Raw genomic sequence first — 112,193 nt, 5'->3', positions numbered from 1 at the left:
CCATTCTCCCCGCGATCCAGCCCGGCTTGGCGGCACCGAGACCGCGGCAGAGCACAATCAAACTACCGCCCGCGATCGCCCCGTCCACCACACCCGGACATGCCACCTCGGATGTGCGGCGGTGCCCCTCGCGTTCCCCGGTGTCGCGTTCACGTCCCTGGAGAATTTTTCTGCCGCCGGCGGGAACCCGGCTGGGCGATCGGACAGTAGACAGCGTGGACTCGACTATGCGTGACCGGCTACGCGCCGGCGACCGGGCCGCGTTCGGGGAGCTGTTCGATGAGCATGCCCAGGCGGTGTACCACCACGGCGTCCGCCTGACCGAGGACCGCTCGCTCGCCGAGGACGTGGTTTCGACCACGTTCCTGCAGGCGTGGCAGATGCGGTCGCGGATCGACCCCGACGGCGGAACCCTGCGGCCGTGGCTGCTGGGTGTGGCCACGAACACCATCCGCAACCTCAACCGCAAGGCCCTTCGCGAGCGGAGCCTGCTGGCCCGGCTCTGGCCGCGGGAGCACGTCCCCGACTTCGCCGACGAGCTGGCCGGCCGGCTGGACGACGCCAAAACCCTGGCCGCCGTCGGCGCGGCGCTGCGCCGGCTGCGCCCGGCCGAGCGCGAGGTCGTCGCGCTGTGCGTCTGGGCCGGGCTGGACTACGCCGACGCCGCGCAGGCCCTGGGGATCCCGATCGGCACCGTCCGCTCCCGCCTGTCCCGGGCCCGGCAGCGGCTCGCCCGGCTGAGCCTGGAACTGGACCCCGCCCCGCGACAGCTACAGAGTGGCCGCGCACCGGCGGCCCAGCCCGCACCGGAGGGAAACCGATGAACGACGGCCACGCCGAGCTCGTCCGGCTGCTGCCGGACCCGGCGCAGCACGATCTGTCCGAAGACCGTCAACAGGTCCTCCGGGACCGGTTCATGCAGCAGCTCGACGATCCGCGGGCGGCCCGCGCGGCCGTGCGGGGTACCCGGCGCCGGCGGCGGTGGGCGCTGGTCCCGGCCACGGCCGCCGCGCTGGTCGTGGCGCTGTGGACGGTGTCGGCCGTCAGCCTCGGGGTCGGGCGGTTCTGGGCCGGGAACACGGAGGCCGGCGGCCTGCTCGACCGCATCGCCCTGGTCGCCGCGAGCAGCAACGACATCCCGCGGGCCGATCAGGTCCGCGACGACCAGTTCGAGTTCGTCGAGACCTACGGCAGCTACATGAACTACACGACGGGGCCGGACGGGAAGACCACGGCGGCGCTGGGCAAGCCGCACCGCCGGCAGATCTGGAAGTCGGTGAACGGCGGCCCCGGCGGGTTGCTGCGCGATCCCGACGGCTCGGATGACGTGCCGAACATCATCTCCGGCGGGGAATCGCTGAACGCCCCGAGCTTCCGATACCTCACTACGCTGCCCACCAACCCCGATCTGCTACTGGCCAAGATCTACCTCAAGACGTTCGGCGCGGGCACCAGCCCGCAGCAGGAGGCGTTCGTGACCATCGGTGACCTGATGCGCGAGTCGGTCGTCCCGGCGAAGCTGGCCAGGACGCTGTACGAGGCTGCGGCCCGCATTCCCGGCGTCACGGTCATCGACGACAGCGTCGACGCCCTCGGCCGCCACGGTATCGCGGTCGCGCACACCGACGGCGGCAACCGCACCGAATGGATTTTCGACCGCACCACGCTGCGGTTCTTGGGCGTGCGCGGGGTGGCCGTCGAGGCCGGCGACTGGGGCCCGGCGGGCACCGTCACCGCCTCGACGGCGGTAGTGGCCCGGGCCATCGTCGACAAGGCCGGCCAAACTCCCGCCTGACCTGCATTTATCTGCTGTATGTAAACGTGTCGATGTGTAGCTTGGTCGTCGCTACGCTCGTGCCACTGCCAGCGACGGCGCCCGATCCAGGTTGGGCGCCGCCGCTGAGCACCCGCGGGCGATACATCGTCGACGCGAACGGCCAGCGGTTCAAGCTCAAGGCGGGCAACTGGCACGGCGGGAGCGGCACCTGGAACGGCTCAGGCGACCCGGAGGTGGACGCCGACCACCGCCCGCTGGCCCTTGCCCGCACCGCGCTGACCGTGACAGGCGCTGCGTCTCGCATGAGCGCCGAGACCACCACCGTCTTGCGTCAGAGCCGTTATCTTGACGGTCCCTGCGGGAGGTTCGGCTCACCCATGGTTGCCGGCACTGATCGTCGACAACGTCGGGGAGTGGTCTGGGTCAGCGGGTTGGTGTCGATGGCCTTCCGGCGGGCTGTGCGGCGTCGTTACTGATCATGTCCGGATGTTCGGCGACGAACGCACCGACCCGGTCCTGGGCGACCGCGGCCAGCAAGGCCAAGGCGGTGTCGTCGAGAGTCTCGAACGACTGCCCGTTGATGGTCTGCGAGTGGTACTGGCCATTGTTGACCTTCAACGTAACCATGTCGTCAGGCTTGATGCCCTTCAAGGTGAACAGCCAGTTGGCGAGCGACACGTTGTTGTTGTAGAACGACACCGCTTGGCCGACCGAGTCCAGCACTTCGTTGATCTTGACTGGGTTGGTGATCACGCCGGCGCTCGTTGCCTTGGTCAGCATCGCCTTGATGAACTGCTGCTGATGCCGTTGCCGACCGTAGTCGCCGTCGTTGTTGGCCAGCTTGTCGCGCTGCCGAACGTAGTCCAAGGCTTCCCAGGCGACGAAGTCGCGGCAGCCGACCTCGTACACCTGCGGTCGCATATTCGGTTTCAACCCGGTCGGGATACCGTCGGTGTTGAAGTAGTACGGAACCCCTTCCTCGCCGGTCTTGGTGTTCCAGCCGGTGTGGATCGAGATGGTGCGCTCGTCAACACACATGTGCACCCCGCCGATCGCCTTCACCAGGCCCCGGAACCCGTCGAAGTTCACAATCGCCGCGCCGTTGAACTTCAAGCCGCCGGCCAGGCCGCTCACGGTCTCGGCCAGCAGTGCCAAACCACCGTCGCGGCCGCCACCGTTCTGGAACCCGAACTGGAACGCCGCGTTGATCTTGTCAACGCCGCCGGGGTACTTCGTCGCCGGGTTCTTCGATATCCGCACCCGGGTATCGCGCGGGATCGAGATTAGGAACGCCCTATCGTGCGAAGCGGGCACGTGCGCGATGATGATCGAATCCGAGCGGGCGCCCATCGCCAGGTTGTCGACCCGCTCGTCGATCCCAACCAGCAACAGGTTGATCGGCCCATCGATCGAGGCGCCGGCCGCAGCATCGCCGAGGCCGCCATCATGGACGATCCGGCTGCTGTAGTGGTCCAGTGCCACCTTGCCCACGATCAGTGAGCCACCGCTGAGCAGCATCAACACCGCACCGGACAGCAACGACAACCGCGCCCACAACGGTGCCTTGGCCCGCTGCCTGCCCCGCCCGCCGACTGGCCTGTTCGTCATCGCGACACTCCGACTCCAAACGGCGCGGCACTGGTCGGCAGCACGATCAGTGCGGCGCCGAGGATCCCCCGCGGCAGCGCGGACGGTCGCTGGTCGGGAGGTAATGGATTCGGAGTATTCATCGGGGTGCAGTCCTTTCCCTGGACGGTGGGGCAGCCGTCCCTGTTGCGGGCCACCGCTGACCATCTCATCACGGTTGCAAGTTTGCGCAAGTATAAGATCGTGGCGTCGAGCCGCTTCGGACGAGATCCGGCCCGGCTCGCGGCGGCACGCCGCCTCCATGGCAGAGGGGAGTGGCGTGGTTGCAGTGTTCAACCCAGCCGCGCTGGACAGCGCCCTGCGCGACGTCCGGGCGGCGTCGCGGTACGCCGACACACTGGCGCGGCCGGAAGTGCCCTCGGGGCGATCCCGGTGCTGCCGCCGGCCCGGTTTTCCGGCAACCGCTGGCGAGATCCGCTTCCCGTCCATCCAGCCCGCGACCACGCCGACCCTGACGTCTGGAAGGCCACCGACATGACCTACCTGCAAGCCATTCTCATCGGCGCCCTGCAAGGCGTCACCGAACTGTTCCCGGTCTCGAGTCTGGGTCACAGCATTCTCATCCCCGCCCTGCTTGGCGGATCGTGGGCACACAACCTGGACATGTCCGCTCCGGACTCGCCGTACCTGACATTCCTCGTAGCCGTACACGTGGCCACCGCGATCGCACTGGTGATCTTCTTCCGCCGTGACTGGACCCGCATCGTCGTCGGGCTGTTCACGTCCATCCGCAGCCGGAGCATCACCACCACGGACCAGCGCCTCGCATGGCTGCTCATCATCGCCACCATCCCGGTGGGGCTGGCCGGTCTCGGCCTCGAGCACGCCTTCCGCAGCACGCTGGGCAAACCGGTACCCGCCGCACTGTTCCTCACGCTCAACGGCCTCGTCCTGTTCATCGTGGAACAGCTGCGTGCCCGCCGCGGCCAGGCCAGCACCACGCCCACGCCCCGACCGATCCCGGTCGGCCCGCCCGCGCACCACGGCCAGAGCGGGCGCAGCCAGGTCTACACCGCCAGCGGCTACACCGGCGCCGAGGCAGGTGTGTCCGCCCACGGCGGCGACGCCCAAGCGGCGCTCGAATCCGACCAGCGACTCTCGCGTCTGGGCTGGGGCGAGGCCACCGCGATCGGCGCCGCACAGATCCTCGCCCTGTTCCCCGGCATCAGCCGCTCGGGCTCGACCATGGCCGCCGGCCTGATCCGCGGCCTATCCCATGAAGACACCGCCCGATTCGCCTTCCTCCTCGCCACTCCCGTCATCACCGCCGCCGGCCTGCTCAAACTCCCCGAACTCGCCAGTCCCACCGGCCACGCCATCCTCGGCCAGGTCCTGGCAGGCAGCCTCGTCGCCGGCATCGCGGCGTATCTGTCACTGCGGTTCCTGACCCGCTACTTCGAAACCCGCACACTGACCCCGTTCGCCATCTACTGCGTCGCCGCTGGCATAGCCAGCCTCGGCTGGCTGACCCTCACCACCTGAAGCACTCCCCGGGCCTTTAGCGGACCAACGCTCCCGAACCAGGAGTCGCGCCGTAACGAGATCCCGCGGCCTGCGAGTCCGGCCCGCGACATCGGACGGCCGGGGCCGTAGCCTGTACGGATCTGCGAGTTGACCAGGAGGTCGGAGGTGTCGGACCCGCGCGGCGGACAGTCCACGGACGTCTCGGCGGAGGTGTTGCAATCGGCGGCGGCTACGTTCGGCATCCTCGCGGCAACGGTGCGGCTCCATATCGTCTGGCTGCTGGCCGCGGGTGAACGCGACGTCAGCACCCTCGCCGACGAGGTAGGGGTGACCGTACAGGTGGTCAGCCAACATCTGGCCAAACTTCGGCTGGCAGGGCTGGTCCAGGCCCGGCGGGACGGCCGCCGGCAGTTGTACCTCATCAGCGATCCGCACCTGGCGACGGTCGTCCGGGAGATGGTCGCGCATCTGCATGGCCCGTCGGCGCGCCGCGGAGCGAAGCGTGGCCTCGGCGGCTGACCCGTTCACCCCTGCCGAGGCGACGGCCGACCCGGCAGACCCACCCGACCGGGCCAGCCTCGATCCGCGGTTCACCCGGCTCCAGCGGTTCGCCGGGATGACCCCGTTGCAGGCCCTGCGCGAGCTCGACTCGTCGCTGCAGGGCCTGGACGAGCGGGAGGCCCAGGAACGCCTCGCCCGCGACGGCGACAACGCGCTGCCGCCGACGCCGGCCCGCGGCCCGCTGGCGCACCTGATGCGGGCCGTGCTCGACCCGTTCGTGGTGGTCCTGGTGTTGCTGGGCGTCGTGTCGGCACTGACCGGCGACATCCCCGGGATCGCGCTGATCGGCGCCCTGGCGGCGATCAGCTGCGCACTGCGAGCCCGTCAGGAGTACGGCGCGGATCGCGCCGCGGCCGCCCTGCGGGACGTGGCGGCCACGACGGCGACCGTGCTGCGGCGGGCCCGCCCCGGCGCGGCGGCGATCGCCCGGGAGGTGCCGACCGACCAGCTGGTTCCGGGCGACGTGGTGCGGTTGGCGGGCGGCGACATCGTGCCGGCCGACCTGCTGCTGCTGCGTTCCGACGGCCTGGCGCTCAGCCAGGCATTGCTCACCGGAGAGTCGCTTCCGGTGACCAAACACGCCGGGCTGACCGCGTCCGCCCACACCGCGGACGCCTCCGACGTCGACTCAGGCGCCAACGCCACCCTGCTCGACCATCCCCGGCTGTGCCTGCTCGGCGCGTCCGTGGTCGGCGGCAGCGCGACCGCCATGGTCGTCGCCACGGGCGCCGGCACCTACTTCGGCCTGAGCAACCACGACCCACCGGACCGGCACGGGCGGAGCACGTTCGAGCGCGGCGTGACGGGGGTCTCCGTCACCCTCATCCGGTTGATCCTGGCCACCGTCGCGGCGGTCCTGGCTGTCACCGAGTTCTCGCACGACACCTGGCTGCAGGCGTGCCTGTTCGCAGTCGCCGGTGCGGTCGGGCTCGTGCCGGGGATGCTACCCGTGGTCGTCACGACCGTGCTGGTGCGCGCGCAGTCCGCGCTGCGCGAGGGCGGCATCGTGGTCAAGCGGCTGCCAGCGGTCCACAACCTAGGCGCGATGGACGTGCTGTGCGTCGACAAGACCGGCACCCTCACCATCGACCGCCTCACCGTGGCGTGCCACCTCGACCCCCTCGGCCGGCCCGACGCCGAACCGCTGCGCCTCGCCCACCTCAACGCCTGCTTCGGACTCCAGCACGCGGACGCACCCATCACCGACGCCATCGACGAGGCACTGATCGAGCACGCCCCGCAGTCCGGCGAAGCGGCGGCGGACGCGTACACCGCCCGGCAGGTGCTGGGCTTCGACGGCACCCGTCGCCGCGCCACCGTCGTGCTGCGCCCGGCCGGGCAGTGGGACCGGGAACTGCTCATCACCAAGGGAGCCGCCGAGCACGTGCTGGCCTGCTGTACCCATGCCCGCATCGACGGCCGGGACGTACCCCTCGACGCCACGCATCGGCAACGGCTGCACGCACTCGCCGACAGCCTCCACACCGACGGCGTCCGCGCCCTGGCGGTCGCGGTCAAGACCCGCAGGGCCACCAGCCGGCAGCTGCGTCCCGCCGACGAGACCGCACTGACCCTGATCGGCTACGTCGGGCTGCTCGACGAGGCCAAACCCAGCACCGCGGCGGCATTCTCCGCACTGACTGGACACGGTGTAAGGATCAAGGTGCTCACCGGCGACCACCCCCTGGTCGCGGCGCGCATCTGTCAGGATGCCGGCCTGGACCCGGGCGTGCCGATCTGCGGACATGAGATCGACGCGCTGGACGAGCCGGCGCTGGCGGCCCTCGCCCGGCGGACCACCCTGTTCGCACGGGTCGACGCGCGGCAGAAGGCCCGCATCGTCAGCACGCTGCGCCGGGCCGGGCACACCGTCGGATACCTCGGCGACGGTGTCAACGACGCGCCCGCCCTGCACGCCGCCGACGTCGGCGCGAGCGTCGAGGGCGCCGTCGACATCGTGCGGCAATCCAGCGAGGTCCTGCTGACAGGCAAGGACCTGGAAGCCTTGACCGATGCGGTCGCGGCAGGCCGGCACGCCTTCGCCAACATCGTCAAGTACGTGAAGATCACCGTCTCGTCCAACGTCGGCAACGTCTGCTCCGTGCTCGCCGCCGGCGCCTTCCTTCCGTTCCTGCCGATGCTGCCCCTGCAGATCCTGCTGCAGAACCTGCTGTTCGACCTGTCCCAGCTGTCCCTGGCCTTCGACCAGACCGACCCGGCGGCGCGGCAGCACCCGCGCACCTTCGACACCTGGGACCTCAACCGCTTCGTCCTGTTCTTCGGCGCGATCAACAGCCTGGCCGATCTGGCCACATTCGCCGCGCTGCACCACATCGTGGGAGCCGACATCAGCCCCGCCGGTCAGGCGCTGTTCCACACCGCCTGGTTCGTGGAGAACCTGCTCACCCAGATCCTCGCCGTACACCTGCTCCGCGGCCGCGGCGGCACGTCCGGCTGGTCGTGGGCGGCGCGACCGGTCATCATCACCAGCGTCGCGGTGATGCTGTTCAGCCTCGGCCTCGCCGCCACCCCTCTGGGCGCGGCCGTGGGCCTGAGTCCGCCGCCGGCCGTCTACTACCTCTGGCTGGCCGGCATCCTCACCGTCTACGCGTTCGCCCTCGTGGCGGCCAAGCGCCTGTACCAGCGGATGTTCCGGACCTGGCTGTAGAACCCGCCCTGAACTTCGCCGACGGCGCCGACCGGGTTCGAGCGGCGCCGTCGAAGGCCGTGGAATGGTCAGTCGCGTGCGGGGGCCGGATCCCATTCGACGACGACGAGTCGGTTTTCGCGGCGATGCGCGCGGGCGCCTGCGGTTACGTGGTCAAAGGCGCGTCCCAACAGGAGATCATTCGTGCGATCAACGCCGTCGCCGCCGGTGAAGCGATCTTCGGCCCTGGAGTGGCCCGCCGTGTACTCAGCCTGTTCGCCGCGCCACCGAAGGCCGCCGAGCTGGTGTTCCCGCAGCTGAGCTCCCGCGAACGAGAGGTCCTTGACCTCATCGCCGCCGGCCTCCCCAACGCCGCGATCGCGAGCCGACTTGGTCTGTCGCTGAAGACGGTCGGCAACCACACATCCACCATCTTCGCCAAGCTGCAAGTGGCGGGACGGGCGGAGGCCATCATCCGCGCCCGGGAAGCGGGGCTGGGTCGCTGAGCGCTTCGCGATGGTGACCCGAGGGGAACACCTGAGTGCGGAGCCGTCCAGTCCGTTCTTCTCAAGCGAAGTGCATTTGTGTCAGACTCTCGACCGAGATACCGGGAAGACCCCGGCGAAGACAGTGCTTGCCAACGCTGGGCCGGGCTCTGCCGGGATGGGGTCGTTGATGGCTGAGCGCAGGGAGGGCCACCACGATGGGCTTGGAGAACCTCGGCGGCTGGCACCTGATCATGATCATCCTGGTCGGGTTGTTCGTCTTCGGTCCCGACCGGCTGCCCAAGGCGATCGGCGACGGCATGCGCATGCTACGCAGTGTGCGCCAGATGGCCCGCAACGCTACCGGTGACCTCAGCCGCGAACTGGGCACCGACATCCAGCTCGAAGACCTGCGTCCGAAAACCTTCCTGCGCAAACACCTGCTCAGCGAGGCTGACGAGGCAGAGCTGCGCAAGCCGCTGCAAGGCCTTTACGACGACGTTCGAGGCGTCGCCGAGCACATAAAGCGCGACGCCCAAGCCGTCGCGACCGCCGTAAACAGTGCCGATTCTCCCGCCACATCGCCCGCCGGTGCGGCGACACCGCCGGTTCAGCAGGCTGTTCGTACATCGTGGGACGACGTCACTTGATGTCTTGCGCGGACGCCGGGCCGCCAGCGGGTGCGGTGCACCCACACCGAGCGGGCCGGCACGACCTGCCGGTACCTTGGCGGCCTGACGAGGCACCCGCACTGGTTGGTGCACGATAGGTTAACGACCGCTCGGCATGGGCTGGTCGGTGCGGACTTTAGCGGGTAGCCCGACGCCGTTGCTGGCGAGGTCTGTTGCGTGCCTGACGGCTTCGATGGTCATCGCCTCTCGAGGTGTGCGGGGCCGGGCGCCGAAGCCGAAGAATCCGCCCTCGTTGTTCGCGTCGGCGACGACCGAGGCGATTTCGATGAGCAGCGCGCGGAAGTCAGCCAACGCGGTTGGTGCCTTGCCGGCAACGATGGCGGTCGCCGAGTGGATCATCCCGAGCGCGGGGCCCTCGTAGTCGGCGTACGCGGTGCCGGGCCGTAGCCCGGTGGTGAAGGTGGACGCGGCCGTCAGTTCGCGGATGAACCGGTTGGGATGCGTGATGCTGGCCTCCCGCAGAACCTTGATCAGGGCGAAGATCTCCTCGGGGTCCATGACGCCCTCGGCGATTGACACGAGCACACCGGACGCCATCATCGCCTGCTGCAGGATCGCCCACTCGTCGGCGGTGAAGTCCGCTTCCCCGGGGATGTCGCCCTTGCCGTCGCGCAGCACCTGGAACCCCACGGCGGCCAGCATGGCGGGGATGCGTCGTACCGCCTCCAGGTGCTTGGCCCGTGCCGCGTCGGACAGTTGCTCCCACGGCACCAGCGGAGGCGCTGGCTCTGGTGGCAGGCTGGGTTGTGTGTGGTCCGGCCCGCGCACCGGCGCTGGAGCCGTCCCGTGTGGCGTCGGCTGGGTCATTTCGTGTTCGTACTCCACCTGGGCCAGCAGTTGCACCTCGTGGTCGCTGAAGGCGAAGGTGCGAGTTTGATCAAACGTCGGGACCATCAGGCAGCCGACCGCGGCCAGCCTCTCACCGATCCGCCGGGCCTGGGCGCGGGTTGCCTCCCGCACTTCCTCCGGCAACTGCTCCCACGGCTGTAGCGCGGGGCTGCCACTCGGGGGTTGGTGATTGCCGGTAGTGGTCTGGAGATGGATGTGGTGAATTGCCTTCGCCAGGTGCTCGGTGACTTGGGCGGCGGTGTAGCTGGCAAGGCTGTCGATGATGCGGTCCTGCGCGGTCAGCCGCGCCTTCATCCGCTGGCATTCGTGCAGGATGGCCTCGGCGTCCAGGAAGGTCTGCTCGGAGCGGCGGTCGGCGGCCCGGTCCAGGACGTCCTGACCGACCATGATCACAATCATGAAGATGAGCTGAGCCAACGTGGACAGGAACGACATGAAGGCGAAGGGGTACGGATCAATCTGTTGCGCGCCCAGCACGGCGAGACCGATCCACAGCACCTGGGTGCCGGCGGCTGCGTAGAAGGCCCACATGCTGCCCAGCCGTTGCGTGAGCCAGGCCGCGATCCGGCCGTTGACGCCCACGGCCTGGTCGATGGCCTGCGGCGGTGGTTGCACGCGGTGCCGCTCGATCCAAGGGTGTGGGCTGGAGTGCAGCAGGCTCACCCCGCGACTGAGTGCCCGGTCGTGCTGATCGAGGTGGGCCTGCAGGTCCGCGACTCGAGCGAAGATCGCCTCGGCGTTTTCATAGGTCTCTACCGCCCTGCGGTCAGCTGCCATACCGAGAACCCGCTGGCCGACCAGGATCACTGAGCACAGGACGAGCTGCACCACGTTGTTCAGGAACAACAGGAACGCAAACGGGTACGGATCGGCCCGATGCAGCGGTCCCCAGGTCGCCAGGGCCATCCACCCGCCGATGATGACCAGCGCGACGTAGAGGGCGGGCATGGAGCCGATCCATCGAGTCAGGGCGGCCGCGATGGCGCCGTTGACGCCGATCCGCTCCTCGGCCATCGTGATCGGCTGTTGCGGCAGATCAGCCGCCTGGTGGTCGGTGGCCACATATCCTCCTCAGGTGGTCCGGACGCGGTCGCCGCAGCCACAACGTGCCGCGAGCGTGTGCGGTCAGCTGGCCTAGGCACTGGCGGATCTCAGGTAGGAGTGCAGCGGCGCCCGGGCCGTCACCGGAGTGAGCCGCAAGCGGGACCACGGCCGACAGCCCGCACCGCTTCATGTACAGCCCCCTACGGGGAAGATCCAAGCATTGGGTACCGCCCGGAGGCGGCGACATCGGGCGGCACGGCCCGGCCAGCACACAACATGACGCCGCGCCAGTAGGCGCAGATACGTCGGGTCGAGGGGTGTCCCCGATGGTGCGCCGGAGGTCAGGCGGCGCGTCGCGGCCGGGGGCGAGGACGAGAGGGAGGGTCACAGCTACGCATGCCCCGTCATCTCTTCCAGGCATTCCGGCAAGGGCCACTGCGCAGTGTGGCATATATTTGCATCTTTGCGCAAATGATGGTTCGGGCGCAGTGCTGCGGTCCGATGTCGGCGCATACCCACTACCGCACTTCACGGATGCCCACCGGGGCGCAGGTCCCGTTCGCCGCCGAGACTTGCGGCCGCCCAGCACGTGTCAAGATCTTGTGGTCGGACCAGATCGCTGGCCGCGGTGCGTCGCCCAGGTCAAGGCGGTCTACGACGATCTGCCGGCCGAGGACAAGCCGCACACCGTGCTGCTGACCGGCAACTACGGCGAGGCCGGTTCGCTGGACCGCTATGGCAAGCCGCTCGACCTGTTTCACCGCGTCGGCGCCCAGTCACGCCCGCGCGGCGGTCAGCCGTGGAACGGAGGGAAGCGTGTCCGTACGCGGGATCCGCCGTCGTACGTCCTGAGCCGGCGCTGCGATAGGGGCCCCCGATCCCGTACCGACGATCGTCCGGCCACTCGTGACGGAGGTGGACGGGAATCGAACCCGCCGGACGAGGTCCATCTGTTCCACCCGCTTTGAAGGCGGGGAGTCCACCGGAGACTCGGACACCTCCGCCGGGCAGCATGCCCCCACCCGGACGAGTGCGCAGCAGCTGACGCAACAATGATCCATAGTGGACGGATCTTGCAGGAAAATCTTCGCTGACAACATTTTTATCGGCGGACCGGATGAGAGTTTGATAAACATAAAAATGATGAACTTCACTTGACCAGGGTTGGACCCGTCGGTAACCTTGGCCGACACGCCTATCAGAGGGATCGACGACCGATGATCACTTTCAGCTCTCGTCCTGCACTCCGGGCGGCGCCATGATGACCATCGACTGGGTTCTGCTCGCCGTCAACGCGCTACTGTCCACAGTGCTCGTTCGAGCCGCCGCCGAGAAGCTGGCCAATCCGAGCGTGACCGCCGCCGCCCTGCGCGAGGCATTGCCCCAGTTCGGCCTCGACGGGTCGGGAGTGGTCCGGGGCGCTGCCGCGATCGAACTGGTGGCCGCGCTCGCGCTCGCCGTGCCCGTCCTGCGCCGGCCCGACGCGGTGCTGGTCGGCCTGCTCGGCCTCGTGTTCGCCGTCCTGGGCGCTGTCGGCCAACTGCGGGGCAGCCGCCAGCCGTGCGGATGCTTCGGGGCCAGCAGCGCCCGCCCGCTCGGGTGGAGCAACCTCGCCCTCGGGGCAGGCTTCGTCGCGGCAGCCGGGTTCAACCTCGCCCGCGGCCCGGTGCCCGATCCCGACACCGTGGCCGCCGGGGGCGCGCTGCTCGCGGTCATCGCCTCGGCCGGGTGGTTGTTCTGGAGTGCGCGGGCGCACATCCAGATCCTCATCGGCAACCTACGGAAAGGAACGGAGACGACGTCATGATCGTGGCCGGCGCATTGGGGCTGCTGCTGTTAGCGGCCGCCGTTGTCGTGCTCTACGCCATGATGGGCGAACTGGCCTCGCGGATCCCCGATCCGGACGGCGGCGCTGACCGGGTCTCCCCGCTGGCCGAATACAGCCCGGGGGCCGCCGCCTCGGCGTGGCCGACCAGCCTCGGCGGACTGGGGGAACGGGGCCGGTCGACCCTGGTCGTACTCAGCCCGATCTGCGCCACCTGCAACAAGGTGGCGGCCGAGTTGTCCACCTACCCGGCCGAGCGGCTCGGGACGTTCGGAGTCGTGGTCTCGTGCGGTTCGCGCCAGGCCGGCGACGAGTTCATCAGTCGCTACGCGCTCGACCGGCTTCCCCACCTCGCCGACGAGGGAGGGGCCTGGGTGTCAGGGAACTTCGGGGTCAAGATGAGCCCGTCGGCCCTGCTGTTCGAAGAGGGGAGGCTGACTGAGGCGTACACCTTCGGCAAGCTCGAACCGCTACTGAAGAAAGTCAGGCAGGTCAAGGAAGGAGTTTCATGACCACACCGGAAGGCGGTCTGGCCGCCGTCGGCCACACCAGGACGGGACGACGGCGGTTGCTCGCCGGGCTCGGCGCCTCGGCGCTCGTCACGTCGGTCGCGATCTTCGGGGGTAAGGCAAAGGAGGCGAGCGCGGCCGGCTCCGGCCCGGCGTGCTGCAACCTCGCGCACTACCCGGCGAACACGACGTACTCGAACTGCCATGCCAACGCGGCGTACATCTGGTACTGCACCGACACCGGTGGTTTCCTGCACTGCGCGTGCTGCGAGACGTCGGGCAACGCACTGTCCGCGGCCGATTGCCGCTACGGCTAGGCCGGCTGATCGCAGGTGGTCGTGTGGCTGGTGGTGGCCGGGGCAGCGGCGACGCTGCAGGTCTTCAGTCCTTGAGGTCAGTCCATGGCCGGGGTCGCCGGTCCCATGCTCCGACGCAGCACGGCACAGGGCACACGCTTCCTGCTCGGCCTGCTGGTCGGTGAACTCCTCGCCTCGTCTCTGCTGGCCGTGGTGGCCTATCTCGTAGGGACGGTGGTGGCGTTCGTCGCTCCGCTCCCGCTCCGGGAGGTCCTCACCGCGGTCATCGTGCTTGGGCTCGGTGTCGCCGACCTGATGAACCGGACCCCACACATCTGGCGGCAGGTCCCTCAGGGCTTCGTGCGAACGATGCCGCCCGGTCGACTCGGCCTCGTGTGGGGCTTCGACCTGGGGCTGTTGTTCACCACACAAAAGTCCACCTCTCTCACCTGGGCCGCACTCGCCGCCGTGACGCTGCTCCTGCCCTCCACCTCGTGGCTGGTGCTGGGCACGATGGCGGTGGTCGGCGTCGTGACCGTCGCCATACGCAGCGTGAACTGGAGTCGACGCCCCTTGGCCCGCGTCGGGGACCGGAGCAGGCCATGGTTCGCCGTCATGAGAAGAGTGGCCGGTGTGGGCCTGCTGGCCCTCGCCGTCGTCACCGCGGTTGGAGCGCTGTCATGGTGAGTCATTCACGGGCAAGTGATCCTCGCGGCCAGGTGGTCATCACCCGGTTCGAGTGTCATGGTCTGGCAAGGCTGTTTCTCGTCCTGGCCATGCATGTCCGGATAAAGAGAGAGGTACGGCGGGTCGCCAAGGATTTCCTCGGCGCCACCACCGTGGTCCTGTGGCGGGAACGGGTCGTCCTCAGCATCTCGCTGTGGCGACGGCTCGACGGGGTCTATGACATGGGCGGCTCGAACCGGCACATCGTGGCGTCCCGCCGGCCGGCCAGGCTCGGCATTTCCACGGCCTGCGGAATCTACACGTACGCCGGGGACTGGCGCCGTCTCATGTTCGGTACAGCGGCGGAGGCCGACGAACCATTGCGGCCGATCGCCGACGACCTCGTACACACGGAAAGGAGTACGTCATGACCAGAACACCGACCGACCGCGGCATCGCGTTCATCGGGACCAACACGGACGGCACGAAGAACGTCTACGTCGCGGTGGGCGTCGCCGGCAGCACGCCGGAGGACGTGGTGGCCATGCACCTCAACCGGCCCTCGGTCTCCGTCGGCGGCGGCGTCACGCTCGTCGAGGCGGGCGCCATGTCGCGGACCACCGAGGCGGTCCACGTCTCGTCCAGAGAGGACGGCGTCGTGCAGATCCATGCGCGCAAGCGCAACCTCGGGCCGCTGTTGGCATAGGCCGGAGCGCCACCGCTGTCGGACGAGCCGCGGCGGTACGCACGAAGGAGCGTCCCGGCGCCGTACCGGTGCCGGGACGTCTCCGCGCGCCGTTTCCGTCGCGACCGGAGGACGAATGAGAACCAGGACCCGCATCGCCGTGGCCGCCGTTGTGGTGGCCGCGCTCGCCGCCCTGCCCCGGCCCAGCGGCCTACGCCGGGACCGTCGATCGAATATCCACAGTGGACGCCCGGACCTTCGGCTGGCAGCCGTGTCGACCTCGACCAGGTCGACACCATGCTGTCGCAGGAATCGGGCCAGGCCGGCGCCGTAGACGCCGGTGCCCTCGACACCGGCCAGGACGAGCCGGCCGGACCCGGCCAGCCAGGCCAGCAGCGCCGCGTACCCGGCGATGGTGGTGGGAAACTGCGCCGTGGCGAGGGTCCGCCCTGCGTTGTCGAGTGCGGCGGCGGTATGCGTGTCCTTATGCGTGTCGACACCACCGGTGACCTCGACCGGGGCTTGTGCCATCGTGGGCATGGACCGTCCTTCTCCATTCGACCGGGCAAGGGCGGCACGCACCAGCCGGGCGAGATAGACAAGACAGTGATGGGTGCCTGCTGGCACAGGCTGCTATGAAGTCACACCGCCACGTCCGGTGAGTGCGGGTGAGTCCCGCCGACAGATCCACTTCAGGACCCGAAAGTCAGTCAGAGCAAGAGTCAGACCGACCGGCGCGGGACTCACCTACATCCGCACTGTCAGTGCAGCGGGAGGCCGAACTCCCGGCCCGCGGCGCGCAGGTCGTCGCGGGCGGCCGGGTGGGCGGCGCGGTCGAGGATCTGCTGGGCCTGCTCGACCGAGTCGCGGCCCCAGATCGCGGCGGTGCCCTGCTCGGTGACGATGAAGCTGTGCTGGAACGACGTCACCGGGCCGGACACCAGCGGTACCACCGCGGAGACGTCCGCCTTGGGGTGCCACGACCGCAGCGCGATGACGGCGTGCCCGCCGGGGGAGTGCATGGCGCCGACGATGAAATCGGTCTGCCCGCCGAAGCCCGAGTGGGTGCGCCCGCCGATGCGGCTCGCGTTGGCCTGGGCGAACAGGTCGACCTGCAGGGCGCTGTTGATGCTCATCAGGTGTGGGTGGGCGGCGATCGTCCCCGGATTGTTGGTCTTCTCGGTGCGCAGCATGCGCACCCGCGGGTTGCGGTCGATCCAGTCGTACAGCTCGGCGGATCCGAAGCAGAACGAGGCCGTCACGGGCGTGTCGCGGTCCAGGCAGCCCGCCTTCTCCAGTGCCAGGGCGCCGTCGGTGAACATCTCCGACCAGATGCCCAGGTCGCGCCGGTCGAGCAGGGCGTCGAGCGTGGCGTCCGGGATGGCGCCGATGCCGAGTTGCAGCGTCGCCTGTTCGGGCACGAGCGCCGCGACGCGCTCGCCGATGGCCCGCGAGGTCGCGTCGGGCACGGCCACCGGGTGGGTGGCGAGCGGCTCGTCGACCTCCAGGAGGTAGTCGACGGCGTCCAGGTCCAGCAGCGCGTCGCCGTAGGTGACCGGCATCGCGGGGTTGGCCTGCGCCACGACGATGCCGCCCCGGGCGCGGGCCGCCTCGATCGCCGCGGGGAGCACGTTGACCTCGACGCCCAGGCTCACGGCGCCGCCCGTGGGTGGTGACGTGTGCAGCAGCACCACGTCGGGGGCGAGGCGCTGACGCAGCAGGTGCGGCACGAGCGACAGCCGGCACGGGAGGTACCGCAGGCGCGCCCCGCCGCGCATGCCCGGACCGACGAACGCGGTCTCGTGCACCACGCCCTCGCGGTCCGGAATGCCCGGCTGCGCGTTGAGCATGTTCAGCCGGAACTCGGCGAGGGCCGCGTCGGCGGCGGCCAGCAGCCGGTAGGGTGCGGCGAAGTTGCCGCTGGCCACGATGCGCGGCACGCCTGGTAGTGCGCCGAGGATCCGCCCGAGCTCGGACTCGGTCACCGTTCGCATGCAAGTCTCCTGTTCGTCTGCGGCTCAGCTGCCACGAGCCGGCCCCAGCCTGCCCGCGCCGCCTCCGGTGGGCAGCGGGCGGAAGACCCTCAGCGGTGGTACCTAGGGCCCGCGCCGACGGGCTCGGCCCGGCTGAAGGCGGTCGAGCGGACGGGAAGCGCGGTGCCGGCCGGCAGCAGGACGTCGCGCAGCGGACGGCGGGCGCCGGTGGTGACCAACCGGCCGTACCCGATGCGCAGGATCATCTGCGGATACCACCGGCCGCCCGGCGCGGCGAGCAGCCGGCGTAGGCGCGGCACCTCCAGCGCCTGCGTCATGGGCTGCGTGGCCAGGCCGTGCACCGCCGCGGTGAGCAGCACGCGCTGCAGCGCGCGACCGGCGTCGAGCCACGCGGCGCTGTCGTCGCCGAGGGAGTGCAGGACGACCAGGTTGGGGCGGCGCTCGAAGCGAGCGGCATCACGCTCGACGGCGGGCAGGGTGAGGCCGAAGTCGCGCACGGGCAGGGCGGCCGTCGTGGGCCTCGGGCCGAACGTGTGGGCCGGGACGCCGTCGGGCCGGTCGCCGCGGTCGGTGGTCCACGTCGCCAATTCGCGCAGGTACCGCGGATCCCCGCGCTGCCACGCCTCGGCCGCCTGGGTCAGCGCGAGGACGGCACCGCGGCGCACCGGGTCGAGCGCCACGAGCCGCACCCCGTCGGCGGCCGCCGCGCGCTGGAGCAGCTCGACCGTGTCCACCGGCACGGGCGCGTCGTCGTACGGGTCGCGGTTGGTCCGGCGCCGGGCGATCGCCCCGGCCAGTGCGCGGACGGACGGGCTCGCCTCGCGCCGCGCCACGGGCGTGACCCGGGCGTCTGGGCCGGTGCGCTCAAGGCGGCTCGCCCAGCCCTCGGCCGCGAGTGCGAGGCGCAGGTTGCACACCGCCGCGCCGACGCTGATGTGCATCGCGCGCCCCTGCGGGTCGATCGCCTCGAGCGTGCGCTTCGGGTCGGTGTACACGTCGAATCCGGCGCCGTCGAAGCGGAACCGCCACGGCTGGGTGTTGTGAATCGAGGGTGCGGCGACCGCGGCCCGCAGGCACGCCGCGGCCGCTCGTTCCGACAGCTGCTCGTTCATGCGCTGCCACCTCCATGTCGGTCGATCCCGGTCTTCAGCGTGGCCGGGCGTGGCGCCGGCCGGCAGAGGCGATGGTCCCGGTCCGGCGGGACCGGCACGCCACCGGCCCGCGCCACCGGGGACGGCCGGCCCGCGGCGCCGGGACGTTCGGCCGGTGCGCCGAGGGCGTCCCGCAGGCCAGGTTGGATGCGGTGTCGCATGCGGCGCGCCGCGCGAGCCGGGCGCCGCCCGGGCTGACAAGGAGGCAACCCAATGCGTGTTCTCGTCACCGCGGCCAGCAAGCACGGCTCGACCGCCGAGATGGCCGAGCTGATCGGCTCCGTCCTCGCCGGGCACGGGCTCGAGGTGCGGGTGAGCGCGCCGGGCGACATCGCTGACACGGATGAGCTGGACGGCTACGACGCGGTCGTGCTCGGCAGTGCCGTCTACGCCGGGCACTGGCTGGGCGCCGCGCTGCGCTTCGCCGCCCGGCACGCCGCCGCGCTCGCCGCCCGCCCGGTGTGGCTGTTCTCCAGCGGCCCGATCGGCGACCCGCCGATCCCGGCCGGCGACGCCGTCGACGTGGCGAGCGTCGTGGCCGCGGCGGTCCCGGTCGAGCACCGCGTCTTTCCCGGCGCCATGGTCCGGTCGCGGCTGGGCTACGCCGAGCGCGCGCTCATCGCCGCCCTGCGCGCGCCGTACGGGGACTTCCGCGACTGGGCGGCGGTGCGCCGCTGGGCGCACGACATCGGCGCCGCCCTCACCGGCACCGCGGACGCGGGACCAACGCCCCCGCAAGCGGGGTCAACCGTCTCTGGGCCCGGCGCCTGACCCGGCGTGACGATGAGATCGGACCGAACGGGTCCGTGCCGCCCCAGGGAAGGGAAGTGATGACGGTGACCGGGACTCTCGCCCCGCCGCCGGCGGAGCTCGGCGTGACCATCGAGGACGCCGGCTCCACGATCGACCGTCTGGTGCGCCGTGCGCAGCGCGCCCTGGACGACTACGCCGAGCTGGACCAGGAGCGGATCGACCACATCGTCAAGAAGGCGTCCGTGGCGGCGCTCAGCCGGCACGGGCACCTCGCCGAACTGGCGATCGAGGAGACCGGCCGCGGCGTGTTCGAGGACAAGGCGGTCAAGAACGTGTTCGCCTCCGAGCACATCGCGCACAGCCTGGACGGCCTGCGCACCGTGGGCGTGGTGGCGCGCGACGAGATCAACGGCATCGTCGAGATCGCCGAGCCGGTCGGCGTCGTCTGCGCCGTCACCCCGGTGACCAACCCGACGTCCACCACCGTGTTCAAGGCGCTCATCGCGCTGAAGACCCGCAACCCGGTCGTGTTCGCCTTCCACCCCTCGGCCCAGCGGTGCAGCGCCGAGGCCGCCCGCATCGTGCGCGACGCCGCGATCGCCGCCGGCGCGCCCCGGCACTGCATCCAGTGGATCGAGGATCCGTCGATCGAGGCCACGCAGGCGCTCATGGCCCACCCGGGCGTGGCCGTCATCCTCGCCACGGGTGGCTCCGGCATGGTCCGCGCGGCGTACTCGGCCGGCAAGCCGGCGCTCGGCGTCGGGCCCGGCAACGTGCCCGCCTACGTCGACCGGACCGCCGACGTGGTGCGCGCGGTCCACGACATCGTCGTGTCGAAGACGTTCGACAACGGCATGATCTGCGCCTCCGAGCAGGCCGTCGTCCTCGACGAGACGATCGCCGACCGGGCGCTCGCCGAGTTCGAGCGGCTGCACGCCCACGTGGCCACCCCCGACGAGAAGCGGCTGCTGGAGCGGTTCGTGTTCGGCGACGGCGTGAAGCTCAACGCCGAGGTCGTGGGGCGCCCGGCGGCCTGGATCGCGGCCGCGGCCGGGTTCACCGTCGCCGAGGACACGTCGATCATCCTGGTGCCGGTCGACGGCGTCGGGCCCCGGGAGCCGCTGACGCGGGAGAAGCTCTGCCCGGTGCTGGCCGTGCTGCGCGCCGGCTCGCGCGAGGAGGGCTTCCGCCTCGCCGAGCGGATGGTCGAGTTCGACGGGCTGGGCCACAGCGCCGTCATCCACGCCGCCGAGCCGGCCGTCGCCGAGGCCTACGGCCGGCAGGTGAAGGCGGTCCGCATCATCTGGAACTCGCCGTCGTCGCAGGGCGGCATCGGCGACGTCTACAACGCCTTCCTGCCCTCCCTCACGCTCGGCTGCGGCAGCTACGGCCGCAACTCGGTGTCGGGCAATGTGTCCGCGGTCAACCTGCTCAACATCAAGCGGGTCGGGCGGCGCAACAACAACCTGCAGTGGTTCAAGGTCCCGCCGAAGATCTACTTCGAGCCCAACGCGATCCGCTACCTCGCCGACATGCCCGACGTGCACCGGGTCAGCATCGTCACCGACCCGACGATGACCCGCCTGGGCTACGTCGACCGCATCCGCGAGGCGCTGCGTCACGGCCCGAACCCGGTCACGGTGCAGATCCTCGACAGCGTCGAGCCCGAGCCGAGCATGGACACCGTGGAGCGGGGCGCGGAGCTCATGCGGTCGTTCCGCCCGGACACCATCATCGCGCTCGGCGGTGGCTCGCCGATGGACGCGGCGAAGGTGATGTGGCTGCTGTACGAGCACCCCGGCACCGAGTTCGCCGACATGCGGGAGAAGTTCTTCGACATCCGCAAGCGGGCGTTCACGTTCCCGACGCTCGGGCGGCTCGCCCGGCTCGTGTGCATCCCGACGACGTCGGGCACCGGCGCGGAGATCACCCCGTTCGCGGTCATCACCGACACGAAGACCGGCATGAAGTACCCGCTCGCCGACTACGCGCTCACCCCGAGCGTCGCGATCGTCGACCCGGTGCTCACCGCCGACCTGCCGCCGGCCGTCACCGCCGACAGCGGGTTCGACGCGCTGACGCACGCCACGGAGGCGTATGTGTCGGTGTACGCCAACGACTACACCGACGGCCTCGCGCTGCACGCGATCAAGCTGGTGTTCGAGAACCTCCCCGCGGCCGTGCACCGTGGCGCGGCCGACCCGGTGGCCCGCGAGAAGATGCACAACGCCGGCTCCATCGCCGGCATGGCCTTCGGCAACGCGTTCCTCGGCATCGTCCACGCCCTGGCGCACACCCTCGGCGCGACCTTCCACATCGCGCACGGCCGCACCAACGCGATCCTGCTGCCGCACGTCATCCGGCACAACGGGAAGGTGCCGGCGAAGCTGACGGCGTGGCCGAAGTACGAGCGCTACGTGGCGCCGCAGCGCTTCCAGGACATCGCCCGCATGCTGGGCCTGCCCGCCGACACGCCCGAGCAGGGCGTCGAGTCCTACGCCAGGGCCGTGGAACGGCTGCGTGCCGAGGTCGGCATCGAGCCGTCGTTCCAAGCGGCCGGCGTGGACGAGCAGGCATTCCTGGAGGCCCTGCCGCAGCAGGCCATGAACGCCTACCTCGACCAGTGCGCACCGGCCAACCCGCGCATGCCCATGCTCGCCGACCTCCGCGAGATCATGCGCACCGCCTATTACGGCACCGCCGGAGCGTGAACGGCGTCCGGGTGGCGGGACCGTCGGTCCCGTGCAGACGGGACAACCGGCCCTGTCACCCGGTCGGCGGCAGGAAGAGGCTGAAGACGAACAACCGATGAGGGGAGCAGGCCATGACGCAGCCACCGCGCGCCGAGATCGACCAGGTAGCCGAGGCCTCGATCGCGGCCCTGCGCGCCCCGTCCGTGTTTAACACGCAGCCCTGGCGCTGGCGGCTGGCCGGCGAGCACGGCGAGCTGTGGGCGGACCATTCGCGGCAGTTGGCCGGGCTCGACCCGCAGGGCCACCTGCTGCTGCTCAGCTGCGGCACGGCCCTGCACCACGCGACGGTCGCACTGCTCGCGGCCGGCTACGTCGCGGACGTGTCGCGGCTGCCGGACCCGAGCCGGCCGGACCTGGTGGCCCGGGTCCGGCAGGGGGAGCGGTGCGAACCGGACGACCTGCTCTACCGGGCCATCTACCAGCGGCGCACGGACCGGCGCCCGTTCGGCGACGAACGACCCGGCGAGGCGGTGCTGGAGGAGTTGCGGGCGGCGGCCGCGCGGCACGGCGTGCACCTGCACGTCGTGCGCGCCGACCAGGTGACCGCGTTCGCCTCGGCGGTGGCGCACGCCGGGACCGTCGAGCACGACGATGCCCACTTCCGCGACGACGTGCTGGCCTGGACGACCCGCACGCGCCACGACCGTGACGGCGTATCGGCGCGCAGCGTCGTGCCGCCCACGAGGCGGACCATCGCGCCGCGCGACTTCGCCCAGGCATGGCCGGCGGCGCTCGAGCCGGGTCCCGGGAGTGATCTTGGCACAGTGTACGTCGTGCTGGCGACCGACGGCGAGGAGCCGCGCGACTGGGTGGCCGCCGGCGAGGCACTGTCCGACGTGTGGCTGACGCTGACGGCGCGCGGGCTGGCCGCCTCGCCGATCAGCGAGGTCGTGGAGGTCGAAGCGGTGCGTCAGGCGCTGCGACGGCTGCTCGGCGGGGTCGGCAGTCCCGCCGTCGCGATGCGGATCGGCACACCTGTCGGCGACAATGGACCGGTCCCGGCTTCCGTACGCCGCTCCGGCACCGAGGTCGTCGGCCTGCCGGGACAGACGTGAATATCCCCGCCGTGACCTCGACGGCGCCTGTGCGCGGCCTCAAGCGGTACCACAACCGAAGGAAGGAATCAGCGGTGACCACTGTCGCGGAACGTCAGGTAGGTCAGCTCAGCGACGACGACGTCGCGCGGCTCGACGCCTGGTGGCGAGCGAACAACTACCTCACCATCGGTCAGATCTACCTCCAGGGCAACCCACTGCTGCGCCGGCCGCTCGAGCCGGGCGACATCAAGCCGCGCCTGCTGGGCCACTGGGGCACGAGCCCCGGGCTCTCGTTCATCTACGCGCACACGTCTCGGCTCATCCAGCTCACCGGCCAGCGGACGATCTACCTCGCCGGCCCGGGCCACGGCGGCCCGGCGCTGGTCGCGGCCGGTTACCTGGAAGGCACCTACAGCGAGATCTACCCCGCGGTCTCGCAGGACGAGGCCGGCATGCTGCGGCTGTTCCGGCAGTTCTCCAGCCCGGGCGGCATCCCCAGCCACGTGTCGGTGACCACGCCCGGCTCCATCCACGAGGGTGGCGAGCTCGGCTACGTCCTCGTGCACGCCTTCGGGTCGGTGATGGACAACCCCGACCTGCTCAGCATCGCCGTCGTCGGCGACGGGGAGGCGGAGACGGCCCCGCTGGAGGGCTCGTGGAAGGGCATCTCGTTCCTCAACCCGGCCCGCGACGGCGCGGTGCTGCCGATCCTGCACCTCAACGGCGCGAAGATCGCCGGGCCGACCGTGCTCGCCCGCAAGGACCCGGCCGAGGTCCGCGCGCTGCTGGAGGGCCACGGCTACGAGGTGCTCGAGGTCAGCGGCGATGACCTGCCGGGCATGCACCACCGGTTCGCCGCGACGCTCGGCGAGGCGTGGAACAAGATCCGCGCGATCCAGGACGCCGCACGCGACGGCGAGTGGGACGGCACGCGCCCGCGCTGGCCGATGATCATCCTGCGCTCCCCGAAGGGCTGGACCGGCCCGGCGGAGGTCGACGGCGTCCAGGTCACCGGCACGTGGCGGTCCCATCAGGTACCACTGTCGGGCGTGAAGGAAAACCCGGAGCACCTGGCGATCCTGGAGAGCTGGCTGCGTTCCTACCGGCCGGAGGAGCTCTTCGACGACGCCGGGGCCCCGGTCGGGCTCGTGCGAGCCCTGGCCCCCGAGGGCGAGCTGCGGATGAGCGCCAGCCCGCACGCCAACGGCGGGGTCCTGACGAAGGACCTGGACATCCCCGACTTCCGCAAGTACGCCGTGGACGTGCCCGAACCCGGCACGACCCGCGCCGAGTCCACCCGCCGCCTCGGCGAGATGCTCCGCGACATCTACAGCGACAACCCCGACCGGTTCCGCCTGTTCTGCCCCGACGAGACCAACAGCAACCGCCTCGGCGCGGTGTTCGAGGTCTCCGACCGCGCCTTCGCCGAGCGGGTCACCGACGACGACGTGGCGATCGGGCGCGACGGGCGGGTCATGGAGGTGCTGTCGGAGCACAACTGCCACGGCTGGCTGGAGGGCTACAACCTGACCGGCCGGCACGGCATGTTCGCCACCTACGAGGCATTCGCGATGGTGTCGGCGTCGCAGACCGTCCAGCACGGCAAGTGGCTGCAGGAGGCCAAGCGGCTGGCGTGGCGGGCGAAGGTGCCCAGCCTCAACGTGCTGCTCACGTCCACCGCCTGGCGCAACGACCACAACGGCTTCTCCCACCAGGGTCCCGGCCTCATCCAGGTGGTGCTGACCCAGCGCGGCGACGTCGCCCGGGTCTACCTGCCGCCGGACGCCAACACCCTGCTGTCGGTGGCCGACCACTGCCTGCGGTCACGCTCGTACATCAACCTCATCGTCATCGACAAGCAGCCCCAGCTGCAGTGGCTGTCCATGGACGAGGCGGTCGAGCACTGCACCCGCGGCGCCGGCATCTGGCAGTGGGCCGGCACCGACGACGGCTCCACCGACCCGGACATCGTGCTGGCCTGCGCCGGCGACGTGGTCACGATGGAGACCGTCGCCGCCGCGCAGATCATCCGGGAGCGGCTGCCGAAGTTCCGGGTCCGGGTCGTCAACGTCGTGGACCTCATGACGCTGCCGCGGGTCAAGGACCACCCGCATGGCATGAGCGAGACCCAGTTCACGGAGCTGTTCACCGACACCGTCGACGTGGTGTTCGCCTTCCACGGCTACCCGGGCGCCATCCACCACCTGGTGCACGGCCGCCCCGACGCCGACCGCTTCCGGGTTCGCGGGTTCGTCGAGGAGGGCACCACCACGACGCCGTTCGACATGACGGTGCGCAACCGGGTGTCGCGCTACCACCTCGTCATGGACGCCCTCAACAACGCCAAGCGGCTCCCGCCCGGCGCGACCGAGCTCAAGGCGTGGTGCGAGCGCAAGCTCGCCGAGCACGAGGCCTACGTCGTCGAGCACCTCGAGGACATGCCGGACGTGCGGGACTGGAGCCTGCGAGGAGGGGTGCAAGCGTGACCGTTCCGGTCACCGACGCGCTGGCCGCGGCGGCGGATGCCGCCCGGCTGGCGCCGTCGATCCACAACACGCAGCCGTGGCGGTGGGTCGTGCGCGGCGACCGGCTGGAGCTCTACGCCGTGGCGGACCGGCAGCTGCGCGAGCAGGACCCGGACGGCCGGCTGATGGTGCTCAGCTGCGGTGCCGCCCTGCACCACGCCCTCGTCGGGCTCGACGCCGAGGGCTGGACCGGCCGCGTCGAGCGACCTGCCGGCGAGCCCCTCGCCGTGGTGCACGCCGAGCGGCACGACCCCGCCGACCCGCACGCCATGCGGCGCATGCAGTTGCTGCGTGTGCGGCACACCGACCGCCGCGTGGTCAGCGACGAGCCGGTGCCGGCGGACGTGCGGCAGGCCCTCGTCGACGCGGCGCGGCGGGGCGGCGCCCGGCTGCACATCCTCAACCGCGACCAGGTGCTGCAGCTGGCGGTGATGATCGAGCACTCGGGCGAGGCCCAGCAGCACGACGAACGGATGCGGGCCGAGACCGCGACGTGGGTCGGCGGTTCCCGGCCCGAGGGCACCGGCCTGCCGGACGAGGTCATCCCGGTCGAGCTCCCGCTCACCACCGTCGCCGAGCGCGACTTCGGCGTCGCCGGCAGCCTCACCGCCGGTGCCGGTCACGACACCGCGGCGTCCTACGCCGTGCTGTACGGCGACGGCGACGAGCCGGTGGACTGGCTGCGGGCTGGAGAGTCCTTGAGCGAGCTGTGGCTGTCGGCCACCACCAACGGCGCGACCGTCCTGCCGCTGAGCAGCCCGGTGGAGCTGGACTTCACCCGGCAGGCGCTGCGGCGCATGCTCGGTGAGACCGGTTATCCCTATCTGGTGCTGCGGCTGGGGACCGCGGACCCGGACCACGCCGGTCCGCCGCACACCCCGCGCCTGCCGGCCGAGCAAGTCATCGAGACCGTCGAGTGACGACGTTTGCGTGACCTGAAAATACAACAGCAGTACAACAGCAAATACAGCGGCGGTGCGGGCACCCCCCCGGTGCCCGCACCGCCGGTTTCCGCGCCGGCCCGGCCGTTACCGGTGGGCGTGCGCGTGGGTGTTGTGCCGGTCCAGCCGGGTCTGCAGCCGGTCCTGAAGCAGGTCCAGCGCCTCATAGGGCGTGTCGGCGGCCGCTTCGGCGTGCAGGACGTGGCCGTTGAGGTCGATCTCGGCCCGTGCCGTCACCGGCCGCAGCGCGGCGGGGTTGCCGATCCGGTCCAGCCGGACCCGCGCGTACAGCACCGGCCGCGCCGTGTGCCCGAGCACGGCGGTGACCTTCTCACGGGCGTACTGCTGCAACCGCGGCTCCATGCCGTCCTGCAGTTGCACGTTGACCTCGACCTCGTCGTGAGTGCGGGACATCGTCATCGTCCTTTCGCAGCCCCGGCGGCGGGGATCCGGCCGCTCGAGATCAATTTGATCTCCAACGCCCGGGCCGGCTCCAGGGTCTTCCGGCCCGACCGCACGGACGTAAGGCCTGTTCCGGAGGGTCGTTTCGTTACTCCGGCCGGCTGGTGAGGTAGCCGCCCATCGTCCGGAAGTAGTCGACGGCGGGCAATTCGGATCCGTCGGCCGTGCGCACCCGCTCGACGGCCAGCCCGTGGCTGCCGCCGCGGCGGGCGCGGGCTCCCGCGACGATGACGACGGCGTCGCCCTCGCGGATGAAGATCCGGCCGGGCGTGCCGCCGTACCGTCCATTGGAGACGGACGCGGCCACGATGCGGATCCGCTCGCCCTTGTGGTAGGTGAACGCGTTCGGATACGGGTCGGACTGCGCCCGCACGAGCCGGTCGAGCTCCTCGGCCGACCAGGTCCAGTCGATGCGGCTGTCCTCCTCCGCCCGCTTGTGGAAGAAGCTGGCCCGCGTGCGGTCCTGTGGCGTCCAGTCGGTGCGTCCGGAGGCGATGAGCGCGAGCGCGTCGACGGTGATCGGGCCGAACAGCGCGAGGGTCTTGTGGAACAGGTCGGTCGTCGTGTCGCGGGGGCCGACCGGCACGGCGCGCTGCAGGACGATGTCGCCGGCGTCGAGCTCGCCGTCCATCATGTGCGCGGTGACCCCGACCTCGGGCTCGCCGTTGATGAGCGCCCAGATGAGCGGGGAGAAGCCGCCGTAGGCCGGCAGCAGCGAGTCGTGGACGTTCAGGGTGCCGAGGCGGGGCAGCTCGAAGATGCGCGGGGGAATCCAGGTCCGCCAGTTCGTCGCGACGATGACGTCCGGGTCGGCCCGCTTGAGCGCGTCGAACAGTTCGTCGTCGTCCGGACGGTCGCGGACGAGCAGGTTGACGTCGTGCCCGGCGGCGAGGTCGGCGACCGAGTCGCTCCAGATCCGTTCGTACGGGTGGTCGCTCGCCGGGTGGGTCACGACCAGTGTCACCTCGTGCTCGGACGCCAGCAGCGCCTGTAGGGTGCGGTGCCCCCAGGTCTGATACCCGAACATGACGATGCGCATGGCTCCTCCTGCGAGCGGTCCGAGAGCGTTACTGCCATCGATCGGCGAGTTAGGTTAGTCTAACCTCACTTCACCCCGTGACAGGTGGCGAAAGTAAGGTTAGGCTACCTTAACTTCGCACCGTGGGTGCCGGGGTTGAGGTCGCCGAGCCGGGCTCGGCGTGACGATGGGACTGCGATGCCACAGACGCGTCACGATGGCGCTGTGCCCGTATACGACCTCGTCGGGGTCGGTTTCGGTCCGTCCAATCTGGCCCTGGCGATCGCCGTGCTCGAACACAACGCCGAGGCGGACGAGGCGTCCGCCGCCGGCGCCGTGTTCCTGGAGCGCCAGCCCGGGTTCGGCTGGCACCGCGGCATGCTCATCGAGGACGCGACGATGCAGGTGTCCTTCCTGAAAGACCTGGTCACGCTGCGAAACCCGCAGAGCTCGTTCAGCTTCCTGTGCTACCTGCGCGAGCGCGGCCGCCTGATCGACTTCGTCAACCACAAGAGCCTGTTCCCGCTGCGGGTCGAGTTCCACGACTACCTCGAATGGGCCGCCACGCGCGTCGACGCCATGGTCCGCTACGGCCACGAGATGACCCGCGTCGTACCGGTGATCTCCGACGGCGTGGTCGAGGCGTTCGACGTCGAGGCCCGCGACGGCACGGGAGCCGTCACCGTGTTCCGCACCCGCAACGTCGTGCTCGCCGGCGGGCTGAGCCCGGCGCTCCCGCCCGGCGTGACGCCCTCACCGCGGGTGTGGCACAGCCGCGACCTGCTGACCAAGGCCGACCAGCTCGCCGGCGCCGACCCGTCCCGGTTCGTCGTGGTCGGGGCCGGCCAGAGCGCCGCCGAGGTCACCGCGTTCCTGCACGAACGGTTCCCGGACGCCGAGGTCTGCGGAGTCCTGAGCCGGTACGGCTACAGCCCCGCCGATGACAGCCCGTTCGCCAACCGCATCTTCGACCCCGGCGCGGTGGACGAGTTCTTCGACGCCTCGGCGCAGGTCAAGGCGATGCTGCTGGCCTACCACGGCAACACCAACTACTCGGTCGTGGACACCGACCTCATCGAGGCGCTCTACCGCCGCGTGTACCAGGAGAAGGTCCTGGGCCGCCAGCGGCTCCGGCTGCTCAACGTGACCCGGCTGGTGGCCGCCGCCGACCAGGGCGAGCGGGTCGCGGTGACCCTCGAGGCGATGCTCACCGGCGAGCGGACCGTCCTTACGGCCGACGTGCTCGTCTGCGCCACCGGCTACCACCAGGCCGACCCGTTCGCGCTGCTCGGCGACTTCGCCGAGCGCTGCGAGCGGGACGAGCACGGCCGGGCCAGCGTCGAGCGGGACTACCGCCTGCGCACCGACGACGGGGTGCGGGCCGGGGTCTACCTGCAGGGCGGCACCGAGCACACGCACGGCCTCAGCTCGTCGCTGCTGTCCAACACCGCAACCCGGTGCGCGGAGATCCTCCAGTCGGCCCTCGCCCGCCGCGACGCCGGGCCCGTCATGTCCGGCCCGGCCCGGGCCGGCACCTTCGCGTGAGCCGGCCGGGTCCCCAGGTCGCCCCGCCGGTCACCTCGCCCGCCCCGACCACTGCGGCGGCCGGCGACGGCTCGCCACAACCGCGGCCACGACCGGCGACCGGGCTCGCGGCGACGAACGCCCGCCGCTTCCTGTGGCTCGCCTGGGCCGTCGCGGCGCTCGGCGTCTGCTGCCTGCTCAGCATCGTCGTCGGTACCAGGAATCTCTCCCTGGGCACGATCTGGGACGCGTTCGCGCACTACACCGGGACGGCCGACCAGTCGATCGTGCGGGACCTGCGGGTGCCGCGCACGCTGCTCGCGCTGCTCGTCGGCGGCGCGCTCGGCATCGCCGGAGCGGTGATCCAGGGCGTCACCCGCAACCCGCTCGCCGACACCCAGGTGCTCGCGATCAACGCCGGCGCCGGGCTGTTCGTGGCGGTCGCGATCGCCCTGTTCGGGCTCTCCGGGATCACCGCGTACGTCTGGTTCGCCTTCGCCGGCGCGGCGGCCGCCATGGTCCTGGTGTATGCGCTCGCCGCCGTCGGCCGGGGCGCCCTCACCCCGGTCCGGCTGCTGCTGGCCGGCGTCGCGCTCGGCGCGGTCCTCGACGGCGCCTCCGCCGGCATCCGCCTGCTGCGCCCCCGCGCCTTCGACTCCCTGCGCTTCTGGGACGTCGGCGCGCTGACCGGGCGCGGATTCGACGTCATCTCCGCGGTCGCCCCGTTCATCGTGGCCGGGCTCGCGCTGGCACTGTTCGTCGCCCGGTCCCTCAACACGGTCGCCCTCGGCGAGGATCTGGCCCGCTCGCTCGGCGCGAACATCGCCCGCACCCGCGCCGCCGCGGTGCTGTCGGTGACGCTGCTGGCCGGTGCGGCGACCGCCGCCGTCGGGCCGATCGGCTTCGTCGGCCTGATGGTCCCGCACGTCGCCCGCTGGATCGTCGGGCCGGACCAGCGCTGGATCTTCGCCTTCACGCTCGTCGGCGGCCCCGTCCTGCTGCTCGCCGCGGACATCACCGGCCGGCTGGTGCTGCGCCCGGGCGAGCTGCAGGCCGGGATCGTGACAGCCTTCGTCGGCGCACCCGTGCTCATCTGGCTGGTCCGCCGGCGCAATGCGAGCGCGCTGTGAAGCGGACGGGCGCCGCCGTCGACTTCGGCCGCCGGGTGCTCGTGCTGCGCGCCGGCCGGGCCGCGTCCTCGCGCGTCGGGCTGCGCGCCGCCGCGACCTGTGCCGTCCTGCTCGTCGCCGCCGTGGCGGTGGCGGTGCTCGCGCTCGGCAGCGGCGAGTTCACCGCGTCGCCCGCGGAGGTGCTGCGGGCGCTGGCCGGCGACGGCTCGCGCGCCGTACGGCTGGTCGTCGTCGAGTGGCGCCTGCCCCGGGTACTGCTGGCGCTGCTGGTCGGTGCGGCGATGGGCCTGGCCGGCGCGATCTTCCAGGCCCTGACCCGCAACCCGCTGGGCAGCCCCGACGTGATGGGGTTCAGCACCGGCGCCTACACCGGCGTGCTGGTCTGCATCGTCTTCGTCGGGCGCGGCTATCCCCAGATCGCCACCGCCGCCTTCATCGGCGGCGTCGTCACCGCGGCGCTCGTCTACCTGTTCGCCCGCCGCGGCGGGGTCCAGGGATTCCGGCTCATCGTCGTCGGCATCGCGGTCAGCGCCGTGCTCGCCTCGCTCAACCAGTGGTTCATCATCAAAGTCGGCCTGCACACCGCGATCACCGCGACCGTGTGGAGCCAGGGCACCCTCAACGGTGTCGGCTGGGACCGGGTGGCACCCGCCGCCGTCACGGTCGGCGCCCTCGGCGCGGCCCTGCTCGCGCTCGGACCCCGGCTCGGGCTGCTCGAGCTGGGTGACGACGCGGCCGCGGCCCTCGGCGTGCGCGTCGAGGGCATCCGGCTGGCCTACCTCGGGCTCGGCGTGGCCCTGACCGCGGCCGCGACCGCCGTCGCCGGGCCGATCTCGTTCGTGGCGCTCGCCGCGCCGCAGCTCGCGCGCCGGCTGGCCCGCACCGCCGGCATCGCCCTGGCGCCGTCGGCCGCGATGGGCGCGCTGCTGCTCATCACCGGCGACTGGGTGGCGCAGCACGCGTTCGCCCCGACCCAATTGCCGGTCGGCGTGGTGACCGCGTCGCTCGGCGGCCTGTACTTCGTGTGGCTGCTCCTACGGCAAGCGAGGAGACAACCGTGACCCGGCTGCGCGCCGAGAACATCACCGTCGGCTACCAGCGCCGGACCGTCAGCACCGGCCTCGACCTGGAGATCCCCGACGGCCGGTTCACCGTGATCGTCGGGCCGAACGCGTGCGGCAAGTCCACCCTCCTGCGCGCCCTCGCCCGGCTGCTCACGCCCGCCGCCGGGCAGGTCGTCCTCGACGGCAAGGCGATCCACGCCTACCCGGCCAAAGAGGTGGCGCGCCGCCTCGGGCTGCTGCCGCAGTCGTCGGTCGCGCCCGAGGGCATCTCGGTCGCGGAGCTCGTCGCGCGGGGCCGCTTCCCGCACCAGCGGCTGCTGCAGCAGTGGTCCCGCGAGGACGAGGCCGCCGTCGTGGCCGCGATGGCGGCGACCGGCGTCGCGGACCTGTCCGGCGAGCCGGTCGACACGCTGTCGGGCGGGCAGCGCCAGCGGGTGTGGGTCGCGATGGTGCTCGCCCAGCAGACGCCGATCGTGCTGCTCGACGAGCCGACCACGTTCCTGGACATCGCCCACCAGGTCGAGCTGCTCGAACTGTGCCTGCGGCTCAACCGCGAGCAGAACACCACCATGGTCGCCGTCCTGCACGACCTCAACCACGCCTGCCGCTACGCCGACCACCTCGTGCTCATGAAGAACGGGCGGGTCGTGGCCGAGGGCGAGCCCGGCCGGGTCGTCACGGCCGAACGCATCGAGGCGGTGTTCGGGCTGCGCTGCCTGATCATTCCCGACCCCGAGACCCGCACCCCGTTGGTGATTCCCCGCGCCGGCGACCTGCACCGCACGCCGGCATCAGCAGAAAGGACGCATGAGAATGTCCAGCAACCCGTTCGATGACGAGAACGGCACGTTCTTCGTTCTGATCAACGACGAGGACCAGCACTCGCTGTGGCCGACCTTCGCCGTCGTACCCGCCGGCTGGCGCATCGTCTTCGGTGAGGGCGGCGCGACCGCGCGCCAGGAGTGCCTCGACTACGTCGAGCGGCACTGGGCCGACCTGCGCCCTCGCAGCCTGCGCGAGAGCATGGCGCGGGACTCGGCCCCAGCCGCATGAGCCGGTCGCGCGTGATGCCGCCGGTGACCGGATCCCGGATCCTGTGGCGCGCCGTCACCCGCAACCGGAAGCGGCTCGTCGCCGGCAGCGGCCTCATCTGCCTGCACCAGCTCGCCGAGGCGGCGGTGCCGATCCTCATCGGCGTCGGCATCGACCGGGCCGTCGCGCCGGGCGACGGCCGCGCGCTGCTGGTGTGGGTCGCGGCGCTCGGCGGGCTGTTCGTCGCGGTGACCACCTGCTACCGCTTCGGCGCGCGCCAGCTCATGCTCGCCATCGCCAACGAGGGGTACCTCATGCGAGGCGAGGTAGCCGCGAAGATCATGCATCCGAGGGGCATCCGCACCGAGCTGCGCGCGGGCGAGCTGCTGACGGTGTCGAGCACCGACGCCGACAACGTCTCCTACCTGCTGGACTACATCCCGCGCATCGCCGGGGCGGTCACCGCCACCATCGCCTGCGCCGGCGTGCTGCTGTCCATCGACGTGCCGCTCGGCGTCCTCGTGCTCGCCGGCACGCCGCTGGTGCTGCTCGGCATGCAGGCCGCCGCGCCGCGGATCACCCGCCGGGTGACCCGCCAGCAGGAGCTCGCCGGCCGGGCCAGCGCCCTGGCCACAGACCTGGTCACCGGGATCCGCCCGCTGCGCGGCCTCGGCGCCGAGCGGGCCGCCGACCAGCGCTACCGCGACATCAGCCGCCAGTCGCTCGGCGCCGCGCTGGCGGCCGCCCGCGCGCAGGGCTGGAACCTGGCCGCATCGACCGCCGGCAGCGCCCTGCTGGCCAGCGGCGTGGCCGTGCTGGCCGGTTGGTTCGCGCTCGACGGGCGGATCAGCGTCGGCGAGTTCATCGCCGTCATCGGGCTCGCGCAGTTCCTGCTCGAACCGCTCGGGCTGCTCGCGATCGTGCCCAGCTGGGTCGCGGAGGCCCGCGCGTCGGCCGATCGCACCGCCCTCGTGCTCGCCGCCGACGTACGCCTGCCGGAGGGCACCGCGCCCGTCGGCTTGGTCGAGGGAGCCGCGCCGCGGCTGGACGTCGTCCGGCTGCGCCACGGCTCCCTCGACGGGCTCGACCTGACGGTGCGCCCCGGCGAACTCGTCGGCGTCGTCGCGGCGCGCTCCGCCGACGCGGAGGCGCTGATGCGGGTGCTGTCCGGCGGGGCGTCGCCGGACGAGTACGACGGCACCGTGTCGCTCGGCGGCACCGTCCTGCACGAGCTCGACCTCGACCGGGCCCGCGCCGCGCTGCTCGTGGAGCCGCACCGCACCGACCTGTTCACCGGCACCGTGGCGACCAACGTCGCCGCCACGACCGGCAGCGGCGCCGCCGCCGGAACGACCGCGCGGCCCGACGGGTTCGACGAGGCGCTGGCGGCCTCGGCGGCGAACGAAGTCGTCGCCGACCACCCGGACGGCGCCGAGCGCGCCGTCGCCGAGCGGGGGATGAGCCTGTCCGGCGGGCAGCGACAGCGACTCGCCCTCGCCCGCGCGCTGCTGGCCCGCCCGCCCGTCCTGGTGCTGCACGACCCGACCACCGCCGTGGACGCCGTCACCGAGCACGCGATCGCCCGGGCCGTGCGGGCACTGCGGCACGGCGAGGACAGCGGCGAGCGGTACGCGACGCTCGTCGTCACCAGCAGCCCGGCCCTGCTCGCCGTCGCCGACCGGGTCGTGGTGCTCGACGCCGGCCGGGCCCGCGCCGAGGGCCGCCACGCCGAGCTCGGCACCGCCGACGAGGACTACCGCAGGATGGTGCTTCGATGAGTATCGACTCCTCGCTGCCGATCGCCGATCGGCGGGAGACGCTGCGCTGGCTGCGCGGCGAGCTGGGACGGCGCCGGGGCGGCGCGATCCTCGCGGCCGGGATTGGCGTGCTCGCCGCCGCGGCCGCGGTGACCCCGGCGTACGCGCTCGGCGTGCTCGTCGATCGGGTCCGCGCCGGCGCCGGCGCCGCGGCGGTCGTGCCGATCGCCGTGGTCATCGCGGCCGCCGCGGTCGTGGCCGGCGTGACGGCCGGCCTGTCGAGCTACCGCATCGCCCGCCTGGGCGGCGACATCCTGGCCACGCTGCGGGAGCGCGTCGTCGCGCGGGCGCTGACCCTGCCCGCCAACCGGCTCGAACGCGCCGGCGCCGGCGAGCTGCTCTCCCGGGTCGGGCCGGACGTCGCGGCGGTCGGCAAGGCGGTGACCGACGTGGTGCCGACGATGATCGCCTCGCTGCTGCTCGGCACGCTGAGCCTGCTCGCGATGGTCGGCATCGACTGGCGGCTCGGCCTGGCCGGGCTGCTGGCGGTGCCCCTGTACGTGCTGGCCCTGCGCTGGTACCTGCCGCGCTCGGCGCCCGTCTACGCCCGGGAGCGGGTGGCGGTCGCCGAACGCTCCCAGCTGCTGCTGGAGAGCGTGCAGGGCCGGCGCACCGTGCACGCCTACCGCCTGGAGGCGCCGCACCTGGCCGGGATCGACACCGCGTCGGCGCGCGCCCGGGACCTGTCGGTGTCGGTGTTCACGCTGTTCACCAGGTTTGTCGGCCGGGTCAACCGGGCCGAGTTCGTCGGCCTCACCGCGATCGTCGTGACCGGCTTCCTGCTCGTGCGCGCCGGCCAGGTGACGGTCGGCGGTACGGCCGCCGCAGCGGTGCTGTTCCACCGGCTGTTCAACCCGATCGGCATGCTGCTGTACACGTTCGACGAGCTCCAGGCGGCCGGCGCGAGCCTGGCCCGGCTGGTCGGCGTCGCCGGCATGCCGGACGAGCCGCGGCCCCAGGAACCGGCCGCCCCACCCTCGGGCGCGCTGCTGGAGGTCCGCGACGTGCGGTACCGCTACCCCGGCGGGCCGGACGTGCTGCACGGCGTGAGCCTGCGCATCGAGCCGGGTGAACGGGTCGCCCTGGTCGGCTCGACCGGCGCCGGCAAGTCGACGCTCGCCGCGATCGCCGCGGGAATCCTGCGACCGGCGGCCGGACTCGCGGCGATCGGCGGGGTGCCGCTCGCCGACCTCGACCCGCCGGCCCTGCGCTCCCGGGTGGCGATCATCAGCCAGGAGACCCACGTCTTCGCCGGGCCGCTGGTCGAGGACCTGCGGCTGGCCCGGCCCCGCGCCACGGAGGCGGAGGTCACGGCCGCGCTGGCGACGGTGGGCGCGGCGGCCTGGGTCGCCGACCTGCCCGACGGGCAGCACACGGTCGTCGGCGAGGGCGGGCACGAGCTGACCGCCGCGCAGGCCCAGCAGATCGCCCTCGCCCGGCTCGTCCTGGCCGGCCCCGCGGTGGCGATCCTCGACGAGGCCACCGCCGAGGCCGGCAGCTTCGGCGCCCGCGACCTCGAGGCCGCGGCGCTCGCGGCGACCGCCGGCCGCACCACGCTGGTGGTCGCGCACCGGCTCACCCAGGCCCGCGCCGCGGACCGGGTCGTCGTGCTGGAGCACGGCCGCGTCGTGGAGGAGGGCACCCACGACGAGCTGCTGGCCGCGGGCGGGCGTTACGCCGCGCTGTGGGCCGCCTGGGAGGCGCGCACCCCTGGACCCCGCCCTACCGCTGTTTCCCTGAGCACTGACTGAAGGCGAGCGACGATGGCTGTGGAGCGCACCGTGGACCTGCTGCGGCGGCTGGACGAGTGGAACGACGCGACCGAACCCGAGCGCCGCGCGGACGTGGCCACACTGTTCACCGAACAGGTCCGCCGCACGCCGCACGCCCTCGCGCTGGTCGCCGGCGACGTCCGGCTCGACTACGCCGAGCTGGGCGCCAAGGTGTTCCAGCTGGCCCGCGCCCTGCGCCGGCAGGGCCTGACCGACGAGGGCATGGTCGGCATCGCGGCACCCCGCTCGGCCGAGATGGTCATCGGCGTGCTCGCCGCGATGGTCGCGGGCGGCGCCTTCGTGCCGGTCGACCCGGCCTGGCCCGCCGAGCGGCGCCGCCAGGTCCTCGCCGACGCCCGGGTCACCCACGTGCTCGACGACCTCGACCTCGCCCGGTGGGCCCACGCCGGCGAGTCCGCCGAGCCGCTGGAGGTGGACATCGCCCCCGGCCGGCTCGCCTACGTGATCTTCACGTCGGGCTCCACCGGCCGGCCGAAGGGTGCGATGATCCGGCACGAGGCGATCTGCGAGCGGCTGCGCTGGCAGATCGAGGAGATCCTGCGCTTCGGCCCCGGCGACGCCACCCTGTTCAAGGCGCCGCTCGCGTTCGACATCTCGGTGAACGAGATCCTGCTGCCGCTCGTCAGCGGGGGCTACGTCGTGGTCGCCGAACCGGGCGGCGAGCGCGATCCGCAGTACCTGCTGGATCTCATCGCCCGCGAGCGGGTCACCTTCGTGTACCTCGTCTCGTCCATGCTCGACGTGCTGCTGGAGATGGACCGCGGCATCGGCCGGCTCGCCGGGCTCAAGCACGTCTGGTGCGGCGGGGAGGTGCTCACCCCCGAGCTGTTCGAGCGCTTCCGCTCCCAGCTGGCCACCACGATGTACCACGGCTACGGCCCCGCCGAGGCCACCATCGGCGTCTCGCACGTCGTCTACCGCGACTCGGCCGAGCGGATCGCCAGCTCCATCGGCCGGCCCAACCCGCACACCCAGCTGTACGTCCTGGACGACGCGCTCGTCCCGCTGCCGCCCGGCGCGACCGGCGAGCTGTACGCGGCCGGGTTCCTGCTCGGCCGCGGCTACGTCAACGCGCCGGCGCTGACGGCCTCGCGGTTCGTCGCCAACCCGTTCGACGCGCGCGGGGCCCGCCTGTACCGCACCGGCGACCTGGCGCGCTGGATGCCGGACGGCACGCTGGAGTTCGTCGGCCGCGCCGACAACCAGGTGAAGATCCGCGGCATGCGGCTCGAACTCGAGGAGGTCGAGGCCGTCCTCGCCGCGCACCCGGCGGTGCGGCAGGCGGCCGTCACGCTGCGGCACAGCCCGGCGGGCGCGGCGTACCTCGCCGGCTACGCCATCGCCGAGGCCGCCGGCCCCGAGCCGGCGGCGGGCCTGGCGTCAGATCTGGCCTCAGACCTGGAATCATGGTGCGCCGACCGGCTGCCGGAGCACGCCGTCCCGTCCGCCTTCGTCCTGCTCGACGCGTTCCCGGTCACCGCCAACGGCAAGGTGGACCGGGCCGCGCTGCCCGCCCCGGCGCCGGCGGCCGGCGAGCAGGCCGCGGGCCGCGCCCCCGCCACCGGCCGCGAGCGGGCACTGTGTGACGTCTTCGCCGAGGTGCTGGGCCTGCCGTCGGTAACGGCCGACGACGACTTCTTCGCCCTCGGCGGCGACAGCATCGTGGCCATCGGCGTCGTGCGGCAGGCCCGGCGGGCCGGGCTCGTGCTGCGCCCGCGCGACCTCTTCGCCCACCGCACCCCGGCCGCGCTGGCAGCGGTGATCGAGGCGCCCTCGGAGCCGCCGGCCGGACCACCGGTCGAGCCCACCGGCGCGGTCGCGGACACGCCGATCGTGGCCTGGCTGCGCGAGCACGGACCGGCGCTCGACGGGTTCTTCCAGGCGATCACGCTGCACACCCCGGCCGGGCTGACCCTCGACGGGCTGGAGCGGATCGCGGCCGCGCTGCTGGACACCCACGACGTCCTGCGGGCCGTCGTCGACGACCGGGGCGGCCTCACCATCCCACCGGCCGGCATCCGCCCCGCCGTCCTCAGGGTGGCGGCGGACGCCGACCACGAGGCCGCGACGGCCCGTGAGACCGCCGCCGCGGTCGCCCGCCTCGACCCGCGCGCGGGCGTGATGGCCGCCTTCACCTGGCTCGACGCCGGGCCCGGCACCCCCGGCCGGCTCGTCGTCGCCGTCCACCACATCGTGGTCGACGGGGTCTCGCTGCGCATCCTCGCGGAGGACCTGCGCACGGCCTGGGACGCCGTCGCCGCCGGTCGCCCGATCGCGCTGGAGCCGGCCGCCACCTCGTACCGGCAGTGGGCCGCCGCCCTCGCCGCCGCCCCCGAGCGGTTCACCGGCCACGAGGAGTACTGGCGAGCCGTGGCCGCCACCCCCGACCCGCCGCTGGGCCGCCGCCCGCTCGACCCGGCCCGCGACGTCGTCGCCAACGAGGAACGGCTCACCGTCACCCTGCCGGCCGACGTCACCTCCCGGCTCCTCGGGCCGGTGCCCGCGGCCGTGCACGGCGGTGTCGACGACGTGCTGGTCACCGCGGCCGCGCTGGCGGTGCGGCGCTGGCGCGGCGGCGACGGGCACTCGGCCGTGCTGCTGGAGCTGGAGGGGCACGGCCGGGAGGAGCACCTCGTCGGCGACCTCGACCTGTCCCGGACGTTCGGCTGGTTCACCACCCTGTACCCGGTCGCGGTCGACCCGGGCGACGGCGTCGACCTCGGCGCCGCGGTGAAGGCCGTCAAGGAGCAGCTGCGGGCCGTGCCGGGCCGCGGGCTCAGCCACGGCGTCCTGCGTCACCTCGCCGGCCGGCCCGGCCTCGCCGTGTCGCCCCAGGTGCTCGTGCACTACCTCGGCCGGTTCGGCGCCGGCACCGGCGAGCCGTGGACCGCCACGGGTGGCGGCCCGGTCGTCGCCGAGGACCGCGACCCGAAGATGCCGATGCCGCGCGTGCTGGAGCTCAACGCCGTCGCGGTCGACACCGTCGACGGGCCGCGGCTGTCGGCCACCTTCAGCTGGCCGGCGGGCGTGCTCGCGGCCGCCGACGTGGCCGCGCTCGCCGAGCACTGGACCGGCCTGCTCACCGCGATCGCCGCCGACCCGGGCGTCGGCGGACACACCCCGAGCGACTTCCCGCTCGTCGCGCTGGCCCAGGCCGACGTGGACCGGTTCGACGGACCCGCCCTCCGCGACATCCTGCCGCTCGCCCCGCTGCAGGCCGGCCTGTACTTCCACCACCTGCGGGCCGGCCGCGCCGCCGACCCCTACATCGTGCAGCAGCTCGTCCAGCTCGCCGGCCCGCTCGACGCGCAACGGCTGCGCGCCGCCGCCGACCGGCTCCTTGAGCGCCACCCGAACCTCGCCGCCGCGTTCCGGCCCGTCGGCGACGGCAGCGTCGTCGCCGTCCACACCGCCGGGACCCGAGCGCCGTGGCGATACGTCGAGCTGCCCGGCACCGCCGAGCTCGACGGCATCGCCGCCGCCGACCGGACCCGGCCGTTCGACCTCGCCGAGCCGCCCGCCATGCGCTTCACGCTGGTGCGCCTCGCCGCCGACCGGCACGTGCTCGTCCACACCGTCCACCACATCCTCGCCGACGGCTGGTCGGTGCCGATCATGCTCGACGACCTGCTCGCCGGGTACGCCGGCGCCGAACAGCCGTCGCCAGTGCCGTTCCGCGCGTTCCTCAGCGCCGTCGCCGCACGCGACGCTGAGGGCGACCGGGCCGTGTGGGACCGCGTCCTCGACGGCGTCCACGAGCCGACCCGGCTGCTCACCGCGCTGGCCCCGCCCGCCGGCGCCGCCGCCGGGTTCGGCCGCGTCGTGCGTGATCTACCCGCCGGGCTCGCCGACCGGCTGCGCGCCTTCGCCACCGCACAGGGCCTGACCCCCGGCAACGTCGTGGCCGGCGCGTGGGGCGTCCTCGTCGGCCGTCTCACCGGCCGGCCCGACGTCACGTTCGGCTCGACCGTCGCCGGACGGGCGCTCGCCGTGCCGGGCATCGAGCGGATCGCCGGCCTGCTCATCAACACCGTGCCGGCCCGGGTCCGGTGGGCGCCGGGGGAGCGGCTCGCCGCCGTGCTCGCCCGCCTCGCCGCCGACCAGCGCGAGACGATCGAGCACGAACACGTGCCGCTCTCCGACCTGCACCGGCGGCTCGGCCCAGCCCACTCGACCGGCCCGGCCGAACTGTTCGACACGCTGGTCGTCGTCGAGAACTACCCGGCCGCCGAGGTCGGCCGCGGCGGCGTGCGGGTGGCCGGCATCGACGTCGTCGAGGCGCCGCACTACCCGGTCACCCTCATGGTGCGCCCGGCCGGACCGTTCACGGTCACGCTCACCCACGACCGCGCGCACATCGACGCCGCCACCGCCGAGCGGCTGCTGGAGCACTATCTGCGGCTGCTCGACGCGGTGGCCGCCGACGCGACCTGCGCGGCGCCGCTGGCCGATGGTGCCGGCGAGCCCCCGCAGCGCGCCGGGGCGCCCGAGGCGACCGTCCTGGACCTGCTGCGCTACCCGGATCGCACCGCCGTCGTATGCGGCGCGGAGGAGCTCGGATATCGGGAGCTGGACCGCCGCTCGGGGCGGCTCGCCCACGCGCTCGCCGCGGCCGGCGTGCGCCGCGGCGACGTCGTCGCGGTGGCGCTGCCGCGCGGCACCGACCTCGCCGTCGCGCTCCTCGGGGCGCTGCGGGCCGGCGCGACCGTCCTGCCGCTCGACCCGGGCTACCCGGCCGCGCGGCTGCGGTACATGATCGAGGACGCGGCACCCGTGTGCGTGCTCACCGGCGGGCCCGCCGCCACGGCCCTGCCGCCGCACGGCCGGCCCGAGCTGGCCGTGGGCGACGCCGTGGCGGGCGCGGCGGGTGAGCTGAGCGCCGCCGGGCTGACCGGGGCGGATGCCGCGACCCTGCTGTACACGTCGGGCTCCACCGGCCGCCCGAAGGGGGTCCTCGGCACGCACGCCGCACTGGCCAACCGGCTCGCCTGGGCGCGCGCCGCGTGGCCGGGCGAGCGGCGCGTCGCCAAGAGCTCGCTCAGCTTCGTCGACGGCGTGACCGAGCTGCTCGGCGGCCTCGTCGCGGGCGCCACACTGGTCCTCGCCGATGACACCACCGCCGCCGACGGGGCCGCGCTCGGCCGGCTCGTCGAGGCAACCGGCGCCACCCAGCTCCTCGCCGTGCCCAGCCTCGCCGCCGCGCTCGCCGACAGCGCACCGGGCCGGGTCCGCGCCCTGCGCCGCTGGATCATCAGCGGGGAGGCGCTGACGCCGCCGGTCGTGCGGGCGCTGGCCGCCGCGTCGCCGGACGCCGAGATCGTGAACTCCTACGGTTCGTCGGAGGTCGCCGGCGACGTGCTCACCGCGGTCGTCGGCGTGCTCCCCGGCCCGGTGCCGCTCGGCGCCCCGGTGCCAGGGGTCCGCGTCCACCTGCTCGACAGCGCGCTCGACCGGGTCCCGGCGGGGGTCACCGGCGAGATCTACGTCGGCGGCGTGCAGAACGCCCGCGGCTACCTCGGCCGGGCCGCGGCGACGGCCGAGCGGTTCGTCGCCGACCCGTTCGGCGCGCCCGGCGACCGGCTGTACCGCACCGGCGACCTCGGCCGGTGGACCGCCGACGGGCAGGTCGAGTTCCTCGGCCGCGCCGACGACCAGGTGAAGATCAACGGATTCCGGGTGGAGCTCGGCGAGATCGAGGCGGCCCTGACCCGGCTGCCGGGCGTGCGCGACGCCGTCGCCGCGAGGGTCGGCGGCGCCCTGGCCGCCTACGTCACCGGCGACACCCAGCCCCGCGACGCCCAGCCCGGCGAGATCCTCGCGGCGCTGCGCGCCGAACTGCCCGCCCACCTGGTCCCGGCCACCGTCACCGTTCTCGACGCGATCCCGCTGCTGCCCAACGGCAAACGCGACCGGGCCTGCCTTCCCGCGCCCACCCTGCCCGCGCCCACCCGGGCGGCCGCCCGCGCCGCCGCGGCGCCGACACCGCGCCAGGCCCGCATCGGCGCCCAGTTCACCGCCGTGCTCGGCGTCGAGACCGGCCCCGACGACGACTTCTTCGCGCTCGGCGGGGACAGCATCGCCGCGATCCGCGTCGTCAACCGCCTCGCCGAGGAGGGTATCGTGCTCACCACCGGCGACGTGCTTCAGCTGCGCACCCCCAGGGCGATCGACGGCCACCTCACCGGCGCGGCGGCACCGGCCGCCGACCCCGACGGAGGCGACCTCACCGTCATCGACGCCGGCACGGTCACCTCGACCCTGCGGCACCTGCCCGGCGCGGACGGCACCGCCGTCGCCGAGACCTGGCCCCTGTCGCCGCTGCAACGGGGCGTCTACTACCAGGCCACCTTCGACCAGGGCGACGAGGGCCGGGCCGCCGGCACGTACCTCGCGCAGAACGTGTTCGAACTCGACCGGCCGGTCGACGTCGAGGCGATGACCGCCGCGTTCGCGGCGCTGCTGCGCCGCCATCCGACGCTGCGGGCCGGGTTCACCGACACCGGCCTCGCCGAGCCGGTCCAGGTCATCGCCGGCGAGGTGCCCGCCCGCGTCGCGGTCGTCGACGTCACCGGCGACGACGCCGCGTTCGCCGAGCTGGTGCGCCGCGACGGCGCCGAGCCGTTCGACCTGGCCGCCCCGCCGCTGGTACGGCTCACCGTCGCCCGCCGCGGCGACCGCGACTCGCTCCTGCTGACCAGCCACTTCCTGCTCTGGGACGGGTGGTCCCGGGAACTGGTGCTGCGCGACCTCTTCGCCCTCTACGCCGGGCGGACACCCGCGCCGCCGGCCGCGTCCTTCACCGACTACCTCGGCTGGCTCGCCACCCGCGACACCGGCGCCACGACGCGCGCCTGGCGCGACGCGCTCGACGGCGTCACCGAACCGACCCTGATGGTCCCGGCCGCCGCCGGGCGCGCGCCGATGCTGTCCGAGCGGGTCCTCGCCGCCGTGCCCGCCGACGTCACCGCCCGCCTCACCGGCCGGGCCCGCGACGCCGGGCTGACGCTGAACTCGGTCCTCACCGCCGCCCTCGGCCTCGTCCTCGGCTACCACACCGGCCGCGCCGACGTCGTGTTCGGCATCACCGTCGCGGGCCGGCCCACCGGCCTGCCCGGCATCGAGGACGTGATCGGCCTCTTCCTCAACACCGTGCCCGCCCGGGTCTCGGCCACGGCCGGCACGACCGTGCTCGACCTGGCCCGCCGCGCCCAGCGCGACCGCATCGACCTCGCCGCGCACGAGCACCTCGGCCTCGGCGAGATCCACCGGGCCGCCGGCCACGAGCAGCTCTTCGACACCCTCTACGTGCTGCAGAACTTCCTCGCCGACGACACGTTCGCCGACCTGGAGCGCGAGCACGGCATCGTCGGCGTCGAGTACACCGACACCACCCACTACCCGCTGACGTGGGTGGTGACGCCCGGCGCGCGGCTGCGCGTGAAGCTGGAGTACCGCCCCGACGTCGTCACCGAGGCGCAGGCCACCGCCCTCGTCGAGCGGTTCACCGGCCTGCTGTCCACCCTCGCCGACGGGTTCGACGTCCCGGCCGGCGCGCTGGAACTGGTCCTGCCCGCCGAGGCCGGCGCCCGGCGCGCCGCGTGGCGGGCGGGCGAGCACCCGATCGGCGAGGCGACCATCGCCGACCTGCTCGCCGAGCGGGCCGCCGCCCAGCCCGCGGCGACCGCCCTCGTCTTCGGCGGCGAGTCGCTCACCTACGCCGAGCTCGACGCGCGGGTCAACCGGACGGCGCGGCTGCTGCTGGCGGGCGGCGCCGGACCGGAGCGGATCGTCGCCCTCGCCCTGCCCCGAGGCATCGACATGGTGGTGGCACTGTTCGCGGTGCTGCGCGCCGGCGCCGCCTACCTGCCGCTGGAGCTCGACCACCCGCTGGAGCGGCTCGCCGGCATGCTCGACGACGCCCGGCCGGCGCTGCTCGTCGCGCTGCCGGACGCGCCCATCCGGGACCGGTACCGCGGCACCGCCGTCGCACCGCACGAGGCCGCCGGCTACCCGGCCGACCCGCCGCCCGCCGCGCCCGACCGGCACCGGCTCGACCGGCCCGCCTACGTCATCTACACGTCGGGGTCCACCGGCCGGCCGAAGGGCGTCGTCACGCCGTACCGCGGCCTCACCAACATGCAGCTCAACCACCGCGCCGAGATCTTCGGCCCCGCGGTCGCCCGCGCCCGGGCCGCCGGACGGGAACGGCTGCGGATCGCGCACACGGTGTCGTTCTCCTTCGACATGTCGTGGGAGGAACTGCTGTGGCTGGTCGAGGGCCACGAGGTGCACGTCTGCGACGAGGAGTTGCGCCGTGACGCGGTCGCCCTCGTCGCCTACTGCCGCGCGCAGGGCATCGACGTCGTCAACGTGACCCCGACCTACGCGCACCACCTGTTCGACGAGGGGCTGCTCGACCCGGCCGGCCACCCGCCGACGCTCGTCCTGCTGGGCGGGGAGGCGGTCTCCGACACGGTCTGGGCCCGGCTGCGCACGCCCGGCGGGCCGAGCGGCTACAACCTCTACGGCCCCACCGAGTACACGATCAACACCCTCGGCGCCGGCACCGGCGACAGCCCCACGCCCACGGTGGGCCGGCCGATCTGGAACACCCGCGGCTACGTCCTCGACGCCTTCCTGCGCCCCGTGCCGACCGGTACCGCCGGCGAGCTGTACATCGCCGGCGCCGGCCTGGCCCGCGGCTACCTGCACGCGCCGGGCCTCACCGCGTCCCGGTTCGTGGCCGACCCGTTCGTGCCCGGCGGGCGCATGTACCGCACCGGCGACCTCGTCCGCGAGCGCCCGAGCGAGATCCTCGACTTCCTCGGCCGCGACGACGACCAGGTGAAGATCCGCGGCTACCGCGTCGAGCTCGGCGAGGTCGAGGCCGCCGTCGCCGCCCTGCCGCAGGTCCGGCAGGCGGCCGTCGTCGCCCGGCCCGGCCCGGCCGGCACCCGGCGTCTCGCCGCCTACCTGGTGCCCGACGGCGCCGCCGGGGCCGACCTGCCCGCCGTGGTGCGGGCCGCGCTCGCCGAGCGGCTGCCGTCCTACATGGTCCCGGCCCTCTACGGCGTCGTGGCCGCGCTGCCGCTCACCGTCAACGGCAAGCTCGACGTCGCGGCCCTGCCCGAGCCGTCGGCCCCGTCGGCCGGCGCGGTGCTCGGTCCGCGCGACGAACGGGAACGCGCCCTCTGCGCGATCTACGCCGAGGTCCTCGGCATGCCCGAGGTCGGCGTCGACGAGGACTTCTTCGCCGCCGGCGGCGACAGCATCTCCTCGATCGCCGTCGCCGGGCGGGCCCGCGCCGCCGGCCTGCCGGTGACGCCCCGCGACATCTTCCGCCGCCGCACCGTCCGGGCCGTGGCCGCCGCGCTGCCCGCCGCCGCGCCCGCGCCGGTCACCGCCCCCGGCGACGGCACGGGACCGGTCCGGCTGACCGCGATGCTCGCCGAGACCCGCGACGCGCAGACCCCGCTCGGCCACTTCTACCAGGCGATGGCCCTGCGCACCCCGGCCGGGCTGACCCGCGCCGCGCTCGACGCCGCGCTGCGCGCCCTGGTCGGCACCCATGACCTGCTGCGCGCCGTCCTCGGTCCGGACTGGACCGTCACCGTGCCCGCCGCCACCGCCGGCGTCGAGGTCCCGGTGACCGAGGGCGACACCGGCGCCGCCGGGCTCCAGGCCGCCGCCGCCCGGCTCGACCCCCACGCCGGCCGCATGGTCGCGGCGGTCTGGTCGAGCGCCGCACGGGAGCTGCTGCTCGTCGTCCACCACCTCGTCATCGACGGCGTCTCCTGGCGCATCATCGGTGCCGACCTCGCCCGCGCTTGGGCTAACCTTCAGGCCGGCTTCGAGGCCGGCGGCCCGGCCGCCCTCGACCCGGTGCCCGTGTCGTTCGCCGCCTGGTCCCGCCTCGCCGACACCGACCGGTTCGACGGCGAGGAGCCCCACTGGCGCGAGGTGCTCGACACCCCCGACCCGATCCTCGGCGCCCGGCCGGTCGACGCCGCCGTCGACACCGCGGCCACGGTCCGGTCGGTCACCCTGACCCTGCCGAGCGAGGTGAGCGGCGCGCTGCTGTCCCAGGTGCCCGCCGCGTTCCACGGCACCGTCAACGACGTGCTGCTCACCGCGTTCGCGCTCGCCGTGCGGGCCTGGCGGCCGGCGCAGAGCACGGCGGTCCTGCTCAGCCTCGAAGGCCACGGCCGCGACGGGGACGTGTTCGGCGCGCCAGACGCCGACCTGTCCCGCACGGTCGGCTGGTTCACGGCCATCCACCCGGTGCGGGTCGACCCCGGGGCGCTGGGCTGGGCCGAGGTGCTCGCCGCCGGCCCGGCGCTCGCGGCCGCCGCCAAGGCGGTCAAGGAGCAGCTGCGTTCGGTGCCGTCGCGCGGCGCCGGCTACGGCGTGCTGCGCCACCTGCGGCATCGGCTCACCGGCGCGGTACCACAGATCCTGTTCAACTACCTCGGCCGCTTCCCGGCCGGCGCCGGCGCCGACTGGGCGCCCACCGGACCGCTGCGCGAGGGCGTCGACCCCACCAACCCGGCGATGACCCTGGAGGTCAACGCGTTCGCCGCCGACAGCGCCGAGGGCACCACGTTCACGGCGACCCTGTCCTACCCGGCCGGCCTGTTCGCCGAGGCCGACGTGACCGCGCTCGCCGTGCGCTGGCGCGCCGCGCTGGAGGCACTGACCCGCTGCACCGACCACGCCGGGCACACCCCGTCGGACTTCCCGCTCGTCGCCCTGATCCAGGCCGACGTCGACGACCTCACCGGCGACCTCGGCGCCGTCGAGGACGTCCTGCCGATGCTGCCGCTGCAGCAGGGCATGTACGTGCACCACCTGGTCGCCGAACGGGGCGCCGACACCTACCTGGTCCAGCAGGTCGCCCGGCTGTCCGGACCGGTCGACCCCGAGGCGCTGCGCCGCGCCGTCGAGGCGACCGTGCACCGCCACGCGGCCCTGCGCGCCGGGTTCCGCGAGCTGCGCGATGGGCGTGTCGTGCAGGCCGTCGCCGCCTCCGTCCGGGTGCCGTGGCGGGCCACGTCCGTGCGCTTCGCCGACGAGCTGGCCGCCTTCTGCGCGGCCGAGCTCGCCGAGCCGTTCGATCTGGCCAGCCCGCCCGCGCTGCGCTACGCGCTGGTGTCGCTCGGCCCCACCGACCACCGGCTGGTCGAGACGATGCACCACATCCTCGCCGACGGCTGGTCCTACCCGCTGGTCTTCGACGACATCGTCACCGCCTACCGGCAGGGCACCGGCCTTCCCGCGACCGCCGTGACCTACCGCGACCACGTCGAGTCCGTGCTCGCCCGCGACCCGGCCGCCGCGCGCGAGGTCTGGGCCCGCACGCTCGCGGGCGTCACGCCGGCGCTGCTCTACCCGGCCGGCAGCCGAGTCGCGGCGCACGACAGCGTCCACAGTGCACTGCCCGCGCAGCGCACCGCGGCCCTCGCAGCCCTGGCCCGCGCCCATGGCATCACCCTGTCCACCGCCGTGCACGCCGCCTGGGGTCTGCTCCTAGGCAGCCTGCTCGGCCGCGACCGGGTCGTGTTCGGCTCCACCGTCTCCGGCCGCGGCGGCGACCTGCCCGGCGTCGAAACCGTCGTCGGGCTGCTCATCAACACCGTGCCGCTGCCGATGTCGTGGGATCCGGGCGAGCCGGCCGGCGCCGTGCTCACCCGGCTGCAGGAGCAGCAGACGGAGGTCCTGGACGCCCAGCACGTCGGCCTCGCCGAACTGGCCCGGCTGGCCGGCACCCGCGACCTGTTCGACTCGCTGGTCGTGGTGGAGAACTTCCCCGCCGTCCGCGCGGACGAGGACGCCGGGCTGACCGTGCTCGGCTTCACCGGCACCGACTCGCCGCACTACCCGCTCGCCCTGGTCGCGTTCCCCGGCGAGCAGTTGACCCTGGAGGTCAAGTACGACACAGCGCTCGTCGGCGCGGCGCGGGCCCGGATCCTGCTGGCCGCGGTCGAGTCGATCCTCGACCGGCTCGCCGACGGGTTCGCCACGCCGGTCGCCGACCTGCCCGGCCTCGACTCCGGCTCCGGCTCCGGCGCCGCGCTGCGGCCGCTCGCCGCCGGTGTCACCGGGACCCTCGCCGCGCGGTTCACCGCCGACCCGGCCGCCGTCGCGGTCAGCCACGGCGCCGACCGGCTCACCTACGCCGAGCTCGACGCCCGCGCCGATCGGCTCGCCCACGAGCTGGCCGCGCGCGGCGTGCGGCCCGAGTCGCGGGTCGCCGTCGCGCTGCCCCGCGGCAGCGGCCTGATCGTCGCGCTGCTCGCCGTCGTGCGCTCCGGCGGCTGCTACGTCCCGGTCGACCTCGGCGCGCCGGCCGCGCGGGTGGCGTACATCCTCGACGACGCCGCACCCGTCTGCGTGCTCACCGACCGGGCCACCGCACCCGGGCTCGCGGTGCCCGGCGGGATACCGGTCGTCCTCCTCGACGATCCGCTGCCCGCCCACCCGGCCGGACCGGTCGCCGGCGCGGATCCCCGCCCGGACAACACCGCCTACGTCATCTACACCTCCGGGTCGACGGGGCAGCCGAAGGGCGTCGCGGTCACCCACCGCAACGTGCTGACGCTGTTCGCCGCCGCCCGCGAGCTGTTCACCTTCGGCCCCGACGACGTGTGGACGATGTTCCACTCCTCGGCGTTCGACTTCTCCGTGTGGGAGCTGTGGGGCGCGCTGCTGCACGGCGGCCGGCTCGTCATCGTCGGCGGCGACGTGACCCGCGACCCGCGCCGCTTCGCCGCCCTGCTGCGCGACGAGCGGGTCACGGTGCTCAACCAGACGCCGTCGGCGTTCTACCCGCTCACCGGCGAGGACACCGCGGGACTCGCGCTGCGCTACGTCGTCTTCGGCGGCGAGGCGCTCGACCTCTCCCGGTTGGCGCCGTGGTACGCCCGGCACGCCGACGACGCGCCGCTGCTGGTCAACATGTACGGCATCACCGAGACCACGGTGCACGTCACGTTCCGTGCCCTGGCCAGAGCCGACACCGCAGCCGGCAGCGTCATCGGCGCGCCGCTGCCGGGCCTGCGCGTCCACGTCCTCGACGACCGCCTGCTCCCCGCCCCGGCCGGCGTCACCGGCGAGATCTACGTCGAGGGCGAGCAGCTCGCCCGCGGCTACCTCGACCGGCCCGGCCTCACCGCGGCCCGGTTCGTGGCCAACCCGTTCGGGCCCGGACGGCTGTACCGCAGCGGCGACCTCGCCCGCCGCACCCCGACCGGCGACCTCGTCTACGCCGGCCGCTCCGACCAGCAGGTGAAGGTCCGCGGCCACCGCATCGAGCTCGGCGAGGTCGAGTCGGCGCTGTCGGCGCTCGACGGCGTCGTCACCGCCGCGGCCGCGCTGCACGACGGGCGGCTCGTCGCCTACCTCGTCGGCCGCCGCGGCGCGGACGACACGATCCGGGACGCCCTCGCCCGGCGGCTGCCCGCATACATGCTGCCGTCCGCCTACGAGTGGCTGGACGCGCTACCGCTGACCGTCAACGGCAAGCTCGACCGCGCCGCCCTCCCGGCGCCCAGCGGCGACCGCGGCCCGGTCGAGGTCGACGGCGACGAGCCGCCGGCCCAGCGGCTCCTGCGGGAGCTGGTCGCCGAAGTCGTCGGCGTGCGCGCGGTCGCGGCCGACGAGGACTTCTTCACCGTCGGTGGCGACAGCATCATCGCGATCCAGCTCGTCAACCGCGCCCGCCGCGCCGGGCTCACGCTGACCCCGCGCGACGTCTTCACGCACCGCACCCCGGCGGCTCTGGCTGCCCTGGCGACGCAGGCCGCGTCGGCTAATCCGGCCGAGCCGCTCGCCGCGCCCCCGGCAGCACCCACCGGCGGGGACGGTGACGGCGTCGGTGAGGTGCCGCTGCTGCCGATCGTGCAGCGGCTCGCCGAACTCGGCGGCCGCATCCACCGGCACAACCAGGCCGAGCTGCTGCTCACCCCGGCCGGCAGCACCCGCGAGGGGATCGCGGACCGACTGCGTGCCCTGGTCCGCCGGCACGACGCCCTTCGCCTGCGGCTGCACCGCCCCTCGCCGCTGCTGTGGTCGCTGGAGGCCCGGCCCGCCACCGACGCCGTGCTGGACGGCGCGCTGGAGCTGCGCCGGGTCGACGCGGCCGGCCTCGGCGACGAGGCGCTGCGCGAGCGGATCGGCGCCGAGTCCGACGCCGCCGCCGACCGCCTCGACCCGGACGCCGGCGCGACGCTGCAGGCCGTGTGGTTCGACCGCGGCCCGGACCGGCAGGGGCGGCTCCTGCTCGTCGCGCACCACCTCGTGGTCGACGGCGTGTCCTGGCGCATCCTCACCGACGAACTACGCGACCCGGAACCCGGCCCGGCCGGCACCTCCCTGCGCGCCTACGCGCGGCTGCTGCACGAGCAGGCCGGGCAGGCGGCCCGGATGGGCGAGTTCGAGCACTGGAGCCGGACCCTCGCCCCGGGCGGCGACCTCGACCCCGCCCGGCACACGGTCGGGCTCACCGTCGGCGCGACCCGCGACCACGAGTTGCGGCTGCCGCCCGCCGTCACCGAGGCACTGCTCGCCGCCGCCGGCGGCGACGTCACCGGCCTGCTCGTGGCCGGCCTGCGCCTCGCCGTCACCCGGTGGCGCGCGGCCCGCGGGGCGGACCCGTCCGCCGAGCTCACCCTCGACCTGGAGCGGCACGGCCGGGAACCGTTCCCCGGCACCGACCTGTCCCGCACGATCGGCTGGTTCACCGCCATCGCACCGGTGCGGCTGCCGGCGGTCCCGGGCACGCCGGCCGAGGCGCTCGCCGACGTCCGCGAGCGGCTCGCCGCCGCCCCCGACAACGGCATCGGCTTCGGCCTGCTGCGCTACGCCAACGCCCGTACGGCCCCCGCGCTCGCCCGGCTCGGCACCCCGCAGGTGCTGTTCAACTACCTCGGCCGCTTCGGCGGCGGGACCGCCGACTGGGACACCGCGCCCGAGGCCGGCGCCCTGCGCGCCGCGCCGGACCCGGATCTGGGCACCCCGTATCTGCTGGAGATCAACGCGGCCTGCCACGCCACCCCGGACGGCCCGCAGCTGCGCGCCGTGCTCACCTACGCCGACGACGGCCTCGACGTCGACGGCCTGGCCGGCGAGTGGGCCACCGCGCTGGGCGAGTTGTCCGGCGGCGGCATCCAGGCGTGGCCGCTCTCGCCGCTGCAGGAGGGCCTGTTCGTCCAGGCCCGCCTCGCCGGAGACGCCGACGTGTACGTCGCCCAGAACGCCTTCGACTTCGCGGACCGGATCGACCCGGACCGGCTCGCGCGGGCCTGGACCCGGGTCCTGCGGCGGCACCCGGCGATCCGGCTCGGCTTCACCGCCGACGGCCGGCCGCGCCCGGTCGCGCTGCTCGGCACCGGGCTCACCGGCCGGGTCGACGCCGTCGAGGCGGACGGAGACGCCGACCTCGACCGCATCATGGCCGCGGACCGGTCCCAGCCGTTCGACCTCGCCCAGCCGCCGCTGGCCCGGCTCACCGTCGTACGCCGGCCCGACGGCACCGACCGGCTGCTGTTCACCTACCACCTCCTGCTCTGGGACGGCTGGTCCCGCGAGCTGGTCCTGCGCGACCTGTTCGCGCACTACGCCGGCCAGACCCCACCCGAACCCGCTGGGCGGTTCACCGACTACCTCGAGTGGCTCGCCCGGCAGGACACCGCCGCCTCCGCCGCCGCCTGGGCCGCGGAACTGGCCGGACTCGCCGAACCGACCCTGCTCTACCCGCAGGCCGCCGGCACCCGGCCCGTGCTCGCCACGAGCCTCGCCCGGCAGCTGACCGAGGAGCGGACCGCGCGGCTCGTCGCGCGGGCCCGCGGTGCCGGCGTCACCCTCAACGCGATGCTCAGCACGGCCCTCGGCCTGGTGCTCGCCCACGCGACCGGCCGCGCGGAGGCGGTCTTCGGCACCACCGTGGCCGGCCGCCCGACCGAGCTCGACGGCATCGACGAGGTCGTCGGCGTGTTCCTCAACACCGTGCCCGCCCGGATCGCGTTCGCACCGGGGGAGCCGGTGCGCGACGTGCTGCACCGGGTCCAGGCCGCCCGGGTCGCGATGATGCCGCACGAGTACCTCGGGCTCGGCGACATCCAGCGCGCCGCCGGCAGCGGTGGTGGCACGCTGTTCGACAGCCTCTACGTGCTGCAGAACTTCCTCGGCGACGACACGTTCACCGACCTGGAGGCCGAGCACGGCATCGTCGGCGTCACCGCGGTCGACGCCACCCACTACCCGCTGACCTGGGTCGCCACCCCGGGCCGGCGGCTACGGCTGCGGCTGGAGTACCGCGCCGACGTGGTAGCGCACGCGGAGGCCGAGGCGTTGCTGGAGCGGCTGGAGCGCATCGTGCTGTGCCTCGCCGACGACATCGACTCGCCCGTCGCCATGCTGCCCGTCGCAGGCCAGGCCGGACAGCCCGCCGCCCTCGCCGGCCTGGCCGGTGTCGACCGCCCGGTGCTGCCCGACACGATCGCGGAGCTGATGGCCGCCCAGGCGGACCGCACCCCGCACGCACCGGCGCTCACCGCCGGCGCGACCACCCTCACCTACGCCGAGCTCGACGCGCGGGTCAACCGGCTCGCCCGCTACCTGCTCGCCGCGGGCGCCGGCCCGGAACGGGTCGTGGGGCTGGCCCTGCCGCGCTCCCTCGACATGGTGGTGGCGCTGTTCGCGGTGCTGCGCACCGGCGCCGCCTACCTGCCGCTGGAGCTCGACCACCCCGACGAGCGCCTGCGGGTCATGGTCGAGGACGCCCGGCCGATGCTCGTGCTCAGCGCCGGCCGGCTCGGCGGCACCCGCCTGGACACGCTCGACCTGTCGGCGTATCCGGACACCCCGCTGACCGCGCGGGAGCTGGGCCCGTTCGCGCCCGGCACGCCTGGGCGGCTCGCGCATCCCGCGTACGTCATCTACACCTCCGGCTCGACCGGCCGGCCGAAGGGCGTCGTCACGCCGTACCTCGGCCTGACCAACATGCAGCAGAACCACCGGCAGGCCATCTTCGGACCGGCCATCGCCGCGGCCGGCGGCCGGACGCTCACCATCGCCCACACCGTGTCGTTCTCCTTCGACATGTCCTGGGAGGAGCTGCTGTGGCTCGTCGAGGGCCACCACGTACACGTCTGCGACGAGCAGCTGCGCCGCGACGCGGCCGCCCTGACCGCCTACTGCCGGCGGCACCGTGTCGACGTCGTCAACGTGACCCCGACGTACGCGCAGCACCTGCTCGACCAGGGCCTGCTCGACGGGCCGCACCGGCCGGCGCTGGTGCTGCTCGGCGGCGAGGACGTGCCGCAGCCGCTGTGGAGCACGCTGCGCGAGGCGGACGGCGTGCTCGGCTACAACCTGTACGGCCCCACCGAGTACACCATCAACACCCTCGGCGGCGGCACCACCGGCAGCACCACCTCGACGGTCGGCACCCCGATCTGGAACACCCGCGCCCACATCCTCGACGGCTGGCTGCGCCCCGTCCCGCCGGGCGTGCCCGGGGAGCTGTACGTCACCGGCGCCGGCCTCGCCCGCGGCTACCTCAACCGGCCGGCGCTGACCGCCGAGCGGTTCGTCGCCGACCCGTTCACGCCGGGCGGGCGCATGTACCGCACCGGCGACCTCGTCCGGCTGCGCCCCGACGGAAACCTCGACTTCCTCGGCCGCACCGACGACCAGGTGAAGATCCGCGGCCACCGGGTCGAGCTGGGGGAGGTGCAGGCGGCGGTCGCGGCCCGGCCGGGCGTGCGGCAGGCGGCCGTCCTCGCGGCGCCCGACGCGACCGGCGGCAAGCGTCTCGTCGCCTACGTGGTGCCCGCCGGCGACGACGTCGACGGCTTCGACCTCGCGGCGCTGCGCGACGGGCTCAAGGCCGCGCTGCCGGGCCACCTGGTCCCGGCCGCCTACGCGGTCGTGGCGGCGCTGCCGCTGACCGTCAACGGCAAGCTCGACACCGCCGCGCTGCCCGAGCCGCGCACCGTGGCCACCGCCGGGCGGGCCGCCGCCACCGACGCCGAGCGGCGGCTGTGCGCGATCTTCGGCGAGGTGCTCGGCGTCGCCGATTTCGGCGTCGAGGACGACTTCTTCGACCGCGGCGGGCACTCGCTCGTCGCGATGCGGCTGCTCGGCCGGCTGCGCACCGAGCTCGGCGCCGACCTGCCGCTGCGGGAGCTGTTCGACGCGCCGACCCCGGCGCGGCTGGCGCCCCGGCTCGGCACCGGCCCGGTCCGCCCGCCGCTGCTCCCGCGGCCGCGAGCGGCACTGGCCGAGCAGCCGCCGCTGTCGCCGGCCCAGCAGCGGCTCCTGCTGCTGCAGCACCTCGACCCGGCCTCGACCGCCTACAACTACCCGCTGCTCGTGCGGCTGCGCGGCCGGATCGACCGGGCCGCGCTCGCCGCCGCGCTCGGCGACGTGCTCGCCCGGCACGAGGTGCTGCGCACCCTCGTCACCCTCGACGGGCAGCGCATCGTCCCGCCCGAGCGGGCGCGGGTCGACGTCGGCGACGCCATCGACCCGCTGCTGTCCCGCCCGTTCGACCTGGGCGCCGAACTGCCGGTGCGGGCCGCCGTCGTCGAGGAGCCAGGCGGGAGCTCGATCCTGGGCCTGGTGCTGCACCACATCGCGATGGACGAGTGGTCCGACCGGCCGCTGCTGCGCGACCTCAGCGACGCCTACCTCGCGCGCCTCGCCGGTCGCGCCCCGGACTGGCGGCCGCTGCCGGTGCAGTACGCCGACTACGCCGCCTGGCACGCCGACGTGCTGGGCGACCCGGCCACGGAGCGGGAGTTCTGGCACAGCTGCCTGCACGGGCTGCCCGACGAGATCCCGTTGCCCGGCACCCGGCCCCGCACCGGGCGCCCCGGCCGGGCCGGCCTGGTCAGTGCGACGCTCCCGGCCGAGCTGGTCGCCCGGCTGCGCGGCCTCGCCGCCGCCGGGTCGGCGACGCTGTTCATGGCCCTGCACGCGGGCCTCGCCGTGCTGCTGCACCGGCACGGCGCCGGCGACGACGTGCCGATCGGCACCCCGACCTCCGGCCGCACCGACCCGGCCCTGAGCGACCTCGTCGGGTTCTTCGTCAACACCGTGGTGCTGCGCGCCGACCTGTCCGGGGCGCCGACGTTCACCGATCTGCTGCGCCGCGTCCGCGCCGCCGACCTTGCCGCGTTCGAGCACGCGGAGCTGCCGTTCCAGCAGGTCGTCGAGGCCGTCAACCCACCGCGCGCGGCCGGGCGCAACCCGCTGTTCCAGGTGATGATCGGCTACCACCACCGCACTGCCGGCGACGGCACGCTGCTCGGCCTGCCCCTCGGCGACGAACCGGACTCCGCCACCGACCCGAAGGTCGACCTCAACGTCACCTTCGTCGACGCCGGACCGGCCGTCGACCTGACCGTCGAGTACGACACCGGCCGGTTCGAGGACGGCACCGCGCGCCGGCTGGCGAGCCGCCTGGTCCGGCTGCTGACCGACCTTGCCGAGCATCCGGACCGGCCGGTCGGCGACGCCGCCCTGCTGTCCGGCGACGACGAGCGGGACCTGGCACGGTGGCACACCGGCGGCCCGCTGCCGGCCCTTGACGCGGCCTCTGAACCGGGCTCGGAGCCGTGGGTGGCCGCGTTGCGCCGGCACGCGCGGGACACCCCGGACGCCGTCGCCGTGCGCGGTGCGGACCGGACCCTCAGCTACGCGGCGCTCGACGCGGCGTCGGACGCCCTCGCCGCCCGGCTCGCGGCGTGCGGCGCCGGCCCGGAGCGGCTCGTCGGCATCGCCCTGCCGCGCACCGTGGACCTCGTCGTCGCGGTCGTCGCCGTGCACAAGACCGGTGCGGCGTACCTGCCGCTCGACCCGGCGTATCCGGCGGAGCGGTTGCGGTACATGATCGACGACGCCCGGCCGGTCGTGGTTCTCTCCGCCGACCCCGGTTTCGCCGGCGGCGCCTGCCCGGTCATCGGCCCGGACCCCGCGGCCGAACCCGCGGCGGACACCGGGACGCCGCCGCCGTACGTGGCCCCCGACCCGGGCACCGCCGCGTACGTCATCTACACGTCGGGCTCGACCGGACGGCCGAAGGGCGTCGTCGTCACCCACCGCGATCTGGGCGCGTTCCTCGCCGCGGTCGACACGGTGGCGCCGGTGACCGCCGGCGACCGGGTGCTCGCCGTGACCACCCTGTCGTTCGACATCGCCGTGCTGGAGCTGCTGCAGCCGCTGCGCCGTGGCGGCGGCGTGATCCTGGCCTCCGGGGAGCAGGTGCGTGATCCGGCGCTGCTGGCCCCGCTGGTGGCCGAGGCGACGGTGATGCAGGCGACCCCGTCACTGTGGACCGCGCTGCTGGAGGCGGCCGACACCGACCTGTCCGGGCTGCGGGTCCTGGTCGGCGGCGAGGCGCTGCCGCCCGCGCTCGGCGCCGAACTGCACCGGCGTGCGCGCGGCGTGACCAACCTCTACGGGCCGACCGAGGTCACCGTCTGGGCCACCGCCGCCCCGGTCGGAGCCGGCCGTCCGACGATCGGGCGGCCGCTGCCCGGCACCACCGCCCACGTCCTGGACGCCGCGCTGCGGCCGGTCCCGCCGGGCGTCCCGGGCGAGCTGTACCTCGGCGGCGCCCAGGTGACCCGCGGCTACCACGGCCGCCCCGCGCTCACCGCGACCCGGTTCGTCGCCGACCCCACCGGACCCGGGCGGCTATACCGCACCGGCGACCTGGCCCGCTGGACGCCCGACGGCGACCTGGAGTTCCTCGGCCGCACCGACCATCAGGTCAAGGTCCGCGGGCACCGCATCGAGCTGGGCGAGGTCGAGGCGGCCCTCGCCGCCCACCCCCTGGTCGGCCGGGCGGTCGTCGTCGCGCGCGGCGATCACCTCGTCGGCTACGCCACCGGCGACGCGGCGCGGGTAACCCCGGCCGAGCTGCGCGACCACCTCGCCGATCGGCTGCCGGGCTACCTGGTGCCGTCCGCGTTCGTGGTGCTCGACGAGCTGCCGCAGACGCCGAACGGCAAGATCGATCGGGCGGCGCTGCCCGAGCCCGCGGGCGCCACGGCGGCCGCGCCGGCGCTGCCGCGTAGCCGCGTCGAGGCCCGGCTGTGCGCGATCGTCGCGGATCTGCTCGGCGCCGCACGGGTCGGGGTGAACGACGACCTGTTCGCGCTGGGTGCCCACTCGCTGCTGCTGGTGCGGCTCGCCGCCGCGATCCGCCGGGACCTCGGCGCCGACCTGCCGGTCGCGGACCTCTTCACGGCGCCGACGGTGGCGCAGCTGGCCCGGCGGATCGCCGGCGACGCCCCGCCCGGCGACGCGCTCGCCCCGGTCGTCGTGCTGCACGCCGGCCTGCAACCAGGCCTCCAAGCTGGCACGGATCGGCCGCCGCTGTTCTGCCTGCCGCCGGCGAGCGGTCTCGTGTGGCAGTTCGCCGGCCTGAAGCGGTACCTGCCGCAGGACATCCCGCTGATCGGGCTGCAGTCGCCGCGGCTCGGCCGGGACGCGGACCTGCCGGCCACGATGGCCGAGCTGGCGGCGCAGCACGCGGCGCGGATCGCGGAACTGGCGCCGGCCGGCCCGGTCCGGCTACTCGGCTGGTCGTTCGGCGGCGCGCTCGCGCACGTCATCGCCGAGCGGCTCGTCGCGACCGGGCGGGAGGTGACGTTCGTCGGGATGCTCGACGCGCGCGCCGACGCGACACCCGCGGCGACGGGGGAGTGGGACGGGCCGGCGGCGATCGCCGCGCTGCTGACCGAGCTGGGCTACCGGGTGCCGGCGGCGGTGTCGCTCCCCGAAGCGGTGGCGCTCGTGCGGGGCCTCGGCGGTGCGCTCGGCGCGCTCACCGACGCGCAGATCGCCCGAGTGGTCGAGAACTACCTCGACAGCGACCGGATGATGGCGGGCGCGCGCTACGGCGTCCTCGACGCGGACGTGTTCTTCGTCGACGCCACGGTCCCGGAGCCCGGCCACACCGGCGACGCCTCCGAGGGCTGGCGGGCCCACGTGGCGGGCCGGCTGCGCACGGCCGCGATCGCCTGCGGCCACTCGGAGCTGCTTGACCCGGACGTGCTGGAGCGGCTCGGCCCGCTCATCGCCCGCGAGCTATGACAGTCGCGGACATGCGAAAGGTGCGGCGTCCCGTCCGGGACGCCGCACCCGTCTGTCTCCCGCGCGTCGCGCTACAGGGGGCCGACCTTCGTCGCGGGGTTGTTGTCGGTCGCGGCGGCCAGCTGCGGCACCAGCTGGTCGAGCGCGAAGAGCAGCGCGTTGGGCCCGCTGTAGGACAGCGCGCCGGCCAGCGGAGTCTCGAAGGTGGTGTACAGCGTCCGGTCCTCGGTGACGACCTTCAGCTTCGCGAAGACCGGCGACTTGAGCATGGTCTCCTTCGTCGCCCCGTTGACGAACAGCACGTCACGGTCGAGCAGGTCGAGCCGCTCCTCGCTGATCTCGTCCTTCTCCTGCTGCGCGGCGAAGCCCAGCGCGTCGAACAGCGCCCGGCGCGGGTCGCCCGCCGGGATGAGCCAGTGCTGGCCGTTCTCCGGGCCGAAGTCCTCAACGAGCACCTTGCCGGCGAACTCCGGGTGCGCCTTGCGCACCTCGGCGATCTTCGCCTTCACCTTGTCCACGAGGGCCTGCGCCTCGGCCTGCTTGCCCAGCGCCTTGCCGGTGGTCAGCGTCTGGACGTCCCAGGGCGTCTGCTCGTCGGCGTAGTCCTTGGACTGCACGACCGTCGGCGCGATCTGGTTCAGCCGGTCGTACGTCTCCCGGTTGATCGTCTCGTAGATGGCGAGGATGAGGTCGGGCTTCTGCTGCAGGATCGCCTCGAAGTTGATCTCGGCCGAGAACGTCGGCAGCGGCTTGCCGCCGAGCACGGGGGCCACCCACGGGTACTTCGGGTACTCGGTGAACCACTCCCGGGTACTGACCGGGACGACCCCGAGCGCGATCGCGAAGTCCTGGTCGCTCCAGCCGACGGTGACGACCCGCTTCGGCTCGGCATCGATCTTCGTCGTGCCGAACTTGTGCTCGATCGTGACGGGGAAGGCGGCGGCCCGCGCCGGCGCCGCCGAACCGCTCGGCGCCGCCGCCGGCTCGTCCTTGCCGCCGCAGGCCGTGAGCGCGGTCGCCGCCAGCAGCGCGGCGGCGGCGATGGCGACGCGGCCGAGTCGGGCGCCTGGTCGTCGGGGGGCGCGAAGGGTGCCCGGTCGGATCATCTGTACTCCTTCGTCAGGTCGGGTCCGCGGTGGGGCAGCGCGGCGAAGCCAACGTAGGTTAGCATTGCCTAACTTAGGTTTGGCTATCCTATCTTGATATCGATCGCGCTGCGATTGGCGTGGCATCGATCGATGGCCCCGGTGCCGCGCCGGCCCGTTCGGCGACCGGTCCGGAGGCCGGTTCCAAGACCCCCGCATCCATCCGGAGAGGACGACATGCAGCGCACCCTGATCGGCGGCAAGATCCATCGAGCCACGGTGACCCAGGCCGACCTGCACTACGTGGGATCGATTACCATTGATGGCACGCTCATGGACGCCGCGAACCTCGTCGAGGGCGAACAGGTGCACGTGGTCGACATCGACACCGGCGCCCGCCTCGTGACCTACGTCATCGAGGGCCCACGGGACACCGGCGTCATCGGCATCAACGGAGCGGCGGCCCGGCTCGTGTCCCCGGGCGACCTCGTCATCATCATGTCGTTCAACGTCGTCGACGAGGCCGAGGTGGCCGGGCACCGCCCGCACGTCGTGCACGTGGACCGGGACAACCGCATCGTCGAGCTCGGCACCGACCCGGCGGCACCCGTGCCGGGCGAGCCGGACCAGCGCTCGGGCCGGGTGCTGGCGCCGGCCGGCGCCGGCGGGCCCGGCGGAGCGGTGCACCAGACCCGGTGAACCAGGACGATGCCTGCACCCTCACCGTGTGCCGGGACTGTTGCTGCGGCAGCCCAGACAAGCACCCCGGCGTCGACCACGACGCGCTGCTGAGCGCCCTGCGCGCCGCGGACGGTCATCGGGTCCGGGTCAGCGAGTGCCTGTCGGTGTGCGAGCGCTCCAATGTGGTCGTCGTGCAGCCGTCCCGCGCGGGCCGCCGTCGCGGGGGCCGCCCGGTGTACCTCGGCGAGGTGCTGCACGACACCGCGGTCGCCGAGGTCCTGTCCTGGTTGAGCGCCGGCGGCCCGGGCCGGTCCCCGATGCCGCCGGCCCTGCACGCGCACCAGTTCGACCAGACGGCCGCCGACGGCTGTTGACTCAGGCCGGGCTCGGCCGGCTCCCGGCCGAGCCCGGCGCTGGGAGCGTATCGGTGCCCAGGTCGATTGTGCGGTCCCAGCGCCATGGGCCGGGCCGCTTACGACGCCTTGCGCTCGTGCGCGATGAGCACCGGGCACTCCGCGTGGTGCATGAGCTGCTGGCCGACGGAGCCGAGCAGCAGGCCGGCGAACCCGCCGTGGCCGCGGCTGCCGACGACGACGAGCTGTGCGGTGTGCGAGACGCCGACGAGCACCTTGGCCGCGCGGCCGTCGGCGACGAGGGCCTCGACCTTGACGTCCGGGTACTTCTCCTGCCAACCGGCCAGCGAGGCGTCCAGCGCGGCCCGCTCCTGCGCGTCGATGTGCTCGACGGGCAGCGCGGGCTGAGCCGGCATGACGTGGGCACGGACGGCGACCACCTCGGCCCCGCGCACCCGGGCGGCCTCGAACGCCAGCGCCAGCGCGGCGTCACTGGACGCCGAGCCGTCCACGCCGACCACGACCGGGCCGTCGAGGGCGCCGGAGCGGCCGCGGACGACCACGACCGGGACGTGGGAGTGGGTGGCGACCTGCTGGCTGACGGACCCCATGACCAGGTTGGTCAGCCCGCCGGCGCCGCGGTTGCCCACGACGATCATCCGGGCGCCGGCGTCGCCGAGGTCCAGCAGCGTGGACGCGGGCGGCGCCTCGACCGAGACGCCGAAGACGTCGATGCCGGTGCCGCGCTCGCGGACCCGCGTGACGATCTCGGCGACGAGCTGTTCGGCGGCCTCCCGCGCGGCCGTGATCTGCTCCGCGACGGCGATGTAGTAGGCGCCCGGCCAGGCGATCTGGTAGGCGTTGACGATCTGCAACTGGCTGCCCGTGCGTTCGGCCTCGGCAGCGGCCCAGTCGACCGCCCACCGCGCCTCGTCGGACCCGTCGTAGCCGACGACGATCCGGTGCTCGCTCACGATCGCGTTCATCGCATCCTCCTCGATGATTCCTACCTTCAGCCTGGATCGAGCGGCGCCGGCGGACCAGGGAACATGGGCGCGACGGCTCCGGGTCCTAAGTCCCGGAGCCGCCGGGCTCAGCGGGTGTCCGAGCAGGTGGCGGTGACGGCGCTACGGCCGGCCTCGAGCCGGGCCGCGGGCACCCGGAACGGCGAGCAGGACACGTAGTCCAGGCCCAGCTCGAGGTAGCGGGTGAAGAACGCGCCCTCGACATCGTCGCGGGAGAAGCCCCAGCCCTTGGTCATCCCGCACCTCCACAGGGTCCGGACCGACGCTGGGCACGGGTCGGGCCGTCGTGGCAGGGTCGATGGACCCGCTACGACAGGCCGATCCGCGACCAGGCGTAGGGCTCAGCGGCCGGCGTCATGAGATCCCGCGCGGTGGCACCGCCGATGCGGTCGCGGCGGCGGCGCTGGCGGGGCGTGCCCGCCACGCGTGGCCCATCGGCCTCGAACAGCTGCGGGTAGGCGCCGGGATCGACCATGCCGAGCAGCCGGCCCGATCCGTCCACCACCGCCACCGCCCGGGCGCCGGCGCCCTCGACGGCGTCGACCACCTGCTGCAGCTCGGCGTCGGCACCGACGGTCACGACACCAACCGCCCCGTCCGATCCGATCGACGCTTCCGACACGAGCGACCCACCTCCTCCGGCCTCAAGCACAGCGTAGGCACCTCTGCCGGGCCGGGGCAGGCGCGGACGGCCCCCGCGCCCGGGACTTCGGGCCCTGCCTGAACGGCGCCGCAGCGGCGACGCTGAAGGGGAAGCGAACCGACTCAGGAGGAACGATGACCACCACCAGCGTCCCCGCCGGCACCGGACTCGCCGCCTGGCGCGGCTTCCGCGGCGGACGGTGGCGCGACGAGGTCGACGTCGCCGGCTTCGTACGCGCCAACGTCTCGCCGTACGAGGGCGACGGGGCCTTCCTCGCCGGCCCGACCGAGCGGACCCGGCACATCTGGGGCCTGCTGACCGAGATGTTCCCGGCCGAGCGCGAGCGCGGCATCTACGACGTCGACGCCCGCACGCCGGCCTCGATCACCGCCCACGCGCCCGGCTACATCGACCGCGACCGCGAGCTGATCGTCGGCCTGCAGACCGACGCGCCGCTGCGGCGGGCCATCATGCCCTTCGGCGGACTGCGGATGGTCGAGAACGGGCTGCGCGCCTACGGCTACGAGCTCGACGCGAGCGTCAAGGAGGTCTTCACGCGGTACCGCAAGACCCACAACGCCGCGGTCTTCGACGCCTACACGCCGCAGATCCTGGCGGCGCGCAAGGCCGGCGTCATCACCGGGCTGCCCGACGCGTACGGCCGCGGCCGGATCATCGGCGACTACCGGCGGGTTCCGCTGTACGGCGTGGACTTCCTCATCGAGGCCAAGCGGCGGGACAAGGCGTCGCTGGACGAGCACGCGGCGACCGCCGACGTGGTGCGCGACCGCGAGGAACTCGCCGAGCAGCTGCGCGCCCTCGACGAGCTCAAGGCGATGGCCGCCTCCTACGGGTACGACATCTCCAAGCCGGCGCGGACCGCGCGCGAGGCGGTGCAGTGGCTGTACTTCGCCTACCTCGCCGCCACCAAGGAGCAGAACGGCGCGGCGATGTCGCTCGGGCGCACCTCGACGTTCCTCGACGTGTACCTCGAGCGCGACCTCGCCGACGGCACGCTGAGCGAGACCGAGGCGCAGGAGCTCGTCGACGACTTCGTCATCAAGCTGCGCATCATCCGGTTCCTGCGCACGCCCGAGTACGACGAGCTGTTCTCCGGCGACCCGACCTGGGTCACCGAGTCGATCGGCGGGATGGGCAGTGAGGGCGCTGACGGGCGGACCCTGGTGACCCGGACCTCGTTCCGGTACCTGCAGACGCTGTACAACCTCGGCCCGGCACCCGAGCCGAACCTGACCGTGCTGTGGTCCCCGGCGCTGCCGGAGCCGTTCAAGCGCTTCTGCGCCAAGGTGTCGCTGGACACCAGCGCGATCCAGTACGAGAACGACGACCTGCTGCGCGGCTACTGCGACGACGACACCGCGATCGCCTGCTGCGTCTCGGCGATGCGGACCGGCAAGGACATGCAGTTCTTCGGCGCCCGGGTCAACGTGGCCAAGGCGTTGCTGTACGCCATCAACGGCGGTCGCGACGAGATGACCGGCGCGCAGGTGTCGCCGCGCACCGAGCCGATCCCCGGCGACGTGCTGGACTACGAGCAGGTGATGGCCGCGTTCGACCGCACCCTGGACTGGCTCGCCCGCACCTACGTCGACGCGCTGAACATCATCCACTACATGCACGACAAGTACGCGTACGAGCGGATCGAGATGGCGCTGCACGACTACCCGGTGCGCCGCTTCCTCGCCTGCGGCATCGCCGGGCTCTCGGTGGCCGCCGACAGCCTGTCGGCGATCCGCTACGCCACGGTGCGCCCCGTGCGCGACGAGACCGGGCTCGTCGTCGACTACCGCGTCGAGGGCGAGTACCCCGCGTACGGCAACGGCGACGACCGCGCCGACAGCATCGCGGTGTGGCTCGTCGAGGCGTTCATGGACAAGGTGCGCAGCAACCCCGCATACCGCGAGGCGATCCACACCCAGTCGGTGCTCACCATCACCTCGAACGTGGTGTACGGCAAGCACACCGGCAACACGCCCGACGGCCGCCGCGCCGGCGAGCCGTTCGCGCCGGGCGCCAACCCGATGAACGGCCGCGACGTGCACGGCATGGTCGCCTCGGCGCTGTCGGTGGCGAAGCTGCCCTACGCCGCCGCGCGCGACGGCATCTCACTCACCAGCACCGTCACGCCCGACGGCCTGGGCCGCGCCGACGAGGAGCGGATCGGCAACCTGGCCGGGATCCTCGACGCCTACACCTCGTCCGGCGGCTTCCACCTCAACGTCAACGTGCTCGACCGGGCGAGGTTGGTGGACGCGATGGCGCATCCGGAGCGCTACCCGCAGCTGACCATCCGCGTCTCCGGCTACGCGGTCAACTTCGTCAAGCTCACCCCGGAGCAGCAGCGCGACGTCATCAACCGCACCTTCCACGGCGCGCGATGAACAATCTCGAGGTGCCCGGGCGGCTGCACTCGTGGGACGTCTCCACGGGCGTGGACGGCCCGGGCACCCGCTTCGTCGCGTTCCTGAGCGGCTGCCCGCTGCGCTGCCTGTACTGCCAGAACCCGGACACCTGGCGGATGCGCGACGGCACCGCGACCACGGCCGGCGCGGTGCTGGACACGGCTCGGGGCTTCGCGGCCTTCGCCCGTAGCACCGGCGGGGGGATGACGGTCAGCGGCGGCGAGCCGCTGCTGCAACCGGCGTTCACCCGCGCGCTGTTCGCCGGCGCGAAGGAGCTCGGCCTGCACACCGCGCTGGACACCTCGGGCGCGCTGGGCGCCCGGGCCGGCGAGGACCTGCTCGACCTGACCGACCTCGTGCTGCTGGACATCAAGTCCTGGGACCCGGCCCACTACCGCCGGCTCACCGGCGGCGAGGTCCGGCCCACCCTGGAATTCGCCCGCCGGCTGGCCGCCCGCGGCACGCCCGTGTGGGTCCGCTACGTCCTCGTCCCCGGTGTCACCGACGACCCGGGCGACGTCGACGGGGTCGCCGGGTTCGCCGCCGGCCTCGGCAACGTGGAGCGCGTCGACGTGCTGCCGTTCCACCGGCTCGGCGCGGCCAAGTACGACCGGCTCGGCATCCGGTTCCCGCTGCGCGACACGGCGCCGCCGGACCCGGACCTGGTCGAGCGGGTCCGCGGCCGGTTCCGCGACGCCGGGCTGGTGGCCTACTGACACCCGGCCCCGACGACGGCAATGACAAACAGCGACGGTCCGCACCCCAGGGTGCGGACCGTCGCTCGTCCCGGCGCCGGCTACCGGTCCGCGGCGGAGAAGACCAGTGCGAGGTCGACGAGCCGGTTGGTGTAACCCCACTCGTTGTCGTACCAGCCGAAGACCTTCACCAGGTGGCCGTCGGCGGCGGTGAGGCCGGCGTCGAAGACGCACGAGGCCGGGTCGCCGATGCTGTCGCGGGACACCAGCGGCGCCTCGCTGTAGCGCAGGATCCCCGCGAGCGGCCCGGCCGCGGCAGCGGCGAACGCCGCGTTGACCTGCTCGACGGTCGCTGCCTGGGACAGCCGCACGGTCAGGTCGGTCATCGAGCCGTTCTCGACCGGCACCCGCAGCGCGACGCCGCCGAGCCGGCCGGCCAGTTGCGGCAGCACCAGGCCGATCGCCTTGGCCGCCCCGGTGCTGGTGGGGATGATGTTCGTGGCGGCGGTGCGGGCCCGGCGCAGGTCCTTGTGCGGCGCGTCGAGCACGACCTGGTCGTTGGTGTAGGCGTGCACGGTGGTCAGGTAGCCCTGTTCGATGCCGAACGCGTTGTGCAGCACCTGGGCCATCGGGGCGGCGCAGTTGGTGGTGCACGACGCCGCGGAGACGACCTCGTGCGCCTGCGGATCGTACGACTGGCCGTTGACGCCGAGCACGAGCGTCGCGTCGACGTCCTTGCCTGGCGCTGAGATGAGCACCCTCCGGGCGCCGGACTTGAGGTGCACCACCGCGTCGTCGCGGCTGCGGAACCGCCCGGTCGACTCGATGACGAGGTCGACGTCGAGGTCGGCCCACGGCAGGACGGCCGGGTCGCGCTGGCGCAGCACCTCGATGAACTGGCCGCCGACGGTCATACCGCCGCCGGACGGTTCGACGTCCACCGTCGCGCGCAGCCGGCCGAACGTGGAATCGTGCTGCAGCAGGTGCGCGAGTGCGCCCGTGTCGAACAGGTCGTTGATCGCGACGACGGTGATCGCCCGGCCGAGCAGGTCCCGTTCGACGAGACACCGGATGAAGTCCCGGCCGATCCGGCCGAACCCGTTGATGGCGATGCGGTACGTCATGGTTTTCCTCCTCCGGCCCCGCGGGGCATGCCGACCCCACACTCCCCACCTTGGACCGGCTCGCTCGCGCGCACACGGGCCGAACGTCACCCGCGGACCGGGCCGAGGTCACCCCCGTCGGGTGACGGGCGCGCACCCCGCCGCTTCGTGATGGACGGACCGGGTCCCGGGACGTCCGGAGGGTCACTGGCGCATCCGCGGCACGTCGAGCGGCCGTTCGGCGTCCTCCCGCTGCGCCATCGCGGCCACCCGGGCGCGGTACTCCGCCCGGCCGAGCCGGCCCGCCAGCAGCGCCCGCGTGGCACGGCGCTCGGCCAGGTAGCGCCGATGCGCGGCCGTGGCCAGCAGCCACACGGCGAACCGCGGGTAGGACCGGCCGCCGGCCGATCCTCGCCGCCGGATCGCCACGGTGTGCAGGACGATCAGCGTGACGCACGTGCTCACCAAGAGCGCGACGACGACAATGGCTACGGCCATCGGACTTCACCCCTCCCGGCATCCCTCCCCACCGGATACGGCCTTCTCACCACGCTAGGCGGTCAGCGCCGCCGGCCGCCTCACGTGGTAGTCATGGCGGGGGTGACGACCGGCTCGGCGTGAGCCCGGCTCGGGCCGTGGGCGATGAGGACGGGACAGGCGGCGACCCGCAGGACCCGGTCCGTCACCGAAGGGTTCGGCGGCTGGACGCGGTCGGCCGGGCAGCGGGTACCGAGGACCAGCAGGCTCGCCCACTGCGACACCACGGCGAGCGCGTGCACCGGGTCGCCCGGCTCGCTGCGCACCTCGACATCGAGCAGCGGGTACTTGGCGCACCAGGGCGCGGCGGCATCCCGCAGCGCCTCCCGGACGAGGGTGTCGTCGGCGCTGAGGTCGGCGCCGCGCACCGATCCCGGGTGCCACAGTCGCGGGTGCGGCCACGCCTGCACGATGACGAGCCGGCTGCAGCGGACGGACGACTCCTCGAAGGCGAGGCGCAGGGCGCGCCGGGCCGAGTCGGAGCCGTCGAAGCCGACGACGACCGGCCCGCAGTGGGGCAGCGCCGCGTCGGCGCCGGCCCATCGGCGGGCGTCGTGCACGATCAGCACCGGGGCGTCCGCCCGGGTGCCGAGCGCCTGGCTGACGGAGCCAAGTGGCTTGTCGCCGTCTCCGCCGGTGCCGCGGCCACCGACCACGAGGAGGCGGGCCTCGGCGGCGAGTTCGCGCAGGACCGCCACGGGGGAGCCGTAGCGGGTCTGGGCCTCGGCCGCCACGCCGACCCGCCATCGCCGGGCCTCGTCGGCCGCGTCCGCCGCGATGTCCGGCCGCACCGGTGAGGCCGGCCCAGTCGTACCGTCCCCTGGCAGCACGGCCACGGCCCGGAGCATCCGGGTCCACCGGCAGGCCTCGTCGGCGCCCCAGCGCAGCGCGCCGATGCTGTGTGCCGATCCGTCGACGCCGACGACGATCGGCCCGAATTCGTAAGCCATCGCCAAACCTCCGTCCCGCGCGGCGCGGCGGACGGCGCCGCGCCGCCGACTCGCTGGCACCGGCTGCGATCCACACGGCCTGTGCCCGATCTTTACGCGCCGACCTTCACGTGCCGAGGCGCACAGGGTGCCCGACGACGGCCCGAAGGTCGGCGGCGGTGGTCACCAGCAGCTGATGGCCCAGATCCGACAGCGCCCGCGCCGCGGCGAGCTCGTCGCCGATCGCCGGGACGTCGGTGTCGGCCGGATTCAGCCGCGCGTCCCCGACGCCGGTGAGCCGAGCGGTCTCGCCGCTGTGCAGGCGCGCCTCCGCGTGCGTACGTCCGCCGCGCTCGTCGATGCGCACGTCGACCGTCCAGCGTTTCACGGTGGCCATGACGTGATCGTCTCCTCCCGTGCCGAACGGGTACTCCACTGCCAATGCTCCCTCGCGCCGACGCCCCGGTCGCAGGGCCGAAAGTCCCGGCGTCTCCCGGCATCCACGGCGGCATAGGACGCGACGGCCGGGGAATCGTTGCCACCGGTACCACGACCGGGTACGACGGCGAAGGGGACGGCCGATGAGAGCGCACGTAGGCGATCGCATCATCGAAGAGGGCAAGCGCGTCGGTGACCACCGGCGCATCGGCGTCATCACCGGGGTCAGAAGGGACGACGGCACTCCGCCATACGTCGTGCGCTGGCTGGACACCCAGCACGAGGCGCTGGTGTTCCCCGGCTCCGACTGCAGGATCGAGGCGGCGCGCGCGGGGGACCCCGCCAGCTGAGCGGCCGGGCCTGGCGACCGCGAATTCGGGCTGCCTACGCTGGGCTGATGGCGCGGACGAACGACACCGTCGCGGCGCTGCTGCAGGAGTACGCCGATCTGATCGCGGTGACCGGCGGGGACGAGGCGTTCAAGGCTCGGGTGTACGAGAAGGCGGCCCGGGCCGTCGCCGGGCACCCGGCCGACATCGCCAGCCTGGACGCCGACGGGCTGCGGCGGATTCCCAACGTCGGCGCGTCGATCGCCTGCAAGGTCGTCGAGTATCTGCGCACCGGCCACATCGCCGCGGTGGACGCGCTGCGGATGAAGGTGCCGTCCGGCGTGCTGGAACTGACCCGGATCCCGACCCTCGGGCCGAAACGTGCCGTGCGGCTGCACGAGGAGCTGGGCGTCGCCTCCATCGACGGGCTGCGCGACGCGATCCTCGCCGGCCGGCTCAGCGGCCGCCCGGGTTTCGGGGCGAGGGCGGCCGAGAACATCCTGCACGGCATCGACGTGCTGGAGCGCAGCCACGGCCGCACCCTCATCTCGGCGGCGACGGACGCCGCGGAGCAGATCGTCGCCGCGCTGTGCGCCGTGCCGGGGTGCCTGCGCTGCACCTGGGCCGGCTCGCTGCGCCGGTTCCGCGAGAGCATCGGCGACGTCGACGTCCTCGCCGCGGCGATGGAGCCGGGCGCGCTGATGGACGCCTTCACGCGGCTGCCGGAGGTCGTCGACGTGCTGGCCCGCGGACCGACGAAGTCCTCGGTCCGGCTCCGCGGCGACCTGCAGGTGGACCTGCGGGTGGTCGACGCCGTGGCCTGGGGCGCGGCGCTGCAGTACTTCACCGGGGCCAAGGCCCACAACGTGCGCCTCCGCGAGCTCGCCGCCCGCGCCGGGTTCAAGCTCTCCGAGTACGGGCTGTTCCGCATCGTGGACGGCTGCCTCGTCGCGGCGCGTTCCGAGGAGGAGGTGTACGCGCGGCTCGGCCTGCAGTGGATCCCGCCCCCGCTGCGGGAGGACCGGGGCGAGCTCGCCGCGGCCCGGGAGGGCACGCTGCCGGATCTGGTGACCGGCACCGACATCCGCGGCGACCTGCACACGCACACCGACCTCACCGACGGTGTCGCGCCGCTCGCCGAGATGGTCGCCGCGGCCCGGGAACGGGGCTACGAGTACTACGCGGTCACCGACCACGCGAAGAACATGCCCATGCAGCGCATGACCGACGAGAAGATGCTCGCCCAGCGCGAACGGCTGCGCGAGCTGGCCTCGCCGGACGGTCCGGTGCTGCTGCACGGCACGGAGCTCAACATCGGCCCGGACGGCGAACTGGACTGGGACGACGCGTTCCTCAGCGGGTTCGACCTGTGCGTGGCCTCGGTGCACTCGCACTTCACGCAGCCGGCTGCTGAGCTCACCCGGCGGCTCGTGCGCGCCTGCGAGAACCCGTTCGTCACGATCCTCGGCCACCCGACGACCCGCCTGATCGGGAAGCGGCCGCCGCTGGACGCCGACTACGACGCGGTGTTCGCCGCCGCGGCCCGCACCGGCACGGTGCTGGAGATCAACGCCTTCCCCGACCGGCTGGACCTGCCCGACGAGCTCATCCTGCGCGCCCGGCGCCTCGGCGCCAAGTTCGCCGTCGACACCGACGCACACGCACCGGTACACCTGGATCACCTGCGCTACGGCATCGGCACCGCCCAGCGCGGCTGGCTCACCGCCGCCGACGTCGTCAACACCTGGCCGATCGGTCGCCTGCGCGCCTTCTTCGCCGCGAAACGGGCGGTCGCGGGCCGGCGGTGACCCCCGCGGGGAGGTCGTGCCGATCTTGCAGTTGTGGTGCCGTGACACGCCCTGAATGCCCGGTTTGTCAGGCACCACAAGTGCAAGATCAACGCACGGCGGGTCGGGCGCGGGAGGCGGGGAGAGGGAGGGGGAGGGGACGGATGGAGACGATGAGCGCGTGGCGGGTTGAGCGGCCCGGTCCGATCGCGACCCGTCCGCTGCGCCGCGTGACGCTGCCGATCCCGGAGCCGGCCGACGACGAGGTACTCATCCGGGTGCGCGCGTGCGCGGTCTGCCGCACCGATCTCCACCTGGCCGAGGGCGACCTGCCGCCGCACCGGCCGGGCACCGTTCCCGGCCACGAGGTGGTCGGCACGGTGGAGCGGCTGGGCGCGGGCGTGTCCGATCCGGTGGTGGGTGACCGGGTCGGGGTGGCCTGGCTGCGCCGGACGTGCGGCACCTGCCGGTACTGCCGTCGGGGCGCGGAGAACCTGTGCCCCGGCTCGCGGTACACCGGGTGGGACGCCGACGGCGGATACGCCGAGTTCTGCGTCGCCCCCGCCGCCTACGTGTACCGGCTGCCGGACGGATACGCCGACGACGAGGTCGCGCCGCTGCTGTGCGCCGGGATCATCGGCTACCGGGCGCTGCGCCGCTGCGAGCTGCCGCCGGGCGGGCGGCTGGGCGTCTACGGGTTCGGCGGGTCGGGGCATCTCGCCGCGCAGGTCGCGATCGCCGAGGGCGCCACCGTGCATGTGGTCACGCGATCGCGGGCCGCCCGGGAGCTGGCGCTGTCCCTCGGCGCCGCGTCGGCCTCGGCCGACGGCCCGCCGCCCGAGCCGCTCGACGCCGCGATCCTGTTCGCCCCGGTCGGCACGCTGGTGCCCCCGGCGCTGGCCGCGCTGGACCGGGGCGGCACGCTGGCGATCGCCGGGATCCACCTGACCGACATCCCGCCGCTGCACTACGCCGAGCACCTCTTCCAGGAGCGGCGGCTGTGCAGCGTGACGGCGAACACCCGCGAGGACGGCCGCCAGTTCCTCGACCTCGCGCGGCGGCACCGGTTGCGGGTGAGCGTCACCGGATATCCCCTGGCCGAGGCGGACACGGCCCTGGCTGACCTGGCGGCGGAGCGGTTCCGCGGCGCGGCCGTGCTGCACAGCACGACGGCCTAAACTCGTCGCGCTCCGGCGCTATCCGCTCAAGCGTCGGGCCCAACTACAGCTACGTGATCACGATATACAGCTGTTCCGCGTACAACGGCTTTGCGGAGGCGAGACGGCAGGTATACCCGGCGACAACACAGCCGCCCATCGACACGGCGGCGGTTGCCGACGAGGCGACCAAGAAGACCAGCCGGGCAGTCTCGGTCGCGGTCCTGCCGACGCTGCAGTTCTGACCCGACATGGTGCGAGCAGCCGGCCTCCGGCGGTAGAGCCCTATAGGTGGCGGCGGCGCTTGCGTGCGTCGCCACCTATAGGCAGCCGAATGTGGAGAGCCACCCCCGCCGCGACATAGTCTTCAGCAGTGGACACACCGGCCCTCACACCCCGCGTGCTTGTGATCGGACTCGATCCGTATCGGGTGCCCGGGCCTTGGGACCCCAAGCCGGTAGCAGACGGCATCGAAGCCGGACGGACCCGCTTCGCCGAACACGGCGTGGCGGCTGAGTTCTGTTTGTTCGGTCTCGACGGCAGTGACGACATAGAGGCAGTCGTCACCGCCGCCCTTCGCGCGCAGCCTTGGGAATGCGTCGTCATCGGTGGCGGCGTGCGCAATCAGCTGGATCTGCTCGAACGCGTGGTCAACCTAGTGCGTCGGCATGCTCCCGACGCGGCGATTGCATTCAACGCCACCCCCGAGGACACCTTCGAGGCGGCCACCCGCTGGGTGGAGATTCCCGGATGATTGCCCATTCCGCCGAGTGGGTGGCCGATAGCGCCGCCAAGCGTGATCGGCATGGCAGCGACCCTACGACCCGTCAGGGGCGACCGGGGGGTGGCAGCGGCGTCAGAGCGTGATGGCCCACTTCGCCCGTTCGATGGACTCCTCGGCCGCCGGCGCGCCCAGGTTCTCGGTGGCGAGTGCCTGGTTCAGCTCGGCGAACGGGCGCATCCGGGCCTCGTAGCGGCCCAGCGCCGCTCGGGGATCGCCGCCGGAGCGGGCCAGCTCATCGGCGACGACGTACGCGCCGACGAGCGCGAGGCTGGTGCCCTGCCCCGACATCGGCGACGCGCAGTAGGCGGCGTCGCCGACGAGCGTGATCCGGCCGTTCGACCATGAGTCCAACCGGACCTGGGCCATCGCGTCGAAGTAGAAGTCGGGCGCGTGCCACATCGCCTTGAGCAGCCGGGGCATCTCCCAGCCCAGCGACGCGGCACGCTCGGCGACGAGCTGCCGCTGAGCGTCGAGGTCGCGGTGGTCGTAGTCGATCGGATCGGCGAAGAAACCGACGTTGACCCGCAACTCGGTGTTGTCGCGGGCCGGGTAGATCCCGGCGCCGGCCGTGTCGTCGCGTAGCCAGATCTGCCAGTTGTCCAGGCCGAGCATGTTGTCGGTGGTGTACACGGCCAGGTACATGCCGAGGTGGTGCACGTGCCGCGACTGTGGGTCGAACGCCAGCCGCCGCACCTTCGAGTGCAGCCCGTCGGCGCCGACGACGAGGTCGAACCGGCGCGGCCCGCCCCGCTCGAACGTCACGTCGACGCCGTCGTCGTCCTGGCTCAGGGCCGCGATCGAGTCCCCGAAGACGTACTCCACGCCGGTGGTCCGCTCGGTGAGCAGGCCGGTCAGGTCCTCGCGCAGGATCTCCAGGTCGTCGCTGTCGAGGCGGCCGCTGCTGGGCGCGTGCTCGGTCGAGCGGAACAGCTCGTTGCCGTCGGCGTCGAGCATCGACGAGCCCCGCATCCGAGTGCGCACCGCGCGCAGCGGCTCTAGCAGGCCCATGCGTTCGACGACGCCGAGCGCGACGCCGCGCACGTCGATCGCCTGCCCGCCGGTGCGCGGCGCCGGTGCGCGCTCGACGACGGTGACCTCGGCGCAGTGGCCGTGCAGCCAGTAGGCGAGGGCGGGCCCGGCCACACTCGAGCCGGAGATGAGCACCTTCATGATTTCCCCCTTTGCTCGTACGCTGTACGCAAGCTGAATGTACGGCGTACGAACTGGACAAACAAGCATGTATGTGTACTATGACAGGCGTTGCTGTACTAGGACAGGGGTCGACCAATGACCGAGCCGCCGTACCTGCGCATCGTCACGGAGCTGCGCGGGCGGATCGCCGATGGGCGGCTCGCGCCGGGCGACCGGGTGCCGTCGACGCGGCAGCTGGCGAGGCAGTGGGGCGTGGCCCTGGCCACCGCGACGAAGGCCCTGACCGTGCTGAAGCAGGAGGGATGGGTGACCGCCCGGCCACGGGCGGGGACCGTGGTCGCGGCGAACCTGCCTGGGGTACCCGTCAGCGGCCTACCGGCGGGTGAAGCCGCGCGCGTGACCGGCAGCGCCGAGGTAAGCCCAGCGAATGAGCCGGCCGGGGGTGGCACGCGCCGAGCCTTCCACGGCGAGCGGGGGCCGAACCGGGAGTCGACCCCCACGCCGACCCGGGAGCCCAATCGGGAACTGAACCGGGATCAGGTCGTCCGGGCCGCGATCGAGATCGCCGACGCGGAAGGGCTCGACGCGCTGTCGATGCGCGGCGTCGCGGCGCGGCTCGGAGTGTCGACGATGTCGACGTACCGGCACGTCGTGAGCAAGGACCAGCTCGTCGTCCTGATGGCGGACGCCACGTTCGGCGAACTGGGTTACGCGCCGCCCCACCCGGCTGGCTGGCGGCCGCTGCTGGAGCGGGTAGCGCGCACCATGTGGGCGCTGTACCGCCGGCATCCATGGCTCGCCCAGGTGACTCCACTGACGAGGCCGCTTCCCTTGCCGAACCTGCTGCTGCACGGCGAGCAGATGATGGCCGCGCTCGACGGCCACGGGTTCGACGCGACCGTCCGGCTGGATCTGCAGGTGATGCTGTACAGCCACGTGCAGGGCCTGGCGGTACAGCTCGAGGGCGAGGTGCAGGCACAGGCGCGCAGCGGGCTGACTGAGGACGAGTGGATGGAGGTGCATGGCCCGGCCCTCGGCGAGATCGCCGCCTCCGGCCGCTACCCCGGCTTCACCGCGTTGATGTCGGGGTTCGCCGAGACCGGCGGTTACGACCTCGACCTGGACAAGATTTTCGAGCTGGGGCTACGCACGATGCTCGACGGCCTGGCGCTCCAGCTGGACCGGCCCGCTACACCGGCCTAGTCCTAGCGGTCGCCGGCACCGCTGCGGCACCGAGCTGGGGATCGCCGAGTCCGCCCGGGCGCGGCGCCTACTCGACCGGGGTGACCAGGCCGGCGCCGCCGTCGTAGCGGCGGTACAGCAGGTTGCCGCGGCCGGTACGCGCCTCGGTGAAGAACAGGAACGGCAGCCAGCCCTCCGTCAGGTGGGCGACGGCCTCGTCCGGGGTCAGCACGGGCGTGCGGCGTGGGTTGACGGTCGGCACCGGGGTGCCGTGCACGGCCGGCGGGTGCATGCTGCGCTGCCGGGACAGCTGCAGCCCGGTCGGCCCGGCGCGGTGGACGACCGCCTCCTCGCCGGTCTCGGCGTCGGTGAACAGGTACACGTCGTAGTCCATCGCGGCGAGGTACGCCCCGGCCTGGCAGCTGTCGCGCCGGTGCAGCCGCACCGCCTTGTGCCGGGTGACCCGCGCCTGGCCGGGCACGGCGAGTGCGCGGCGTTCGGGGTCGGGCCACGGCCACGGCTCCCAGGCCGTGCTCAGCCGGCGGATCTGGCGTTCCAGCCGCACCGTGCCGGCGGCGAGCGCCGTCGCGGGGAAGAACCCGGGCACCTGGATGCGCGCGGGCGCGCCGAACACCCGCAGATTGACCTGGACGATCATCGGGCCGCCCGAGCACGCCGCCGCCGTCAGCCGGACGCGGACGCCGCCGGTCAGGTCGTGACGGGCCGCCACCGCGGTGAACATCGCCCGGGCCGTCTCGAGCTCCTCGGGCTGCACCGGGCCACGGTGCAGAACCTCGACGGCGCTGGCCGCGGTACGCGTGTCCGACATGGCGATTCCCCCTCTTGCGGTGTGCGGACCGTACCACTGTGCAACCGCGGTGGACCGGCGGGCCAGTGCCGAAAGTCCCGTTTCGGGGGCCATGACACCTGTGATACCGGCGACACCGGTGCGGTATCCGGTGTCAGGACGCGCTGTGGGCGACCACCTCGATCACCTCGGCGGCGGGGCGCAGCGGCGGCTTCGGCACGGCGCCGATCCGGCCGGCCACGCCGAAGCGGACCAGGGCGGCCGGGCAGCCGGCGCCGGGCGGCAGGCTTCGCCGCAGCCACGGCGGGACGGCCGCCGGTGGGCAGGCCTCCGCCGAGGTCGCCAGCCCCTCGGCGGTGGCGTTGAGGATCACCGCCGAGAGCGCCTCGCCGGCGACCAGCCAGTCGTGGGGCCGGTCACCGGCCGTGGTGATGACGGCGCGCCGGGCGTGCGGGGCCGTCACGTCGGCCGCCTCCGGGCCGCCGAGCAGGTGCAGGTGGGCGCCGGCATCCTCGGCGACGGCCCGCAGCAGGCGTACCGTCGCGTCGGGGACCGGCTCGTCGGCGATGCCGCGCTGGTCGGTGCGGCGCACCGCGATGGCGCGACGCAGTCGTTCCGCGCGCGGCTCCCGGGCGACCGGACCGGTGTACCGCAGGACCGCCACCGGGCCCGGGATGCGCGGCTGCGCGCAGCGGTTGACCTCGACCCCGATGCCGTCGGCGGCGAGCACGACGAGCGCGTGGTGCAGGGCCGCGCCGCAGCTGATGGTCACCTGTCGCTCGTCCGGGTCCTCCGGCAGCCGGCGGCGATGGTCCGCGGTGAGCTCCGCGCGCTCGCCGTCGATGTGCCAGCGCCACGGCTGGGTGTTGTGGAACGACGGCGCTTCCATGGCAGTCAGGGCCGCCCGCGTCAGAGCCCGGGAGACCTCGCCGAGCCGCACTGCCGCCCCGGTGTCGGTGTAGTGGATCGCAACCATGGCGTGCTCCTCGGCAGACGGGATGGCTGACTCCCACTACCGTGCCGCGTCCGCCGGGCCCCGTTCAGGGGCGAAGGTCCCGCGTTGGGCCCGCAACCGCTGGTTTGTCGCAACCGCGACGCGCGCACCGCCGGCCTCAGAGCGGCACGCGCCAGGCGACCCGGGTGCCGCCGCCGGCGGCCGGCCCGACGGTGCAGTCGCCGCCCAGATCGGCGGCGCGGGCGCGCATGTTCGGCAGGCCGTTGCCGGTCGCCGGATCCGCGTCGTGGCTCTTGGCCGGGCCGCGGCCGTCGTCCTCGACGACGAGGTCGAGCCCCCCGCCGCCGGCCGTGATCGTCACGCGGGCCGCGGCGGCGTGGGCGTGCTTGGCGACGTTGCTCAACGACTCCCGCAGCACCGCCATCAGGGCCGTGCGGGCGGAGTCGGGCACCGCCGTGTCGATCGGCCCGTCGATGTGCAGGACGGGGCGGAAGCCCAGCGCCGGCGCGGCCTCCTCGAGCAGGTCGCGGATCTCCTTGCGCAGGCTGTGCTGGGCCGCGCCGCGCAGCTCGAAGATGGCGCCGCGGATGTCCCGGATCGTCGTGTCGAGGTCATCGGTCACGCGGCCGATGCGCTCGCGCACGTCGTCCTGGCCGGTTCGGTACGCGGCGGCCTGCAGCTGCATGCCGGCGGCGAAGAGCCGCTGGATGACCACGTCGTGCAGGTCGCGGGCGATGCGCTCGCGGTCGCCGACCACGGCGAGCATCTCGCGCTCGTCCTGGGCCCGGGCCCGTTCCAGGGCCAGGGCGGCCTGCCCGGCGAAGGTCTCGACCATGGCGAGTTCCATGCCCTCCGTGATCGGGGTGCCGTCCTTTCCGAACGCGACCACCAGCGCGCCGAGGGCCACGCCGCCGACCGCGAGTGGCACGAGCAGGGCGGTGCCCGTGGGCAGCAGGATCGGCCAGTTCGCGGCGGTGCCGAGGTCGGTGATGACGGCGACGTGGCGGTGCTGGAGGACCTCCGCGAACTCGCTGCCGGCGACCGGGATCGACCAGCCTGCGGCGCCCTCCGGCCCGCCGGAGGCGACCTCGACGGTGAGCCGTTCGCCGTCGTCCCCCGCGAGCAGGACCATGGCCAGCTCGGCCCCGGCGACCTCGCGGGCCCGGTCCGCCACGAGCGCGAGGGCCTCGGTGCGGCGGACCTCGCCCAGCAGCACCGCGGTGATCTCGGCCGCGGCGACCAGCCAGCGCTGCCGTCGTTCGGCCTGCGCGTAGAGGCGGGCGTTGTCGATCGCCGCGCCGGCCGCCACCGACAGCGCCGCCACGAGGTCCTCGTCGTCCTGCGTGAACTGCTCGCCGCCGCGCTTCTCCGCGAGGTACAGATTCCCGAACACCTGGTCCCGGATGCGCACCGGAACCCCGAGGAAGCTGTGCATCGGCGGGTGGTTGGGCGGGAATCCGTAGGCGCGCGGGTGCTTGGTGATGTCCTCCAGCCGGATCGGGCGGGGCTCGTCGATGAGCAGGCCGAGCACGCCGTGGCCGCGGGGCAGGTCACCGATCGAGGAGCGTTGCTCGGCGGTGACGCCGTGGTTGATGAACTCGACCAGCATCCGGTCCGTGCCGATGACGCCCAGCGCACCGTACCGCGCGTCGGCGAGCCGGCAGGCGGCCTCGACGATGCGCTCCAGGGTGCTGCGCAGATCGAGGTCGGAGCCGATGCCCACGACCGCGTCGAGCAGGGCCCGCAGCCGCTCCCGGCTGGTCATCACCTCGCCGACGCGGGCGAGCAGCTCTTGCAGCAGGGCGTCGAGGTGGACCCGGGACAGTTCCGGCAGCGGCAGCGTCACGGCTTCTTTTGTAACAGCCGCGACGCCAGCACCGCCGCCTGCGTGCGTCGTTCCAGGCCCAGCTTGGCCAGGAGGCTGGAGACGTAGTTCTTGACGGTCTTCTCGGCCAGGAACATCCGCTCGGCGATCTCCCGGTTGGTCAGCCCCTCCGCCACCAACAGGAGGATCTTGCGCTCCTGGTCGGTGAGGTCCTTGAACTCGTCCGGCTGCTCCGGGCCGCGCCGGATGCGCTCGAGCACCCGGGCGGTGACGGCGGGGTCGAGCAGCGACTGCCCGGCCGCGACCCGGCGCACGGCGTCGACCAGGTCGGTGCCGTGGATCTGCTTGAGCACATACCCCGACGCGCCCGCCATGATCGCCGCGAACAGCGCCTCGTCGTCGTCGTAGGACGTGAGGATGAGCGCGTTGATCGACGGGTCGACCGACCGGACTTCGCGGCACACGTCGATGCCGCTGCCGTCGGGCAGCCGGCCGTCGAGGACGGCGACGTGCGGCCGCAACGCCGGAATGCGGTGCGCGGCCTCGACCGCCGAGCCGGACTCGCCGACGACCTCGATGTCCCCCTCACGCTCGAGCATCTCGCGCAGGCCGAAGCGGACCACCTCGTGGTCGTCGAGCAGAAACACCCGGATCATGTACTCCTTCTTACCCGTCCATCGTCGCGTCCCGCCAGGCCTAAGGTCCCGATTTCATCGCTTCCCGCCACGTGGACTCCCCGGGCGCCGGGCCGGGCGCGCCGGCGCCCAGGCCGGCGGACGGGCTCCCAGCAGCGAAGACGCGCCGGGACGGGCCCGGCGGCCGCGGTGTCGCGTGATCGGGCGCCGAGGTGTGCGGGCCGGCCGGGCGGCTGCCGTGCTGCGGAGGACAGTGGATCCGGTGGATACCACTTGCCGCCGTGGCCGGCCCGGTCCGAAGCCCACCACGATTCCCGGCCGGCGTGGAACAGGCGCGCCGTGCCGTCGTGTCGGACGCCCGTCGCCCGGCGGTCAGGCTGCGCCGCGTGCGCCGATCGGCGCCGGATGCTGCCCGGTCCGCCGATCACTTCCGGGTTCGTACGGGTGGACGATCCGGCTCTGACCGTCCGTACGTCCGGCCGGGTGACGGTTCACCTACGCTCCGGCGTGGCTACGGCGGGTGGATCCCACGCTGTTGCGGCTTTGTCATATCGTCTCAGTAGGTTCGTCGTACTTCGCGCCAACAATGTCCCATTGTCCCGATGGCGGTGGCGAACGGATGACGGCGTGCTCAGCGACGATGAACGATGGCGTCTGGGGCAGTTGGAGCGGCAGCTAGCCGATGAGGATCCGGCGCTCGCGCGGGCCCTGTCCCGCCACGAGCCGGTGCGCCGGTGGCAGGTCCGCCTGGTGACATGGGCGATGGTGGCCGGCGGGTTCGGGGTCCCGGTGAGCATCATGGTCGGCGACCCGGTGCTGCTGGTCGTGACGCTGCTGGCGTTCGGGGTCTGCTGCGCGTTGATGATGTCCGACGGCCCCGACCGGCCCGCACTCCCGCGGTGCCCGGATCGGCCGCCGGGCTCGCCGAGGATCGGTCGGTGCCTGACCGTGCGGCCTCGCCGCCGTCCGCTGCGGGCACCGGGTGCCACCGGCGCCCGCCGGTCGGCCGCTGCGGGCACCGACCGATCCTCTCGGCGGCGCGCCTGGGCCCGCCGGGCCGCGTTGTGGACGTCGGGGTGGTCCGGGTGAGCGGCCAGGAGCCGTCGGACGGGCCCGTGGCCGAGCGGCAGGTCCGGCCGGTGGCGCCCCGCCTGCGGGTGCACCGCGAGGAGCACGAGGAGTTCGTAGTCCTGCGCCTGGTCGGGCAGTTCGTGGCGCTGACCGCGCTGACCGTGCAGGTGAACCTGGCGCGGTCGCTGGCCGCCCGGCCGCCGAGAATCGTGCTGGAGACCCATGGCGTGCGGGTGATGGACGCCGTCGCCGCCACCATGATCCACGCGGCCGCGCAGGTGGCCGGCGAGCGCGCCGGATACGTGCGCGTCGTCGCGCCGTCGGCGGCGGCGGTCGCGGCCCTGCGGGCACTGCCGCCGGGGTCGGTGAGCGTGCACGTCAGCGTCGCCGACGCCCTGCTCGGCGTCTCGGCAACGCCCGCCGCGGACGCGCAGGAGCGCGGTGCGCCGCCGCGGACCCGCGGTGGCGCGACGAGCACGAGGGCGAGGAGCGGCGATGCACGCGCAACGGTGCGACGAACACGGACCGGCGCGTTGAGCACGGACGGCGAGGAACACGGAGCGACACGATGAGCGCGGGTGGCGTGACCGCGGTGGACGAGGCCGGCAGCCGGACGGTCGTGTCCCACCGGACGCTGGTGGGCGTCTTCCGGCACACGCCCGCCCTGGGCGCGCAGCGGTGGCTGCGGGCGATGCGCGCGCCGAGCGAACGGGCCGGCCGGCTGCTGCTGATGCTCTCGGTCCTGCCGGTGCTGGCGCTGACCGGCTGGCTGCTGGTGGCGGTACCGCTGGCGGCGCTCGGTGGGTTCCACCGCTGGACGGTGCTGCCCGCGGCGGTGCCGGCGATGCTGCTGCTGGTGCGGTGGGCGCTGCCGAGCCTGGCCGCCGTGCGGGTGCGTCCGGCGCCGTGGTGGGCGGTGATCGGCACGCTGGTGGTGGCGGTCGCGTTCGCGGCGCTGGCGATCGCGACGCACAGTCAGCAGGCGGTACTGCACCGGGACGCCGGCACGTACGCGCAGGTCGGGCTGTGGCTGAGCGGAAATCCGGGGCTGACGACGCCGGTGCCGGTGGAGGCGTTCGGCGCCGCCGCCGACTCGGTCACCTACGCCCACCCCGGGTTCTTCGTCCAGGACGGGCTGATCGTGCCGCAGTTCATGACCGGCTGGCCGACGCTGCTGGCGGCCGGCTACTGGTTCGGCGGCTGGACCGGCATGTTCGCGCTGCCCGGGCTGATCGGCGGCCTGGCCGTGCTGGCGGTGGCCGGGCTGGCGGCGCGGCTGTGCGGGCCGCGATGGGCGCTGCTGGCGGCGGCGCTGCTGGCGCTGGCGTGGCCGATGCTGCGGGTGAGCCAGACGACGTACTCGGAGCCGCTGGCGTGCCTGATGCTCGCCGGCGGGCTCAGCCTGCTCGCCGACGGCTGGTCGCTCGGCGCCGGTGCCCACGCCACCGGGCCGGGATCCGCGCGGCGGCGCGGGGCCGGGGTGCTGCTCGGCCTGGCCGGGCTGGTGCTGTCCAGCGGGGAACTGGTCCGGCTGGACATGGCGGTGGACTTCGCGCTGGTGCTGCCCGCGCTGGGCTGGTGGTGGCTGCGCCGCCGGCCAGGCGTCGGGCCGTTCCTGCTCGGCACGTCGGTGGGCGGCGGGCTGGGGTTCCTGCTCTGCCGGTACGTGACGCTGCCGTACGTGATGCTCAACTGGTCCTCCGTCCGGCTCATGATCGTCCTGCTGGTGGCCATGGCCGCCGGGACGGTGGGCGGGGCGCTGCTGCTGCGGCGCCGGAGCTTCCCGATGGACCCGAACCGGCGCCGCATGCTCGCCACCGCGGCGGTGGCGGCGGTGATCGTCGGGGGCGCGCTGCTGGCCGCGCGGCCGCTGCTGTACGTCGATCACTCGATCACCGCACCGTCGACGATCGAGTACGTCGCGTCGCAGCAGGAGCGGTACGGGCTGCCGCTCGACGGGACCCGCGGCTACACCGAGCAGAGCCTGTCCTGGGTGTCGTGGTACCTCGGCTGGCCGGCACTCGTGCTGGCCTGGGCCGGGGTGATGGTCGCGGCGGCGGGTGTCGCGCGCGGCCGGGACTGGCGCCTGCTGCCGGTGCTGCTGGTGTACGCCGGGTCGGGCGTGGCGACGCTGCTGCGTCCGGCGATCACCCCGGATCATCCGTGGGCGGACCGGCGGCTGGTGGTCGAGGTCATCCCGGCGGTCGTCGTGTTCGCCACATTCGCCGTCGCTCGCGGCGTGCGGAGCTGGCGGCTCGGCGCTGCGCCCGGGGCCCGACCGGCGGTGCCCTGGCCGAAGCGGGCCGTGCTGCCCGCGGTGCTGGTGGCGGCGCTGGCACCCGGCGCGGTGGTCACCGCACGGCTCGCGCCGCTGCGGACCGAGCTGGGTGAGCCCGAGGCGGCGGCTGCGGTCTGCGCTGCGCTGCGCCCCACGGACTCGGTGATCGTCATGGATACGCAGTGGTCGCCGACCATCCGCAACCAGTGCGGCGTGCCGGTGGCGGCGCTGGAGGCCCCGACCGTCGATCGGATGCGCGCCACGGTGGCGGCGGTGCGGGCGACCGGCCGGGACCCGGTGCTGCTGTCCTCCTCGACGCTGCCGCTGCTGCCGTACGGGCTGCCGCTGGAGAAGGTGGTGTACCTGGACGAGGAGGAGGACCAGAACCAGCTGGATCGGCGCCCGACCAGCACCCAGACGCGGCGCCTGGAGTGCTGGCTGGTGCGGCCGTGATCGCGTCAGCCGGTGGCGTCGGGGAAAGGTCTGGGGTCGTCGAGGGGCCGGTCACGGCGGCGCCGGGCCGCCGTGGCGGCGCCGCCGGCCAGCACGAGGTCGGCGACGGTCATGACGGCCCGGGACAGCAGGGCCACCGCGGCCGCCTCGCCGGTGTCGAGCTGGGTGGCCAGCAGCGCGATGAGGACCACGTCCCGAGCACCCGCCCCGGCCGGCGCCACGACCAGCAGGAAGCCCAGGCACCAGGCGAGCGCGAACCCGCCGACCGACACGGCGACGGCCGGCCCCGGGTGCCGGGTCAGCGGTACGACCAGCAGCCAGATGTGCACGCCGAACAGCAGCCACGACACGACCGCCCATCCCGTGGCGGCCAGCACGGCCCGCCCGGGCAGCGGCCGGTCCGGCGGCGGCCGCCGGGTCACCCGCAGCGCGACGGCAAGGGCGGCCCGCAGGCAGGCGGGGTGCAGCATGAGGGCGACGACCGGCACCGCGGCGAGCAGCCACAGGTATCGCCGGTCGGCACCGGCCAGCGCCGCGGGCAGCGTCGCGGCCGCGGTCAGCAGCCCGGCGCCCAGCGAGACGACCATGGTCAGCAGCGCGGCGGTGCCGGTGCGGTGCCGGGGCACCCGGTGGGCGCGGGCGAGCTCCATCTGCGCCAGGATCGGCCACACCGATCCGGGCACGTACTTGCCGAGCTGCCCGACGAAGAAGACCTTGGCCGCAGCGACCGGTGGCAGGGCGCTCCCCAGTCCGGCCAGGACGACCCGCCACACCTGCATCGTGGCCAGCAGCCCGGCCACCGTGGCGAACCCACCGCCGAGGACCGCGCCGGCGCCGATGTCCCGGGCCGCCGCGGCGACGGCGTGACGGTGCGGCGCGAGGGCGAGGCCGCCGCCGACCACGGCCGCGGCCAGGAAGGCCCATCTCGTCCACCGGCTGCCCGCGACGGCCTTGGCCAGCCGTACGACCGCCTTGGCCAGCCGCATCGGCACCCGATCCCGCGACGGACGGTTGGCGGCCACCGGCTGCCCGGCCGCAGCCGGCACGGGTGTCGGCGACGGGCGGGGCATCGGCCGAGCCTATCCGTACGCGAAGTCGACCAGCGTGGAGGGACGGATACGGTGGGCGGTATGCGCGTCGTGTTCTTCGGCACCTACGACACCGCCACGCACCCCCGGGTGCTGGTGCTGGCGCAGGGGTTGCGGGCGCAGGGCGCCACGGTGCTGGAGTGCAACGCACCGCTGGGCATCGGCACCGCCGCACGCGTGGCGGCCGTACGCCGGCCGTGGCGGGCGGTGCCGCTGGTGGCGCGCATCGCCCGGCGCTGGTGGAGCCTCGCCCGGGCCGCCCGTGCCGTGCGCCCGCGGCGCGGCGGGACCCCGGTGGACGCGGTCGTCGTGGGCTACCTGGGCCTGTTCGACGTACACCTGGCCCGCCTGCTGTTCGGCCGTACCCCGGTCGTGCTGGACCACATGGCCGGCGCCGCGGACATCGCGGCCGACCGGCGCCTCGGCGGCCGGCTGCGGCACCGGCTGCTGGGCGCCATCGACCGCGCCGCGCTCGCCCGCGCCGACGTGGTCGTCGTCGACACCGACGAGCAGCGCGACACCCTGCCGCGGCACGTGCGGGAGCGGGCGGTGGTGTGCCCGGTCGGCGCGCCCGACGCGTGGTTCGACGCGGGAGCGGGCACGCCGCCCGCGCCGCCGGGCCCGCTGACGGTGGTGTTCTTCGGCCTCTACACGCCCCTGCAGGGCGCGCCGGCGATCGGCGCGGCCGCGCGGCTGCTCGCCGACCGGCCGGTGCGCTTCACGATGATCGGCCACGGCCAGGACGAGGACGCGACCCGGCGCGCCGCCGGTGACGTGCCGGTGCGGTGGGTGCCGTGGGCCGACGCCGCCGAGCTGCCGGCGCTCGTCGCCGGCCACGACGTGTGCCTGGGCATCTTCGGCGACGGCGCGAAGGCCCGGCGGGTCGTGCCCAACAAGGTCTTCCAGGGCGCCGCGGCCGGCTGCGCGATCGTCACCGCCGACACCGCGCCGCAGCGGCGGGCGCTCGGCGACGCCGCGCTGTTCGTGCCGCCCGGAGACCCTGCCGCCCTCGCGGCGGCGCTGGACCGCCTCGCCGCCGACCGCGCGGAGCTGGACCGCCTGCGCGGCGCCGCCCGGGAGCTGGCCGAGCGCGACTTCACCGCGGCCCGGGCCGCGCTGCCGCTGTGGCGGCGACTCGCGCAGAGCCGTCGCGGCGCCGGTGCCGCGGCTGCGGCGGCCGGCGTGGCGGGACGGCCGGGGGAGCCTGGTCCGGGCCGATCAGGCCGAAGCCTCGCCGAGCCGGACCGGGCGGAGCGGCGGTGACCGGCGAGCCGAGCGCGGCCGGGCCGGGCGTGCCTGGTCCGGGTCGATCACCGCGAAGCCCCATCGAGCCAGACTGGGCGAAGGGGCTGGACCGGCTGGCCCCGTTGTCGCTCAACGCGTGGCTGCGCTTCGACGTCGTGTCGCGGCTGTTTCCCACCGGCGTACGTGACGTGCTGGAGATCGGCTGCGGCCAGGGCGGCTTCGGCGCCCGGCTCGCCCAGCGCTACGACTACGTCGGGATCGAACCCGACCCGGCGTCGTTCGCCGTGGCCGAGCGGCGCCTGCGCCTCGCCGGCGCGGGCGGGACCGCCAAGGTCGCCAACATCCGCCTGGAACAGCTGCCCGCGGCCCGCTTCGACGTCGTCTGCGCGTTCGAGGTGCTCGAGCACCTCGACGACGACGCCGCCGCGCTGGCCGCCTGGGCCGCCCGGCTGCGCCCCGGCGGCTGGCTGCTGCTGTCGGTGCCCGCCTACCAGCATCGCTACGGTCCCGCCGACGAGCTCGTCGGGCACTTCCGCCGCTACGACCCGGCGGCGCTGCACGCGCTGCTGACCGGCGCCGGCCTGACCGACGTGCGCCTGCGCCACTACGGCATGCCGCTGGGGTATCTGCTCGAGGCCGCCCGCAACCGGCTGGCGCGCCGGCGGCTGCGCTCCGTCGCCGGCGCGACCGCGCCGCAGCGCAGTGCGGCCTCGGGCCGGCTGTTGCAGCCCTCCGCGCCGCTGCGCGGACTCCTGCACCGGTGGGGCACCGCGCCGTTCCGGTGGACGCAGCGGGCCGCGCCGAACACCGGGCCGGGCCTCATCGCCCTGGCCCGGCTCGCTCCGGACCCTTCGCCCGGTCCGGCTCGATGAGGCTCACGCACTGACCGACCCGGATCAGGCCCGGCCGCCTCACCGGTCGGGGCGGGAGCGCACGATGAGATCGGCGAGCAGTGCCATCGAGGCGATGATCAGCCCGGTCAGGAACAGCATCACCGTGTTGTTGGCCAGCCGCACCGGGTGCGCCACCACGTCGAACACGCTCTTTCCCACGCCAGCCCCGAGCAGCAGCAGCGCCAGGGGCATCAGCGCCTTGAGCGGGTTGAAGTACATCACCATCCGCAGCACCTGCAGCAGGTACCGGTAGGCGTCGCTGACGAACCGGAACTTCGACCGGCCGGCCCGCTTGGCGTAGTCGATCGGTACGTAGGCGATGGCGTGCTGGTTGGACAGGAAGGCCAGGGTGATCGTGGTGACGCAGGAGAAGCCGGGCGGCAGCAGCCGCAGGTAGGGGGCCGCGACGCCGCGCCGGAACGCGCGCAGGCCCGAGTTGAGGTCCGGGATGCGCTGGCCGACGAGCCACTCGGCGATCTTGCGGATCGTCCACTTCGCCGGGATTCGCAGCAGCCGGTGGCTGCCCTGCTCCGACGTGCGGGCACCGACCACCTGGTCGATGCCCGGGTCGTCGCGTAGCCGCTGCACCAGCTCCGGGATGCGCTCGTTCGGGTACGTCATGTCCGCGTCGGTCCACACCACGATCTCGCCGCGGGCCATCCGCGAGCCGAGCCGCCGCACGGTGCCGGCGCCGCCGTTGCGTTCCAGCGCGACCACCTGGACCTGCGGCAGCGACAGCTGGGCCCGGTGCAGCACGTCCAGCGTGGCGTCGGTGGACGCGTCGTCGATCGCGAGCACCTCGTACCGATAGCCGGCCAGGTCCATCGCCGCGCAGATCCGGTCCAGCTCGGCCCGGACGTGCGCGGCCTCGTTGAAGCACGGCAGCACGATCGTCACGTCCAGCGGCGCCGGCTGCTCGCCGGGCCGCGTGGTGTCGTCGCGCGGCACGGTCTCGGTGTCCATGGCGTACCTCTGGGGGTGAGTTGGCGAAGGCATCACACGGGCATGCGCAGTTCGTCGGGATCGGGATCGGGACCGGGGGCGACAGGCCGCGTGGCGTCGGCCGCCGGGGTGGTGCCGCGGCGCCGGTTGCGCCATCGGTTGAGTGGCTCCAGCGATCGGGCCAGGATCGGGCCCATCACCGCGAGCACCAGCACGTAGGCGGCGGCGAGCGGGCCGATCTTGTCGTTGAGGCCGGCGGCCACCGCCAGCCCGGCGATGACGATGTTGAACTCGCCGCGCGGGGTCAGCGCGATGCCGGCCCGGGCGCGCCCGAGGGAGCTGACGCCGGCCCGGCGGGCCGCCCACCAGCCGGTCGCGATCTTCGTCATGATGCCGACGAAGGCGAGCAGCATCGCCACGCCCAGCATCGGGGGCAGGGCGGCGGGGTCGGTTTGCAGGCCGAAGAAGACGAAGAACACGGCGGCGAACAGGTCGCGCAGCGGGCTGAGCAGTTCCCGGGCCGTGTGGGCCAGCGGCCCGGACAGTGCGATGCCGACCAGGAAGGCGCCGACCGCGGCGGAGACCTGCAGCAGCTGGGCGACGCCGGCGACCAGCACCGTGAGCCCCAGGGCCTTGAGCAGCAGGACCTCTTCGTTCGGCGAGGCGACGAACATCTCGACGTAGCGGCCGAACCGCAGCGCGATGACGAGGATCACGGTGATCGTCGCGGCCGCGATGGCCAGCGTGGTGAGGCCGGCGACCAGGCCCACACCGGCCAGCAGGGCGGTGAGGATCGGCAGGTAGACCGCCATGGTGAGGTCCTCGAACACCAGCAGCGACAGCACGACCGGGACCTCGCGGTTACCGAGCCACTGCAGGTCGGCGAGCACCTTCGCGGTGATGCCGGACGAGGTCACGTAGGTCACGCCGCCGAGCGCGACCGCCGCGACCGGCCCCCAGCCGAGTATCAGGGCCGTGGCCACGCCCGGCGCGGCGTTGAGCACCAGGTCGACCACACCCGCGATGGCGTTGTGCCGCAGCGTGCCGACCAGTTCGGGGGCGGTGTACTCCAGGCCCAGCGTGAACAGCAGCAGGATCACGCCGATCTCGGCGCCGGTCGCGGTGAATTCCTCGCTCGTGGCCAGTGGCAGGATGCCGCCCTTGCCGAACGCGAGCCCGGCCAGCAGGTACAGCGGGATCGGCGAGATTCCGAAGCGGGCGGAGATCGCCCCGAGCAGCCCCAGGCTGAGGATGACCGCACCGATCTCGATCAACGCAGTGGCACCGTGCATGCGCTCAGCCGTTATCGAGGATCGAGACGACGGCGGCGGTACCCTCAGCGGTGCCGACCACCACGACCAGGTCCCCGGGTATGAATATGAAGTCCGGACGCGGGCTGGCCAGGATCTGTCCGGCCCTGATCACCGCCACGATCGACGCGCCGGTGCGGCTGCGCGCCTGGGTGGCGCCCAGTGACCGCCCGTCGTAGGGCGACCCGGCGGTGATCGGCACCTGTACCGTCTTCAGCCCGGTCACCTGCCGCTGCAGGTCGGCCAGTCGCTCGACGATCCGGGCGGTGCCCAGCAGTTCCGCCAGGCCGTTGGCCTCGTCGATGCTCAGCGACAGCGTCGCCACCACCGTGTCCGGGTCGTCGATGCTGTAGATCACGATGTCCCGGCGGCCCGACACGTGCGACACCACCGCCGCGTGCTGACCCTTCACGGTGACGAACTCGTGCCGCAGGCCGATTCCGGGCAGCGCGGTGCGTTCGACGTCCACGGATCAGTGCTCCTTCGTTCAGGGGGTCACGCAGCAAAAGGCACACGGGTGGACTCCAGGCAGGGCGCCCGCCGACGTGCACCGCAGGGCTACGCTGCCGAATCGATATGACCGATATGCCACGAAAGTGTGACAGTCCCATGACGATCCCGCCCGTTGAGTGTGACGGGCGGCCGTCCAGCGGTGAGGGACGGTTCTGGCCGGAGTGATTTGCCTAACGTACCGATTGCGGACCGCGGCCGCCAGCCTCAGCCGGCCTCGACCACAGCTCGCCGACAGCCTGCCGGGCACGCCGGATTCGTGAGACGCTATCGGCCGCACGCGCACGCCGCCTTCGCTTGAGGACACTGGGCACGGCGTGAGTGGTGCTGGCACGCTGCCCGGGTTCTTCGGCGCCCCGGCGGACATTCACCCTCGCGAAAGGGGCCGGTGCGTGACGGTCGGGATCGTGGTGGTGGGGAGCGTCAACCTGGACCTGGTGGTCGCCACGCCGAGACTGCCGTCCCCCGGTGAGACGGTGCTCGGCGGGGAGTTCCGCACGGTGCCGGGCGGCAAGGGCGCCAACCAGGCCGTCGCCGCCGCGCGGGCCGGTGCCGCGTGCGCGTTCGTCGGCGCGGTCGGTTCCGACGACTTCGGCCGCATGCTGCGGGACAACCTGGTCGCCGCCGGCGTCGACGTGCGCGGGCTGCGGACCGCCGACGGCCCGTCCGGGGTCGCGCTGATCACCGTCGACGCCGCGGCGGAGAACTGCATCGTCGTCTCACCCGGTGCCAACGCCACCCTTGCCGGTCTCACCGCCGCCGACCGTGCGGCGATCGGCGCGGCGGACGTGCTGCTGCTGCAACTGGAGGTACCACTCCCGGTGGTCGCTGAGGCCGCCGGCTGTGCCAGGGACGGCGGCACGACCGTGGTGCTCAACGCCGCCCCGGCCGCGCCGCTGCCCAGGCACCTGCTTGACCTGGTCGACATGCTGGTGGTCAACGAGCACGAGGCGGCCGTGGTGGCCGGCCTGCCGGCCCACACCGGCACCGCCGCGCTCGTTGACGCGTTGCTCGCGCTCGTGCCGACGGTCGTGCTGACCCTGGGAACCCGGGGCGCCGCCTACGGCGACCGGTGTGGACTGCGGCTGCGGGTGCCGGCGCCGGTGATCGATGCGGTGGACACCACCGCCGCCGGTGACGCCTTCACCGGGGCGCTGGCGGTCGCCTGGGTCGAGCGCGGCACGGCGTCATCCGAGGACGCGCTGCGCTGGGCGTGCGCCGCCGGTGCGGCCTGCGCGCAGCGACCCGGCGCGTCCGTGGCGCTGCCCGAACGGGCCCGGATCGACGCCCTGTTCCACGAGGCCTACCGAAACACCGCGTGAGGCGCGGCTGGTCACAGCCCTGCTGCCCCAAAATGCGAACAGTAAAACGTTACGGTTCAACCTCGAGGCCATGCGGTGTTCATGGCCGGCTCCTACGGTGCCGGGGAAATCCCCAGCTGAACACGACTTCCCGTATCACGAGGAGCACGTATGCAGGAGCCAACCCGTCGCCCGCTGCCGTTCATCGGCTCGGCGCACGCGACCCACGGCGGCCGTGACCGCATGACCTGCCTCTACCGCTGTGGCAACGCCTGCGACCACCCCGTGCCGAACCGGTCGGACAACGAGTACTTCGGCGACCTGGTCACCAGCGTCAGCCGCCGCGGCATCATGCGCGGCGCGCTCGTCATCGGCCTCGCCGGCGCCGGCGTCGCCGCCGGTGGGGTGCCCGCGTTCGCCGCCCCCGCGGCGAAGGCCGGCGAACCCGACGTGCAGCTGCCGGAGGTCGACACGTTCGCGGCGAAGTCACCGCAGCCGTCGCAGCTGAGCTTCAAGGCCGTCACCCCCAACCAGGTCGACGGCATCGTGGTGCCCAACGGCTACGAGCACGCCGTCGTCATCAAGTGGGGCGACGAGGTCGTGCCCGGCGCGCCGCGGTTCAACGTGGCCAGGCAGAGCGCCGAGGCGCAGGCGAAGCAGTTCGGCTACAACAACGACTTCGTCGCCGTGCTGCCGCTGGACCGCCACGGAGAGCGGGCGCTGCTCGTGTGCAACCACGAGTACACCAACGAGGACCTCATGTTCCCCGGCTTCTCCGGCATCGACGGGTTGTCGGTGGAGCAGCTGCGGGTCGCGATGGCCGCCCACGGCATGTCGGTCGTCGAGCTCGAACGGGTCGGCAGGACCGGCCGGTGGGTGCCGGTGTCGAAGGGCCGGCGGCAGTACAACCGCCGGGTCACGGCGCTCGCCACGCACTTCACGGTCGACGGCCCGGCCGCCGGCAGCGCCATGCTGAAGACCAAGGCCGACCCGAGCGGCCGCGACGTCATCGGCACGCTGAACAACTGCGCCGGCGGGGTCACGCCGTGGGGCACGATCCTGTCCGGCGAGGAGAACTTCAACCAGTACTTCGTCGGTGCCGAGAAGTCGACCGGCGCCGACAAGGACCGGTTCAACCGCTACGGGATCGACACCGTCAACCGCTACCCGTCGGGCAGCCGCAAGTGGGACCGCGCCGACGAGCGCTTCGACCTGTCGAAGCACCCCAACGAGGCCAACCGGTTCGGCTGGATCGTCGAGATCGACCCGTTCACCCCGGGCTCGACGCCGCGTAAGCACACGGCCCTCGGCCGGTTCAAGCACGAGGGCGCCAACGTCGTCATCGCCAAGAACGGCAAGGCCGTCGCGTACACGGGCGACGACGAGCGGTTCGACTACCTGTACAAGTTCGTGTCCGACAAGAAGTTCGACGCCGGCAAGTCGTCCGCCGCTCGCCGGCACAACCTGACCCTGCTCGAGTCCGGCACGCTGTATGTGGCGAAGCTCGGCTTCACCTCGGCCGCCGAGATCGACGGCAGCGGCAAGCTTCCCGCCGACGGCGCGTTCAACGGCACGGGCACCTGGGTGCCGCTGGTCAAGGACGGCAAGTCGCAGGTGCCGGGCATGACCACCGAGGAGGTGCTGGTCTTCACCAGGCTCGCCGGCGACGCGGTCGGCGCCACGAAGATGGACCGCCCCGAGGACGTCGAGCCCAACCCGAAGACCGGCAAGATCTACGTCGCGCTGACGAACAACACGGCGCGCGGCCCAGCCGGCAAGGCGCCCGCCGACGAGGCGAACCCGCGCACCAACAACAAGCACGGCCACATCCTCGAGATCACCGAGGACCAGGGCGACCACACGGCGACCACGTTCACCTGGACGATCCCGATCGTCTGCGGCGACCCCAAGGATCCGGCGACGTACTTCATGGGCTTCGATAAGTCCAAGGTCTCGCCGATCTCCTGCCCGGACAACGTCGCGTTCGACGGCGCCGGCAACCTGTGGATCGCGACTGACGGCAACGCGCTGGGCACCAATGACGGCCTGTTCGCGGTGCCGCTGGAGGGCCCGGAGAAGGGCCACCTCAAGCAGTTCCTGACCGTTCCGTACGGCGCCGAGACCTGCGGCCCGTGGATCCACGGCGACAACAAGAGCGCATTCGTCGCCGTCCAGCACCCGGGCGAGATCAGTGGCGCGTCGGTCGAGAACCCGGCCTCGAACTGGCCCGACGGCGACTTCGCCAAGCCCGGCATCGCGGTGGCGTGGCGCGCCGACGGGCGCAACATCGGCATCTGAGCGCACTGCCGGTTCCGGCCGTTCGAGACCGTCAGCGTCCGAACGGCCGGTCCGTGCGAGGTACCGCCGCTAGGCGGCGGCGAGCGGGAACTCCACGAGCAGGCAGGTGCCCACCCCTCGGGGGCTGTCCAGCCGGATCCGCCCGCCGAGCGCCTCCACCCGGTCCTTGAGGCCGAGCAGGCCCGTGCCCCGGGCGAAGTCGGCGCCGCCGACGCCGTCGTCGCGGACCGTGACGCGCAGGACGGCGTCGGTGGCATCCGTGGCATTGGAGGCGTCGGTCTCGACGGTGACCGTGACGGCCGAGGCCTGCGCGTGCTTGGCCGCGTTGGTCAGCGCCTCGGCGACGACGTAGTAGGTGCTGACCTCGTACTGCTCGGGCGGCCGCTCCTTCGTGCGAATGTCGAGCTCAACCGGGACCGGCGAGCGGCGGGCCAGGGTACGCAGCGCCGGGCCGAGGCCGCCGTCGGTCAGGATCGCCGGGTGGATGCCGCGTGAGATCTCGCGCAGTTCGTCCAGCGCCTGGGTTGCCTCGGTGGCGGCGCGGTCGAGCTGGGCGCCGATCCCGTCGAGCTCCGGCGGCAGCGCGGCCTGAGCCGTGCGCACCTGCAGCGCCAGCGAGACCAGCCGCTGCTGGGCGCCGTCGTGCAGGTCCCGCTCGATGCGCCGGCGGGAGTTGTCGGCGGCGGCGACGATCCGCGCCCGCGAGTTGGTGAGCTCGGTCCGGCTCTCGGTGTTGGCGATGGCGCTCGCGAGGAGCTCGGTGAAGTCGGCCAGCCGTTGCTCGGTCTCCGCGGGCAGGCGCCGGCGCCGCGATCCGGCGCCCATGCTGCCCCAGACCCGGCCCTCGACCAGGATCGGGCTGGCGACCCCGGAGCGCAGCTGCACCGGACCGGTCGCGAAGGAGGCCGCCGCCGCGGGGTCTTGCAGGTCACGGCGGGCCGCGCGGCCCGTGGCCCGGACCTCGTGCATGGCCCAGCGGGGGTCCGGCCTGCCGCGTGCGCCCGGCTGGACGTTCTCGAGCCCGTGGCATCCCAGGACGGTCACCTCGCCGTCCGGCTCGAACCGGACGATCGCCGTGACGTCGGCGTCGAAGAGCGCGCCGACCTCGTCGGCCACCGCGGCGAACACGACCTCGGGCCCCGTCCCGCGGGCGACGAGCGTCGCCACCCGCCGCAATGCCGTCTGCTCGTCGGCGATCCGGCGGAACTCGGCGTACAGCTGGACATTGTCGAGCGAGACGGCGAGCTGGCCGGCGATGAGCCGGACGGCCTCGAGTCGCGCGGTGGTGAAGGCGCCGCGGATGAGGCGGTTCTCCAGTATCAGAATCGCCTGGAGCGTGTCGCGGCTGAGGATCGGCACAGCCAGCAGCGAGCAGCACGTGACGCCGGCGAAGTACGGGTCGCGGGCGAAGCGGTCGTCGCGCGTGGCGTCGCCCACGATCAGCGGCTCGCGCGTCCGCTGGGCATAGCGCACCACCGACATCGGCGCGGCGGGCTCATCGCCGGCGCCGGTGACCGGGACGATGCCGTCGCCGCCGGGCAAGGGCCGCAGCCACTCCTGCCGGTCGTCGCCGCGCAGCAACAGGTACACGTCGGTGGCGCCGGTCATCGCGCTGAGCACGTGCGCCACGCGCGAGTGCAGCCGTTCGATGCCGGTCTCCGAGCTCAACGCCTGCGACGCGGACAGGATGCCGAGCAGGTCCAGCGTTCCGGTCGTGACGGCGGCGCGCTGGTACAGGGCGTCGCCGGGCGGGGCGGGTTCCGGCACCGCGGTCGGCTCGGATCGCGGTCGCAGCGCCGGGTAGGCCCAGTCGAGCTGTTCGACCTTCGCGGTGGCGCCCCAGGTGAGGTACTCCTGCCGTGCCTGGGCCATGAGGCCGTGGCCGGCGTGCTCGAGGCCGTTGGTGAGATGGAAACGGGCCGCGCGCTCGGTGATCAGGGCCCGGTGCCATGGACGCTGGTGCCGGGCGACCGCCTCCAGGGCGGCGTCGAAGGCGAGGGCCGCGGCGCGGAAGTCGCCGGCCGCCCACGCCCGCTCGGCCTCGAGTAGCCGCAGCAGGTGCAGGAAGTTCATCGGCGCGTCGGCGGCGCGGGCGGCCAGCCATCCCATCACGTCGTCGAGTTCGGACAGCAGGCCGTCGCGCCCGCCGTCGTGGGCGGCACGGGCCTGCCCGGCCAGGGCGAGCCCGCGCAGGAGGTAGGCCGCGTCGGACGGGTACGGGCCCAGGCCGGTCAGCACCGACATCGCCGCCGTGCTGTGGCGGACCAGGCCGGCCGGATCGTCGAGGATGGCGGCAGCGACCCCGCGGGTGAGATGCGCCGGCAGCGGCGTGGGCGTGTCGGCGGGATACGCGTCGCCCACGGTGCCGGGGCCCTCGCCGCGCAGCACACGGACCAGCCACCGGTATCTGTCGAGCACCTGATCGGTCTGCTCGTTGCCGGTACGCCGGACGAACGCCCGCCCGGCGTCGAGCTCGGCGACGAGGCCGTCGAGCGTCGGCCCGCAGTCCACCAGGCCGGACGCGGTCTGGTAGTAGGTATAGCCGGCGTTGGCCAGGTCGCCGCCGGCGATCAGTCCCTCCCGGGCGCGCTGGCAGGCCCGGACGCCGTCCTCGGCCGGCTCGAACCAATGGCTGTGCGCGGCCAGCATGGCGCGCGCCTGCGAGGTGCCGGGCTCGTAGCCGAGGACCTCGCCCTGCGCCACGATCCGCCGGCCCGCGCGGTATCCCGTCGAGAAGTCCCCGCGCAGCACCGCGGCGGTGCAGCCGATGCTGGCCGGCCCGATCAGCGTGGGGTATGGGCCGTGCTCGACCCAGATCCGCAGCGACTCCAGGCCGAGCCAGCAGTGCGTCGGGTAGTCACCGGCGAAGTACGCCGCCGCGATGACCGCGCTGAGCATGTGCGCCGCGGCGAGGAGCGCGGGATCGGCGATCTCCGGCCGGGCCGGATCGTCGGTCTCGGGGTGATCCAGCCACCACCGCAGATACGCGTACTGGCGGCCGAGATCGTCAACGAGCCGGTCCGCGGCGGGGACGGCGACGCCGAGCTCACGCAGCGACTCGACGCCCAGCCTGCTCGCCTCGGCGAAGCGGCACCGGTGGGTGAGGCTGCTCACCTGCACGCCGGTCGCGTCCGCCCGCTCCAGGACGCCGTCGCAGAGTCGCTCGATCGTCTGGTACTCCTCGTCCGCCTCATCGAGGTGCCCCAGGCCGTACAGCGCGGCGTGGCGTGCGGTGTGCACCTCGACGAGCGTGGCCGTCTCGTCCGGGCCGATCAGCCGCAGCGCGGCCGTCAGCAACGCCTCCACCAGCGCGTGGTCGCCGGTCAGCGTGGCCTGGCCGGCGGCGCGCCGCAGCAGGCCCACGACCCGGCGCCGCTCCGCCGGGTCGTCGACCGCGTCGATCACCGGCAGGTACTGCTCCGCCGCGACCGCGAACAGCTCCGGCTCGTCGGCCAGCCGCCGCGCGACGGACAACCGCAGGGCGCGCCGGCGTTGCGGGTCCATCGCGCGCAGGACCACCTCGCGGGTCTGGTCGTGCCGGAAGCGCACCGCCTCGTTCACCCCGGGCTCCACCACGAGCAGGCCCTCGTCGAGCGCGGGAACGAGCCACTGCTCCGCCGTGTCCACCGTCGCGCCGGTCGCGGCCTGCAGCAGGGAGAGCTCGGCCCGCCCGCCGAGACACGCCATCGCCTCCACCACCTGGCGGGAGCGCACCGGCATGGCCTCGAGCCGCGCCTGCAGCATGCCCGTGACCTCGGACCGGCGCAGGCGGCGGCGCACCTCGGTCTCGTCCCAGTGCCACCCGTCCGCCGCCAAGCTGATCACGCCGTCGCGGCGCAGGGCGTTGAGCAGCTCCACCGTCTCGTGCGGGTTTCCGCGGGTGTGCGAGCCGATCGTCCCGGCCAGGCCCGCCGCCCGGGGCGGGTCCACGTGCAGCATCTCGGCGACCATGCTGACGAGATCGGGGCCGGCCAGGTTGTCCAGCCGCAGCTGCCGCACCCCGGGCTGCTCCCGCCACCGCGACAGCGGCGTCGCCATCGGGTGCGCCGCGTCTACGTCGGCGGCGCGGTAGGCGCCCACGAGCAGCAGGCCTGCGATCGGCTCCTCGCTCAGCACCTCGTCGGCGACGCCGAGTGTCGTGCGCCCCGCCCACTGCAGGTCGTCGACGAACGCCACGATCGGCCGTTGCGGCGAGGCCACCGCGCGCAGCACCTGCACTACCGCGCCCTGCACCCGCACCTTCGCGGTCAGCGGATCCCCGGCATCGGGCGGCACCCCGAGCAGCGCCGCGAACTCCGGCAGCACCGCGCTCAGCAGCCCCGCGTTCGGGCCGACCGCCGTCAGGATCCGCTCGCGTACCTCGGCCAGCGCATCCTCCGGCTCGGCCAGCAACAGCCGGCCCAGCGCGCGAAACGCCTGCTGCACCGCGTCGAACTCCAGGTCCCGCCGGTACTGGTCGAACTTGCCCACCACGAACCAGCCGTCCCGGCCCGTCACCACCGGCCGCAGCTCGTCGACCAGCGCCGTCTTGCCCACGCCCGCCGCCCCGCTGACGAGGACCCCGCGACACCGGCCCGCCAGCGCGTCGCGGAACGCCGCCCGTAGCGCCGCCACCTCGCCGTCGCGCCCGACCAGCCGCGACGGCGGCAGCAACCGCAGCGGGACGTCGTACGCGCCGACCCGCAGCTCGGCTGCCGTGCGCGGCTCCGCGTCGCGCAGCAGCTCGAGGTCGTGGAGCACGCCGTCCGCGGTCTGGTACCGGTCGTCCGGCTCCTTCTCCAGCAGATGCATGATGATCTCGGACAGCGGGCCGGGCACGGCCGGGTTCACCCGCGCCGGCGGCACCGCCACGCGCGCCAGATGGTCGTGCGTGAGCCGCAACGGGTCGCCGGAACCGAACGGCGGTGCGCCGGTCGCCAGCTCGTACAGCGTCGCACCGAGCGCGTACAGGTCGGCTCGCTGATCCACCGAGCGGCCGGTGCGCCCGGTCTGCTCCGGCGCCAGGTACGCCAGGGTGCCGACGATCTCGGTGTGGTGCGTGAACGGCGGCCGGATCTCGGCGAACGACGTCGCCAGGGTGAAGTCCACCAGGCAGGGGGAGCCGTCCCGGGAGATCACGATGTTCGCCGGGGTGATGTCCCGGTGCATCACGCCGCGGTGGTGCATCCCCGCCACGGCCCGGGCCAGCCGCACGGCGAGCTCGATCAGATCGCCGGCGTCCAGCGGCTTCGCCACGGCGGCCAGGCTGGTGTCGCCGACGTCCTCGATCGTGATCGACTCGGGGTCTGCCGGCACCTCCACCAGTTGCGCGACCCCCGCGACGCCACGCAGTCGCTCCAGGATCGCCGACTCGTGCTGCACCCGTCGCTGCGCGTCCGGTCCCAGCGGCTCCTTGCGAATGACCGTGCGCCCGTCGACGTACAGCCGAGTGATGCGTGACCGCATCCCGTCTGTCTGCATCCGACACCTCCGCGCACACGTCACATCGTGCCTATACCGATTTGTGCGCGTGGGCGACCATTCGCAATGGTAGGACGAGAGTGCCGAATTCGCCGGTGGACCCGGTCACCGGCGGGGGGCGGGCCCCTCGCCGCGGGTGAAGGCCGCGCGGGACGGGCCGAGCCGGAGCGAATTTCCGGGAAACGCCGCACCTTTCCCCGAGTTGGGTCCGTACTGGTGGGTAGGCAGGGCAACGGCGGATCGGCGGTGGTAGCCCGGATGTCAGCTCCGCATCATGCACAGGGCACGGGGGTCGCCTCCGTCGGCGGTATGGACCGGTACGGGCCGCGGCGCCGGATCGTCGGCAGCACCCTGCTGGCGGTCCTGCTGGTGGTGCTCGCCGCACTGGTCGGCGTCGCCGGGCTGTCGACGGGCGTGCGGTCGCAGCCACCTGGCCCCCGGCCGTCGGTCGCCGCGCAGGAGAACGCGGCCCCGCCGGCCCTGTTCGGCGATGTGCCGAGCGACCCGCCGAGCGAGGCGGCACCGACGCCGACCGAGGCGCCCGACCCCGCGGCGATCATCTCGTCCGTGAACCGCAGCGTCGTCGACATCAACAGCACGCTGGGCCTGCGCAACGCCCGCGCGGCCGGCACCGGCGTCGTGCTCACCGGCACCGGCCTGGTGCTGACCAACAACCACGTCGTCGCGGGCGCCACCTCGATCACCGCCAGGGCGGTCGCCAACGGCCGGACGTTCCACGCCAGCGTCGTCGGCTACGACCGCTCCCACGACATCGCCGTGATCCAGCTGGCCGGCGCGACCGGGCTGCCCCGGCTCGCGGTGGCCGACTCCTCGTCGGTCAGGGTCGGTGACCCGATCATCGCCGTAGGCAATGCCGGCGGCGTCGGCGGGACGCCGACCGCGGTGACCGGTTCGGTCACGGCGCTGGAGCAGTCGATCACCGCCCAGGAGCCGGACGGCGGCGCGCAGCAGCTCACCGGCCTGATCCAGGTGGCCGCGGACATCCGGTCCGGGGACTCCGGCGGCCCATTGGTCGACCGGTCCGGCCGGCTCATCGGCATCAACACCGCCGCGTCCATCGAGGAACAGGGCCAGGCCGCGGGCGGCACCGGGTTCGCGATCCCGAGCAACACGGCGGTCGGCATCGCCCAGCAGATCCAGGCGGGCAAGGCGTCGCCGACGGTCCACCTCGGCCCGACCGCCCTGCTCGGCGTCGCCGCCGCCGACGCGGAAGGCCGGGCCGCCGGGGCCGCGGTGACCGGGGTGATCGCCGGCAGTCCCGCCGAGCGCGCCGGCCTCAGCGCGGGCGACGTGATCCGGTCGGTGGACGGCCGGCCCGTCGGCTCCGCCCGCGAGCTCACGTCCGTGCTCGACACCTACCACCCGGGCGACCGGGTCACGATCGCCTGGGTGGACCAAGCCGGTCAGTCAGGCACGGCAACGGTGACGCTGGCGGCCGGCCCGGCCGGCTGAGGCGTGCGACCCGGCGGTCAGCGCCCGCGCAGCCACGACATGAGGCCCGTCGACCGCTTCCGGCCGCGTTCGCAGGTGCACCGCTGCGCCTCGGGCACGCCGGCGAGCACCTCGTCGACGTGGTCGCCGCAGCCGGCGTAGGTGGCCTTGCCGCAGGCGCTACAGGCGACGCGCTGACACATCGTGTCGTCCTTCCGTTTCGGTTCCGGTCGACGCCCGGTGCGCCGGCCCACCCGGCGGTGGACGGGCGGGCCCGAGCAGCGTGCTCACCATCGGTGCGGCGCGTGTCGCGCCGGGCGCGGTGCGCATCGCGACCGGTGTGGCACCGACGGTACCCGGCCGGGTCTGCCGCGCCTCGGGACGGGCCGGGGGACGGGTCGCGAGGCGAGCCGGGGGGCGGGCCAGGGGGCGCCCGTCGGGCCGCGGCGTGATCGGCCGGCGGGCCGGCCGAGCCGGCTGGGCCGGCTGGTGGCGCACCAGGTCGCTCCAGGCCGGCGGCGTGAGCGGCCGGCTCGGCGTCTCAGGCTCGGAGCCCGGGCGTTGCGTGCCGGAATGTTCGAGGCTGGATTGTTCGAGGCTGGGCTGCGCGGTGCCCGGTTGATCGGTGTTGTGGCCGTGCTCGTGCAGCGGCCACCCGCGCCCGGCCAGCGCCGCGACGCCGAGGCCGGCAGCGGCCAGCAGCAGCGCCCACTGTAGGCCGAGCTGGTGCGCGCAGCACCCCCAGCCCACCGCGCCGATGCCCTGCCCACCGAAGAGCACGACCTGGTAGAACGCCAGCCCGCGCGCCCGTACGTGTTCGGGCAGGTAGCTCTCGATCGCCGAGTTGGTGCAGGCCAGCGCGATCACCCAGGCCGCGCCGGCGGCGACGAGCACGACGCCGACGGTGACCGGGTCGCGGCTGATGGCCACGATCACGAGCGCCGCCAGGAACACGCCCGCGGCGGCCGCCATGCGGTCCCGGGCGGGCAGCGCGCGCAGCCGCGGCTGGACGATCGCGCCGGCCACGGCGCCGGCGCCGAGCGCGCCGAGCAGCATGCCGAGTCCGCTGACGCCGAGGCCGAGCCGGTTGGCCGCCAGCAGCGGCAGCAGCGCCAGCAGAGCCGAGCCGGGCAGCAGGAACACCAGTGCGTGCCCGAGAATCCGGCGTACGACCGGCGTGCTGCGAACGTATCGCCATCCGGCACCGAGCGCCGCGCCGAAGGGCTCTGTGCAGCGTGGCGCCGACGGGCGCTCGGGACGCCAGGCGGCCAGCACCACGACGAACACGATGACGGTCACGGCGTGCAGCGCGAACACGGCCGACGCGCCGGCCCGTGCGATGAGGAAGCCGGCGGTGGCGGGGCCGGCGGCCCGCGTGACGTTGGCGCTGATCGCCCCGAGCGCCGAGGCTTGTGCCAGGTGCCGGCGTTCCACCAGCTCCGGGGTCAGCGACCCGAACGCGGGCATCGTGAAGGCCGCACCCACGCCGAGGGCGCACTGCAGCGCGAGCAGCGTCATCGACTGCATCCGCCCGTCCATGGCCAGACCCGCGAGCAGCAGGCCGACGAGGGCGGTGCCGAGCTGGACCCGGATGAGCAGGCGCCTGCGGTCCACCAGGTCGGCCAGCACGCCGGCCGGCAGGCCGAGCACCAGGATGGGCAGCATGCCCGCCGCCTGTACCAGCGTGACGAGGATGTCGGCGGCCGAGTGCCGTCCGTTCGCGCCGGCACCGCCGGCGGCGAGCCACTGGGCGCCCACGACCTGCATCGCCATGCCGGCGTTCGCGGCGGCCATGGCGAGCCACAGCGCGCGGAAGGTGCGGCAGCGCAGCGGTGCCCAGGGGGAGTTGGAGTGGGTTGCTTGCGGGTGCGTGGTCGAAGACCGGGAACTCACGGTGACGAGAAACCTTCTCGGGCCGGGGTTGATGCCGACCAGTGTTTCTGAATGCGTATGAGCCGGGCATCGCTGCCACCGGCCGTCCGGGTCGCCCGGCTACCCGCATGCCGCCATACCGGCTGGCAGGTAGGCCTGCGGCGTCCGTTTGCAGGACCCGGTTGAACGCTTGGCAACCCCCGTACCGGCCAGTAGGGTCAGGCGGTCCGGGCTGGTCGTCTGCCATTTCGAAATGGCGCCGGCACGGACCCGCCGAGTCGTGCGAACGAGCCGGGGACCCACGCAGTCCCGGGGTGAATCCGCGGGCGTCAACGCCCGCGGTAGGGCACTTCCAGCCCGAATCCGTCAGCTAACCCGGTAGGCGGCATCGGAAGGAGACTTCAACGGTGTACGACCTCTGGCATGGCGCGCCCCCTAGCCGCGGCACCCGCACAGCACCCCTGCGGGACACCACCGCACGGTAGGACATCGGGCAGCACAAGGCCGCACCGGCCCTGCTGCCTGGCGCTCGACGGCTGAGCTCAGACCCCGTCTCCGGACCCCTCCCCGCACCGCTCGCGGCCCTGCCGCCGCGCAAAGCGGGCGTCTGACGCCGCCGCGATGCCGCCTCTCGAAGAGCCACGACGCTTCCGCGTTCCCGTCGCACGACGGCACGCCCGCCACGGCATCGCCGTGCGGGCCGCCCTCGCCTGCCCTCGTGCCGGTCCGTGCGGCGAACGCCGTGGCTCAGCGTCGCCATTCGAATTCGCCGACCACGTACGGCAGCCTGCTTTGGAGTACCACATGCGTCACCGATCGATTCGTCCACTGCTTCACCGCACCACCACCCACCGCCTGTACCCGGCGGTGCTGGGCTCGGCCGCCCTGCTCGTGGCCGCCGTCACCACCGGAGTGCTGTTCAACCAGACCGAGGCACCGGCCGGGGCCCACGACACCGCCGTCGCCGCGCTGGGGGCCGCGGACGGGAACAACCGCCCGGCGATCGGCGCCGCGCCGGCGAACCCGGAACCGACGACCGCGGCCCCCGACGCGCCGGCGGAGAAGGTCCTGCAGTACGACTTCCAGTTCCAGCCGAACTACTACTACTGCGGGCCCGCCTCGACCCGCATCGTGCTGAGCGCGGACGGCGTCAACATGTCCCAGGACGAGATCGCGAGGAGGCTCGGCACCACGACCAGCGGCACCAACTCGGCCGCCGAGACCACGCGGGTGCTCAACAGCGTGCTGGGCAAGGACGTGTACCAGACCCGGTGGATCCCGGGGCAGCGCGCGACGGACGAGGAGGCCGCGCGCGTTCAGCAGGACGTCGTGCGGGCCATCAGCGGTGACCGCGCGATCGTGGCGAACATCGTCGGCGGGGCGACGGACGAGGTCGGCGTCTATCACGAGTTCCCGGGCGGCCACTTCATCGCGATCGTCGGCTACCGCGACAACGGCCGCGCCGTCCAGGTCGCCGACCCGTCCGGCATGTTCGGCCCGAAGACGTACTGGATGGCGACCAGCAACATGGCGCACTGGCTGGCGGCTCGCGGCTACTCCGCCTGAGTCGCACCGCAGGGCCGGCTCGACGAGCCGGCCCCACCCGGTGCGGCTCCCCGCAACGTGCGTCAGCGGGGCTGCGGCAGGAAACGGTGCCGGGCGAGCGCCGTGGTCGTCTCGGCCGCGAGGCCGACGATGAACGCGGTGATCGCCAGCAGCACCACCCAGACCCAGATCTGGTACGCCGGCGGGCGCGCGTAGGCGAGCCAGTGCAGCCCGAAGGTGGCGAGCGCGGCGTAGGGGAACGCGAACGCCCAGAACCCGGGGGCGAAGCGCAGGCGCCGGTACAGCCCGATGAGGCGTACCTGGACGAGGGCGGTGAGCAGCGTGTAGCCGCCGAGCACGAAGGTGCCGGCGTCGACCCGGCCCCGGGTGACAGCCAGATAGGCGATCCCGGCGAGCGCGGGCGGGGCGACGTCGATCGCCAGCGTCGGCTGCAGCTGCGCAGGCAACGGCGGGCGGAAGTACAGCCGAGCCAGGATGATCGACCCGATGAGCAGCCACGACACCAGGCCGAACCCGAAGAACATGCGGGCGAGTCCCGGCCAGCCGGCCATCGCCGCGCCGATGGCGGCGATCAGCCCCCCGGCGACGGCGGGCAGCACGTATCCGGGATGCAGCCGGTCCAGGTCCAGCCCGCCCATGATCCACTGGCCGGTCAGCCAGCCCGCCAGCACGACCGTGGCCACGGCGAACAGCCCGAACAGCCACCGGCCCGCGGTGGGGGCATGCGGCATCAGCCCGATCGACAACAGCATGCCGACGATCGGGGCCAGCGAGACGAACGGGGCCTGGACCGGATCGCTCAGCTCCGCCGCCCAACTCCCCGGCCGCCGCGGCACGTCGGACACGTAGCCGGCCAGGAGCACCAGCCACACGACACCCGTGATGACGAACAGGACATCGGCCACGGCCCCCGGGGCGAGCCCCAGCAGCGCGGCGTAGGTCCAGCAGCCGGACAGGCCCGCCAGGCCGTACGACATCCCGAACAGATTCGGCGTGATCCCGACAGGTAGGCGGATCATCTGGGTCATCGGCCTGCTCATGCGATCCTGCTCCCCCCGAAGCTCGTCTGTCCCGCACGGCCGAACCGGGGCTACCCGGCGAGCGCGTGCCCATGCCCGCCGCGGGTGCGAAAAAGGCGGCTGCGGGACCCCCGCCGCGCCGGGCCTGCGCGGAGCCGGGCGGCGCCCACCGGTACCGTGAAGGCGTGGCGTACGCGGTGCACGGCAGGCTCGGGCGGACCGCCCGGCTCGCGTTGCTGCTGGCCACCCTGCTGGGCCTGACCGCCATGCACACGCTCGGCCACCACGGCCCGCGGTCGCCCGGCGGCGACGAGCACCCCGCCACGGCCGCCGGGCCTACCGGCGGGTCCACCGCTGTGCCTACCGCCGAACACGCGGCTTGGGCGCCGCTCACGGCCGTGCTGACCGTCGCCGGCGCGTGTTCCGCCGACGGCTGCGGCGCCCCGCTGGCCGGGCCCGCCGGCGATCACGCCGGGATGAGCGACTGGGAGGTCTGCCTGGCTGTCCTGGTCGCCTTCGCCGTCCTGCTGCTCGCCGCCGCCCTCCTGCACGCCCGCCGCGGCACCGCCGCGGCGGCGGCCCGCGCCCGCGTCACGCGGCGCTGCGGGCCGCGGGCACCACCACCCAGACCGGTCGGTCTCACCCTCGCCGCGGTGTCGGTCCTGCGCACATAGGACGCCCCGCACGGCCCGGCAGCATCCGCCGGCGCCGTGCCGCCGAGTCCTGCGCAGCTTCCCGAACCGAAAGGTCTTCAACCGTAATGACACGCACCTTGGTGCGCCGCGCCGTCCTGGCCGGTGCCGCGCTCGCCACCGCGCTGCTGCTGGGCGCCTGCGGCGGCGGGCACGATCCGATGCCCGGCATGCAGTCCGGCCACGCCACCGCACCGGGCGGCAGCGCCTCGCCGGGCCGAGCATCCTCTGCCGCGTTCAACGATGCGGACGTGATGTTCGCCCAGATGATGATCCCGCACCACCAGCAGGCCGTGGAGATGGCCGCGCTGGCCGGCACCCGCGCCGCCGACCCCGAGGTCAAGAGCCTTGCCGCGCGGATCGAGGCGGCGCAGGAGCCGGAGATCAAGACGATGACCGGCTGGCTCGCCGAGTGGGGCCGGCCCGCCCCGATGATGAGCGGCGGCATGAACCACTCCGGCGCGCACTCCGCCATGCCGGGGATGATGTCCGACGCCGACATGGCCAGGCTCAAGGCCGCCACCGGCAAGGACTTCGACCGGCAGTTCTGCACCATGATGATCGCCCACCACCGGGGCGCCATCGCGATGGCCGAGGACGAGCTCGCGGGCGGCGTCAACACCGACGCCAAGGACCTCGCGCGGCAGATCATCACCGCTCAGCAGGCCGAGATCGACACGATGAACACGTTCCTCGCCCGGTCCTGACCGGCCCGCCCCACCCACGGCTCAGCCGTCCGGCCGGGCGGCTGAGCCGTGGCAAGGTCTCGTTCTACCAGGCACGATGGGCGTACCAGTCACCATCACGCGACGGGTTCGCGTTGCCGGGACGGACGGGCGTGTGCTTGAGTCGCGGTGTGTTCAAGGCCCGCAGGACGGTGTCGCGACGGTCGGTGTTGCTGGCGCTCGGTGGCGCTTCACTCCTCGCCGCGTGCGGTCCCGACAAGGGGGCGTGGCACGCCGGCGGCGAGCTTCCCGGCGACTCACACTCCGGCGAGGTGTCCGCCGATCCCATGCCGTCGGTCTTCCCGTCCGTCGCGCCGCCCACCCCCGGGCAGTGCCCGCCGATCACCGGAGCCGGGACGCCCCGGCACGGCGGGCCGCAGTACTACCTGCCGTGCAAGGGCACGCAGATCGCCCTGACCGTCGACGACGGGCCCGACCCGCAGTACACCCCGCACATGCTGGCGCTGTTGGCCAAGTACGACATCCGGGCCACGTTCTGCATGATCGGCCGGTCCGCCGCCGCCCACCCCGACCTCGTCAAGCAGGTCGTCGCCGGTGGCCATCACATCGCCAACCACACCTACACGCACCCGCTCAACCTGACGAAGCAGCCGGCGGCCCAGATCCGGGCCGAGCTGCACCGCGCCAGCGAAGCGATCAGCAACGCGTCCGGCGGGCAACCCACCCTGTTCCGGGCTCCTGGCGGCGCGTGGTCGGATGCCGTGCTCTCCGAGTGCGGCGCCCTCGGCATGCGCCCCCTCGACTGGAGCGTGGACCCGCGCGACTGGAGCCGTCCCGGCGTCCAGCACATCGTCGACACGATCCTGACCCGGACCCGGCCCGGCGCGATCATCCTCGAGCACGACGGCGGCGGCAACCGCGACCAGACCGTCAGCGCCCTCACCATCGCCCTGCCGCGCCTGCTCGACGCCGGCTACGCCTTCGCCCAACCCTGAGCCGGGCCGGTGCACGTCCCGCGCGGTCGGGACGAATGGCCTGACCGCGCCGCCCCGCCCGCCAGGACGCTTGAGACGAAGGCCCGCGGGAGTCCGCGGACTACGACGGGCCGGCCGCCGCCACCGTGGCGGCCGGCCGGCGGGCGGCCGGCAGCGTGACGACGGCGGTGCGGCCCCCGCCGGCCGTCCGTTCGAGCCGCAGGGTGCCGCCGGTGGCCTCGGCGAGGCCCTGCGCCAGGCGGAACGCGGTGTCGGCCGCGACATCGGTGAGGCCGGTGTCGCCCGTGGACTCGGGGGCGTCCGATGTCGCCGCGGCCTCGAGTGCCCCCAGGGCCTCCGGTGCGCAGGAGGCATTCCAAGCGGAGGGTTCCTCGTCCTCGCGGCGGTGATCGACGATCCGGATCTGGACCTGGCCGTTCGCCTTGGCGGCGGTAACGGCGACGGGCCGGTCCGGCGGCCCGCGCCGTACCGCGTCGGCGAGCAGCCCGCCGAGCGCCCGGGTCAGCATCCAGCGGTCGGCGATGACGAGGGGCGGCGGCTCCGGCAGCGTCCACCCCGGCGCGGGCTGCTGCGCGCAGGCTTGGGACCGCACCGCGTCGGCCAGTTCCCCCAGATCGAGCGGGCGCAGGTGGGAGTCCAGCGCCCCGGTCTCGAGCCGGTAGAGGTCGTCGAGGTCGCTGAGCAGCCGGACCGCCTCGTCGAGCGAGGCCCGCGCCGCGCCGGGCCCGCCGTTGCCCGGCTCGCCCGGCGGGGCCGGCTCAACCGGTTCAGTCGGCTCAACCGGCCCGGCCGGCTCAGCCTGTTCGGTCAGCTCGGCCTGGGCGCTGCCCAGCGCCGCGCGCAGCGTCGGTACGGCCGTCGCCAGGGCCTGCTCCAGCGCCGAGGCCGCGGCCTCGGAGTCGGTCCGTTCGGCCAGCAGCGCCGCGACATGGGCGACGTAAGCGGTGAGGATGCGCAGCTCGCCGACGCTGAGGCGGCGGCCCCGCCCGGCGACGACGACTCCGGCGCGCGCCGGCACGGCGACGTCGGCGTCCTCGGGCCGTTCCGGCGGGTCCGGGCCCGCGCTCGCGGCGACGTACCACTCCGGCGTGGGTTCGCCGTTGCGGCGGCGGCGCTCCAGCACGCTCACCGCGTCCAGGCCGAACGCCTCACGCAGCTGCTCCAGCAGCGCGGCCGGGCTGCCCTGGCCACGCAGCACATCCGCGGCCAGGATGCTCAGGATGCTCGCCTGCGTGGACTCGGCGACGGCCTGCCGGGCGCGGTCCGTCGCCCCCTCGAAGGCCAGGCCGGCCACCGCGCCGACGACGAGGAACGCGCCGAGCACGGCCGCCAGCCCGGCGACGAAGGGCGGCGCCGGACCGGTCGGCCCGCCCGGGCGGGTGAGCGCAACGGCGAGCACCGGGAGGAGCACGGCGCCGAGGATGATCGCGTACCAGCGCGGATGCGGGCCCAGCCCCCTGGCGATACGCGGCCACGCCAGGCGCGGCGGGCGGGCGGCACCCTCGTGGGTGACGATGTGGACGTTGATCGGCCCGCACAACCGGATGACCTTCGCCGTGACGTCCTCGCCGGCGAGCAGGCGAGCGCACCGGCCCCGCCGGCTGACCCCGAGCACGATCTGGGTGGCGTTCTGCGCCCGCGCCGCGGACAGCAGGTCGTCGGCGATGTCGTTGCCGACGACCTGCTGATAACGCCCGCCCAGCGACTCCACCAGCGTGCGCTGGCGGGCCAGCAGGGCCGGGTCGGCCCCGAGCAGCCCGCTGCACTCGGTCACGTGCACCGCGGTGAGGTCGCAGCCCGGTGTCCTGGCCGCGATGCGGGCGGCCCGCCGGATGATCGTCTCGCCGCCGACGTCGCCGGCCAGCCCGATCACGATCCGCTCGCGCGCCTCCCACAGAGCGCCGATGCCGTGCTCGGCGCGGTACTGCTGCAGCCCCTCCTCGACCCGGTCCGCGACCCACAGCAGCGCCAGCTCGCGCAGCGCGGCGAGGTTGCCCGGCCGGAAGTAGTGGGTCAGCGCCGCCTCGATCCGGTCGGTCGGGTAGACGTCGCCGTGCGCCAACCGGCGGCGCAACGCCTCGACGGACAGGTCGACCAGCTCGATCTGGTCGGCCCGGCGAGCCACCGCGTCGGGCAGGCGCTCCCGCTGTACCACACCGGTGATCTGTTCCACGGTGTCGTTGAGCGACTCCAGATGCTGCACGTTCAGCGTGGTGATCACGTCGATGCCGGCCGCCAGCAGCTCCTCGACGTCCTGCCACCGCTTGGCGTTGCCGCAGCCGGGGACGTTGGTGTGCGCCAGCTCGTCGACCAGCGCGACCTGCGGGTGCCGGGCCAGTACCGCGTTCAGGTCCATCTCGGCGCAGCGCATCCCGCGATAGGTGGTGCTGCGCCGCGGGACCACCTCCAGCCCCTCCGTCATCTCGGCGATCGGCCGGCGGCCGTGGGTCTCGACGAACGCGACGGCCACGTCGGTGCCCTGCGCCCGGCGATGGTGGCCCTCGACGAGCATGGCGTAGGTCTTGCCCACGCCGGGGGCGGCGCCGACGAAGATCCTCAGGCGCCCCCGGGCCAGGCCCGCCGGGGGCGCGTCCGTCTCGATGCTCATTGTTCGGCTCATCACCCGCCGTCGCCGGTCGCGCGCGCCCGCTCGGATGCGGCCCGCCGGCCGCGGGTGGGCGCGCCCAGGGCATAGAACAGTACGCCGGTCGCGAGCAGCGCGACGACAGGTCCGATCTGGGTGAGCTCGAACGCGGCGCGCCCGACCCCCTGCGGCAGTGCCGCGTCGGGGTCGCCGCCGGCGCCGAACCAGTCGGTGCCCAGCCCGGGCCAGAGCAGCCATACGGTGGCGACGGCGGCCCAGAACGTGGTCAGCCCGCTGGCGAGCCAGGCCCCGGCCGGGCCGCCCGGGACGCGGTACGGCCGCGGCGCGTCCGGGCGCGTGCGGCGCAGCCGGACCAGCGCCGGGAAGATGCCGAGATAGGAGATCGTCGTGGTGGAGACGGCGACGCCGAGTGCGATCGTGAAGTACCGCTCGGCGCTGCCGGCCGACAGGCGGAAGGCCAGCAGCATCACGATCGTCGCCATGACGCCGCTGAGCAGGTTCGCCGCGATCGGGGTGCCGGTCCGGGGCGAGATGCGCCCGAGCCCGCGCGGTGCGGCACCGTCCAGGCCGGCCGCCGCCAGCGCCCGGTCGGCGCCGATGATCCAGGTCGCGCCGCTGGACAGCAGCGCGAAGATGAACCCGGCTGCGGTCACGGCGCCGAGCACCTTCCCGGCGCCGGCCAGGGTCGCGGTGCCGTCGCTGGCCACCGACCCGCCGTAGACGGTGAACACCTCCCGGACTGCGTCGAGGAACCCGCCGACGCCGGTCACCCGATCCCGGGGCAGGACCAGCAGGATGGCCAGGATCGGGGTGCCGTAGAGCAGCACCGCGCCAAGGCCGGACCAGGCGATGGCGCGCGGCACGTCCCGCCGCGGGTCGAGCATCTCCTCACTGGCGGCGCTGGGCAACTCGAACCCGACGTAGTTGAAGACCAGCACGGGTACCACGGCGATGAACACCGCATACCGCGGCGCGAAGTCCGCCGTGCCGAAGCCGCCGACGCCGTTGCGCAGCGCGTACAGCAGCACCGACACCGTGAACAACCCCACGATGGCCACCCGGACGAAGGCCCCCAGGCTGGGCACCCACCGGCCGAGGCGGACCGACACGATCGCCGAGGCCACCGCGAGCCAGATGAACGCCAGCGCGAACAGCAACTGCGCGGTCCCGTGCAGCGGCGTGAAGAACTCCCCGAACGCGGAGACCGCGAGGATGGTCAGCGTCCCGCCCAGCCAGATCGGGTTGGAGCACCAGTACAGCACCGTGACGAGCGCGGCGGCGAACCGGCCGAAGGCGAGCCGGCACCACACGTATGGGCCGCCCTGGACCGGAAAGGCCGCGCCGAGCTCGGCCATCAGCAGGCCGTACGGCAGGAAGAACGCCACGCCGAGAAAGACCAGCCAGGTGAACCCCTGCGCGCCGTTCTTCGCGACCGCGCCGATCGTGTCGAGCCCGACGATCGTGCAGATCAGGAAGAAGAGCAGATCGAAGCGCCGGAGGCTGCGACGGAGCCGGGACTTCTCCCGGATCTCGTCGCTGGTCGTGTCGGCCGTCCTCGGCGCGCTCACCTGTATGGACTTTCCCCGGGGCGGCGGGTCAAACCGGCCCGGCGGTCCTCGCCGGGATGATCGGACACCTGCCGCGCAGTCTTGCCCCACTGCCGAGGGAAGATCCGTTGAATGCTGTTGCGGTGGGCCTCCAGGTCCAGGTCGGCCATGGCATCCGTCGCGAGTGTGACGTGGTAACCGTGTTCGTAGGCGGCGCGGGCGGGGTCAAGTGCGGTGATAGTCATGAATTGGTCCTTTTCTGCATCGGCGGCTCGGCCGCGGTGTCTCACGTGTGGCTCGGGGTCCTCGGGGCCAGTTCGTGCTGTTGTCGCGTGGCTTGCGTCTGTCAGCTGCTGATGGCCCCCTTTCCTGACTTCAAGGGGACCGCTGCCTGTGGTTGGGCATGGGCTGTTGCCGGCTCACGGTCTGGTACAGCTCCGAGACCCGGGCGGCGGGGTAGCAGCAGAGGGCTGGTGAGGATGAGCAGTCCCGCGATCGTGAGGGCGGTACGCGGGCTGGTGGCTTCGGCGAGCAGGCCGCCGAGCGCGCTGAGGATGGCGATGGACGCGCTGCTGCTGATCGACCAGGCCGACAGGGTGCGGGCGGTGCGGTCTTTGGGGGTGTGTTCAAGTCGGTTGGTGGCGAGCACCGGGTTGTACAGGCTCATGCTGATGATGATCGCGAGTTCGACCGCGATCACCGTCGTGAGGCCGACGATTCCGGGCTGGACGAAGGCGAGGCCGATCAGCCAGACCGCGCGCAGCGTGCCGACGGTACGGAGGATGCGGTGTTGGCCGTAGCGGGCCACGACACGAGGGGCCAGGCGTGAGCCGATGAGTCCGCCGAGGCAGGGGGCGGCGAAGGCGAGGCCGTACTGCCAGGGTGGGAAGTCAAGCTCGCCGAGCAGCAGCACGGCCAACAGCGGCTCGGTGGCCATGATCAGTCCGCCGACGAGGAGCTGGTTGAGGTAGAGCGCCCGCAGGCCGGGATGGCTCAGGAGGTGCCGCCAGCCGTCGAGCAGCTCGCCGGTCCGGACCCGGTGCTTGTCGGTGCGCTGCGGGTGTTCTTCTCGGCCGCGGATCGCCGTGATGCCCAGCGCGGAGAAAAGGTAGCTGAGCGCGTCGGCCACCACGGTGGTCACCGGCCCGAACAGGCCGACCGCCGCGCCGCCCAGCGGCGGCCCGATCGCGATGGAGCTCCACGTCGTCGACTCGAACCGCGCGTTGGCCACGAGCAGATCGTCCGGCCGGACCAGGGCCTTGAGGTAGGTGCCGCTCGCCGCGTTGAAGGCGATCTTGGCGGCGGCGACCACGGCCGAGACGACGAGCAATTGGACGAAGGTGAGCCGGCCGAGGGCGTAGGCGACCGGGATCGTCAGCATGACCACGAACCGGGCCAGATCCATCGCGATCATCACCGGCCGCTTGCGGTGAAACTCCACCCACGGCCCGAGCGGCAACGCGATGAGTGCGCCCACTGCCGGCCCCACCGCGGAGAGTGCGGACACCTGAGCGGGGCTGGCATGCAGTACCAGCACGGCGACCAGCGGCAGGGCACCGAATCCCAGCCCAGAGCCATAGGCGCTGACCGCGTACGCCGCCCACAACCATCCGAACTGCCGACCGAGGGACCGTCTCGCCGCCAAGCCCCACACCTCCCGCTATGAACAACTCGTCGTTGACCGCTGTGATCAAAGCAAGGCCGTAAAGGGCGAATCAAACAACCGCATCTCCGGTGAGCCACAACCAAATGTTGTGAGAGTAGGGTTCGGTGCGTGGATCTCGACGCCGTGCGTACCTTCGTCGCCGCCGCGGATGCCGGCCAGTTCCAGGACGCCGCCGCCGCGCTGTCGATCACCCAGCAGGCCGTGTCCAAGCGCATCGCCGCACTGGAGAAGGATTTGGAGGTTCGGCTGTTCACCCGCACGGCTCGCGGCGTTCAACTCACGATCGACGGCCAGGCCTTCCTGCCCCACGCCCGTGAACTGCTCCGGGTGCAAGCGCGCGCCGACGCTGCCGTGCGCCCCGGTCGGCGCGCCCTGCGCGTCGACGTCCACAGTCGCCGGATCGCGCCGGCGGTGCTGCTGCAGGACTTCCACCGTACGCATCCGCGGATCGAGCTGGATGTCGTGACCCTCGA

Annotated in this window: 78 protein-coding genes, 1 tRNA gene, 2 pseudogenes and 1 riboswitch; of the genes and pseudogenes, 48 read left to right on the top strand and 33 right to left on the bottom strand. The window is 73.5% G+C overall.

Going from position 1 to position 112,193, the window contains the following annotated elements; translation table 11 throughout:
- Positions 1–215: 215 nt before the first annotated feature.
- Both AB0367_RS30140 and AB0367_RS30135 read left to right on the top strand, forming a co-directional pair.
- A complete protein-coding gene (locus tag AB0367_RS30140) occupies positions 216–824 on the top strand; it encodes an RNA polymerase sigma factor (RefSeq protein WP_366229860.1) in 609 nt (202 codons plus the stop codon).
- Positions 821–1,795: a CU044_5270 family protein gene (locus AB0367_RS30135; RefSeq protein WP_366229859.1), complete on the top strand. Its 975-nt coding sequence runs from the start codon at positions 821–823 to the stop codon at positions 1,793–1,795. The genes AB0367_RS30140 and AB0367_RS30135 overlap by 4 nt, the downstream gene beginning before the upstream one ends.
- 405 nt (positions 1,796–2,200) lie before the next feature.
- Here AB0367_RS30135 and AB0367_RS30130 read toward each other — a convergent pair whose 3' ends face one another.
- Positions 2,201–3,385 (bottom strand): LCP family protein, encoded by a 1,185-nt coding sequence (locus AB0367_RS30130; RefSeq protein WP_366229858.1) that lies wholly within the window; start codon positions 3,383–3,385, stop codon positions 2,201–2,203.
- A gap of 147 nt (positions 3,386–3,532) precedes the next feature.
- Between AB0367_RS30130 and AB0367_RS30125 the strand changes: the two genes are divergently transcribed.
- The 5 genes from AB0367_RS30125 to AB0367_RS30105 all read left to right on the top strand — a co-directional run bounded on the left by AB0367_RS30125 (position 3,533) and on the right by AB0367_RS30105 (position 9,231).
- Positions 3,533–4,906, top strand: coding sequence for an undecaprenyl-diphosphate phosphatase (locus AB0367_RS30125; protein ID WP_366229857.1), 1,374 nt, complete (start codon positions 3,533–3,535; stop codon positions 4,904–4,906).
- Between the two features lie 147 nt (positions 4,907–5,053).
- Complete coding sequence (locus AB0367_RS30120; RefSeq protein ID WP_366229856.1) at positions 5,054–5,407, top strand: metalloregulator ArsR/SmtB family transcription factor; 354 nt, start codon at positions 5,054–5,056, stop codon at positions 5,405–5,407.
- Positions 5,391–8,117, top strand: a complete 2,727-nt coding sequence (gene mgtA / locus AB0367_RS30115) for a magnesium-translocating P-type ATPase (RefSeq protein ID WP_366229855.1) — start codon at positions 5,391–5,393, stop codon at positions 8,115–8,117. Before AB0367_RS30120 ends, mgtA begins: the two co-directional genes overlap by 17 nt.
- Positions 8,118–8,242: 125 nt before the next feature.
- Positions 8,243–8,602: a response regulator transcription factor gene (locus AB0367_RS30110; protein ID WP_366229854.1), complete on the top strand. Its 360-nt coding sequence runs from the start codon at positions 8,243–8,245 to the stop codon at positions 8,600–8,602.
- Between the two features lie 197 nt (positions 8,603–8,799).
- On the top strand, positions 8,800–9,231 hold the full coding sequence (locus tag AB0367_RS30105) for a twin-arginine translocase TatA/TatE family subunit (protein WP_366229852.1): 432 nt from the start codon (positions 8,800–8,802) through the stop codon (positions 9,229–9,231).
- Between the two features lie 120 nt (positions 9,232–9,351).
- Here AB0367_RS30105 and AB0367_RS30100 read toward each other — a convergent pair whose 3' ends face one another.
- Both AB0367_RS30100 and AB0367_RS30095 read right to left on the bottom strand, forming a co-directional pair.
- The gene (locus AB0367_RS30100) at positions 9,352–11,184 is read right to left on the bottom strand and encodes a DUF1003 domain-containing protein (RefSeq protein ID WP_366229850.1); all 1,833 of its coding nucleotides are present in this window, start codon (positions 11,182–11,184) and stop codon (positions 9,352–9,354) included.
- An 892-nt stretch (positions 11,185–12,076) separates the two neighbouring features.
- Positions 12,077–12,168 (bottom strand) — tRNA-Sec (locus tag AB0367_RS30095).
- A gap of 256 nt (positions 12,169–12,424) precedes the next feature.
- Between AB0367_RS30095 and AB0367_RS30090 the strand changes: the two genes are divergently transcribed.
- From AB0367_RS30090 to AB0367_RS30065, 6 genes are all read left to right on the top strand, one after another.
- A complete protein-coding gene (locus AB0367_RS30090) occupies positions 12,425–12,973 on the top strand; it encodes a MauE/DoxX family redox-associated membrane protein (RefSeq protein WP_366229848.1) in 549 nt (182 codons plus the stop codon).
- Positions 12,970–13,503, top strand: a complete 534-nt coding sequence (locus tag AB0367_RS30085; RefSeq protein ID WP_366229846.1) for a hypothetical protein — start codon at positions 12,970–12,972, stop codon at positions 13,501–13,503. The genes AB0367_RS30090 and AB0367_RS30085 overlap by 4 nt, the downstream gene beginning before the upstream one ends.
- A complete protein-coding gene (locus AB0367_RS30080) occupies positions 13,500–13,817 on the top strand; it encodes a hypothetical protein (protein WP_366229844.1) in 318 nt (105 codons plus the stop codon). The genes AB0367_RS30085 and AB0367_RS30080 overlap by 4 nt, the downstream gene beginning before the upstream one ends.
- Positions 13,818–13,922: 105 nt before the next feature.
- Positions 13,923–14,483 (top strand): hypothetical protein, encoded by a 561-nt coding sequence (locus AB0367_RS30075; RefSeq protein WP_366229842.1) that lies wholly within the window; start codon positions 13,923–13,925, stop codon positions 14,481–14,483.
- Positions 14,484–14,515: 32 nt separating this feature from the next.
- Positions 14,516–14,893 (top strand): hypothetical protein, encoded by a 378-nt coding sequence (locus tag AB0367_RS30070; RefSeq protein ID WP_366229863.1) that lies wholly within the window; start codon positions 14,516–14,518, stop codon positions 14,891–14,893.
- Positions 14,890–15,168, top strand: a complete 279-nt coding sequence (locus AB0367_RS30065; protein WP_366229862.1) for a hypothetical protein — start codon at positions 14,890–14,892, stop codon at positions 15,166–15,168. The genes AB0367_RS30070 and AB0367_RS30065 overlap by 4 nt, the downstream gene beginning before the upstream one ends.
- Before the next feature lie 246 nt (positions 15,169–15,414).
- Here the strand turns inward: AB0367_RS30065 and AB0367_RS30060 are convergent.
- From AB0367_RS30060 to AB0367_RS30050, 3 genes and pseudogenes are all read right to left on the bottom strand, one after another.
- Positions 15,415–15,678: pseudogene (locus AB0367_RS30060) on the bottom strand (transposase); the annotation flags it as partial.
- Positions 15,679–15,908: 230 nt separating this feature from the next.
- Complete coding sequence (locus AB0367_RS30055; RefSeq protein ID WP_366229840.1) at positions 15,909–17,141, bottom strand: acetyl-CoA hydrolase/transferase C-terminal domain-containing protein; 1,233 nt, start codon at positions 17,139–17,141, stop codon at positions 15,909–15,911.
- Positions 17,142–17,230: 89 nt separating this feature from the next.
- Complete coding sequence (locus AB0367_RS30050; protein ID WP_366229838.1) at positions 17,231–18,253, bottom strand: nitroreductase family protein; 1,023 nt, start codon at positions 18,251–18,253, stop codon at positions 17,231–17,233.
- Between the two features lie 252 nt (positions 18,254–18,505).
- On the opposite strand from AB0367_RS30050, the gene AB0367_RS30045 reads away from it, so the two are divergent.
- The 5 genes from AB0367_RS30045 to AB0367_RS30025 all read left to right on the top strand — a co-directional run bounded on the left by AB0367_RS30045 (position 18,506) and on the right by AB0367_RS30025 (position 26,280).
- On the top strand, positions 18,506–19,063 hold the full coding sequence (locus AB0367_RS30045; protein WP_366229835.1) for a flavodoxin domain-containing protein: 558 nt from the start codon (positions 18,506–18,508) through the stop codon (positions 19,061–19,063).
- Between the two features lie 59 nt (positions 19,064–19,122).
- Positions 19,123–21,756, top strand: a complete 2,634-nt coding sequence (gene adhE / locus AB0367_RS30040; protein WP_366229833.1) for a bifunctional acetaldehyde-CoA/alcohol dehydrogenase — start codon at positions 19,123–19,125, stop codon at positions 21,754–21,756.
- Positions 21,757–21,869: 113 nt separating this feature from the next.
- Positions 21,870–22,853, top strand: coding sequence for a nitroreductase family protein (locus AB0367_RS30035; protein WP_366229832.1), 984 nt, complete (start codon positions 21,870–21,872; stop codon positions 22,851–22,853).
- A 74-nt stretch (positions 22,854–22,927) separates the two neighbouring features.
- Positions 22,928–25,321, top strand: coding sequence for a phosphoketolase family protein (locus tag AB0367_RS30030; protein WP_366229830.1), 2,394 nt, complete (start codon positions 22,928–22,930; stop codon positions 25,319–25,321).
- Positions 25,318–26,280 carry a nitroreductase gene (locus tag AB0367_RS30025; RefSeq protein ID WP_366229828.1) on the top strand — a complete coding sequence of 321 codons (963 nt, stop codon included), beginning with the start codon at positions 25,318–25,320 and terminating at the stop codon, positions 26,278–26,280. The genes AB0367_RS30030 and AB0367_RS30025 overlap by 4 nt, the downstream gene beginning before the upstream one ends.
- A 108-nt stretch (positions 26,281–26,388) precedes the next feature.
- Here AB0367_RS30025 and AB0367_RS30020 read toward each other — a convergent pair whose 3' ends face one another.
- Both AB0367_RS30020 and AB0367_RS30015 read right to left on the bottom strand, forming a co-directional pair.
- Positions 26,389–26,715: an HPF/RaiA family ribosome-associated protein gene (locus AB0367_RS30020; RefSeq protein ID WP_366229826.1), complete on the bottom strand. Its 327-nt coding sequence runs from the start codon at positions 26,713–26,715 to the stop codon at positions 26,389–26,391.
- 136 nt (positions 26,716–26,851) lie between these two features.
- Positions 26,852–27,802 (bottom strand): methionyl-tRNA formyltransferase, encoded by a 951-nt coding sequence (locus tag AB0367_RS30015; RefSeq protein WP_366229824.1) that lies wholly within the window; start codon positions 27,800–27,802, stop codon positions 26,852–26,854.
- 177 nt (positions 27,803–27,979) lie between these two features.
- On the opposite strand from AB0367_RS30015, the gene AB0367_RS30010 reads away from it, so the two are divergent.
- Genes AB0367_RS30010 through AB0367_RS29975 form a run of 8 tightly spaced genes read left to right on the top strand, consistent with a single transcriptional unit; the run spans position 27,980 to position 58,245 of the window.
- Positions 27,980–29,326: a lysine N(6)-hydroxylase/L-ornithine N(5)-oxygenase family protein gene (locus tag AB0367_RS30010; RefSeq protein WP_366229822.1), complete on the top strand. Its 1,347-nt coding sequence runs from the start codon at positions 27,980–27,982 to the stop codon at positions 29,324–29,326.
- A complete protein-coding gene (locus tag AB0367_RS30005) occupies positions 29,323–30,435 on the top strand; it encodes an iron chelate uptake ABC transporter family permease subunit (protein WP_366229821.1) in 1,113 nt (370 codons plus the stop codon). Before AB0367_RS30010 ends, AB0367_RS30005 begins: the two co-directional genes overlap by 4 nt.
- A complete protein-coding gene (locus tag AB0367_RS30000) occupies positions 30,432–31,496 on the top strand; it encodes an iron chelate uptake ABC transporter family permease subunit (protein WP_366229820.1) in 1,065 nt (354 codons plus the stop codon). The genes AB0367_RS30005 and AB0367_RS30000 overlap by 4 nt, the downstream gene beginning before the upstream one ends.
- The gene (locus tag AB0367_RS29995; protein WP_366229819.1) at positions 31,493–32,335 is read left to right on the top strand and encodes an ABC transporter ATP-binding protein; all 843 of its coding nucleotides are present in this window, start codon (positions 31,493–31,495) and stop codon (positions 32,333–32,335) included. Before AB0367_RS30000 ends, AB0367_RS29995 begins: the two co-directional genes overlap by 4 nt.
- Positions 32,313–32,552, top strand: coding sequence for an MbtH family protein (locus AB0367_RS29990; protein ID WP_366229818.1), 240 nt, complete (start codon positions 32,313–32,315; stop codon positions 32,550–32,552). The genes AB0367_RS29995 and AB0367_RS29990 overlap by 23 nt, the downstream gene beginning before the upstream one ends.
- A 23-nt stretch (positions 32,553–32,575) precedes the next feature.
- Positions 32,576–34,309 (top strand): ABC transporter ATP-binding protein, encoded by a 1,734-nt coding sequence (locus AB0367_RS29985; RefSeq protein ID WP_366229817.1) that lies wholly within the window; start codon positions 32,576–32,578, stop codon positions 34,307–34,309.
- Positions 34,306–36,099 carry an ABC transporter ATP-binding protein gene (locus AB0367_RS29980; RefSeq protein ID WP_366229816.1) on the top strand — a complete coding sequence of 598 codons (1,794 nt, stop codon included), beginning with the start codon at positions 34,306–34,308 and terminating at the stop codon, positions 36,097–36,099. The genes AB0367_RS29985 and AB0367_RS29980 overlap by 4 nt, the downstream gene beginning before the upstream one ends.
- 12 nt (positions 36,100–36,111) lie before the next feature.
- Positions 36,112–58,245 (top strand): non-ribosomal peptide synthase/polyketide synthase, encoded by a 22,134-nt coding sequence (locus AB0367_RS29975; protein ID WP_366229815.1) that lies wholly within the window; start codon positions 36,112–36,114, stop codon positions 58,243–58,245.
- 71 nt (positions 58,246–58,316) lie between these two features.
- Here AB0367_RS29975 and AB0367_RS29970 read toward each other — a convergent pair whose 3' ends face one another.
- On the bottom strand, positions 58,317–59,351 hold the full coding sequence (locus AB0367_RS29970; protein ID WP_366229814.1) for an ABC transporter substrate-binding protein: 1,035 nt from the start codon (positions 59,349–59,351) through the stop codon (positions 58,317–58,319).
- 216 nt (positions 59,352–59,567) lie between these two features.
- Between AB0367_RS29970 and panD the strand changes: the two genes are divergently transcribed.
- Together panD and AB0367_RS29960 are read left to right on the top strand one after the other, a co-directional pair.
- Positions 59,568–60,029 (top strand): aspartate 1-decarboxylase, encoded by a 462-nt coding sequence (gene panD, locus AB0367_RS29965; protein WP_366229813.1) that lies wholly within the window; start codon positions 59,568–59,570, stop codon positions 60,027–60,029.
- On the top strand, positions 60,026–60,385 hold the full coding sequence (locus AB0367_RS29960; RefSeq protein WP_366229812.1) for a hypothetical protein: 360 nt from the start codon (positions 60,026–60,028) through the stop codon (positions 60,383–60,385). Before panD ends, AB0367_RS29960 begins: the two co-directional genes overlap by 4 nt.
- A gap of 98 nt (positions 60,386–60,483) precedes the next feature.
- On the opposite strand, the gene AB0367_RS29955 is transcribed toward AB0367_RS29960, so the two are convergent.
- The 3 genes and pseudogenes from AB0367_RS29955 to AB0367_RS29945 form a co-directional block, all read right to left on the bottom strand.
- Positions 60,484–61,350 (bottom strand): universal stress protein, encoded by an 867-nt coding sequence (locus tag AB0367_RS29955; protein WP_366229811.1) that lies wholly within the window; start codon positions 61,348–61,350, stop codon positions 60,484–60,486.
- Positions 61,351–61,457: 107 nt separating this feature from the next.
- Positions 61,458–61,625 (bottom strand): annotated as a pseudogene (locus tag AB0367_RS29950) (hypothetical protein); the annotation flags it as partial.
- A gap of 71 nt (positions 61,626–61,696) precedes the next feature.
- Positions 61,697–61,969, bottom strand: coding sequence for a hypothetical protein (locus tag AB0367_RS29945; RefSeq protein ID WP_366229810.1), 273 nt, complete (start codon positions 61,967–61,969; stop codon positions 61,697–61,699).
- Positions 61,970–62,166: 197 nt separating this feature from the next.
- On the opposite strand from AB0367_RS29945, the gene pflB reads away from it, so the two are divergent.
- Complete coding sequence (pflB, locus tag AB0367_RS29940; protein WP_366229809.1) at positions 62,167–64,434, top strand: formate C-acetyltransferase; 2,268 nt, start codon at positions 62,167–62,169, stop codon at positions 64,432–64,434.
- Complete coding sequence (gene pflA / locus AB0367_RS29935) at positions 64,431–65,171, top strand: pyruvate formate-lyase-activating protein (protein WP_366229808.1); 741 nt, start codon at positions 64,431–64,433, stop codon at positions 65,169–65,171. Before pflB ends, pflA begins: the two co-directional genes overlap by 4 nt.
- An 80-nt stretch (positions 65,172–65,251) precedes the next feature.
- On the opposite strand, the gene gap is transcribed toward pflA, so the two are convergent.
- From gap to AB0367_RS29915, 4 genes are all read right to left on the bottom strand, one after another.
- A complete protein-coding gene (gene gap, locus AB0367_RS29930; RefSeq protein WP_366229807.1) occupies positions 65,252–66,274 on the bottom strand; it encodes a type I glyceraldehyde-3-phosphate dehydrogenase in 1,023 nt (340 codons plus the stop codon).
- A 183-nt stretch (positions 66,275–66,457) separates the two neighbouring features.
- Complete coding sequence (locus tag AB0367_RS29925) at positions 66,458–66,751, bottom strand: hypothetical protein (RefSeq protein WP_366229806.1); 294 nt, start codon at positions 66,749–66,751, stop codon at positions 66,458–66,460.
- A gap of 80 nt (positions 66,752–66,831) precedes the next feature.
- Positions 66,832–67,740: a universal stress protein gene (locus tag AB0367_RS29920; RefSeq protein WP_366229805.1), complete on the bottom strand. Its 909-nt coding sequence runs from the start codon at positions 67,738–67,740 to the stop codon at positions 66,832–66,834.
- Positions 67,741–67,846: 106 nt separating this feature from the next.
- On the bottom strand, positions 67,847–68,116 hold the full coding sequence (locus AB0367_RS29915) for a DUF1876 domain-containing protein (RefSeq protein ID WP_366229804.1): 270 nt from the start codon (positions 68,114–68,116) through the stop codon (positions 67,847–67,849).
- A 184-nt stretch (positions 68,117–68,300) separates the two neighbouring features.
- Here AB0367_RS29915 and AB0367_RS29910 point away from each other — a divergent pair, with 184 nt between their 5' ends.
- The 4 genes from AB0367_RS29910 (at position 68,301) to AB0367_RS29895 (ending at position 72,184) form a co-directional block, all read left to right on the top strand.
- On the top strand, positions 68,301–68,507 hold the full coding sequence (locus AB0367_RS29910) for a DUF1918 domain-containing protein (RefSeq protein WP_366229803.1): 207 nt from the start codon (positions 68,301–68,303) through the stop codon (positions 68,505–68,507).
- Positions 68,508–68,554: 47 nt separating this feature from the next.
- On the top strand, positions 68,555–70,294 hold the full coding sequence (polX, locus tag AB0367_RS29905; RefSeq protein WP_366229802.1) for a DNA polymerase/3'-5' exonuclease PolX: 1,740 nt from the start codon (positions 68,555–68,557) through the stop codon (positions 70,292–70,294).
- A gap of 152 nt (positions 70,295–70,446) precedes the next feature.
- Positions 70,447–71,451, top strand: a complete 1,005-nt coding sequence (locus AB0367_RS29900) for a zinc-binding alcohol dehydrogenase family protein (protein WP_366229801.1) — start codon at positions 70,447–70,449, stop codon at positions 71,449–71,451.
- Positions 71,452–71,803: 352 nt separating this feature from the next.
- A complete protein-coding gene (locus tag AB0367_RS29895; RefSeq protein WP_366229800.1) occupies positions 71,804–72,184 on the top strand; it encodes a hypothetical protein in 381 nt (126 codons plus the stop codon).
- Positions 72,185–72,286: 102 nt separating this feature from the next.
- On the opposite strand, the gene AB0367_RS29890 is transcribed toward AB0367_RS29895, so the two are convergent.
- A complete protein-coding gene (locus tag AB0367_RS29890) occupies positions 72,287–73,384 on the bottom strand; it encodes an FAD-dependent monooxygenase (protein WP_366229799.1) in 1,098 nt (365 codons plus the stop codon).
- Positions 73,385–73,501: 117 nt separating this feature from the next.
- On the opposite strand from AB0367_RS29890, the gene AB0367_RS29885 reads away from it, so the two are divergent.
- A complete protein-coding gene (locus tag AB0367_RS29885; protein ID WP_366229798.1) occupies positions 73,502–74,569 on the top strand; it encodes a GntR family transcriptional regulator in 1,068 nt (355 codons plus the stop codon).
- A 67-nt stretch (positions 74,570–74,636) separates the two neighbouring features.
- On the opposite strand, the gene AB0367_RS29880 is transcribed toward AB0367_RS29885, so the two are convergent.
- From AB0367_RS29880 to AB0367_RS29865, 4 genes are all read right to left on the bottom strand, one after another.
- The gene (locus AB0367_RS29880; RefSeq protein ID WP_366229797.1) at positions 74,637–75,377 is read right to left on the bottom strand and encodes a sigma 54 modulation/S30EA ribosomal C-terminal domain-containing protein; all 741 of its coding nucleotides are present in this window, start codon (positions 75,375–75,377) and stop codon (positions 74,637–74,639) included.
- 133 nt (positions 75,378–75,510) lie between these two features.
- A complete protein-coding gene (locus AB0367_RS29875) occupies positions 75,511–76,332 on the bottom strand; it encodes a hypothetical protein (protein WP_366229796.1) in 822 nt (273 codons plus the stop codon).
- A gap of 136 nt (positions 76,333–76,468) precedes the next feature.
- Positions 76,469–78,076 (bottom strand): GAF domain-containing protein, encoded by a 1,608-nt coding sequence (locus tag AB0367_RS29870; RefSeq protein WP_366229861.1) that lies wholly within the window; start codon positions 78,074–78,076, stop codon positions 76,469–76,471.
- A 77-nt stretch (positions 78,077–78,153) separates the two neighbouring features.
- Entirely contained in the window at positions 78,154–78,792 is a 639-nt protein-coding gene (locus AB0367_RS29865) for a response regulator transcription factor (protein ID WP_366229795.1), read from the bottom strand.
- A 606-nt stretch (positions 78,793–79,398) separates the two neighbouring features.
- Here AB0367_RS29865 and AB0367_RS29860 point away from each other — a divergent pair.
- From AB0367_RS29860 to AB0367_RS29850, 3 genes are read left to right on the top strand one after another with little or no spacing between them, the layout of a single operon-like run.
- Positions 79,399–79,860, top strand: coding sequence for a DUF3040 domain-containing protein (locus AB0367_RS29860; protein ID WP_366229794.1), 462 nt, complete (start codon positions 79,399–79,401; stop codon positions 79,858–79,860).
- Positions 79,857–80,414: an STAS domain-containing protein gene (locus tag AB0367_RS29855; protein WP_366229793.1), complete on the top strand. Its 558-nt coding sequence runs from the start codon at positions 79,857–79,859 to the stop codon at positions 80,412–80,414. The genes AB0367_RS29860 and AB0367_RS29855 overlap by 4 nt, the downstream gene beginning before the upstream one ends.
- Positions 80,411–82,573, top strand: a complete 2,163-nt coding sequence (locus AB0367_RS29850; RefSeq protein ID WP_366229792.1) for a hypothetical protein — start codon at positions 80,411–80,413, stop codon at positions 82,571–82,573. The genes AB0367_RS29855 and AB0367_RS29850 overlap by 4 nt, the downstream gene beginning before the upstream one ends.
- Before the next feature lie 5 nt (positions 82,574–82,578).
- Here the strand turns inward: AB0367_RS29850 and AB0367_RS29845 are convergent, their stop codons facing one another.
- Positions 82,579–83,643 (bottom strand): lysylphosphatidylglycerol synthase domain-containing protein, encoded by a 1,065-nt coding sequence (locus AB0367_RS29845; protein WP_366229791.1) that lies wholly within the window; start codon positions 83,641–83,643, stop codon positions 82,579–82,581.
- Positions 83,644–83,703: 60 nt separating this feature from the next.
- Between AB0367_RS29845 and AB0367_RS29840 the strand changes: the two genes are divergently transcribed.
- Positions 83,704–84,924 carry a glycosyltransferase gene (locus AB0367_RS29840; protein ID WP_366229790.1) on the top strand — a complete coding sequence of 407 codons (1,221 nt, stop codon included), beginning with the start codon at positions 83,704–83,706 and terminating at the stop codon, positions 84,922–84,924.
- Entirely contained in the window at positions 84,921–85,778 is an 858-nt protein-coding gene (locus tag AB0367_RS29835; RefSeq protein ID WP_366229789.1) for a class I SAM-dependent methyltransferase, read from the top strand. Before AB0367_RS29840 ends, AB0367_RS29835 begins: the two co-directional genes overlap by 4 nt.
- A gap of 39 nt (positions 85,779–85,817) precedes the next feature.
- On the opposite strand, the gene AB0367_RS29830 is transcribed toward AB0367_RS29835, so the two are convergent.
- Genes AB0367_RS29830 through AB0367_RS29820 form a run of 3 tightly spaced genes read right to left on the bottom strand, consistent with a single transcriptional unit; the run spans position 85,818 to position 88,520 of the window.
- Positions 85,818–86,762 (bottom strand): glycosyltransferase family 2 protein, encoded by a 945-nt coding sequence (locus AB0367_RS29830; protein WP_366229788.1) that lies wholly within the window; start codon positions 86,760–86,762, stop codon positions 85,818–85,820.
- A 32-nt stretch (positions 86,763–86,794) separates the two neighbouring features.
- Complete coding sequence (locus tag AB0367_RS29825) at positions 86,795–88,033, bottom strand: cation:proton antiporter (RefSeq protein ID WP_366229787.1); 1,239 nt, start codon at positions 88,031–88,033, stop codon at positions 86,795–86,797.
- Between the two features lie 4 nt (positions 88,034–88,037).
- Positions 88,038–88,520 carry a TrkA C-terminal domain-containing protein gene (locus tag AB0367_RS29820; protein ID WP_366229786.1) on the bottom strand — a complete coding sequence of 161 codons (483 nt, stop codon included), beginning with the start codon at positions 88,518–88,520 and terminating at the stop codon, positions 88,038–88,040.
- A 433-nt stretch (positions 88,521–88,953) separates the two neighbouring features.
- Between AB0367_RS29820 and AB0367_RS29815 the strand changes: the two genes are divergently transcribed.
- Entirely contained in the window at positions 88,954–89,883 is a 930-nt protein-coding gene (locus AB0367_RS29815) for a ribokinase (RefSeq protein ID WP_366229785.1), read from the top strand.
- Between the two features lie 150 nt (positions 89,884–90,033).
- Complete coding sequence (locus AB0367_RS29810; protein ID WP_366229784.1) at positions 90,034–92,160, top strand: PhoX family phosphatase; 2,127 nt, start codon at positions 90,034–90,036, stop codon at positions 92,158–92,160.
- 69 nt (positions 92,161–92,229) lie between these two features.
- On the opposite strand, the gene AB0367_RS29805 is transcribed toward AB0367_RS29810, so the two are convergent.
- Positions 92,230–97,620, bottom strand: coding sequence for an AAA family ATPase (locus AB0367_RS29805; RefSeq protein WP_366229783.1), 5,391 nt, complete (start codon positions 97,618–97,620; stop codon positions 92,230–92,232).
- A 258-nt stretch (positions 97,621–97,878) separates the two neighbouring features.
- On the opposite strand from AB0367_RS29805, the gene AB0367_RS29800 reads away from it, so the two are divergent.
- Positions 97,879–99,093, top strand: coding sequence for a trypsin-like peptidase domain-containing protein (locus AB0367_RS29800; RefSeq protein ID WP_366229782.1), 1,215 nt, complete (start codon positions 97,879–97,881; stop codon positions 99,091–99,093).
- A 17-nt stretch (positions 99,094–99,110) separates the two neighbouring features.
- Here the strand turns inward: AB0367_RS29800 and AB0367_RS29795 are convergent, their stop codons facing one another.
- Positions 99,111–99,275: a hypothetical protein gene (locus AB0367_RS29795; RefSeq protein WP_366229781.1), complete on the bottom strand. Its 165-nt coding sequence runs from the start codon at positions 99,273–99,275 to the stop codon at positions 99,111–99,113.
- A complete protein-coding gene (locus tag AB0367_RS29790) occupies positions 99,253–100,965 on the bottom strand; it encodes an MFS transporter (RefSeq protein ID WP_366229780.1) in 1,713 nt (570 codons plus the stop codon). The genes AB0367_RS29795 and AB0367_RS29790 overlap by 23 nt, the downstream gene beginning before the upstream one ends.
- A gap of 240 nt (positions 100,966–101,205) precedes the next feature.
- Positions 101,206–101,344: riboswitch (cyclic di-AMP (ydaO/yuaA leader) on the top strand.
- A gap of 404 nt (positions 101,345–101,748) precedes the next feature.
- Here AB0367_RS29790 and AB0367_RS29785 point away from each other — a divergent pair.
- Positions 101,749–102,510 carry a C39 family peptidase gene (locus AB0367_RS29785; protein ID WP_366229779.1) on the top strand — a complete coding sequence of 254 codons (762 nt, stop codon included), beginning with the start codon at positions 101,749–101,751 and terminating at the stop codon, positions 102,508–102,510.
- Between the two features lie 62 nt (positions 102,511–102,572).
- On the opposite strand, the gene AB0367_RS29780 is transcribed toward AB0367_RS29785, so the two are convergent.
- Positions 102,573–103,550, bottom strand: coding sequence for a hypothetical protein (locus tag AB0367_RS29780; RefSeq protein WP_366229778.1), 978 nt, complete (start codon positions 103,548–103,550; stop codon positions 102,573–102,575).
- 164 nt (positions 103,551–103,714) lie between these two features.
- Here AB0367_RS29780 and AB0367_RS29775 point away from each other — a divergent pair, with 164 nt between their 5' ends.
- The 3 genes from AB0367_RS29775 to AB0367_RS29765 all read left to right on the top strand — a co-directional run bounded on the left by AB0367_RS29775 (position 103,715) and on the right by AB0367_RS29765 (position 105,902).
- The gene (locus AB0367_RS29775; protein WP_366229777.1) at positions 103,715–104,203 is read left to right on the top strand and encodes a DUF6153 family protein; all 489 of its coding nucleotides are present in this window, start codon (positions 103,715–103,717) and stop codon (positions 104,201–104,203) included.
- Positions 104,204–104,289: 86 nt separating this feature from the next.
- Positions 104,290–104,928 carry a DUF305 domain-containing protein gene (locus tag AB0367_RS29770; protein ID WP_366229776.1) on the top strand — a complete coding sequence of 213 codons (639 nt, stop codon included), beginning with the start codon at positions 104,290–104,292 and terminating at the stop codon, positions 104,926–104,928.
- A gap of 137 nt (positions 104,929–105,065) precedes the next feature.
- Complete coding sequence (locus AB0367_RS29765) at positions 105,066–105,902, top strand: polysaccharide deacetylase family protein (protein WP_366229775.1); 837 nt, start codon at positions 105,066–105,068, stop codon at positions 105,900–105,902.
- Positions 105,903–106,002: 100 nt separating this feature from the next.
- Here the strand turns inward: AB0367_RS29765 and AB0367_RS29760 are convergent, their stop codons facing one another.
- From AB0367_RS29760 to AB0367_RS29745, 4 genes are all read right to left on the bottom strand, one after another.
- Positions 106,003–108,510 carry a universal stress protein gene (locus tag AB0367_RS29760; protein ID WP_366229774.1) on the bottom strand — a complete coding sequence of 836 codons (2,508 nt, stop codon included), beginning with the start codon at positions 108,508–108,510 and terminating at the stop codon, positions 106,003–106,005.
- 11 nt (positions 108,511–108,521) lie between these two features.
- A complete protein-coding gene (locus AB0367_RS29755) occupies positions 108,522–110,075 on the bottom strand; it encodes an APC family permease (RefSeq protein ID WP_366229773.1) in 1,554 nt (517 codons plus the stop codon).
- Positions 110,072–110,299, bottom strand: a complete 228-nt coding sequence (locus AB0367_RS29750) for an isochorismatase family protein (RefSeq protein ID WP_366229772.1) — start codon at positions 110,297–110,299, stop codon at positions 110,072–110,074. The genes AB0367_RS29755 and AB0367_RS29750 overlap by 4 nt, the downstream gene beginning before the upstream one ends.
- A 101-nt stretch (positions 110,300–110,400) precedes the next feature.
- Positions 110,401–111,699: an MFS transporter gene (locus AB0367_RS29745; protein WP_366229771.1), complete on the bottom strand. Its 1,299-nt coding sequence runs from the start codon at positions 111,697–111,699 to the stop codon at positions 110,401–110,403.
- A gap of 129 nt (positions 111,700–111,828) precedes the next feature.
- Between AB0367_RS29745 and AB0367_RS29740 the strand changes: the two genes are divergently transcribed.
- A partial coding sequence (locus AB0367_RS29740) for a LysR family transcriptional regulator (RefSeq protein ID WP_366229770.1) occupies positions 111,829–112,193 on the top strand: 365 nt, incomplete at its 3' end.

The sequence above is a fragment of the Dactylosporangium sp. NPDC051484 genome, assembly GCF_040689395.1.
Lineage (GTDB): Bacteria > Actinomycetota > Actinomycetes > Mycobacteriales > Micromonosporaceae > Dactylosporangium.
The sequence above is the reverse complement of the archived record's forward strand: the minus strand, read 5'-3'. Positions and strand labels throughout refer to the sequence as shown.

Bases quoted from the DNA above. Each gene is read 5' to 3' on its own strand.
- AB0367_RS30135 (WP_366229859.1), top strand. From the start codon at position 821: ATGAACGACGGCCACGCCGAGCTCGTCCGGCTGCTGCCGGACCCGGCG.
- AB0367_RS30130 (WP_366229858.1), bottom strand. From the start codon at position 3,385: ATGACGAACAGGCCAGTCGGCGGGCGGGGCAGGCAGCGGGCCAAGGCA.
- AB0367_RS30110 (WP_366229854.1), top strand. From the start codon at position 8,243: ATGCGCGCGGGCGCCTGCGGTTACGTGGTCAAAGGCGCGTCCCAACAG.
- AB0367_RS30105 (WP_366229852.1), top strand. From the start codon at position 8,800: ATGGGCTTGGAGAACCTCGGCGGCTGGCACCTGATCATGATCATCCTG.
- AB0367_RS30090 (WP_366229848.1), top strand. From the start codon at position 12,425: ATGATGACCATCGACTGGGTTCTGCTCGCCGTCAACGCGCTACTGTCC.
- AB0367_RS30085 (WP_366229846.1), top strand. From the start codon at position 12,970: ATGATCGTGGCCGGCGCATTGGGGCTGCTGCTGTTAGCGGCCGCCGTT.
- AB0367_RS30080 (WP_366229844.1), top strand. From the start codon at position 13,500: ATGACCACACCGGAAGGCGGTCTGGCCGCCGTCGGCCACACCAGGACG.
- AB0367_RS30075 (WP_366229842.1), top strand. From the start codon at position 13,923: ATGCTCCGACGCAGCACGGCACAGGGCACACGCTTCCTGCTCGGCCTG.
- AB0367_RS30065 (WP_366229862.1), top strand. From the start codon at position 14,890: ATGACCAGAACACCGACCGACCGCGGCATCGCGTTCATCGGGACCAAC.
- AB0367_RS30055 (WP_366229840.1), bottom strand. From the start codon at position 17,141: ATGCGAACGGTGACCGAGTCCGAGCTCGGGCGGATCCTCGGCGCACTA.
- AB0367_RS30050 (WP_366229838.1), bottom strand. From the start codon at position 18,253: ATGAACGAGCAGCTGTCGGAACGAGCGGCCGCGGCGTGCCTGCGGGCC.
- AB0367_RS30045 (WP_366229835.1), top strand. From the start codon at position 18,506: ATGCGTGTTCTCGTCACCGCGGCCAGCAAGCACGGCTCGACCGCCGAG.
- adhE (WP_366229833.1), top strand. From the start codon at position 19,123: ATGACGGTGACCGGGACTCTCGCCCCGCCGCCGGCGGAGCTCGGCGTG.
- AB0367_RS30035 (WP_366229832.1), top strand. From the start codon at position 21,870: ATGACGCAGCCACCGCGCGCCGAGATCGACCAGGTAGCCGAGGCCTCG.
- AB0367_RS30020 (WP_366229826.1), bottom strand. From the start codon at position 26,715: ATGTCCCGCACTCACGACGAGGTCGAGGTCAACGTGCAACTGCAGGAC.
- AB0367_RS30015 (WP_366229824.1), bottom strand. From the start codon at position 27,802: ATGCGCATCGTCATGTTCGGGTATCAGACCTGGGGGCACCGCACCCTA.
- AB0367_RS30010 (WP_366229822.1), top strand. From the start codon at position 27,980: ATGCCACAGACGCGTCACGATGGCGCTGTGCCCGTATACGACCTCGTC.
- AB0367_RS29990 (WP_366229818.1), top strand. From the start codon at position 32,313: ATGTCCAGCAACCCGTTCGATGACGAGAACGGCACGTTCTTCGTTCTG.
- AB0367_RS29980 (WP_366229816.1), top strand. From the start codon at position 34,306: ATGAGTATCGACTCCTCGCTGCCGATCGCCGATCGGCGGGAGACGCTG.
- AB0367_RS29975 (WP_366229815.1), top strand. From the start codon at position 36,112: ATGGCTGTGGAGCGCACCGTGGACCTGCTGCGGCGGCTGGACGAGTGG.
- AB0367_RS29970 (WP_366229814.1), bottom strand. From the start codon at position 59,351: ATGATCCGACCGGGCACCCTTCGCGCCCCCCGACGACCAGGCGCCCGA.
- panD (WP_366229813.1), top strand. From the start codon at position 59,568: ATGCAGCGCACCCTGATCGGCGGCAAGATCCATCGAGCCACGGTGACC.
- AB0367_RS29955 (WP_366229811.1), bottom strand. From the start codon at position 61,350: ATGAACGCGATCGTGAGCGAGCACCGGATCGTCGTCGGCTACGACGGG.
- pflB (WP_366229809.1), top strand. From the start codon at position 62,167: ATGACCACCACCAGCGTCCCCGCCGGCACCGGACTCGCCGCCTGGCGC.
- pflA (WP_366229808.1), top strand. From the start codon at position 64,431: ATGAACAATCTCGAGGTGCCCGGGCGGCTGCACTCGTGGGACGTCTCC.
- gap (WP_366229807.1), bottom strand. From the start codon at position 66,274: ATGACGTACCGCATCGCCATCAACGGGTTCGGCCGGATCGGCCGGGAC.
- AB0367_RS29925 (WP_366229806.1), bottom strand. From the start codon at position 66,751: ATGGCCGTAGCCATTGTCGTCGTCGCGCTCTTGGTGAGCACGTGCGTC.
- AB0367_RS29920 (WP_366229805.1), bottom strand. From the start codon at position 67,740: ATGGCTTACGAATTCGGGCCGATCGTCGTCGGCGTCGACGGATCGGCA.
- AB0367_RS29915 (WP_366229804.1), bottom strand. From the start codon at position 68,116: ATGGCCACCGTGAAACGCTGGACGGTCGACGTGCGCATCGACGAGCGC.
- AB0367_RS29910 (WP_366229803.1), top strand. From the start codon at position 68,301: ATGAGAGCGCACGTAGGCGATCGCATCATCGAAGAGGGCAAGCGCGTC.
- polX (WP_366229802.1), top strand. From the start codon at position 68,555: ATGGCGCGGACGAACGACACCGTCGCGGCGCTGCTGCAGGAGTACGCC.
- AB0367_RS29900 (WP_366229801.1), top strand. From the start codon at position 70,447: ATGAGCGCGTGGCGGGTTGAGCGGCCCGGTCCGATCGCGACCCGTCCG.
- AB0367_RS29890 (WP_366229799.1), bottom strand. From the start codon at position 73,384: ATGAAGGTGCTCATCTCCGGCTCGAGTGTGGCCGGGCCCGCCCTCGCC.
- AB0367_RS29885 (WP_366229798.1), top strand. From the start codon at position 73,502: ATGACCGAGCCGCCGTACCTGCGCATCGTCACGGAGCTGCGCGGGCGG.
- AB0367_RS29880 (WP_366229797.1), bottom strand. From the start codon at position 75,377: ATGTCGGACACGCGTACCGCGGCCAGCGCCGTCGAGGTTCTGCACCGT.
- AB0367_RS29875 (WP_366229796.1), bottom strand. From the start codon at position 76,332: ATGGTTGCGATCCACTACACCGACACCGGGGCGGCAGTGCGGCTCGGC.
- AB0367_RS29870 (WP_366229861.1), bottom strand. From the start codon at position 78,076: ATGACCAGCCGGGAGCGGCTGCGGGCCCTGCTCGACGCGGTCGTGGGC.
- AB0367_RS29865 (WP_366229795.1), bottom strand. From the start codon at position 78,792: ATGATCCGGGTGTTTCTGCTCGACGACCACGAGGTGGTCCGCTTCGGC.
- AB0367_RS29850 (WP_366229792.1), top strand. From the start codon at position 80,411: ATGAGCGCGGGTGGCGTGACCGCGGTGGACGAGGCCGGCAGCCGGACG.
- AB0367_RS29845 (WP_366229791.1), bottom strand. From the start codon at position 83,643: ATGCCCCGCCCGTCGCCGACACCCGTGCCGGCTGCGGCCGGGCAGCCG.
- AB0367_RS29840 (WP_366229790.1), top strand. From the start codon at position 83,704: ATGCGCGTCGTGTTCTTCGGCACCTACGACACCGCCACGCACCCCCGG.
- AB0367_RS29830 (WP_366229788.1), bottom strand. From the start codon at position 86,762: ATGGACACCGAGACCGTGCCGCGCGACGACACCACGCGGCCCGGCGAG.
- AB0367_RS29825 (WP_366229787.1), bottom strand. From the start codon at position 88,033: ATGCACGGTGCCACTGCGTTGATCGAGATCGGTGCGGTCATCCTCAGC.
- AB0367_RS29810 (WP_366229784.1), top strand. From the start codon at position 90,034: ATGCAGGAGCCAACCCGTCGCCCGCTGCCGTTCATCGGCTCGGCGCAC.
- AB0367_RS29805 (WP_366229783.1), bottom strand. From the start codon at position 97,620: ATGCAGACAGACGGGATGCGGTCACGCATCACTCGGCTGTACGTCGAC.
- AB0367_RS29800 (WP_366229782.1), top strand. From the start codon at position 97,879: ATGTCAGCTCCGCATCATGCACAGGGCACGGGGGTCGCCTCCGTCGGC.
- AB0367_RS29795 (WP_366229781.1), bottom strand. From the start codon at position 99,275: ATGTGTCAGCGCGTCGCCTGTAGCGCCTGCGGCAAGGCCACCTACGCC.
- AB0367_RS29785 (WP_366229779.1), top strand. From the start codon at position 101,749: ATGCGTCACCGATCGATTCGTCCACTGCTTCACCGCACCACCACCCAC.
- AB0367_RS29780 (WP_366229778.1), bottom strand. From the start codon at position 103,550: ATGAGCAGGCCGATGACCCAGATGATCCGCCTACCTGTCGGGATCACG.
- AB0367_RS29770 (WP_366229776.1), top strand. From the start codon at position 104,290: ATGACACGCACCTTGGTGCGCCGCGCCGTCCTGGCCGGTGCCGCGCTC.
- AB0367_RS29760 (WP_366229774.1), bottom strand. From the start codon at position 108,510: ATGAGCATCGAGACGGACGCGCCCCCGGCGGGCCTGGCCCGGGGGCGC.
- AB0367_RS29750 (WP_366229772.1), bottom strand. From the start codon at position 110,299: ATGACTATCACCGCACTTGACCCCGCCCGCGCCGCCTACGAACACGGT.